Origin of the sequence: Extensimonas soli, assembly GCF_029211265.1 — a bacterium.
GTDB lineage: Bacteria > Pseudomonadota > Gammaproteobacteria > Burkholderiales > Burkholderiaceae_C > Extensimonas > Extensimonas soli.
Genome location: NZ_JARGEL010000017.1, coordinates 54,668 through 139,989, shown reverse-complemented (window position 1 = coordinate 139,989; position 85,322 = coordinate 54,668). Strand labels below are relative to the sequence as shown.

At 61.3% G+C, this 85,322-nt stretch carries 87 protein-coding genes and 3 pseudogenes (1 of these 90 cut by a window edge); 58 read left to right on the top strand and 32 right to left on the bottom strand.

All coding sequences use genetic code 11. From position 1 onward, the window contains the following. From PYV55_RS08870 to PYV55_RS08840, 7 genes are all read left to right on the top strand, one after another. Window positions 1-373 (top strand): hypothetical protein (locus PYV55_RS08870; protein ID WP_275850286.1); only part of this gene is annotated, 373 nt, incomplete at its 5' end. A gap of 8 nt (window positions 374-381) precedes the next feature. After that, a complete protein-coding gene (locus tag PYV55_RS08865; protein WP_275850285.1) occupies window positions 382-2,367 on the top strand; it encodes a tyrosine-type recombinase/integrase in 1,986 nt (661 codons plus the stop codon). Continuing rightward, window positions 2,357-2,593: a WGR domain-containing protein gene (locus tag PYV55_RS08860; RefSeq protein WP_275850283.1), complete on the top strand. Its 237-nt coding sequence runs from the start codon at window positions 2,357-2,359 to the stop codon at window positions 2,591-2,593. Before PYV55_RS08865 ends, PYV55_RS08860 begins: the two co-directional genes overlap by 11 nt. Before the next feature lie 6 nt (window positions 2,594-2,599). After that, on the top strand, window positions 2,600-3,859 hold the full coding sequence (locus tag PYV55_RS08855) for a hypothetical protein (protein ID WP_144735853.1): 1,260 nt from the start codon (window positions 2,600-2,602) through the stop codon (window positions 3,857-3,859). Then, complete coding sequence (locus PYV55_RS08850) at window positions 3,856-4,470, top strand: condensin complex protein MksE (protein ID WP_144735851.1); 615 nt, start codon at window positions 3,856-3,858, stop codon at window positions 4,468-4,470. Before PYV55_RS08855 ends, PYV55_RS08850 begins: the two co-directional genes overlap by 4 nt. Continuing rightward, window positions 4,470-7,223, top strand: coding sequence for a hypothetical protein (locus PYV55_RS08845; RefSeq protein WP_275850281.1), 2,754 nt, complete (start codon window positions 4,470-4,472; stop codon window positions 7,221-7,223). The genes PYV55_RS08850 and PYV55_RS08845 overlap by 1 nt, the downstream gene beginning before the upstream one ends. A gap of 2 nt (window positions 7,224-7,225) precedes the next feature. Further along, window positions 7,226-8,089, top strand: coding sequence for a DUF7281 domain-containing protein (locus PYV55_RS08840; RefSeq protein WP_144735847.1), 864 nt, complete (start codon window positions 7,226-7,228; stop codon window positions 8,087-8,089). Between the two features lie 464 nt (window positions 8,090-8,553). On the opposite strand, the gene tnpC is transcribed toward PYV55_RS08840, so the two are convergent. The 3 genes from tnpC to tnpA form a co-directional block, all read right to left on the bottom strand. After that, the gene (tnpC, locus tag PYV55_RS08835; protein ID WP_275850280.1) at window positions 8,554-10,107 is read right to left on the bottom strand and encodes an IS66 family transposase; all 1,554 of its coding nucleotides are present in this window, start codon (window positions 10,105-10,107) and stop codon (window positions 8,554-8,556) included. An 80-nt stretch (window positions 10,108-10,187) separates the two neighbouring features. Continuing rightward, on the bottom strand, window positions 10,188-10,520 hold the full coding sequence (tnpB, locus tag PYV55_RS08830) for an IS66 family insertion sequence element accessory protein TnpB (protein WP_186298463.1): 333 nt from the start codon (window positions 10,518-10,520) through the stop codon (window positions 10,188-10,190). Beyond that, entirely contained in the window at window positions 10,517-10,876 is a 360-nt protein-coding gene (gene tnpA / locus PYV55_RS08825) for an IS66-like element accessory protein TnpA (protein WP_246072851.1), read from the bottom strand. Before tnpA ends, tnpB begins: the two co-directional genes overlap by 4 nt. 101 nt (window positions 10,877-10,977) lie before the next feature. Here tnpA and PYV55_RS08820 point away from each other — a divergent pair, with 101 nt between their 5' ends. The 3 genes from PYV55_RS08820 to PYV55_RS08810 are packed head-to-tail and all read left to right on the top strand — an operon-like array spanning window position 10,978 to window position 12,532. Continuing rightward, window positions 10,978-11,850, top strand: a complete 873-nt coding sequence (locus PYV55_RS08820; RefSeq protein ID WP_275850276.1) for an LPD7 domain-containing protein — start codon at window positions 10,978-10,980, stop codon at window positions 11,848-11,850. A gap of 14 nt (window positions 11,851-11,864) precedes the next feature. Then, window positions 11,865-12,230, top strand: a complete 366-nt coding sequence (locus tag PYV55_RS08815) for a hypothetical protein (RefSeq protein ID WP_275850275.1) — start codon at window positions 11,865-11,867, stop codon at window positions 12,228-12,230. Continuing rightward, a complete protein-coding gene (locus PYV55_RS08810) occupies window positions 12,227-12,532 on the top strand; it encodes an H-NS histone family protein (protein ID WP_275850274.1) in 306 nt (101 codons plus the stop codon). Before PYV55_RS08815 ends, PYV55_RS08810 begins: the two co-directional genes overlap by 4 nt. A 235-nt stretch (window positions 12,533-12,767) precedes the next feature. Here the strand turns inward: PYV55_RS08810 and PYV55_RS08805 are convergent. Continuing rightward, a protein-coding gene (locus PYV55_RS08805; RefSeq protein ID WP_275850273.1) for an IS3 family transposase occupies window positions 12,768-13,855 on the bottom strand; the annotation gives its coding sequence in 2 pieces (ribosomal slippage) (window positions 12,768-13,603 and window positions 13,603-13,855; 1,089 coding nt in all). 74 nt (window positions 13,856-13,929) lie between these two features. Between PYV55_RS08805 and PYV55_RS08800 the strand changes: the two genes are divergently transcribed. Beyond that, on the top strand, window positions 13,930-14,625 hold the full coding sequence (locus tag PYV55_RS08800; protein ID WP_275850271.1) for a KfrB domain-containing protein: 696 nt from the start codon (window positions 13,930-13,932) through the stop codon (window positions 14,623-14,625). A 194-nt stretch (window positions 14,626-14,819) separates the two neighbouring features. Here PYV55_RS08800 and PYV55_RS08795 read toward each other — a convergent pair. Then, a pseudogene (locus PYV55_RS08795) lies at window positions 14,820-15,098 on the bottom strand (winged helix-turn-helix transcriptional regulator); the annotation flags it as partial. A 95-nt stretch (window positions 15,099-15,193) separates the two neighbouring features. On the opposite strand from PYV55_RS08795, the gene PYV55_RS08790 reads away from it, so the two are divergent. Further along, a complete protein-coding gene (locus tag PYV55_RS08790; RefSeq protein WP_275850270.1) occupies window positions 15,194-15,823 on the top strand; it encodes a hypothetical protein in 630 nt (209 codons plus the stop codon). A 37-nt stretch (window positions 15,824-15,860) separates the two neighbouring features. On the opposite strand, the gene PYV55_RS08785 is transcribed toward PYV55_RS08790, so the two are convergent. The 9 genes from PYV55_RS08785 to PYV55_RS08745 all read right to left on the bottom strand — a co-directional run bounded on the left by PYV55_RS08785 (window position 15,861) and on the right by PYV55_RS08745 (window position 24,508). Next, window positions 15,861-16,313, bottom strand: a complete 453-nt coding sequence (locus tag PYV55_RS08785; RefSeq protein WP_275850268.1) for a tellurite resistance TerB family protein — start codon at window positions 16,311-16,313, stop codon at window positions 15,861-15,863. A gap of 74 nt (window positions 16,314-16,387) precedes the next feature. After that, window positions 16,388-17,434 (bottom strand): TerC family protein, encoded by a 1,047-nt coding sequence (locus tag PYV55_RS08780; protein WP_275850266.1) that lies wholly within the window; start codon window positions 17,432-17,434, stop codon window positions 16,388-16,390. Between the two features lie 284 nt (window positions 17,435-17,718). Continuing rightward, window positions 17,719-19,221: a helix-hairpin-helix domain-containing protein gene (locus tag PYV55_RS08775; protein ID WP_011254686.1), complete on the bottom strand. Its 1,503-nt coding sequence runs from the start codon at window positions 19,219-19,221 to the stop codon at window positions 17,719-17,721. Window positions 19,222-19,228: 7 nt separating this feature from the next. Beyond that, window positions 19,229-20,920, bottom strand: a complete 1,692-nt coding sequence (locus PYV55_RS08770) for a PP2C family serine/threonine-protein phosphatase (RefSeq protein WP_275850265.1) — start codon at window positions 20,918-20,920, stop codon at window positions 19,229-19,231. A 3-nt stretch (window positions 20,921-20,923) separates the two neighbouring features. Further along, window positions 20,924-21,973: a TerY-C metal binding domain-containing protein gene (locus PYV55_RS08765; RefSeq protein ID WP_275850264.1), complete on the bottom strand. Its 1,050-nt coding sequence runs from the start codon at window positions 21,971-21,973 to the stop codon at window positions 20,924-20,926. Window positions 21,974-21,988: 15 nt separating this feature from the next. Further along, a complete protein-coding gene (locus PYV55_RS08760; protein WP_011254689.1) occupies window positions 21,989-22,633 on the bottom strand; it encodes a vWA domain-containing protein in 645 nt (214 codons plus the stop codon). A 14-nt stretch (window positions 22,634-22,647) separates the two neighbouring features. After that, a complete protein-coding gene (locus PYV55_RS08755; RefSeq protein WP_011254690.1) occupies window positions 22,648-23,289 on the bottom strand; it encodes a TerD family protein in 642 nt (213 codons plus the stop codon). A 43-nt stretch (window positions 23,290-23,332) separates the two neighbouring features. Next, the gene (locus tag PYV55_RS08750) at window positions 23,333-23,971 is read right to left on the bottom strand and encodes a VWA domain-containing protein (protein WP_011254691.1); all 639 of its coding nucleotides are present in this window, start codon (window positions 23,969-23,971) and stop codon (window positions 23,333-23,335) included. Window positions 23,972-24,028: 57 nt separating this feature from the next. Continuing rightward, window positions 24,029-24,508, bottom strand: a complete 480-nt coding sequence (locus PYV55_RS08745; RefSeq protein WP_275850260.1) for a phosphatidylglycerophosphatase A family protein — start codon at window positions 24,506-24,508, stop codon at window positions 24,029-24,031. Window positions 24,509-24,858: 350 nt separating this feature from the next. On the opposite strand from PYV55_RS08745, the gene PYV55_RS08740 reads away from it, so the two are divergent. The 10 genes from PYV55_RS08740 (at window position 24,859) to PYV55_RS08695 (ending at window position 33,815) form a co-directional block, all read left to right on the top strand. Then, a complete protein-coding gene (locus PYV55_RS08740) occupies window positions 24,859-25,437 on the top strand; it encodes a TerD family protein (RefSeq protein ID WP_011254693.1) in 579 nt (192 codons plus the stop codon). A 41-nt stretch (window positions 25,438-25,478) separates the two neighbouring features. Then, complete coding sequence (locus PYV55_RS08735) at window positions 25,479-26,054, top strand: TerD family protein (protein WP_275850256.1); 576 nt, start codon at window positions 25,479-25,481, stop codon at window positions 26,052-26,054. A gap of 161 nt (window positions 26,055-26,215) precedes the next feature. Next, window positions 26,216-26,920 (top strand): TIGR00266 family protein, encoded by a 705-nt coding sequence (locus PYV55_RS08730; protein WP_275850254.1) that lies wholly within the window; start codon window positions 26,216-26,218, stop codon window positions 26,918-26,920. A gap of 108 nt (window positions 26,921-27,028) precedes the next feature. Then, a complete protein-coding gene (locus PYV55_RS08725) occupies window positions 27,029-27,628 on the top strand; it encodes a TerD family protein (RefSeq protein ID WP_275850253.1) in 600 nt (199 codons plus the stop codon). Between the two features lie 7 nt (window positions 27,629-27,635). Further along, window positions 27,636-28,658 (top strand): ATP-grasp domain-containing protein, encoded by a 1,023-nt coding sequence (locus PYV55_RS08720; protein ID WP_275850252.1) that lies wholly within the window; start codon window positions 27,636-27,638, stop codon window positions 28,656-28,658. Further along, window positions 28,655-29,854 (top strand): phosphoribosyltransferase domain-containing protein, encoded by a 1,200-nt coding sequence (locus PYV55_RS08715; RefSeq protein ID WP_275850251.1) that lies wholly within the window; start codon window positions 28,655-28,657, stop codon window positions 29,852-29,854. Before PYV55_RS08720 ends, PYV55_RS08715 begins: the two co-directional genes overlap by 4 nt. Next, the gene (locus PYV55_RS08710; RefSeq protein ID WP_275850249.1) at window positions 29,829-30,578 is read left to right on the top strand and encodes an HAD family hydrolase; all 750 of its coding nucleotides are present in this window, start codon (window positions 29,829-29,831) and stop codon (window positions 30,576-30,578) included. Before PYV55_RS08715 ends, PYV55_RS08710 begins: the two co-directional genes overlap by 26 nt. Then, window positions 30,575-31,666 (top strand): cysteine protease StiP family protein, encoded by a 1,092-nt coding sequence (locus PYV55_RS08705; protein ID WP_275850247.1) that lies wholly within the window; start codon window positions 30,575-30,577, stop codon window positions 31,664-31,666. Before PYV55_RS08710 ends, PYV55_RS08705 begins: the two co-directional genes overlap by 4 nt. Next, complete coding sequence (locus tag PYV55_RS08700; RefSeq protein WP_275850246.1) at window positions 31,659-32,567, top strand: HpcH/HpaI aldolase/citrate lyase family protein; 909 nt, start codon at window positions 31,659-31,661, stop codon at window positions 32,565-32,567. Before PYV55_RS08705 ends, PYV55_RS08700 begins: the two co-directional genes overlap by 8 nt. A gap of 36 nt (window positions 32,568-32,603) precedes the next feature. After that, complete coding sequence (locus PYV55_RS08695; RefSeq protein ID WP_275850245.1) at window positions 32,604-33,815, top strand: TerD family protein; 1,212 nt, start codon at window positions 32,604-32,606, stop codon at window positions 33,813-33,815. Between the two features lie 86 nt (window positions 33,816-33,901). Here the strand turns inward: PYV55_RS08695 and PYV55_RS08690 are convergent, their stop codons facing one another. Together PYV55_RS08690 and PYV55_RS08685 are read right to left on the bottom strand one after the other, a co-directional pair. Beyond that, entirely contained in the window at window positions 33,902-34,552 is a 651-nt protein-coding gene (locus PYV55_RS08690; protein ID WP_275850244.1) for a Bax inhibitor-1/YccA family protein, read from the bottom strand. A gap of 79 nt (window positions 34,553-34,631) precedes the next feature. Further along, window positions 34,632-34,835, bottom strand: coding sequence for a hypothetical protein (locus PYV55_RS08685; RefSeq protein ID WP_275850243.1), 204 nt, complete (start codon window positions 34,833-34,835; stop codon window positions 34,632-34,634). Window positions 34,836-35,017: 182 nt separating this feature from the next. Between PYV55_RS08685 and PYV55_RS08680 the strand changes: the two genes are divergently transcribed. Next, entirely contained in the window at window positions 35,018-37,933 is a 2,916-nt protein-coding gene (locus tag PYV55_RS08680) for a Tn3-like element IS1071 family transposase (protein WP_275850242.1), read from the top strand. 116 nt (window positions 37,934-38,049) lie between these two features. Here PYV55_RS08680 and PYV55_RS08675 read toward each other — a convergent pair whose 3' ends face one another. The 6 genes from PYV55_RS08675 to PYV55_RS08650 form a co-directional block, all read right to left on the bottom strand. Continuing rightward, window positions 38,050-38,199, bottom strand: coding sequence for a hypothetical protein (locus tag PYV55_RS08675; protein WP_186298474.1), 150 nt, complete (start codon window positions 38,197-38,199; stop codon window positions 38,050-38,052). Between the two features lie 482 nt (window positions 38,200-38,681). After that, window positions 38,682-39,035 carry a hypothetical protein gene (locus PYV55_RS08670; RefSeq protein ID WP_105224160.1) on the bottom strand — a complete coding sequence of 118 codons (354 nt, stop codon included), beginning with the start codon at window positions 39,033-39,035 and terminating at the stop codon, window positions 38,682-38,684. 209 nt (window positions 39,036-39,244) lie between these two features. Then, window positions 39,245-40,462 (bottom strand): replication initiation protein, encoded by a 1,218-nt coding sequence (locus PYV55_RS08665; RefSeq protein ID WP_144735835.1) that lies wholly within the window; start codon window positions 40,460-40,462, stop codon window positions 39,245-39,247. Between the two features lie 249 nt (window positions 40,463-40,711). Then, window positions 40,712-41,023: a ParC family partition-associated protein gene (gene parC, locus PYV55_RS08660; protein WP_105224162.1), complete on the bottom strand. Its 312-nt coding sequence runs from the start codon at window positions 41,021-41,023 to the stop codon at window positions 40,712-40,714. 149 nt (window positions 41,024-41,172) lie between these two features. Then, entirely contained in the window at window positions 41,173-41,496 is a 324-nt protein-coding gene (locus PYV55_RS08655; RefSeq protein ID WP_105224163.1) for a hypothetical protein, read from the bottom strand. Next, on the bottom strand, window positions 41,493-42,119 hold the full coding sequence (locus PYV55_RS08650) for a ParA family protein (protein ID WP_105224164.1): 627 nt from the start codon (window positions 42,117-42,119) through the stop codon (window positions 41,493-41,495). Before PYV55_RS08650 ends, PYV55_RS08655 begins: the two co-directional genes overlap by 4 nt. Before the next feature lie 194 nt (window positions 42,120-42,313). Here PYV55_RS08650 and PYV55_RS08645 point away from each other — a divergent pair, with 194 nt between their 5' ends. The 6 genes and pseudogenes from PYV55_RS08645 to PYV55_RS08620 form a co-directional block, all read left to right on the top strand. Then, window positions 42,314-42,877: a hypothetical protein gene (locus PYV55_RS08645; protein WP_105224165.1), complete on the top strand. Its 564-nt coding sequence runs from the start codon at window positions 42,314-42,316 to the stop codon at window positions 42,875-42,877. 1 nt (window position 42,878) lies between these two features. Next, window positions 42,879-43,082, top strand: coding sequence for a hypothetical protein (locus PYV55_RS08640; RefSeq protein WP_144735837.1), 204 nt, complete (start codon window positions 42,879-42,881; stop codon window positions 43,080-43,082). Window positions 43,083-43,114: 32 nt separating this feature from the next. Further along, on the top strand, window positions 43,115-43,684 hold the full coding sequence (locus PYV55_RS08635) for an HAD family hydrolase (protein WP_144735839.1): 570 nt from the start codon (window positions 43,115-43,117) through the stop codon (window positions 43,682-43,684). 5 nt (window positions 43,685-43,689) lie between these two features. Further along, entirely contained in the window at window positions 43,690-44,217 is a 528-nt protein-coding gene (locus PYV55_RS08630; RefSeq protein ID WP_345803592.1) for a 3'-5' exonuclease, read from the top strand. Window positions 44,218-44,342: 125 nt separating this feature from the next. Next, window positions 44,343-44,624, top strand: a complete 282-nt coding sequence (locus tag PYV55_RS08625; RefSeq protein WP_089418471.1) for a type II toxin-antitoxin system RelB/DinJ family antitoxin — start codon at window positions 44,343-44,345, stop codon at window positions 44,622-44,624. Continuing rightward, window positions 44,596-44,856: pseudogene (locus PYV55_RS08620) on the top strand (type II toxin-antitoxin system YafQ family toxin); the annotation flags it as partial. The gene PYV55_RS08625 and the pseudogene PYV55_RS08620, both read left to right, overlap by 29 nt. Before the next feature lie 42 nt (window positions 44,857-44,898). On the opposite strand, the gene PYV55_RS08615 reads toward PYV55_RS08620, so the two are convergent. The 5 genes from PYV55_RS08615 to PYV55_RS08595 form a co-directional block, all read right to left on the bottom strand. After that, window positions 44,899-47,868: a Tn3 family transposase gene (locus PYV55_RS08615; protein WP_275850240.1), complete on the bottom strand. Its 2,970-nt coding sequence runs from the start codon at window positions 47,866-47,868 to the stop codon at window positions 44,899-44,901. 2 nt (window positions 47,869-47,870) lie between these two features. Then, the gene (locus PYV55_RS08610; protein ID WP_275850239.1) at window positions 47,871-48,431 is read right to left on the bottom strand and encodes a recombinase family protein; all 561 of its coding nucleotides are present in this window, start codon (window positions 48,429-48,431) and stop codon (window positions 47,871-47,873) included. A gap of 438 nt (window positions 48,432-48,869) precedes the next feature. Continuing rightward, complete coding sequence (locus PYV55_RS08605; RefSeq protein ID WP_070540732.1) at window positions 48,870-49,133, bottom strand: cytochrome b; 264 nt, start codon at window positions 49,131-49,133, stop codon at window positions 48,870-48,872. 85 nt (window positions 49,134-49,218) lie between these two features. Further along, window positions 49,219-49,989: an IS5 family transposase gene (locus PYV55_RS08600; protein ID WP_275850238.1), complete on the bottom strand. Its 771-nt coding sequence runs from the start codon at window positions 49,987-49,989 to the stop codon at window positions 49,219-49,221. 295 nt (window positions 49,990-50,284) lie between these two features. Next, on the bottom strand, window positions 50,285-51,493 hold the full coding sequence (locus tag PYV55_RS08595) for an IS4-like element ISBvi1 family transposase (protein ID WP_011517431.1): 1,209 nt from the start codon (window positions 51,491-51,493) through the stop codon (window positions 50,285-50,287). Between the two features lie 27 nt (window positions 51,494-51,520). On the opposite strand from PYV55_RS08595, the gene PYV55_RS08590 reads away from it, so the two are divergent. Genes PYV55_RS08590 through PYV55_RS08560 form a run of 7 tightly spaced genes read left to right on the top strand, consistent with a single transcriptional unit; the run spans window position 51,521 to window position 58,819 of the window. Next, window positions 51,521-52,567, top strand: a complete 1,047-nt coding sequence (locus PYV55_RS08590; protein WP_158332654.1) for a CaiB/BaiF CoA transferase family protein — start codon at window positions 51,521-51,523, stop codon at window positions 52,565-52,567. A gap of 29 nt (window positions 52,568-52,596) precedes the next feature. Continuing rightward, a complete protein-coding gene (locus PYV55_RS08585; protein ID WP_026437475.1) occupies window positions 52,597-53,379 on the top strand; it encodes an enoyl-CoA hydratase-related protein in 783 nt (260 codons plus the stop codon). Window positions 53,380-53,432: 53 nt separating this feature from the next. Beyond that, the gene (locus tag PYV55_RS08580) at window positions 53,433-54,590 is read left to right on the top strand and encodes an acyl-CoA dehydrogenase family protein (protein ID WP_122172629.1); all 1,158 of its coding nucleotides are present in this window, start codon (window positions 53,433-53,435) and stop codon (window positions 54,588-54,590) included. 11 nt (window positions 54,591-54,601) lie between these two features. Then, window positions 54,602-55,777, top strand: coding sequence for a CaiB/BaiF CoA transferase family protein (locus tag PYV55_RS08575; RefSeq protein WP_026437477.1), 1,176 nt, complete (start codon window positions 54,602-54,604; stop codon window positions 55,775-55,777). A 19-nt stretch (window positions 55,778-55,796) separates the two neighbouring features. Next, entirely contained in the window at window positions 55,797-57,167 is a 1,371-nt protein-coding gene (locus tag PYV55_RS08570; protein ID WP_026437478.1) for an MmgE/PrpD family protein, read from the top strand. Next, window positions 57,164-58,003 carry an HpcH/HpaI aldolase/citrate lyase family protein gene (locus PYV55_RS08565; protein ID WP_026437479.1) on the top strand — a complete coding sequence of 280 codons (840 nt, stop codon included), beginning with the start codon at window positions 57,164-57,166 and terminating at the stop codon, window positions 58,001-58,003. Before PYV55_RS08570 ends, PYV55_RS08565 begins: the two co-directional genes overlap by 4 nt. Window positions 58,004-58,030: 27 nt before the next feature. Beyond that, window positions 58,031-58,819, top strand: a complete 789-nt coding sequence (locus tag PYV55_RS08560) for a citryl-CoA lyase (protein WP_026437480.1) — start codon at window positions 58,031-58,033, stop codon at window positions 58,817-58,819. Window positions 58,820-58,832: 13 nt separating this feature from the next. On the opposite strand, the pseudogene PYV55_RS08555 reads toward PYV55_RS08560, so the two are convergent. Both PYV55_RS08555 and PYV55_RS08550 read right to left on the bottom strand, forming a co-directional pair. Beyond that, window positions 58,833-58,981, bottom strand: a pseudogene (locus PYV55_RS08555) (IS5/IS1182 family transposase); the annotation flags it as partial. A gap of 75 nt (window positions 58,982-59,056) precedes the next feature. Beyond that, window positions 59,057-60,076, bottom strand: coding sequence for a LysR family transcriptional regulator (locus tag PYV55_RS08550; protein WP_080746172.1), 1,020 nt, complete (start codon window positions 60,074-60,076; stop codon window positions 59,057-59,059). 32 nt (window positions 60,077-60,108) lie between these two features. Between PYV55_RS08550 and PYV55_RS08545 the strand changes: the two genes are divergently transcribed. The 14 genes from PYV55_RS08545 to leuD all read left to right on the top strand — a co-directional run bounded on the left by PYV55_RS08545 (window position 60,109) and on the right by leuD (window position 74,018). Next, entirely contained in the window at window positions 60,109-61,347 is a 1,239-nt protein-coding gene (locus PYV55_RS08545; RefSeq protein ID WP_197719214.1) for a cytochrome P450, read from the top strand. A gap of 7 nt (window positions 61,348-61,354) precedes the next feature. Beyond that, the gene (locus PYV55_RS08540; protein ID WP_026437483.1) at window positions 61,355-62,593 is read left to right on the top strand and encodes an NAD(P)/FAD-dependent oxidoreductase; all 1,239 of its coding nucleotides are present in this window, start codon (window positions 61,355-61,357) and stop codon (window positions 62,591-62,593) included. 18 nt (window positions 62,594-62,611) lie between these two features. Further along, a complete protein-coding gene (locus PYV55_RS08535; RefSeq protein ID WP_026437484.1) occupies window positions 62,612-62,932 on the top strand; it encodes a 2Fe-2S iron-sulfur cluster-binding protein in 321 nt (106 codons plus the stop codon). Between the two features lie 10 nt (window positions 62,933-62,942). Next, window positions 62,943-63,812: a fumarylacetoacetate hydrolase family protein gene (locus PYV55_RS08530; RefSeq protein ID WP_026437485.1), complete on the top strand. Its 870-nt coding sequence runs from the start codon at window positions 62,943-62,945 to the stop codon at window positions 63,810-63,812. After that, entirely contained in the window at window positions 63,809-64,885 is a 1,077-nt protein-coding gene (gene gtdA / locus PYV55_RS08525) for a gentisate 1,2-dioxygenase (protein ID WP_048805396.1), read from the top strand. Before PYV55_RS08530 ends, gtdA begins: the two co-directional genes overlap by 4 nt. Window positions 64,886-64,928: 43 nt before the next feature. Next, window positions 64,929-66,107, top strand: a complete 1,179-nt coding sequence (locus PYV55_RS08520; RefSeq protein WP_026437486.1) for an ABC transporter substrate-binding protein — start codon at window positions 64,929-64,931, stop codon at window positions 66,105-66,107. Window positions 66,108-66,117: 10 nt separating this feature from the next. Continuing rightward, complete coding sequence (locus PYV55_RS08515) at window positions 66,118-67,038, top strand: branched-chain amino acid ABC transporter permease (RefSeq protein ID WP_026437487.1); 921 nt, start codon at window positions 66,118-66,120, stop codon at window positions 67,036-67,038. A gap of 2 nt (window positions 67,039-67,040) precedes the next feature. After that, the gene (locus tag PYV55_RS08510; RefSeq protein ID WP_275850237.1) at window positions 67,041-68,057 is read left to right on the top strand and encodes a branched-chain amino acid ABC transporter permease; all 1,017 of its coding nucleotides are present in this window, start codon (window positions 67,041-67,043) and stop codon (window positions 68,055-68,057) included. 1 nt (window position 68,058) lies between these two features. After that, the gene (locus tag PYV55_RS08505; protein ID WP_026437488.1) at window positions 68,059-68,808 is read left to right on the top strand and encodes an ABC transporter ATP-binding protein; all 750 of its coding nucleotides are present in this window, start codon (window positions 68,059-68,061) and stop codon (window positions 68,806-68,808) included. Window positions 68,809-68,825: 17 nt separating this feature from the next. Further along, window positions 68,826-69,542 carry an ABC transporter ATP-binding protein gene (locus tag PYV55_RS08500; protein WP_026437489.1) on the top strand — a complete coding sequence of 239 codons (717 nt, stop codon included), beginning with the start codon at window positions 68,826-68,828 and terminating at the stop codon, window positions 69,540-69,542. 217 nt (window positions 69,543-69,759) lie between these two features. After that, on the top strand, window positions 69,760-70,944 hold the full coding sequence (locus PYV55_RS08495) for a CaiB/BaiF CoA transferase family protein (protein ID WP_048805398.1): 1,185 nt from the start codon (window positions 69,760-69,762) through the stop codon (window positions 70,942-70,944). Window positions 70,945-70,954: 10 nt separating this feature from the next. Continuing rightward, window positions 70,955-71,965, top strand: a complete 1,011-nt coding sequence (locus PYV55_RS08490; RefSeq protein WP_048806242.1) for a hydroxymethylglutaryl-CoA lyase — start codon at window positions 70,955-70,957, stop codon at window positions 71,963-71,965. Continuing rightward, window positions 71,965-73,374 (top strand): 3-isopropylmalate dehydratase large subunit, encoded by a 1,410-nt coding sequence (gene leuC / locus PYV55_RS08485; RefSeq protein ID WP_265923163.1) that lies wholly within the window; start codon window positions 71,965-71,967, stop codon window positions 73,372-73,374. Before PYV55_RS08490 ends, leuC begins: the two co-directional genes overlap by 1 nt. Continuing rightward, entirely contained in the window at window positions 73,374-74,018 is a 645-nt protein-coding gene (gene leuD / locus PYV55_RS08480) for a 3-isopropylmalate dehydratase small subunit (protein WP_026437492.1), read from the top strand. Before leuC ends, leuD begins: the two co-directional genes overlap by 1 nt. A gap of 450 nt (window positions 74,019-74,468) precedes the next feature. On the opposite strand, the gene istB is transcribed toward leuD, so the two are convergent. Further along, window positions 74,469-75,233 (bottom strand): IS21-like element helper ATPase IstB, encoded by a 765-nt coding sequence (gene istB / locus PYV55_RS08475; protein WP_011804279.1) that lies wholly within the window; start codon window positions 75,231-75,233, stop codon window positions 74,469-74,471. Then, a complete protein-coding gene (gene istA, locus PYV55_RS08470) occupies window positions 75,230-76,834 on the bottom strand; it encodes an IS21 family transposase (RefSeq protein ID WP_034303860.1) in 1,605 nt (534 codons plus the stop codon). The genes istB and istA overlap by 4 nt, the downstream gene beginning before the upstream one ends. Window positions 76,835-77,018: 184 nt before the next feature. Here istA and PYV55_RS08465 point away from each other — a divergent pair, with 184 nt between their 5' ends. Continuing rightward, window positions 77,019-78,440 carry a methyl-accepting chemotaxis protein gene (locus tag PYV55_RS08465; protein WP_081769054.1) on the top strand — a complete coding sequence of 474 codons (1,422 nt, stop codon included), beginning with the start codon at window positions 77,019-77,021 and terminating at the stop codon, window positions 78,438-78,440. A gap of 48 nt (window positions 78,441-78,488) precedes the next feature. Here PYV55_RS08465 and nagR read toward each other — a convergent pair whose 3' ends face one another. Continuing rightward, entirely contained in the window at window positions 78,489-79,394 is a 906-nt protein-coding gene (gene nagR, locus PYV55_RS08460; RefSeq protein ID WP_034303858.1) for a naphthalene degradation transcriptional regulator NagR, read from the bottom strand. Between the two features lie 115 nt (window positions 79,395-79,509). Here nagR and nagAa point away from each other — a divergent pair, with 115 nt between their 5' ends. From nagAa to nagB, 7 genes are all read left to right on the top strand, one after another. Next, on the top strand, window positions 79,510-80,496 hold the full coding sequence (nagAa, locus tag PYV55_RS08455; RefSeq protein ID WP_275850236.1) for a naphthalene 1,2-dioxygenase/salicylate 5-hydroxylase systems ferredoxin--NAD(P)(+) reductase NagAa: 987 nt from the start codon (window positions 79,510-79,512) through the stop codon (window positions 80,494-80,496). Between the two features lie 45 nt (window positions 80,497-80,541). Then, the gene (nagG, locus tag PYV55_RS08450; protein WP_275850235.1) at window positions 80,542-81,813 is read left to right on the top strand and encodes a salicylate 5-hydroxylase large oxygenase NagG; all 1,272 of its coding nucleotides are present in this window, start codon (window positions 80,542-80,544) and stop codon (window positions 81,811-81,813) included. 2 nt (window positions 81,814-81,815) lie between these two features. Then, window positions 81,816-82,301 carry a dalicylate 5-hydroxylase small oxygenase NagH gene (gene nagH / locus PYV55_RS08445; protein WP_275850234.1) on the top strand — a complete coding sequence of 162 codons (486 nt, stop codon included), beginning with the start codon at window positions 81,816-81,818 and terminating at the stop codon, window positions 82,299-82,301. A 10-nt stretch (window positions 82,302-82,311) separates the two neighbouring features. Next, window positions 82,312-82,626 (top strand): naphthalene 1,2-dioxygenase/salicylate 5-hydroxylase systems ferredoxin NagAb, encoded by a 315-nt coding sequence (gene nagAb, locus PYV55_RS08440; RefSeq protein ID WP_275850233.1) that lies wholly within the window; start codon window positions 82,312-82,314, stop codon window positions 82,624-82,626. Window positions 82,627-82,712: 86 nt separating this feature from the next. Next, complete coding sequence (gene nagAc / locus PYV55_RS08435) at window positions 82,713-84,056, top strand: naphthalene 1,2-dioxygenase system large oxygenase NagAc (RefSeq protein ID WP_275850232.1); 1,344 nt, start codon at window positions 82,713-82,715, stop codon at window positions 84,054-84,056. Between the two features lie 14 nt (window positions 84,057-84,070). Then, window positions 84,071-84,655 carry a naphthalene 1,2-dioxygenase system small oxygenase NagAd gene (nagAd, locus tag PYV55_RS08430; RefSeq protein ID WP_275850231.1) on the top strand — a complete coding sequence of 195 codons (585 nt, stop codon included), beginning with the start codon at window positions 84,071-84,073 and terminating at the stop codon, window positions 84,653-84,655. Between the two features lie 63 nt (window positions 84,656-84,718). Then, a protein-coding gene (gene nagB, locus PYV55_RS08425; protein WP_275850230.1) for a 1,2-dihydroxy-1,2-dihydronaphthalene dehydrogenase NagB crosses the window boundary here: on the top strand, window positions 84,719-85,322 show its 5' portion. It continues 176 nt past the right edge of the window; the window shows 604 of its 780 coding nt (coding positions 1-604); the start codon lies at window positions 84,719-84,721; its stop codon lies beyond the right edge, outside the window.

The window sequence follows — 85,322 nt, the reverse complement described above, 5'->3', positions numbered from 1 at the left end:
GGTATGGAAACACACCCTGCCCCATACAGCTAACGACGAACCTATCGGCTACGAAACCTTCGTCGTTAACGTTATGGAAACGACCGCCGTTTCGTCGTTTGCGCTTGTGACGGCTAAGAAGATTCGCTTCAGATCAACTCTAGCTGGCTTCGGGCACAGAAGACGCAAAAAATACGTTATGGAAACAGGCCGCCTTCCATACCTATCCTTCCATCTTTGCTCTGTTCTGCGCATTTTATTCTATAATCATCAAATCTATATCGCTAAAACATTGATCTTGCAAATACTGTATTCTGTTCTCTCTGCAAGATTGCGGCGCCTTCACTGCCCCTGCTTGATCTTTGTCTTTATCCTGCGCACCGAGCATTCATAATCCACATCATGCAAAAAGACGAACGTAAAATTGGCAGACATCACCTGGCCTTTTACCGTGGCTGGCTGCAGGGACTCGACCTGGGTGAGCTTGCTGATAGGTATCTTGAGGACGGGATCGATCTCCGTGTCGCAAAATCTACCTTGCGCTGGCTTCAGGATGCACTTTCTCAGGCTGCACTGCGCAATGGCCGATTTGGTGAGGCGCGTCTTCTACGTATCTCACTGCGCCATGTCCTGAATGGCTCGGTTGCAGATCCCGGAGTTGATGGCGCGGCGGCAACCGTTTTGCCGCCCAGCATCGATGAGTTCCGCGAAGAAAATGATCCAGATGGTTTTTACAGTGAAGCCGAGTTGATTCGTCTCTATGTCGAGGCTTTCCCCCAACTGATAGATAAAAAAGCCCAGCGACGGCGGCGCCTCATCGATAAGCAGCTCGAAGCACTGCGCTGGATAGAAAACCTGGTGACGACTACCCCGACCCTTGATGATTGGGTGGTGGCATGGTTCCATAAAAAGGTTGCCGACCGGCTTTTGATCGCCAAAATCTATACCATGCGCGATCTTTTGGATCGCATGCGTTCCAAAGGATACCGCTGGTGGGCTGATGTGCCGCGCCTCGGTGAAAAAGGCGCTGAGCGCATCGTGACTTGGTTGAAGGGATACGAGGAAAGTCTTGGGCCTGTGCCAGTTCACGCAACCTTACCTCCACGCCAAGTCAATTCACTTTCAGTCATCCAGACCAGGCGGGTTTCTCATGGCATTGCACCCATGGAGTGTCTGGATATCGAATCCATGGTTTCTGATCATTCCATCGTGGAGCGGAATGATTCTGGTAGCCTGATTCAGGTGCGTGACGATCGTGAAGCCATACTGCAGTGGATAGAGTCCAAATCCGGCAGCCCACACACTGCGCGCTCCTACCGCAAGGAAGGCGAACGCTTTCTTTTGTGGTCGTTGCTGGAGCTTGGCAAATTGCTGCACGCTGTTAACGTGGATGATTGCGTTGCTTACCGTAATTGGCTTGGCATGCTTGGGCGCACTCCCGAGCATGAGTGGCCTTTCAAGATTTCTCAATCCGATTGGATTGGCAAGCGCAATACCCCTCGCAGCGATGAGAACTGGCGCCCTTTCGATGGGCCTCTTTCCATCGGTAGCGTCAAACAAGCCCTGGTGATTTTGCGCGGGATGTTCTTTTGGTTTGTTCAGGTGCGCTACCTTGCCTTCAACCCATGGGATGTTGTGAACAAGAAGCCTGTCCGATCATTTTCAAATGGCGTTCAGGATCAAGCCGATGGTAGGGACGTTGGCGGGAATGACATTGAGGACGTGGAATTGTCGCGCGTGCTCTCTACTTCCCAGTGGAACTTTGTTCTGGAATATGTCTCCCAGATGCCTTCTTCTCCTGCTCGCGAGCGGTTTTCTTTTTTGTTGTTGTTTGCTTATTCGACGGGCCTGCGTCTTTCCGAACTGGTGGATGCGCGTATAGGCAGGCTTTACAGCAAGCCCTTGCCTGGTCAGTTGGGGCAGCGTTGGATGCTCAAGGTGTTGGGTAAGGGCGGCAAGGTTCGGGCCGTGCCCATGAGCGATGAGGTGATGGCTGCCTTGCAGTCTTATTTGCTTAGCCGAGGCCTTCCAGGTGCTTTGTCCGAAAATGATGGATCGACACCTTTGATTTCCAAGCTGACCGCGAATGAGCGTTTGAGCGAGAGTGCGCTTTACAAGATCCTCCGCTCTTTGTTTTTGCAGGTGGCAGAGGCTTTGCGTGCCCAGGGCTTGCAAGAGGATGCGGGGTCGATGCAGAAGGCTTCTACCCACTGGATTCGCCATTCTCGCGGCAGCCATTTGGGTTTGGCTGGGGTTGCTCCTTCGCTGATACAGCAACTTCTCGGGCACTCTAGTCTTGCAACCACTGGTATTTACACCCAATCGAATGAAGAGAGTCTATACTTGGCGCTGGCGGCAATGGACAAAAAATCAGTAAATGCACATTGAGTACGAATCTAGCAAAAGAGGCTATCGCGTGGAGTTGGTGCGCGATCTTCTGGGTGATTTCGTGCTGGTGCGGCGCTGGTATGGCTTGTTCAACAAGCGCCACGGCGGGAAGATGCAGGTGTTTTTGCAGGAGACCGAGGCGCTCGATGCCGTGGATAAGATTGATAGGGCGCGGCTGCGCAGGGGTTATGTCCGCAAGACTGTGCTGCTCGGTGGTGGGGACTGAACTGACATGGCCAACCCTCGCTCGCTGGTCTGCGCGCTTTACACCCATTGGGACACCGTGGAGCTTTTGGTGCGGCTGTCGCGCGAGTTTGCCGTGCTGACCAGCGATCAGGTGTTGAACGGTATTGCCAAGGTATCCGGGCAACGGGATGCCGAAACGCAGGGCGCGGTGCTGCGTGCCTTGGTCAATGCGGACATCCTGCAAACCTTGCCGCGCAGCAGCGATCTGCAGCTCAATGCCTATGTGCTGGAGTTCGTGCGCGGCCTCACCCGTGAACATGAGCTGGGCCTGGCTGCCGTACTGCAGGCGCGTGTTGCTGCGATCCGTGAAGCCACCGAAGCACTCAATGAAGGGATGCTCGGGGCCGACATGGATCGCGTGCGCGGAGCCGCCAACAAGCTGGCAGAACTCTTCCGCCAGATCAGTCTGCAGCTCGATCAGGACCGGCACGCGCTCTTTGAGCTGGCGGAAAACGCCAAAAGCGCCGACAGCACCATGCCGATCAGCCAGCGCTACCGCGAGGTGCTGGAAGCCTACGATCATTATGTGGAGCCGATGAACCAGATGATGGACAGCGGCTCGCAGGGCACTTTCTACCGCTATCTGGAAGAAGCAGAGCGCGGGCTCGACTTGGGCCTAGAGCAATTGTCGGTGCAGGGTGCGCTCTACTCGCATCGCCTGCAGTTGCGTCAGGTGGCGCACCAGGCCAAGGAGCTGCGGCGCTTTGGCCGGCTGGTTGCGCAGCAGTGCGCCGATACACTGCTGCCCTTGCGCGAAGAGTTGCGTCAGCACAACGCACTGACCAGTGCCATCAGCTTGCTGTTGGGGCAGGTGCGCAAACGCGGCCTGCGTCGCGCACTGTCGCGCTCGACGGATGACACGGCACTCCCCGTCTGGCGCAATGAGCGCGGTTTCAAATTGCAATTGGGCGATGAGGTACGGGCGGTCATGGCTGCCGCGCACCAATACCAGCCGCAGGCTGTGGCCTTTCCGCAGGATGAACCCGGCGATGGCGTTCCGTTGCTGGAGCAGGTGGACGAAGCCGCCATTCGTGCGCATCTGGCCCGCAGCCTGCCAGTGGAAAATCTGCTCGATTGGCTGCACAACCATTACGCCCATCTGCAGGATGCCACCCTGCTGCGCTTGTTCCATGACCTGCAACATGAGCCCGGCTGGCAGTTCGAGGCCGCCAGCCAGCCTGAAAAAACCACGTTGCAGACGATTCGCGTCCTGCATCACCCTCACCGCGTGAGTATCCCGCAATGACGATCCCACACGCTCTGGCAGCTGCGCTGTCACAAATGCCGGCATTGGCCGAGCTGTTCCGGCTGTTTCTCTCCGGCAAACACCTCAATCGCATGGCCGAGCCCGCGCTGTGGGCAGAGCTGGAACAGCACGAGGCCAGCTATGTCGGCTTGTTTGCCGCGCTGGGGTTCGAACTGCGCCTGGATGCCAGGGGCTTTGCCTGGTTTCACAGCAGTGACGCCAACAGCAACATCGGCAAGATCAGCCGCCAGCTGGCCTTGCTGTTCATGGTGATCTTCGATGCTCAAGCCAACGCCGGCAAGGCCCTGCAGCGCTTTACCGATTGGCTGATCGACAGTGCCTGGCTGGCCGAAGTCTACAAGCAACAGCAAGACCTGCTGGATGCCGAGGGCCTCAACCCCGACGCCCTGGTGGAGCTGCTGGGCCGCGCCTGCAACTTGGGCTTTGCCGTGGCCGAGCCAGCGGGCTGGCGACTGCTGCCCGCTGTATGCCGCTACCTCGACCATTTCGAAAGCCTGGCCTTGACGGCCAAGACCGATGGCTACGAAGAGAGCACGCCTGCCGCGGAAGACTGGACTGCGGATGCACCAGACGACGAGGAGAACACCTGATGCAGTACGGCTTCCAACGTTTGGTCCTGCTGGGGAGTGCAGGCTACTCGCGCGCCGAGCTGCCGCTCGATGGTGCGGTCTCTCTGGTGGCGCCCAACAATACTGGCAAAACCAGCCTGATCAATGCCCTGCAGTTTCTGCTGATCATCGACCGCCGCCGTATGGATTTTGGTGCGCACGATGTGGACAAGAGCCGGCGCTTCTATTTCCCCAACAACAGCGCCTATGTGCTGCTGGAGGTGTCGCTGCCGGAGTCCGGCACCGTAGTGCTGGGCTGCGTGGGCAAGGGTGTAAGCTTCGAGTACGAGTATTTCGCCTATGCCGGGCCGCTGAAGGTCGAGGAGTTCTGCCTGCCGGATGGCACCTTGGTGGCACAACCGCAACTGGCCAGCCATCTGGCGAGCCACGAACGCAGGGTGTTCAGCTACAGCAGCAGCGAATTCGCCGACATGATCTATGGCGGACGCAGCCGCAAGCTCGCCAGCCAGCAGGATTTCTGCGTTTTCCGGCTGGAGCACGCCAGTGATGCCAGCGTTTTTCAGCGGGTGCTGACCCGCACGCTGCGCCTGGACAAACTGCGCTCCAGCGAGGTCAAGGACTATCTGCTGCAGATTTTCCGGCGCGATCTGCCGGATGCCAGCATCGACTTCAAGGCGGAATGGGACAAGGCGTTTGCTGACCTCAACGCCGAACGCAGCCAGTACCTGGCCGCCGTGCGGCTGCAAGCCACCTTGGGCGAACTGGAGCAGAAGCAGGATGCCCGTCTGGTCTTGCGCGGCAAATTGCTGTGCTGGCGCCCCTTGATCGACACGGCACTGGGTCAGTGGCAACAGCATTACGAGACCCGACAGCAATCCTTGCAGCATGAGTTGGCGCAGTGCGATGTCGAGCTGCAGCGCCTGCGCGAACAGGATATGCATTCGGCTGGCGAGAAGAAAGAGTGCGAGTTGGAACAAAAGCAGCTCGGCCAACAAAGCGAACAGTTGCGCGCCTTGCAGCAGCGTTTTGCATTGATCCCCGACCGTGCCCTGCTGGAGGCGCGCCGCCACGAGTTGCTGGCGCAACGGGATGCGCTGGTGGTGAGGATCGGCCAGGCCCAGAGCCGCACGCCAGCAGCCATCGAGCGCGAGCTGGCGCGGATCGAGCGGGAATCTGCGCAGCTGGCGCAGGAGTTGCGCACCCAAGGGCAGAACCTCTATCAGCAACTGGCCGGTGTCGTATCGACGGAACAACTCAATGCGCTGAACAAGGTGCTGGCCAAACCGGTACTGACCCTGGGCAATGAAGATTTCCGCCTTGATGGCAAGGCCCTGCTTGCGGCCTTGGTCGATGCGAATACCGGGCAATTCAATTTGCCTGGCATTCAACTGCGGCTGGAAGCCCTGCCGGCACAGTATCAGCAACGGACCCTGGCGGAACTGAGCGAATTGCAGCAGGAGTTGCAGCAACAGCAGGCTCAGCTGCAAGAACAATTGGCCACCGCCCAAGCTCTGGAAAACGTCAAACAGCAACGCCAGGCACTAGACCAACAGCTGGCACAACTGGATGCTGAGTTGCGAGACTACGCGCACATGCAGGACTTGCAGCAAAGCGAGGCCGAGCGCGAAGGGCGGCTGCAGACACTGGCGAAAAGACTCGCCGAACTCGGCGCCAGCCTGGCGCAGTCGGCAGAACGGCACCGCGCACTGGATCAGCAGCGGCAGCAGCGGCAACAGGATTTGGCGGCCTTGCAGCAGCAACACCGGCAGATCGAGCAACGCCGTCATCAGCGAATCGACCACGAAGGCCCCTTCACCTGGCTGGCCGATTTGCCGCACAGCCCCTGGTTGGCCCAGCCCGAGTTCGCGCTGGAACAATTGGCCGAGCGGCTGCAGACCTATCAGGCCGACTGCCGCCAGTTGCTGGAGCTGGATGAGCAGATCCGCCATCTGCTGGGTGAAATCCATACCGGCGGATTGACCAAGTATCAGTTTGTCGGCGAACCGGAAAGCGAGATTGTTCGTCTCGTTGAATTCGCCCATCACCTGCCGCAGGAAGCCGCAGCCCTGGAAAAGAAAGTGCGCTCGGCGGTGGTGAATGTGGCCGCCTGCCTGCGCGAACTGCGTGACGGCCTGTTTGCTTTCAAGCGCCGGATGCGCGAGTTCAACCGCAAGATCAGCGGCCGGCAACTTTCCGATCTGGCAGTATTCAAGATCGAACCCGAAGACGAAACCATTCTGGTCGAGGCCATCGAGCTACTGATCAATACCGCTGCCACGGTGGACAGTGGCGAAACCTTCGAGCTGTTCAACCAGCAGAGCGTACTCGACGATGATCAACTCAATCGCGCCAAGACCCTGCTGATCGAAGAGGGTAACGCCCGCCATGGCCTGCGGGTGGCCGACCTGTTTCGCCTGCGTTTCTGGGTCGGCAAGGCAGATCGAGATCCGGAAGCCTTCGATGACCTCGACAGTGCCGCCTCCAATGGCACCGTGCTGATGGCCAAACTGGTGACGGGGCTGGCGATGCTGCATCTGATGCAGGATCAGCGTCGCCCTATTCAGGGCATCTGCTACCTGGACGAGGCACTGACCCTGGACGCCCGCAATCAGCGCAGCCTGATCGACACGGCGGCGGAGTTCGGCTTCTCGTTGATTTTTGCCTCGCCCGCGCCGCTGACGACCGTGCGTTACTGCGTTCCGATTCACACGCGCAACGGCAGCAATCAGATCAGCCGCCATAGCTGGCAGGTCATCGAACCGCTGGATGCCTGAGTATGGATCGAACCCTGCGCGCTGCCTTGCTCAAGCTGCATGGCCAACAAACCCTGCCGGCCAGCCATTTCACCGCCGCTCAGCGCAGCGCTCTGGATCGCTTTGCCAGGCAGACAGGAGCGGTAATCTGCCAGCGTCAGGGGCGCGGTGATGTTTACCGTGTCAGCGATCCGAGACTATTCGATATCCATCTGAGCGCACTCTCCCCCAAAGTCGGGATGCTAACCACGGACGACTTGCCGCTACGGGCACAACACATCGCCCACGCGCGCGACAGCAAAGCGCGCAATCATCAGCATGAGTGCTACTACCCCTTGCTCAAGGCCGTTGGTGAAAAGGTTCTCTGGCGACAAGGCGAACACGGGAGCGAACTGCCACTCAGCCAGCTCACACACCACTTCGGGGCTGCCAGCCTGCGCATTGAAACTGGCGACACCTGGCAAAGCGGGCAGCCGCTCTGGCTGGTGGAGAACCAAGCGCTGTTTGACAGCACGGATTGGCTGCCAGTAGGAACGCAAGCCACCCTGCTGTACTACGGTGGACAGCTTGATGGCCGGCTTCTCGCCTGGCTGGGGAAGCGCCCGCGTGCAAGCCGTGTCGTACTGTTCCCGGACTATGACGGTGTGGGGCTGGCCAATTTCGCGCGACTCTTTGCACAGCTTGGCGACACTTGCGAATACTGGCTGATGCCCGACTGGCAAAGCAAACTGGCACGCTATGGTAGCCAGCGGCTATGGCAGGATACGCTTCGGGAGTTTACCAGTGCTGCTCTGCAGTTGCCTGATTATCTGGGTCCGTTAACCGAACAAATGCGCCAATCCGGACTGGCGCTCGAACAGGAAGCGGTCTGGCTATCTGTTCTGTAGGTGCCTTTCGATTAAGCGTGCAATGTCGCCTGGAGAGATGCCCGCTTCCAGAGCCTTTCTCAGAATCAGCTCCAGCTGCTGCCAACCTTGCGGCGAGGCGGTATTGCTGCCAACGGTTTGTGTCAGCTGGAACATCAGTCCCTCCAGCAGTTCTTCATCGCCACGCCAGCCGCCGCCTGATCCAAGCACAGCCTTGTCACCATGTGGCTCGGACTGGCCTCAGGTCAGGGCTACCCTCACCCTTACGAGGAGGTCTTCCACATTAATCCGGCAGTTGCGCGCGCATCCGGCTTGCGCCCGACGCGGAGCTCTGGGCCCCGCGCCTGCCTCCTGAACGAGGCGCCAAGCCTTCACATCCCGCGCAGCTGCATGCGCGCCTCGAGCGCTTCAGCGGTTTCCTTGCGTTCGCTGTGTAAGCGTCCGCCCATCCCACCTTGCCCGCATCCGCTGGCTATGGCTGAGCCTCAAACCGAAGCATCAGATGCCAGCGCCGGCTTCCAGCGGTGCGGCAGCAGCTCCCCAATCCGACTATTGGGGTGCGTAGGCAAGCGGCTCAGCACATCCTTGAGATAAGCATACGGATCGTGCCCATTGAGCCTGGCCGACTGGATCAAGCTCATCACGGTCGCAGCGCGCTGGCCCGCACGCAGGCTGCCAGCGAACAACCAGTTATTCCTGCCGATGGCCACCGGCCGGATCTGGTTCTCGATCCAATTGTTGTCCACGGGCAATCGCCCATCGTCGACGAAACGCGTCAGCGCTGCCCAGCGCTTGAGGCTGTAGTCCAAAGCCCTCGCGGTCGCCGAATTGCCCGCCACCTTCTGGCGCTGCAATGCCATCCATTCGTGCAGTGCGTCCAGCACGGGGCGACTGTGCTGCTGCCGAATCGCGACTCTCTCCTCGGCCTGCAGCTCCTTGAGCTGCCCTTCGATCTCATAGATGCGGGCAAACTGCGTGAGCGCATACTCGGCAATCTGGCTCTTGCTGCTCGCATGCAGCTCGAAGAACTTGCGCCTTGCGTGCGCAAGGCACCCCGCTTCGATCACCCCCTGCTGGAAGCTGGCCTTGTAGCCCGCGTAATCGTCACAGACCAGGCTGCCACTCCAGTCGCCCAGAAAGGCGCGCACATGCTCGCCAGCGCGCGATTCGCAAAAGTCATACACCACCGCGCGCATGTCCTCCAACGCCCCCGGCGCATAAGCCCACAGGTAGGCCCGGTGCGTCTTGCCGTTGCCCGGTTTGAGCATCGCCACCGGCGTCTCGTCGGCATGCAACACCCCATGGGCCAGCACCTCCTTCTTCAGCGCATCGGCCAGCGGCTGCAGCTGCACGCCGCAGCAGCCCACCCACTGCGCCAGGCTGGAGCGGGCAATCGCCACACCTGCACGCCCAAAGATGGCCTCCTGGCGGTACAACGGCAGATGATCGGCATATTTGGCCACCAGCACCTGGGCCAGCAGGCCGGCCGTCGGGACGCCCTTGTCGATCACGTGCGGCGCGACCGGCTCCTGCGTGATCGTCTCGCACTGGGCACAGGCCCACTTGCCACGGATATGGCGCTCGACGGTGAAGACCCCGGGCACGTAATCGAGCTTCTCGGCTACGTCTTCGCCGATGCGCACCATCTGGCAGCCGCACTTGCATGTGGTGGACTGTGGTTCGTGGCGAATCTCGCGCCGCGGCAGGTGGGCCGGCAGCGGCTGGCGTTTGGGTTGCTGGCGGGCCGGCTGCGGGCTGTGCACGGCGGGCTGCAGCTGCTCGATCTCGCTGGCTACCGCTGCCAGATCGGCCTCGATCTCGTCGGCGAGCAGGCTTTGCTGGCGTGGATCGAAGCGTTCGGACTGCGCGGCGAACTTCATGCGCTTGAGGAGGGCGTTTTCGAATTGGAGCTTTTGCAGCAGCGCGCTTTGGTGGCGCAGCTCGGCTTTGGCGTGATCCAGCTCTCCCATGAGCCGCACGAGCAGCTCACGCAGCTGCACAGCGCTGCATTCGCTCAGGGACTGTGGGGCTTGGATCATGCAGCGAGTGTGCCTGCTGGCGGCTTGCGCCGCCATCGGCAGTTCCCCCGATTGCCAAGCGGCGTTGGAGTGGTGACGATTCAGACAACGGTGATTACGCCGGCCGGGCCCACGCGCTGCCAGGGCAGGCCCAGCACGAGCGCATCGAGTTGCGCGAGAGACAGTTCGCAATGGGCTGGATCGGCGGGCGGCCAGACAAATTTGCCCTGCTGCAGCCGGCGCGCTGCCAGCCAGATACCGATGCCGTCGTGCACCAAGACCTTCAGGCGGCTGGCGCGCTTGTTGGCAAACAGGTAGGCGTGGTGCGGCTGCGCCGCACCAAAGACGGCCACCACGCGGGCCAGTGCGGTGTCGGTGCCCGCGCGCATGTCCAGCGGTGCTGTGGCCAGCCAGGCGGCTTCGATGCGGATCATCGCAAGCACTCGCGCAGCATCCGGATGCATTCGCCAGCAGCGGCCACGGGCCAGTGCATGCTCGCCGTGGTGGCGCCGCGGCGCAGCTCGATGCGCACGTCGCCCTGTGCGGGCGTTGCTGGCTCGGGATGCAGGGACGGCGTGATGGGCAGTGCAATGAATGGTGCGGGCGCCAGTGGCTGTTGGGCCGCCAGGTCACGCCGGGCGCGGCTGCGCCACTTGTGCACGAGGCTGGCGTTGAGCTTGTGCGACAGCGCGATCTCTGCGATGCAGGCTCCGGGCTGGCTGCATTCGTGCAGCACCTGCGCCTTGAATTCATCACTGTGCCGGCGACGCGGCAGGCTCTTGGGGTTCATGGTGGGCTCCTGTTGTTGGGCTCGCACCATGGTCTTTTATCTCGGGGCTTGTCTCAAGATGGGATGGCCGGACGCTTACCAAGGAAGAGCGAAAGGGGACTGTGCTGGACCCGGAAGCACTAGGCGCGGTTGCGGCCAGGCGCCAGGCCGACACGGACGCGGCAGCGAAGGAACTGGCAGTGCACCGCCAAGAAGCTCTGAATGCGATTTCTAAGGACATGCGCAAGGTGGAGCAAGGCACGGGGCAGGGCAGGGACGGCGGAGACAACGAAGTCCAGTCGGATGAAGTTTTCAGCCCAGCAGAAGATGACCGCAAGCCGATAGTTCCTCAAGAGGTGGCTGCGAAATACCTCAAGGTAGGGGACAAGTACCATTTCCAGCGCAATCCGGAAGCAGTCGCGTTCCGCGACAGGGGCAACAAGCTGGAGACACAGACAAACAGCGCCGCCGTAGCCGATTCCATGGTGCGGATCGCCCAGGCGCGGGGTTGGGACGAGATTCGCGTCACTGGGAGTGAAACCTTCAAGAGAGAAGTGTGGATGGAAGCTGCCGCACGCGGGATGCAGGTTCGTGGCTACTCCCCCACCGACGCGGACAAAGCGAGGCTCGCTGCAATCCAAAGCAAAGATGAGTTTCGCGGACGCGAAACCGTCAACACCGTCACGGGCAAAAAGACCCACGAGCAGGGGATGGTGGATGCTTTCAAGAACGAGCGTCCGGAAGCAGCGATGCAGAAGTACCCGGAACTGGCGGGAGCGTATGCGGGCGTCGAGGCAGCACGCCGCAAAGTGGATCAAGAGCGGCTATCTGTCGAACAGGCCAAGGTAGTCATGGATCGCCTGAACAAAAACGCACTCAATGCCATTGAGCGCGGCCACGTGCCAAAGATCAACGTCACCGACAGGAACCAAGACCGCAACAGGCAACAAGAGGTGGCTGCAAGCCGCCATCGCGACAAAGAATTTGGACGTTAAGCAGAGGCCCCACCATGAAACAAGCACTCCTAATCACCCTCACTGCCCTCATGCTCGGCGGTTGCGCAACGGAAGAATTTTCCACTGGCATGACGGCTACCCCGCATTACATGGCGTCTGGCCATGTCGGCACCTCCAAAGCGTGGGTGTATGCACAACGCACAATATTTGAGGGCAGGGCGGGGCAGGAATATCTATTCAGCACACCTGCAGGCGAACCCATCAAAGCCGAAAAAATAGGTGATTACTACAGTCTCCCTTTACTGGAACGAGACTTTGTTGCACGCGAAGGCGTCCATACTATGCGGTTCGTCCTTGCTCCCGCCACTTGGACATTTGCACGAACTGGCGCAACGTATGAATCCCCCCCACAGCAATGAATTCAACTTATAGCGAACTGTTGAAGCAGCGCAGCGAACTGGATCAAAAGATCGAGGAAGCGCGCATGCAAGAACTGGATGCGGCTCTAAAACAGATCCGCGATCTCATGGATCAGTACGGCATAACCGCTCAAGAAATCCTGCCAACAGGAGCACGGGGGCCCGTGCGCCGCGAGCGAGCGAAGGTTGAGCCGAAGTATCGCGATCCCGCAACCGGCACCACCTGGTCCGGGCGCGGCAAGCCTCCAGCGTGGATTGCAGGCAAAAACCGCGAACCCTTCGCAATCGCCAACAAGGCGTAAAATCAAGACTTGGAAAGGGGTCGCGTCATGGCAACGACAACACAGTTCGACAGCTATTTTTTTGGCTCTGGACTTGTGGACGACGCTCGAAAGGGCGTAGCCCAAGCTGTTGCGCGCACCCGTGCCGCTGGCCTGCCCGTTGAAGGCTACGCCAGCAGCTCAGCTCCACAATCCGCCAAAGATCCCGCACCCGGCCCGGTAATCCCCCCATTAACCAGCGCTCGGAGAAGTAGAGCTATGCGGCCATGGCCAACCGCTGCTTGGGGGTGATGCCGCCCAAGGCCATGTTTGGGCGTTCATGGTTGTACATCCACATCCATTGGGTGGCGTGCATCCTGACCGCATCAAGATCAGACCAATGGTACTGCGAGAGCCATTCGTAGCGCACCGTGCGGTTGAAGCGTTCAACATAGGCGTTCTGTTGTGGCTTGCCCGGTTCGATGTGCTCAAAGCGAATGCCCCACGACTTGGCCCAGGCCTCGATGGCCGCGCTGATGTACTCCGGGCCGTTGTCGCAGCGAATGACCTGCGGCTTGCCACGCCAGGCTATGACCTGTGTGAGCGTGCGGATCACCCGCAGCGTGGGCAGCGAGAAGTCGACCTCGATGCCCAGTGCTTCGCGGTTGAAGTCATCGATGATGTTGAGCAGCCTGAAGCTTCTGCCGTCCTCCAACTGGTCATGCATGAAGTCCATCGACCACACCTGATTGATGACCTCTGGTACCGATAGCGGCTGGGGCTTGTCGCGCACCAGGCGCTTGCGTGGCTTGATGCGCAGGTTCAACTCCAGATCCCTGTAGATGCGGTACACGCGCTTGTGGTTCCAGGCAAAGCCTCTGACGTTGCGCAGGTACAGGAAGCAAAGCCCAAAACCCCAGTTGCGGTTGTTGTCCGTCAGGCGCAGCAGCCAGTCAGCGATCTCATCGTTCTCGGCCTGGTGCTTGGCTTCGTATCGGTAGCAAGCCTGGCTGATCCGGAAGGCCAGGCATGCCGCGCTTATCGACATGCCTCGTTCCTGCACAGCCCTTTGAGCCATCTCGCGGCGGCGAGATGGCTTCACCACTTTTTTGCGAGTGCCTCCGAGACCACTTCGGCCTTGAGCTTTTCTTCGACGTACATCTTGCGGAGTCGGCGGTTTTCTTCCTCCAGCTCCTTCATGCGCGCCATCAGCGAGGCATCCATGCCACCGAACTTCGAGCGCCACTTGTAGAACGTTGCCGTGCTGATGCCCATCTCGCGGCACAGCTCGGGCACGGCAAGACCAGCCTCTGCGCGCTTGAGCGCCTCGATGATCTGGCTGTCGGTGAATCGGGACTTCTTCATGGTAAAAATTTTCCTTCGAAAACTTCTACTTCTCACTGCGCTGGTTTTGCGGGGGGATTACCCTACCGGCTGCAGTGGAGCACTCCGACAAGGCGCTGATTTTTGACAATTCGGGTACCACGCCTATTCGCGTTGTCACAAAGAACGGCCCGGACGTGGTGATTGAGCCCAATGCGCCGCAATGGGTGGAGTCGCAGTTTGCGGCCCCATACCGGGCTCGCCAGGCCTCGCTGAAGCAGTTGGATGCGGTCGCCAAAGGCTCGGCCCCAAACATCACGATTTCAGAAGCCGCGGCCCAGCATGGCCGAAGCTATCGTGGCAAGGTTGTAGATCAAACGGCGCACCACGCGCTGCAGGAATCCGAAGATCGCGGGTTTGTCATTCACGACAAGGCGCTCGGCCCCAAGCGGGATTTTGACAACGGCAGCTACGCCCAAATCACCTACGCTTACGACAAGGGGAAAATTCCTGCTGAGGAAGTTGTTCAACGCATAGAGCGGGAAGCCCGAAGCAAAGCATTCAAAGAGCTGCCTCGCCAGGAAGCCGTCAAGCAACACCCGGAATTGCAAGCAAATTTCGCCCAGCTCGATGCGCTCAAAAAGCAAATTCAGGGTCAACACCTCACGGCTGCTGAACAGGCAACGGTCATGGATCGGTTGCACGAAAACATGGCCAGGGCCATTGAGCGCGGCCCGGTTCCAGGCCAAAGCGCTTCCACCGAAACCGACAAGTCAACGCCTCCCACCCCAAGCAAGGATCACGAGCGCTAGACGCCGCACCCCGCCCACTATATGATGCAATGTTATGTTGAAGCCATTTAACATAATCTATATCGTATAACACCGCAGCTTGGGCCGCTCGGCGGCGACTCACGACGTAATTGCGAAATTGGGCCGCAGTGCCTTTTGCTCGTCGTGACAACATGATGGGAGGCATGAAAAACGCATACCACCTCATCGTTCTAGCCCAGGGCCTGCAGATCAGCGTACATCTGCTTGACGGTACGCCGCTGCTTGCGGGATCGGCCAGCTTCCGTCTTGAGCCAGCCCGAGAGCTTCGATGCGAAGGGATCGAGCTTGGATGGACTGACCCGCTTGGCATAGTGCGGCTCGGCCTCGCCTGCGCGCAGGTACTTGCGGATGGTGTTGCGCGAGAGGCCCGTGCGGCGGGCGATCTCTCGGATGGACAACTGCTCTCGCAGGGCCCAGCGCCTGATGACACTCAGTGTTGCCACGTCTATCACTCCTGGTCTCCTGCTGCTCAACAAAGCAGCAGGTTAGGGTTAGTACGTGGGTCAGGTTTAGATGGAAATCCTGGGGGTTAGTGGGTCACTTCTGCGTGGAAATCAACACCGAAGCGGCGTATCGCGAAGCCTGCGGCCGTTGGACCCGTGAGAAAGAGGCGCATCAGGCCGCTGAGCAAACTCGGCAGCACCTGATGCGCCAGGCTGTTGGAGGTAACATCCACGCGATGGAAGTGTTCCTGGAAACGGCCCTTTCTGACATTGCCTGGCCAAGAGAGACCTTGGTCTCGTTCGAATTGCAGGAAGGAGGCGTGCGGCTTGTCTTTGACGTTGATCTTCCAGAGATCGAGGACATGCCCACCAAAACTGCAGTGGTGCCTCAGCGTGGTTACAAGCTCTCGGTGAAAGACTTGAGCGCAACGAAGCTACAACAGTTATACGCCGGCCACGTTCACTCCATCAGCTTCCGCCTTATCGCCGAGGCGTTTGCGCTTTTGCCGACCGTCGAGGTGGTGGTCCTCTCTGCTTACACTCAACGGGTCGATCCGAGTACCGGGCACGACGCAGATCAGTATCTGCTATCCGTGCGCGTTCAACGCAGCCAGTGGGGATTCATAAACTTCGGCGCGTTGGAGTCGATCGATGTGATCGACGCGCTTGATCGTTTCGATCTGCGCCGCGCGATGACCAAGCAGGGTGCTTTCAAGGCAATCGAGCCGTTCTGAGCGTACTGCGTGACTCGTTGCCTTGAGGGCGCCATGCTCAAAGGCCAAACGCAGTCGCGTCAAGTTCGAGCTCGGCGCACATCCGTCGAACCACATCCTTTTCCGTCTGATCGAAATCGCCATCGGAGGCGCCGATCGCGCAGCACACCCGAACGACCAACTGTGCCTGGGGTTTGCCTTTGAACTTGCTGACAGCGGCCATGACTTCGCCGGTCGCGATGGTGGCGTCGAACTCGTACTTCTCAACGTATTTCTGGAAAAGCTTGATCACGTCGTTCTGGTCGAAGTGCTTCAACTGCTCCGAGCTTCGCAGGTAGCCCATGAGCTTTTGCTTCTCGTCCGATGAAATCTGGCCATCAGCATAGGCGACCATTGCACTTGATGCGACGATCGCTTCGAGCAGATCCTTCGATTTGAACTTGCTGATCTCGGCGTTGATGGTGTCTCGAGCCTCGGTGACGTTGCGCTTGAGCCAATCTGTAAAAGCCATGTCTACTCCCTGTGCGATAAGTGCAGATTGGCCTGCTCGATGTCAGTCGGGCAGGCCACGTCTTTACGACTTGATTAGTTCGGATTCGTTGGATTCGTAACGGTTTCCTCGGGTTCGTCCTTGGCGGGGAAGACGAACGAGGCCACAACGCCAAGCGCGAGCATGCCCAAAACGACAGACAGGCTCATGCTCGGGCTGATATGGATGCCGGTGTCGCCGATTGCATGGTTCCAGGACTGCAGTGTCATCTTTGCACCGATGAAGAACAGCAGGCCGATGACAGCTTTCTCGAGGTGGACGAGATACTTCGTGAGTGCCGCAAGCACGAAGTACAGGCTTCGCAGCCCGAGGATTGCAAAAATCATCGCGGCATAGACCAGGAGCGGTTCCTGAGTCACTGCGATAACCGCCGGCACAGAGTCGAATGCGAACGCGATGTCGGACGTCTCGATCGCCATCAAGCACAGGAACGCCGGGGTGACGTACGTTGTGCCGATCCGCGTCACTTGGGCCGCCGTTTTATCGCCATTCACCTCGAGCAGCTCATGGTGGCGAACGAAGAAGCGGTCAAGGTGCAGGCGCGTGTAGACAGGCATCATCTTGCCCGTCACACGAACGCTCCAGTGATTGGAGTAATCGTCAAGTTCATCACCGTCACCGCCGCCGGCTTGGAGCATCTTGATCCCGCTCCAAATGACAAAGGCGGCAAACAGGAATCCGACCCAAGGGCTCGCAAGGAAAAGGCTCGTGCCAATGAGTACAAAGATAGCGCGGAAAACCAGTGCGCCGATAATCCCGTAGTACAGGATTCGATGTTGTAGCACGCCCTTGATCCCGAACGAAGCGAAGATCGCCATGAAGACCATGAGGTTATCGATCGAGAGCGATTTCTCCAGGGCGTAGCCGGCAAGATACAGATCAGCCCACTCTTTGGAGAACCGAACCCAGAGATATCCGTAGAAGGCTAGTGCAAGCGCAACCCAAAAAAGGGACCAGCGCACGGAGTCGGACAGCGTTATTTCTGTGCTCTTTCTGTGGGCGAAGAGGTCGAGGTAAACGGACAGCCCGACCACAGACAGAAAGATGATGATTGCTTCGACGGGAAAACCAAAGTGTGGCACAGCTTAAATCCTTATGAAGTTGAGAGATGTTTGAAACGTTAGGGCAAATCACGTCTGCCGTAAAACTTTTCGCATCCGTTCCAAAATTGCGTCGGAGCACTTGATGCGTGTCTTTGCGTCGCGCGATGCCAAGTATGATTTCAACGTTCGCAGGGCCATTTTTCGTGCTTGTCCTCGATTGAATCGAGCCAGAGCTTCGTTTTGAGTTAGTCCCGACTCTTCAATGAGTATCCTCAGCTTGTCGCTGGTGTCTTCCTCGACCCTATGTTCTTCGGTGTAGTTTGTCATTGACTCACCATTTGGATCACTGCGAGCCTTCCCCCTGTTTCCCGCGCGAACAGGATCTGCCCGCCGTCTTCGAGCTTGATGCGCCCGCCCACTGGTATGTCCTGCATTGCGGTCACGTCGCGCAACGATGGCAGGGCTTCGTTAACGAAATACCAGTCGTCGTTGTGAAAAACGAAATAGCCAACACGCTTGGCCTGCTCAGGCGTGAGCCGCTCATTGGGGAAGACGAGACGACTCGAGTGCCACTGAAAGGCAGACTGACCTGAATACACCATGAGACGATGGTTGTCGGTTCTGAAGCTTCCTTCCTTGTGTGAAGAGTAGAGATTCAGAACGGGCAGCTTCCCACGAAATGCTGTGCCGCAGTGTGGGCAGCAGGGTTTGGTGGTGTTGTCAAAAACAAACCACTTTTGCGCGCACTGCGGGTTCTGACAGGGCTGTAGCAGATCGGCTGTCTTGACCAAGGCTGTTTCCCACTCGTCAGCCGTCGGCCGAGCGTTGGGATGATGCAACCCATCGATGAAAGCGCGTCGGATGAGCTCTGATACATATGGCCCGGTGATCGTGTAGGGCAGCTTCTGTGTGTCCTTCCAGGGCAGTTCAGCCGGCGGCACGTTGGCCAACTTCACGCGGTTGCTGTGATCGGTCGGGTGCTCGATGAAGAGCGCCCGCTCGCCCATCGCCAGTTCCTCGTCGCGCTGCGTGTCGTTGACGTCATGGACCTTGTCGCCGCGCAGGGGATGCCGGAAGAGCAGGTTCATGTAGATCAGCACCGCGAGCGCATGCTGATCGGTCAGGCGTGAAGGGAGCTTGCGGTTCGGGTCGTGGCGATCGAGTTTGGAGGTCGCAACCACCTCCGGAGCGAAGAAGTCCGGCGTGCCAGCGACATCTGGCGGGAACTTGCTTGGGACAACCAGTCCGTCAAGGTCGATCAGGCAAGCGCGTCCCGCGGAAGGATCGACGAGGACGTTCTTGTAGCTCAGGTCCGAGTGAGCAAGGCCAGCAGAGTGCAAGCGGCGTACGGCTCGCGCCATCATGATGCACGTCTTCAGTTGCGTGAGGCCATCGCCGAGCTCCCGTGGGTCAAGAAACTTCGATCGGTTCTTGGCCGATGCGAACCACTTGCCCTCTTTCTCACGCTTGCGAATACCGAGCATCTGATCGTCGTTGCGCGATCCGTGCTCGAAGAAGAAGTGCTTGGCGAAGAAGGGAACGACCACGCCCACCCGGCCATTGTGTTCGACGGTCGCTCTCGGCCAGCACAGGAGGTTCTTCAGGTAGTCGCCGCCTTCCTGGTTGAAAACCCGGTCACGGTAAGTGCCGGTGATCAAGTTGAGCCGTTCTCGGCCAACCTGGTCGAGCTTGTCACGGTAGAAGGCAACCACATAAGTCTTGTCGGGAGAGAAGAAAACGTCCTTCAGTCCGCCGGAAGCTTTCTTCTCGTCGACAAACTGCACCGTGGAACCGTCACTGGCGGTCAGTGTGATGATCTGGCTCATGGCGTCTTCAGTAGATGATGGCAATCGTGCGGTCGTCGTATTCGCCCTGGGCCCAGAAGTCGAGCCACTCAAGCAGCCGTGTCTCGTGTCCCTCTTCGTCCGAGGACAGATGCACACCAGTATCGAGGTCTTCCCAGAAGCGATCCCAGTCTTGAAGCTCTGCCATGGCCGATTCGCTTCGGAACTTGGGGTCCGAGACACCATCTGTCATCAACAAGAAGGCTGTCATGTCCTCGACCAGCTCGAAGCGCAAGCGTCGAAGCAAGGATTCCTGGCTCACTTGGGTGGCATCGAGGAAGTGGGTTTGGCCAGAGAACTCCCCTGAGTCCGGCGATCCGAGCAGATGGACAGACTGGTTGCGTCGATAGACTGCAACCGCTCCATCGCCAACCCAGTAGGCGGCACAGAACCACTTTTCACCCACCTTCCGAGCCAGACCGATGAGCAACGTTGTCGATAGCTCTTTCGGAGACGAAATGACATCGCTTCGGCTCTTGGCCTCGTTCTGGAGTTCGCGAACGGCGTGGTGCGCGGCATACCCGATGGTCGTGAAGAGCTCGTTTCGGGTCTTGTTCTGCAAGCGGGTCACGTCGTCGGTGACGGCGTCAGGACGGGTGCCTGCGGCAAGCGCCTCGATCGCCCCGAGAAGGTTCGATCCGCGTTCATCCGAGAATACGTCCTTGAGATAGCTGCCCACTGCCCGGGTCGCGACTTGCGAGCCGCGGCGCGAGAACTTGGCGCTGCCTGCACCGTCGGCCACGACCGCAAGGTACCAGCCGTTTGCATCGTCGCAATGCAGGTAAAAGTCGTCGTCACAGCAGGTGCCCTTATGGGCGTGCGAACGCCCCCGCTTACGGGCTGCGATGAGCTTCGCCTGCTGACCCAGGATAACGCTCGTGGCGCAGTCCTCCTTCCAGAAGGGCGCTGAACGATCTGATGGGATGTTCTGCCAGAGTGTCTTGGGGTCTGCATTGATCACGAAGGGCATTCCCGCGGTGTGCGAGACGTGTGCGGGCTGATCGGCATAGGCATAGCGCAGCCCGAGATTGAACTCCCCTGCGATCGCAGGCGTGCCCGTGATGTGCCAGTGCTCGAGGTCGACCGTGAGCGCGGCACCCTCAGGAAGGGTTACGTCCAGCAAGCGCAACCCCGGCACATTCGGGTCGCGTTGAATTTCTGCGTCGTAGCGTTCGTTCTGCCGTGCGTTGCGAACCGAGAAGCGAATGGCGGGGCTCAACGGAGGCGGACTTGAAGGAGGTGACCCTTTTGGCGATACGGCATGCCCACTGTGGTCTTTGGGCGATTCGGCACTGAGTTGCGGAACGTTTTGTGGGGCCGGGGCGGACTGTGCATACGATTCAGCGTTCTGGCGGTACTCGATGGGTTCGGGGACCTTTACTGGAGGTAATGCCTCAGTCTGCTGGAGTCCGCTATTGATCTTCTGCGGCGAGTTGGACGCCTCGGGTGCCCGGGCGGCACCAAAATCTTCGAAGGCCGGCTTCTTGTATTGATTTGGTGCGGGCGTGGAAGAGGACTTCAGTGCCTGTTCATGGATGAAGGTTTTCCAGGCAGCATTTACCTCAGCCTCGAAGGCCTTGATCATTGCGTGCAGACTTGCTGCCTTGTCGAACGCCTCAAATATTTCTTTGTCTTGGCAGGAGATGACGGTCCGCAAATAGCAGAGCTGTTCATACTTCATCGGTCAGCCCCTCGCTCGGCTGATGTCGAAGCCTTCACCGTCAGACTCGCCCATCACGACGGTTTGGTTGCAGCCGGGGCAGGTTGCCTCGCCGGTTCCACTGACACAGAAGATCTGGCCGCAGCCGCACATGGCCAGCCCGAATCGATTCCCACAGTGCGGACACCCGGGTGCCCCGATCAGAGCATCGGTGTTGATCGTTCTGGCCATTGCTCGCGGGTCAGACAGCTCGTAGTAGTCCTTTTCGGCCGGGAAGACACCCACGAGGTTGTAGCGATCAGCGTTTACGCTCAGCTCCTGAGTCGAGAAGCGTTGCCCGATGCGCTCGAACTTCATCAGGTACGGGAGTTTGGTGGATTGGCACTTGCCCGCGACGATCACGAAGTCCTCGTCGACGGTAGTGGCCTGAGCGATCTCTTCGATCCTCTCCATGATCGAGTGATCGACCTTGGCCAGGCTGATTTTCGCGTCCTGGTTCATGCTCACGCTGCGGCTCTGGCTCGCAACGGACTGGCTGATCCAGTCGATGAAGCGCTTGAAGTCGTCTTCGGTGGTCGCGTCCAGGCTCAGGACGTTTTCTGTGAAGCGCTGGAGCGCAGACAGGGAGGCGTGCTTGCCCACGCCGATCGCCACTAAATTGCTTCGCTCCTCAAAGTCGCGCTTCCAGCGCTTGATTGCCGGCTCAATGTCGTCGGTTGGCTTGCCGTCGGTGAGAAGGTAGACGACAGGACGCCAATCGCCCTTCTTCTCGGGCGTGGAGCGCTGGACGGTGCGCTCCATCTCGTCCATGAGGTGTGCCATGGCGCTGCCCAGAGAGGTTCCGGACCCCAGCGGAAGCCGTGGTGCGTAAAACTGGTAGAGCTCGACCAGCGGCGTGAGGGTCTTCGGCTTGCCTGCGAAGGCCATGACGGAGATGAAGACCGTCTCGAGCGCGTACGGGTCTGCCCGTAGCGAACGGACCAGGCGCTCGAGCCCTTCTTGCAACTGGCGAAGGTTGTCGCCGGCCATCGACTCAGACACATCGACCAGGAAGAAAATCGGTAGGCGTCGCATCGTTTGGGTTCCTCGTTAGATCACCACGTTCACTTCGGGGGGTGTGGGCGGCAAGCTAAGCGTATTCGCTGCGCCAACGCTCATGCTGCCGCTGCTGACCGTGACCGAAACCCACTGGAAGAACGCGGTGAAGGCAGCGCTATCCATGGTGTCGAGACTGACGACATGATCAGTGATGAGTCGCAAGCCCGCAGGGTCGGCCTTGGGGCCGGCTGCGCAGGCGATGATCGAACCGAACTTGAATGCCTTGATGGCCGGTGCAACCTGGTTGAATACGAAGGTGTCGGTGGGCTTCCCGTCGGTCATGATGAACAGCAGCGGGGCCCAATCCCCCTTCTGTTCCGCGCTCGATTGGCGCACTTCCTTTTTCGCTCGATCCAGAATGTGTTCGAGCGCTTCACCAAGCAAGGTGGCGCCAGAGGCCGGGCAGACAATCTCCGGAATCGTTGCGTCCTCAAGGGCGGTCAGTGGCAGTACATCTTTGATTTGGGAGTCGAAGGTCGTGACCGAAAGATGAACAGTCTCGATTGCGTAAGGATTCTGGCGCAACGAAGTCTGCATGGCCCGTAGTCCGACGTTCACGGATTCGACAGGTTCTCCACGCATCGAACCTGAGGTATCGATGAGCAAATAGACCGGAAGGCGACGAGAAGAGCTCATGGAATCGACTCCCCTCAAATGTAGTTCTTGAGGACGTCGACGAAGCGATCTGTCTCATGAGGCGTGCCGATCGCACGGAACTCCCAAGCGCCGCCCTGCCGGCTCACTTGCGCGAAGGTCATTGAGCGGTACTGTGAGTAAGAAGCGTCTCCGCTGATGTTGTACCGGCAGATCTCCTTGCCTCGTGCGTCGACGGCGCGTATGAAGGCGTTGGAGACCTTTCCGAAGCTCTGGCCCTTCTCCTTTCCCTGATAGATCGACACCACGAAGATGATCGACTCGTAGCGTGCATGCAGGTCATTCAGGCGGACGATGATCTGCTCATCGTCCCCGTCACCGTCGCCGGTCCGGTTGTCGCCTGTCAGCCAGATTGCGCCACTAGGATGGCGCAGGTTGTTGAAGAAAATCACGTCGGAGTTCGTGAGTGTTACGTTCCCGGCGCGATCGCGACCCAGGTCCTGCACCTTGCCATCCTTTCCAAGCAGAAAGGCGATCGCATCAAGGTCGTAGTCCTCTTCCTTCTTCGTGAACAGCGACTTCAGCAGTCCCCTGCTCTCCGTCGCAACGTCCCATCCCAGCCCGATCGTGACGCTAGAGAGGTCGAACTCGTCCTTGCGCAGGCTGATGCCCTGGCCCTTCTTCAGACTCACTGCCATATCGAATTTCTCTTCCAGTCGGAGGTTGTGCGAATGCCGGGCTTCAGAGTGCGGGGTTGATTTCGGGCGGGAGCGGCGGGAGTTCGGAGAGCCCGTCCGCTTCCTTGCCGCCGCGCTCGATCTTCTGGCTCGAAACGGAGACCGAAGCGCTTACCCACTGGAAGAAGGCCTTCAGGGTGTTCGAATCGGCCGTATCGAGAGAGACCACCGACTCGGTGATCTTGCGCAACTCAGCGGTGTTGGCCGAAGGGCCTGCGGCGCACGCTACGAGTGTGCCCATCTTCACATTGCGCAAGGCGGCGATGCCGCGGTTCAAGTCGTCGGTCGCCTGCCCGTCGGTCAGCAAGAAGCACACCGGCTTCCAGTCGCCCTTGCTGTCAGGGGTCGTCTTCTTCACGTCGCGCTCGATGCATTGCGCGAGCAAGGCCAGCGCCTCGCCCAGTGCCGTCGTGCCGCTGGCGTGAATGTCCGGTACCTGGAACTGAACCAACTCGGTCAGCGGCACGCTCTGCGTCGCCTGCTGCGAAAAGGTGATCACCGACAAATGCACGGTTTCAAGCGCGTACGGATCGGTGCGCAGAGCGGAAGTCATCGTCTGCAGACCGACTTTTACGGCTTCGATGGGCTCACCCATCATGCTCCCGGAGCAGTCGATGAGCAGGTACACGGGAAGACGACGCATGGAGTATCTCCTTTGAGGGAATCGGGTTCTCGTTTCGAGGTTCAGAGCAGGGCCGGTTCAGAGCAGGGCCTGGGCAAAGGCGAGACATGCGATGGCATAGGCTGCCGCCAACACGTCGTCGAACATCACACCAAAGCCGTTCTTGTATTGCCGGTCGAACCATCCGATCGGCATGGGTTTGACGATATCGAAAAAGCGGAAGGCTACGAAAGCTGCCGTCCACCATGCCCAGTCGTTCGGCACGGTCATCAGCACGGCGCAAAACGCGACAATTTCATCCCACACGATGCCGCCATGGTCGGCCACGCCGAGTGCCTTGCCGGTAATTTCACACAGCACGCACCCCCCAACAAAGAAAACGACCAGGGCTGCGACCTGTGCTGCAAGGGGCAAGGGAGAAAGGAGAAAGAAGAGCGGGAAGCCCACCAATGTGCCGACCGTGCCAGGGGCGCGCGGGCTCAGGCCGGTGCCAAGTCCCAGCGCAACGAAGTGTACGGGGCTCGAGAGGAGGAATCCTTTGGGGGTCGGCTGTTTCATGGTGTGATCTGAAGGGTCAGGGAACTACACGAAATGAGCGCAACACACGCTCAATGAGCACTATCATATGCCATAACGACAAGTGCAATGTTGCACCATCCCATGAAATTTTATGTTCTGTGAAAAATGTCCTCACTTTTCATTTGCAGGCCACATGAACATCTGCATAATGGCTGGAGCCGCCGAGAGGCGTTTTCGCTTATGAGGGCGAAAAAACTGTTTGCCTCGAAATCTGTTAAATGCAGAAGTGCCCTTTGTGAAAAATAGCCTTTGAAAGCGGACCCCCGTAATCTGCAGCCTTGCGCAGCACCACCTGACCGAAAAACGCACTCGTAGAGGAGCTTTGACACATGGCAATCAGTTTGCAAAAGGGCGGGAACATCAGCCTTTCGAAAACAACCCCGAATCTGAAGAACGTAACGATCGGACTCGGCTGGGATGCTCGTTCGACCTCGGGCGACGACTTCGACCTCGATGCGAGCATTTTCATGGTTGGCGCCAATGGCAAAGTGCGCTCAGATAGTGATTTCATTTTTTACGGTCAGCTTCGGAGCGCATGCGGTTCGGTCGAGCACACGGGCGACAACCGGACCGGCGACGCCGATGGGGATGACGAGGCGATCAACGTCGTACTCGACAAGGTGCCGAGCGACATTACGAGACTGGTCGTGGCGGTCACCATCCATGAAGCTGATGTTCGTCGCCAGAACTTCGGCATGGTCCATAACGCCTACATCCGAGTGATCAACAGTGAGAACGATGTCGAGCTGGCTCGTTTTGATCTCACTGAGGACGCCTCGGTAGAGACAGCCATGATTTTCGGCGAAGTCTATCGCCACAACGGCGAATGGAAGCTACGTGCAGTCGGCCAGGGTTACGCCGGCGGCCTGCATGCACTGGCGATTTCGCACGGCGTTAACGTTCAGTAAATCCGCTTCACTCACCACCCGCAACCAGGAAGGAAAAACACATGGCAATCAGTCTGCAAAAAGGCGGCAATATCAGCCTCTCGAAAGAAGCCCCCGGCATGAAGAAGATGATCGTCGGCCTGGGTTGGGACGTCCGCTCCACCGATGGCGACGGCTTCGACCTCGATGCGAGCGCGTTCCTGCTCAACAGCACGGGCAAGGTGCAAAATGATGCCGGCTTCATTTTTTACAACCAGGCCAAGTCCTCTGACGGCAGCATTCAGCATGCCGGCGACAACCGCACGGGCGATGGTGAGGGCGATGACGAGTCGATCATCATCGAACTGGACAAGGTGCCTGCCGATATCGAGAAGATTTCGGTGTGCGTCACGATCCATGATGCGGAAGCGCGGCGCCAGAATTTCGGCATGGTCTCGAGCGCCTACGTGCGCTGCGTGAACGCAGACGGCAACACCGAAGTCGCCCGTTTTGACCTGTCCGAGGACGCCTCGGTCGAAACCGCGATGATCTTCGGCGAGATCTATCGCCACAGCGGCGACTGGAAGTTCAAGGCGATCGGTCAAGGATTCGCTGGTGGTCTCGGCCCGCTTGCGAAGAACTTCGGTGTCAACATCTAACCGACACGCCTTGCTTCCTCACGACCCGGCGCTGCCGGGTCGTACTCAGCAAGCGTCTCCAGACCTTTCAGATGACTAACCCCCCGATTCTCGAAAAGCCTGAGGAGTAGGTCGCGTAGCCACGCGAATCTGCAAGATTCCCCTCATACACGAAGAAGCAAATGCCCACTTTTACCGTGACGGGTGACGTCGATCCTTTCCTGCACGTTTCACTTCGCAAAGGCGAGACGATCTTCTGCGAGTCCGACGCCATGGTCATGATGGAGGCTCCGCTCGATCTCACTGGGTCGATGCAAGGGGGTTTGGTCAGAGCCGCCATGCGACGCCTGGCCAATGGGGAGTCCTTCTTCCAGCAGCGCATCGAGGCCAAGCGCGGAGACGGCGACTGCTTGCTCGCCCCCAACATGCCTGGCGGCATGCAAGTGCTCGACGTGGGCGCACGGCAGTACCGGATGAGTGATGGGGCCTACGTGGCAGCTACAGAGCGGATCGAAGTCAATGCCCGCATGCAAAGCCTTGGCAATGCGCTCTTCGGTGGCACTGGTGGGTTTTTCATCGGTGAAACGCAGGGCGATGGACAAGTCGTCGTCGGAGGGTTTGGCTCGCTTTTTACCCTCGACGTCGCTCCTGGTAAGGACATTGTGATCGACAACGGTCACGTGGTCGCGTGGGACAGCACGCTGCGCTACGAAATCGCTGCGTCCACCTCGCAGAGTCAGGGCCTTCTGAGAAACCTCACCAACAGTGTCACCAGTGGAGAAGGCGTCGTGCTGCGCTTCTCAGGGCAAGGGCAGGTAATCGTTTGTTCGCGTAACCGTCAAAGCTTTCTTGCGTGGCTAGCCGAAAAACTCAACGTCCGTAGTTGAGGACTTTTGGCAAGTCTCACCGCGGTACCGCTTCGCAGTACGGTGTAATTCCCCGCCCGGCTGACTCGTGCCGGGCTTTTGAACCCAATTCATCCAGGAGTAGAAAAAATGGCAATCAGCCTTCAGAAAGGGCAGAAGATTTCTTTGAGCAAGGAAGCCGGCGGCACGCTCACGAAAGTGGTGATGGGCCTCGGCTGGGATGCAGTCAAGAAAGAAAAGAAAGGGCTGATGGGCTTTCTGGGTGGCGGCGGTGGCGCCGAGCAGGAGATCGATCTCGATGCTTCGTGTCTGATGTTTGATGAGCGGGGCCAAGTCACCGACAGCGTCTGGTTTCGCCAACTCAAGAGCCACGATGGGAGCATCACGCACACGGGCGACAACCGCACAGGCGCGGGCGATGGCGATGACGAGCAGATCATCGTGGATCTGTCGCGGGTTCCTCCCCACGTGAAGTCCCTCGTGTTCACCGTGAATTCCTTCACCGGGCAGACATTCCAGCAGGTTGCCAACGCCTACTGCCGCATCGTTGATGCCTCCAACAACAACGAGGTGGCGCGTTACAACCTCTCTGTGCAGGGTAATCACACGGCACAGATCATGGCCAAGGTGTATCGCCACAATGGCGAATGGAAGATGCACGCGATCGGCGAGAACGGGGTGGGACGCACGTTCAACGAGCTGATGCCCCAGATCACGCCCCACCTGTGAGCCTTTCATGAAGCGGGTTTGGTTCAACAAGACGTTCTCGTCCGTGCATTCGGCGCTCTCCTTGATTCGCAAGGGGGATGCCGAGGCCCGGTATCGATTGCTTTGCTCACACCCGAACCCGCAGTCCCTGGCTCTGTTGGCCGCCGATGATGCGGCGACAGAGCCCAGTGGGCTGACCGGTGAAGCTTACGTTGGCTGGTGTCTGGCTTTTTGCAAAGAGCAGCGTGTCGATATCTTCGTCCCCGGCAAGGAAGCCACGTTGATTGGCCGCCATGCAAAGCGGTTTCTGGATCAGGGGGTGCGCGTCCTTAGCGCTGCGGCGCCTGACACGCTTGAACGCCTGCACGATAAGGCCCGGTTCTATGCTGAGGCGTGCGCCCCCAGCGCACCCTCGCCCGAACTCGAAGTATTCGAGGATGCCGAAACCTTCGCCGCTGCATATGCACGCATGCGTGAGCGCCACGAGGTGCTGTGCATGAAGCCTTCGGTATCGGTCTACGGGATCGGGTTCCGGCAGATCACCGAACGGAAAAGTGCTTTTGACCTGATGCTCGACGGCAATCCGTACCGAATCGACTTGGTGTCGCTGCGCGAGATGCTGCAACGGGCTGGGCATTTTCGGCCGATGCTGCTGATGCCCTTCCTCGCGGGACACGAGTTCAGCGTCGACTGCGTGGCGCTCAACGGCGAGCTGGTGTGTGCTGTTGCTCGACGCAAACCTCTCGCCTCAGGGGAGGGGCAAACGATTGTGGTGCGGGAGGACATCCTGGATGCCTGCTCGCACTTGATCCGGCAGTTCGCACTCACCGGCAACGTGAATATCCAGTTCCGCGAGGGAGATCAGGGCCTCAGGATCCTTGAGATCAACCCTCGCATGTCGGGCGGCATCGCAATGGCGTGCCTCGCAGGGCCGAATCTCCCCTATCTGGGACTCGTGGCCTTCGACCAAGGTCGTGATGCCGTTGCGCCGGGGCCAATCGGGGATGGCCTGCGCGTAGCCGAGATCAACCAGGCGGTGCGCCTGTCATGAGTGCCGCGGTCTTGGCCGTTGGGGATGCGCCACGCGCAATCCGTTCGGAGCTTCCAACCGGCGTGTTGCGTCTCGAGCTCGAGGAGGGGCGATCTGCATTCGCCTCGCTCCTCGATTTCGCGGCAAGGGCAAACCCAAAGCGTGCGTTCCTCTTCCTGAGCAAGGTCCTTGGCAAGCACTACCCGTCGATCCCGAGCGAGATGGTGTCCGTGCATCGCCAACTGGTTGCTACGGTGCCCGATGCCCAAGGGCCGGTTGTCTTCATAGGCATGGCCGAAACGGCAACCGGACTGGGGCAGGGGGTGTTCGAGGCTTGGGCACATGCGCACCCCGGCTCGAACCCGTTGTATCTGCAGAGCACACGCTATAGGGTCCCGGGGGCCGACTGGTTGGGATTCGATGAGTCTCACAGCCACGCACCACGGCTATTCCTGCACTTGCCGCAGCGAGACGCCGACCGTGCGACGTTGGCCGCGGCCACCCAGGTTGTGTTGGTGGACGACGAGTTGAGCACCGGCAACACGTTCGTGAATCTCGTTGCGGCTTTGCGTCGTGTCATGCCCGCGCTTTCTCGTGTGCATATCGCCACGATTGCGGATTTCACGGGAGACCGGCGGTCGCTACTCTCCGAGCGCATGGGCATCCCTTGCTCAATCGGTAGCTTGCTGCGTGGCGCCTGGCGTTTCGAACACCGCCATGACGCAGGGCCGGAGACTTTGCTTACGACCAGCGCCGCCCAGTGCTCAGCAGGGCATGAGGTGCAGATCGAGGACGCCGGCTACGGTCGCCTGGGGCGCAGCACTTGCGTGTCCCTACCGAAAGGGTTGGTTGAACGGTTGGCTGGTGAGCCGGCGGAGGGCGCAACCCTGGTCCTGGGTACGGGCGAATTCATGCATGCGGCCTTCGCACTTGGCCGGGCGCTTGAGGCGCGTGGCGTCGACGTGCGCGTCCAGTCCACCACCCGTTCGCCGATCCTGCTGTGGGGGGCGGTGGGACACATCCTTGCGGTACCGGATCCCTATGGCGAAGCCGTCCAGAACTACCTCTACAACGTGCGCCCCGGGCAGTACGCCCGGGTGCTGATCTGCCATGAAACCGCGCCCAACGATCCGCTCATGCAGTTGGCGACGATCCTTGGCGCCCGCCTGATTCACTTCACCTCAGACGACCATGCTGAAGAAATTCCTGTTTGCTGATCTTGATGACACGCTGTTCCAGTCAGGCCGCAAGTGCCCCGAGGGTGCTCCTCTGACGCCCATGGCGTATCTCAAGGATGGCACGGCGCACTCCTTTGCGACGAAAGCCCAGAAGAGCTTCCTCGTGCTGATGCAGCAGGAGATGGCGGTCATCCCGGTTACGGCTCGCAATGCCGATGCGTTCTCGCGCGTACGTTGGCCGTTCACCAACGGGGCGGTGATCAACTACGGCGGCATCATCCTGAAGGCAGACGGCGCAGCCGACGAGGGTTGGCTTGCACAGAGTCGCACTCAGGCCGCACAGACGCTGCCCATGCTCGAGCATGTCAGCGGGGTCCTGCAATCGATTGCCGACTCGCTTTGCGTCCAGTTGCGGATCCGGATCATTTCGGACTTTGCGGTGCCGTTTTACCTGTGCGCCAAGAGCAATGAGGGCGATGAACAGGCGCTAGACCGCACCGAGCCTTTGCTGCGCAACCGCTGCGCCGAAGCAGCGTTGCCGCTTTTGATTCATCGCAACGGAAACAACCTTTCCGTACTGCCGCAGTGGCTGGACAAACGCCACGCCGTCGAGCACCTCACCGAGCGGCTGCGCCGTGAGCATGGCGAGATCGTCACTTTTGGGATGGGTGACAGCCTCTCCGATCTAGGCTTCATGTCGATATGCGATTACGCGCTCGTTCCCAAGGCGAGCCAGATCAACCGCCAGTGGGAGGCTGCATGATGTTTTGCGGCTCCTACCGTCCGAGCGATGTCGAGCTCTTGCTCAAGCCGATCACGATCGACTTCATGGCTGACCTTGAGCTCAAGGAATCGCTGATCCAGTCCGGAAAGCGGCATTACAGTGAAATGCTCTCCCCTGAGAAAGTCCCCTCCGAGCGTTACCTTGGCCTGTTTCATGACGCCCACCAGCGCAACCGCGCGCAGTTGTCAGGGGATTGCCTGCGTCTGGCGCAACTGCTTCACGAAAAGCACGGTTCGGAAGTCACCCTGGTCTCACTGGCACGCGCCGGCACGCCCATCGGGGCTGTTCTCCGGCATCTCGTCGCCCGGATCTCCGGTACGGCCCCCGCACACTACTCAATCTCGATCATTCGGGACCGAGGCATTGATACCGCGGCACTGAGTGAGATCCTGTCGCGGGGGCATCGCCCTGAGTCGATCGCCTTCATCGACGGATGGACAGGAAAGGGGGTCATCAGCCGTGAGCTCAACGATGCCGTCGCCCAATACAACCGTTCGCACGGAATCGCCATCGACCCTGGGCTCAATGTGCTGACCGATCTGGCGGGGTCGGCCGCACTGGCGGCCTCGAGCGAGGACTACCTGATCTCGTCGAGCATTCTCAACTCGACGATTAGCGGGTTGGTAAGTCGTTCGATTCTGAACGAGGCGATTCGGCCTGGGGAATACCACGGCTGCGTGTTCTTTGAAGAATTCGCCGAGCATGACTTGTCGCAATGGTTCGTCGACGACGTCGTGTCCGCAGCGATGGGGCATCTTGAAAACGGCGGTGCTCCCGGGGCGCCGGAGCTGAGCAGGCACGAGCAAGAGGCAATCTCTCGCGCCTACATGAAAGAGGCCATGTCGCGGTACGGCATTACAGATGAGAACCTCATCAAGCCGGGGATCGGTGAAGCAACGCGCGTCCTTTTGCGTCGCTTCCCGCAGCGGGTGATTCTGCGTGACTGTCACGACCGGAAGGTGGCCCATCTTGTGGCCCTTGCCGAGGAGAAGGCCGTCCCGGTCGAAACCGACGCCTCTTTGCCCTACAACGCCGTTTCGATCATCAGGAGCGCCCGTGATGCGTGACGCCACCGAACTGGGCGCAAGCCTTTACTTGCCCGCAACCCGCCTGGATCTACTCGAGGTAGTGAGAGGAGAGCGTCTCTCCGAGGTGCGATCGGTGATCTTTTGCACCGAGGACTCGGTCAGGCTCAAAGACCTCCCTTTTGCCATCGAGAACTTGCGCGCGCCCATCCGTGCGCTCACATCTGCGTCACACCAGATGCGCTTCATTCGGGTGCGCAATCCGGAAGTGATGCGCAAGGTGCTTGCGTTGCCCGGCATCGAGAGACTGGATGGCTTCGTGCTGCCCAAGGTGACTCGCAGTGCGCTTTCCGAATATCTGAAGCTGCTGCGCGGCACTGGCCACCTGATCATGCCCACGTTGGAAACCAAAGAGGTGTTCGACGAGCGCGAGATGATCGCCTTGCGGCGGGTCATGGACAAGGACGGGGTGCGCGAACGCGTGCTCTCGCTTCGGATTGGCGGCAACGATCTGCTCTCGATCATCGGTATGCGTCGCCCTCGTGGCCGAACGCTGTATGAAACGTCCATTGGACAGGTGATCGCACGATTGGTGACCACCTTCAAGCCGAGTGGCTTCAACCTGAGCGCGCCTGTCTTTGAGTACCTCAACGACATCGAGACGCTACAGCGTGAGGTTGAGGGGGACCTTGCCCATGGTTTGATTGGCAAGACGGCCATTCATCCGGATCAAGTGCCGTTGATTCATGCCTGCTACCGGGTGCATGCCACAGATCTGGAGATGGCGAGCCACATCCTCCGCGACGACGCGCCCGCGGTGTTTCGGATGTACGACTCGATGTGCGAGCCCGCCACGCACCGGAACTGGGCACGCAATCTGTGCAAGTCCGCCTCGTGTTTCGGGCTGCAGCAGGGTGCAGACGCGAACTCGCTGGCTGCATAAGTCCGATGTCTTTTGAAAAGAGGAATGGTTAAAAAAATGGATTTCACGCGCGGACAACGATTGAAACTTGAAGCGTTGGGACTGTCGGATGGTGCGTTTTCTGTCACGGTGGATCTGAACGCAGGGCCGTTGACGGTGGATGTGGCGTGCTTTGGTCTGGACGGTGTTCGAAAGCTCTCCGACGAGCGCTACATGACCTTCTTCAATCAGCCTGCAACGCCTTGCGGAGCGGTGAAGTTCGCAGGGCAAGGCAAGTTCGATTTTGATCTGGCGCGGCTGCCTGCCTCGATCGATGCGCTGGTGATGACCGTCGCGATAGACGGTGCCGGAACTATGCGGCAGCTTGGCGCCTCCTCTGTGTCCCTGAAAAACGGCTCGAGCGTAGCCGGCTGCTATCGCTTTGATGGGGGACACTTTGCCTCCGAGCGTGCCGTCATGCTTCTGGAGTTCTACAGGAAGGACGGGGCGTGGCGGCTTTGTGCAGTGAGCCAGGGGTTCAACGGTGGCCTGGATGCGTTGGTACAGCACTTTGGCGGATCAGTAGCCGAGAAGCCCGCTCCCGCGCCAGCGCAACAGCGTCCCGCTCCGGCAGCACCGCCTCCTCCAGCGCCGCCGAAGGTATCCCTATCGAAGATCACGCTTGAGAAGCGGGGTGAAAAGATCTCGCTCGAGAAGCGCGGGCAAGCCGGGCACGGGCGAATCGTGTGCAACCTGAACTGGTCGTCGGGGCAGACTCAAGAAAAACGGGGTTTTCTCGGTGGCATGTTCGGGAAAGCAAAGTCGTCTGGCATCGACCTGGACCTTGGGTGTCTCTTCGAGCTGTCCGATGGCCACAAGGGTGCCGTGCAAGCCCTCGGGAACACCTTCGGGGACTTCAACCGCGCACCGTACATCCACATGGCAGGGGACGATCGTACAGGGGCGAATTCGTCGGGCGAGTTTCTGTACATCAACGGCGATCATCTGAAAGACCTCCAACGGGTCTGTATCTACGCTTTCATCTACGAGGGCGTGGCCAATTGGGGGCAAGCTGACGGGGTCGTCACGCTGACCGTTCCTAGCCATCCTCCGGTAGAGGTTCGCCTGGATAACCACGACAACAGCAAGAACATGTGCGCGATCGCGATGATCGAGAACGAAGGCGGCAACCTGAAGATCACCAAGCTCGGCGAATACTTCGCCGGCCACGTGCAACTCGATGAGCGGTATCAGTGGGGCTTGCGCTGGAAGGCGGGGTCGAAAGACTGATCTCAAAAAGAGAAGGCCGCACAAGAGAACGATCTCTGTGCGGCCTCAGTGCGGCCTCAGGCTGGCCTCGAGGAGTAACCTCTGGCTTAGTCGCTGTTGGCGAAGCCAAGCAGGTGGAGCAGGCTGGTGAAGAGGTTGAAGATCGACACGAACAGCGTGACGGTGGCCATGATGTAGTTGGTTTCGCCGCCGTGAATAATGTTGCTGGTCTCATAGAGGATGAGGCCCGACATCAGCATGACGAACGCTGCGGACACCGTGAGCGACAGCGCGGGGATCGAGAAGAAGATCGCGCCCAGGCCGGCAAGGAAGGCCACCAGGATCCCGACCATCAGGAAACCGCCCATGAAGGAGAAGTCCTTCTTGGTCGTCACCGCATACGCCGACAGGCCGAGGAAGATCGCCGCGGTGCCGGCCATCGCCTGCATGACGATGCTGCCGCCGTTGGGCAGCGCCAGGTAGGACGAGATGATCGGGCCGAGCGTGAAGCCCATGAAGCCGGTCAGCGCGAACACGAACACGATGCCGAGGCTGCTGTTGCGGAACTTCGTGGTCGCAAACAGCAGACCGAAGTAGCCCACGAGCGTGACGATGATTCCCAGGCGTGGAGCGCCCATGGCCATCGACAGCCCGGCGGTCAACGCCGAGAACGCCAGCGTCAACGACAGCAGCATGTAGGTGTTACGGATGACCTTGTTGGTCGACAGCACCGAGGCGTCGGTGCGCGTCATCGTCATACGGTTTTGCATCAGGCGCGGTCCTCTTGGGAGATGGTTGTATGTTGGCTGCGGGTAGGCGAAAGCTACCGAATTGCGCTCACACGGGCAAGGCCGAAAGGCTTTGATGCTTGCCTGTTCGATTGCGCCGTAACCTTTGCGCCAAAACCCGAGCAAGGCGGTTGGCTGCCTCGTCAACGGCTGCCCGTGCCTCGAGCTGCGTGATGGCAAAGACCACATCGGGCAGGTTACGGAGTCGTAACTGAACGACGCAGCGCTTCTGGCTGCCGTTCGGATCGCGCACGTTCGCAACCTTCACGCGAGCCCACTGGATGTGATCAGGGGTCTCCTCGTTTTCAGTGCAATAAGTGACGGTACGAAAAGCTAGCACTGGCGCGGAGGTGGTGTTGGTAGATCGTTGATTTCATTGACTTTCCTGTTCGCTTTGTAAACGGGTATGGTGGCCTCCCACTTTTGAGGTTCACGATGCAGGGTTGGCACACAACGTTTTTGGGGATGCGTGGGCTCCCCCGCGATATCAGCGACTTCGAGATGAAGGCATTTTTCACCTTCGATGGTGCCGAGCGCGACGCAATCAATGCACGCCGAGGTGATTCCCACAAGCTTGGTCTGGCGCTCCATATTGGTTTCCTGCGCATGAGTGGGCGTTTGCTCGGTGCCTTTCGGGTAATTCCAGTAGCCTTGTGGCGCCACCTTGGCAACGAGCTTGGCATTGCAGCACCAGAAGTCGCCTCGCTGAGAGCCATGTATGAACGCGGGCGCACGCTATTCGATCACCAACAAGTAGCCTGCACGGTCCTTGGATTCCAGTGGATGAGCGAGCACCAGCGCCGCTCACTGGTACGTGAACTGCGCGACGAAGTGGCGCGCTGCGCCGACCGCGATCAGCTACTCGTGCGGGCGCGTCAATGGCTGTACAAGAACAAGCTGGTGATCGTGCACGAGCGGGCAATTCGGACACTGATTGCGGCGGCACTTGCCCAGCTTGAAGTTGAAACAGGCACCGCCATCGCCGCCAGCGTTGATCCAGCAACACTTGATCGCTGGCGAGCCTCAGTTTCAGAGCTGCGCCCAGATGGACAAACCCAGCAGAGTTGGCTATGGGCTGCACCGGCGAAACACTCAACCCGCCAAATCAGCGAGGTACTGGAGCGCATCGACCTGCTTTACACGCTGGACGTTCATAAGCACCTGGCAGACATCCCCGATCTCATCTTGCGCCGCTACGCGCGCCGACTTGTCTCCAGGCCGCCCTCAGCCGGAGCCAAGATCAAAGAGCCAGCGCGCACCGTGGAGGTCGCATGCTTTCTTCGGTATTGCCTGTTCACCACCACAGACCAGTTGATCCTTATGGTGCAGCGCCGGATCGCCGATCTGTGGCGTCAGGCTGCCGCCGATGTCCCCGCTACCGTCAATTGGGCCGCAATGTACAAAACGCTGCTCGGCGAACTTGTTGCCTTGAGCGCGCAAGGTGCGGTGCCAGATGCTGAGTTGCGTGCCCGTCTTGAAGCCTTGATCACCGAAACCCAGAAACGCAAACCACCGAGCAGGGCCTCCCTGGTCCGCGAGGGATTGATTGATGGAATTCGCCCCGCGCGGTCGTTGCTCGTCGCCATTGCAAAGCTGCCCTGGCAGGCCACCGGCGAGCATCCTGCCATCGAGTACCTTGCCAAGCTGCAAGCTTTATATCTCAAAGGATCCAGAAAGCTGCCAGTTGAAGTGGTGGCACCAAGTCTGGGAATGATCTGGCAGGTTTCGATCTCCAGCCCAGACCGGGAACGGGCGTTTCAGGCGTTGGAGGTGGCCACCCTGTTTGCCCTGCGCCGCGCGGTGCGCAATGGCTCGGTCTGGATTGAGCACAGCCTGAGCTTTCGGGGTCGTGCGCGCTTGTTCTTCACGGACGAGCGTTGGCAGGCAGAGTCCAAGAAACACTATGCCCGTCTATCGTTACCCAGCAAGGCTGCCACTTTCTTGAAGCCTTTGCTGGCCAGAGTAACTGCCGGTGTCGATGCGGTGGCCGCTGCAGCCCGCAGTGGCGTACTGCGCGTGGATGATGAACTCCATTTGTCGCCATTGCCCGCAGAGGACGAAGACCCAGAAGTGACCAAGCTGCGCGCGGCTTTGGATCACCGCATCGGTGAGGTTCAATTGCCGGAAGTGATTCTGGCCGTTGACGCCCAGGTGCGCTTTAGCTGGATCATGCTCGGACGTGAGCCGCGCTCTACCGACGAGCTGCTGATGGTCTATGCCGGCATCATGGCCCACGGCACCAGTCTGACTGCGGTCGAATGCGCGCGCATGATTCCGCAATTGTCTGCCACCAGCATTCGCCAGGCCATGCGCTGGGCGCGGGACGAACGGCGTCTGAGCCAGGCCTGCCAGGCTGTGCTGGAATTCATGCAGCGACACCCGATTGCCGCCACCTGGGGGCGGTCCGATTTGGCATCTTCTGACATGATGAGCATGGAGACCACCAAACGGGTGTGGCAAGCCCGGCTTGATCCTCGGCGCAACACACCTTCCATTGGAATCTACTCCCATGTAAAAGACCGGTGGGGCATCTTCCATGCGCAGCCCTTTGTGCTCAATGAGCGCCAGGCGGGCGTGGCCATTGAAGGTGTCATCCGCCAAGAAAAGCTGGAGACCAGCCAGCTTGCTGTGGATACCCATGGCTACACCGACTTTGCCATGTCACATGCCCGTTTGCTTGGTTTTGATCTTTGCCCGCGGTTGAAGGAACTCAAACAGCGCCACCTCTTTGTGCCACGCGGCACCAAAGTGCCCGCAGAAATCGCTGCGGTGTGCGAAGCCAATGTCGACGTCGCTTTGATCGAAAAGCATTGGGATAGTCTGGTGCACCTGGCAGCCTCGGTCATGAGCGGACATGCCAGTGCGGTGGCAGCTCTTGCGCGGTTCGGTTCTGCCGCCCAGGGCGATCCAATCTATGAGGCTGGCGTGCAATTGGGGCGGTTGCTGCGTACGGCGTTTTTGGCTGACTACTTTGTCAAGGACGCTTTCAGGAACGAGTTGCGCCGGGTGCTCAATCGGGGCGAGGCTGTTAACGCCCTCAAGCGCGCCATTTATACCGGCCGGATCAGCCCGGCGCAGGCCAAACGTGTCGATGAAATGCAGGCTGTGGCCGATGCGTTGAGCCTGATGGCCAACATCGTGATGGCGTGGAATACCTCACAGATGCAGGCGGTCCTGGATCGCTGGTCGAACCGCCGCCAGGTCATTCCACCGGAACTGATCGGGAAGATTGCGCCCACCAGGCTGGAGAGCATCAACTTGCGGGGTGTGTTTCGCTTCCCGGTTGACCGCTATGCTGACCAAATCCTGCCTTCGCGGCCAAATGCATCGATAACTGGCACCAATGGATGAAACCGACCACGGTTTGACGCCACGAATCGCAGATTTGAAAGTGAACAGGAAAGTCAATGAAATCAACGATCTACCAACACCACCTCCGCGCCAGTGCTAGCTTTTCGTACCGTCACTTATTGCACTGAAAACGAGGAGACCCCGGCGAGCACAACCGGCTCGGCATCGTCTTGGCCGATCCCGCTCACCCACTCGATGCGCTGGATCACGGGCACAGAGCGCCGCAGCTCGGCGCAGTGGTACGGGGTGGTTTTGGTGGTTTGCATGGGAGTCGATCTCCGGTGATTGAACAAGCCACCATCCTTGCGTCACGACGCTCCGAGCACCACACAAGCCGCTTGATTTCCTCGCTTTATGTATATATATACCTACCTATATACATACGGTTTTCAAGTGGAAGCCGGGTCAAGGGCGTGACCGGAAGCCGCACGCGGAGCACAGGGCGCAGCCCGAGCACCGAACGGGTGAGGATCACGGCGCAGCGCACCCTTGATGCGGCTGGAACGACCAGAGCCTCACGTCAGAGGGGGATGTCAAGGGCAAAGCCCGCCCACATTCCCCCGCGACGTGTGGGGCAAGACCCCACGCGGGAAGCCGAAACCGAAGGGGTTTCGGTCGCCGGGACGGCGAAAGCGGCAGGCCGACCAACGGGAGGGAAGATCGAAGCCCGCAGGGGTCGAAACTCGGCACGAGGCTCGATGCGAAGCACGAGAGCCCGGTCGATGCGCAGCAGCGAGCCGCCCGGATTTCACTGCGGCTGAACTGGACGACGCTGGCCAGCCACACCGGCACCAGACGAAAGCAGCTTGACGGCCTTCACAAAGTCGATGCCCAGCAGGTGCATCACGAGGTCGATGCCGCCACCTCCACCCTTCCCTGCGCGCACGTCAAACCACTTGAGGCCCGTCACCAGAACTTCCCAAGCGAAGCCCGAGGGCGACGACAAAAACAGCCGCACCGTCCGCTTGTCCTTCTCCGGCACGAAGTCGGGATCGCGACGCCAGAACAACTGCCCATCGTCGCGCAGCTTGTCGAGCACCTGCGACAGCGGCATCTCTCGCACCCATGCGAGCGTTTCATCGTCAAAAGACCGTCGAGCCATACGCTACATCCTCCGAACTCCATTCAACCGACACGGCCGCCACGCCGACAAGTGAAGGGGGGGCCGCGCTGACGCGCGGCGGAACACCCTCCGGGCTTCGCCCTGCGCGCGGGATGATGGATAAGTCCTGCGGACTTACCCACAACCCACTTGCGGCTACTCGCGTTTGAAAAACGCTTGGGCTACTCAAAACCAAAACCAGCTCCATCTCAGCCATCGAGCACGGGCACCACACCCGGCCCGGCAGGAAACAGCTCAAGGGACACCGATGCAGCACCCGGAACCCCGGCCCCCTGCGGGGCGGCAGTTACCTGATGTGCACCATGTTTAACATCGTCGGCCTTGCCCGAAGCGCCTCCCAAAATCGCCACAGCGACGGGCTTGAGCACTTCTTCGAGCACATGTTTGTAGGTGGCCACCGTCTGCCTCGTGAGGCCCGCCACGCGGCCGATAGCGGCTTGCGTGAGGGCTTCGCCCTTCTGTTGCAGCAGGCGGCACGCGGCGCGCACCTTGGACTCGGTAGCCTTGTGGCGCACGTCGTGGGTGCGGGCGGCGGCGAGGCGCTGCCGCTCGATCAGCGGCAAGTCCTTGTCGAGCTGCATCACGCCCCGGTGGCACCGGCCGCAGCCGGTGTAGCGATCCCACGTCCAGCGGGCGACCGACTTCACCGTGGCCTTGAGTGAGGACTGGGCCAGGTTCTCCATGAAGCCCAGCTTCTGGAAGCTGTTGCGGTTGTGCGCGTAGGCTTCGAGCAGCCGCGTGAAGGTGGCAAAAGAGCCGCGCTCGCGCTCACGGTTCACGATGGAATAGGCGTAGTGGCGCAGGTGCTCGAAGAGGATGCAGTGCCGGGAATGGCTCACCTCGTCGAACTGAGGCCCCTTGCCCCACGGGCTGGACACAGCCAAGTCCACGTAGTCGGCCAACTCCCCCAGCTCGTAGACGTGGGCGTGCAGCTCGTGCGTCAGCCACCAAGGATGGCCGGGCGTCTTGGCCACGGGGCCGCTGTGGAAGTCGGTGTCGGCATCGAGCCGGGCAGCGAAGGCCTCATAAACGGCCTTCATGTAGGCGATGGGCTTGCTGCGGGCGGCCTCGGTCGTGCAGACCGGGGGAATCGCGTAGTAGAGGTGGCTGTGGCCGCTTTGGCGGTTGCGGACGATCAGGTTGGGAGCGGGAAGCCCTGCGTCCTCCCAGATCATCGCCTTGGTGTGGTCGAGATCGAAGATCAGCCAGCTCACGAAGCCGGGCCGATTGACCTGCATGTAGGGGTAGCGAATGGCGTATTCGCGCGGCCGGACTCGGGTGGCCGTCTTGTCGTCAGAGCACCGAGGCAGGTACGGCGCTTCCGTGAGCACGCGATTCAGCGCGGTGCCCGACTGGAAAAAGCGATCTGTCTGGTTGTCTGTTTTCTGTGCCGTTGTCGCCGTCATAACCCCTCATCACTCGTCCGTATGGGCGAGCGCACGCTTGCGTGCTGGGGTCAGACTGCGTACAATGAACCTTATCCGTTAGGTCTCACTGACGCACGATGAAGTAGCCCGCCAAGGCTGCTCCTCGTTTTTAGTCTGGGCTCCCAGCCCGGTTTCTATGCAAAGCCCGCTCGCCAAAGCGGGCTTTTGCTTTTCTGATCGTCCAGTTTTCGCTGTCTGGTCAGCTCTCTCCTTCGTAGTCATCACGGATCACTCGTCGGCATCCAAAGACGCCGGGGCTTGCTTGTAGCCGCGCACCATCGTCTTGGGCACCCAGTGCTCCGTGTTCACGTCAAACTTCATGATCCCGTAGGACTGCAAGACGCTTGCAGCTCCATCGAGGCTCTGAAAGTACCGGAGGCCACCTCGGGCCGCACCCAGCACTCGCTCATTCATTCCGGCTCGCACCACGATCAAGAGGCCCTTGTCACCGGGTTCCACTCGGGCGGCTGAAACCGACCCAGCGGCGATGAGTTCCTTCAAGATTTTTGGCGCGACCACACTTGCAGTTGTCGTCAACATCGCTTTTATACCCTATTCCGCGCCCAACCGCAACAATATCAGTTTTCGTTGCGACCGTCGCTGTATCGTGTGAGTGTCAGCGTTTGTATGGACTATAGTCCATATTGAACGTCGTTATATATATACATAGATAGGTATATATATACCTATCAGCCCTTGAGGAAGGCTTCCAGCGCCTCGATCACGATGTCCTTCTCCGTGACCCGGCCGCCCTTCTCTTCCGAGCGCTTGAGCGCTTCGCGGCGCAGGCGATCAGCCAGTTCCTCGGGGAAGTTGAAGATTTTTTGCACCCGAGCGCGGCCGTAGCGCTGCGTTTCCTCGGCAGCGGGCGGCGTGGCGGCCGGTGGCGTGGTCACGGCCGCAGGGGCGACCAGCGGCTTTTCTGCCTTGTCGGCCTCCCCGCCTTCGAGGAAGGCGGTCGGGTCTTTGGGCGGCTTGAACTGCGCCGTGTTGGGCTTGCCCTTCATGCTCATGCCATCACCTCCTTGAAGAAGGCTTCCATCTCGGCAATGGCGGCTTGGTCGCGACCCAGCTCCTGAACGGTCGCGCCCTCGCCGATGGCACGGCGGAAAGCCACCCGCTCGCAGACTTTTGTAGGTAATACAGTCAGCTTCTGCTCGGCCAAGAATTCCAGCATCTCGGCCGCATCCTTGGTGCGCGGATCGACGCGGGTCAGCAGCACGCGCACGTCCAGCTCGGGGTTGTAGTCGCGGGCCAGCTCGACGACTTCGAGCAAGTCGGTCATCGCGGCGGCGTCAAGGTTGGACGCACCGACCGGGATCACGGCACGCTGGGCCAGCAACAGCGCGGAGCGCAGGCCCACGGAATCACGGCCACCCGCATCAACGACGACATGCTCAAAGCCGGTGGCCAGTTGCTTGCCTTCACTGAGGATCGCCTTGCCAGCGAGGCAGGTGGTGGTGGGCGACGGGTCGTATTGCGTCTCACGACGCCATGCGGCCCAGCTCGCGGCCGAAGCCTGCGGGTCGCCGTCGATGAGCAGCGTCTTGCCCTGACGGGCCAGCATCACTGCCAGATGCACGGCGGTCGTGGTCTTGCCGACGCCGCCCTTGGTGTTGACACACGCGAAGATCATGGGTGCTCCTATCTATGTATATACATACCGATGGGCAGCGCAGCCGCTGGCCCTCGACCTGCCGGGTGCATCCCCGGCTCTGTGACTCGGTAAGTATATATATACCTACCGACCGCAAGCGAATGGTAGCAGACTTTCGCGCTTTCGCGTATAGTTTTTGTTGTACGCAACAACACCAAGAAGAGAACGCGCTCATGCAGTTCAAGATCATTCGCCACCGGGACAAAGACGGCACCTACAGAGAGGGCCACCGCGTCCAGTGCCTGCGCCGGGTGCGCGAAGTAACGCCGGATTTTCCCGAGGGCAAGAACGTCCAGCGCGTGGTGGCCAAGTTCGACCGTGAGGCGCGCGAGCTGCCCGCCGATGCGCTGGCCATCCTCACCCCGGCTGAAGTCGAAGAGTGGCGCGAGTGGCGGGTGCGACAGGACGAAGAAGAGTTGAAGGCAGCGGCTCAGTTCGAGCTGGACACGCTGGCCGAAAGCGCTCGGGTCGCACGCATTGGCTTGAGCAAGGGCTACGCCACCACCACCACCGAAAACGTCGCCGCCATCCGCAAGGAAATCCGGGCGCTGATACGAGTTGCCAACGAGCTGGGCCTGATGCCGGAGCCGGTAAGAGGGCGGCCGGTCATCGAAGAGGAAAGCGAGATCGGCCTGCTGCCGAACTTTGCGCCACCCGGCACGCCCGCCTATGAGTCCTACCAACGGCTGCTCGATGAGCACGAGCGAAAGAAAGCACAGACCAACGACGGAGGCTGACATGCGCTACTGGACATTCGACCCCAACATCTGCCGCTTCGAGCGGGCGAGCAAGCAAGCCGCTTTGCACGCTGCTGACGTGGCCGTGGTCAACGACGACGCCGATGTGCATGTCATCAGCGACCACCAGCCGCCCAAGCGCTGGCCCAGCGGTGAGCCGCTGGTGGTGGCGGGCGTCGAGTTCGAGCGCGAGCTGTTCGAGTAGGTATGTAGGTATATAGGTAGGTATATATATACATGAAGCCCACAAGAGCCATTGTCTTTGACGCCTTCGGCACCCTGATCCGCTACACCGCGCGCCCTGCGCCCTATGGGCGTCTCGTGGGCGCGGACGGGCGGCCGGTGGATCGGCTCGCCTGCCTCACGCGCGACGTGCCGATGGCGACCTTCGCCGTCGAGCTGGGCACGGAAGCCAGCTTGGATGTGATGGAAGCCGACTTGGCCGAAGAGCTATCCGGCTTGCGCCTGTTCCCCGAGGTGCCCGACGTGCTCGCCAAGGCGCGGGCAGCAGGGCTGCGCTTGGCGGTGTGCTCGAACCTTGCCTATGAGTACGGCCCGGCCGTGCGCGGCCTCGTGCCCGAGCTGGACGCCTACGTGCTCTCCTACGAGGTGGGCGTGGCGAAGCCACACCCGACGATGTACCGGCTGGCGTGCGCCGAGTTGGGCTGCGCCCCAGCCGAGGCGGTTTTCGTGGGCGACAGCAAGCGGTGCGACTTCGACGGGCCGCAGGCCTTCGGGATGCAGGCGCGCTGGCTGGATCGCAGGGGAGGGCAGTCGCTGGTCGATGCCCTTGCGGGGGTTCTGTGACCCCGGTGCTGGTCATCGACCTTGAGGCTAGCTGCGACGATGCCGATGGCCTCCCGGCAAGCGATATGGAGATCATCGAGATCGGCGCGGTGTGGGCCACGGCTGAGGGCACCGTGCTCGACACGTTTCAGGCGCTAGTGCGCCCCGTGGTACGCCCTCAGCTCACGCCGTTTTGTCGGCAGCTCACGGGCATCCAGCAGGCCGACGTGGACGGTGCCGAGCTGTTCCCGGCTGTCGCAGCAAGGCTGGCCAGCTTCGCCCAACGGCATCAGCCACCGGGCGCGACGTGGGGCAGTTGGGGCCAGTTCGACGCCAAGCAGCTTGCCCGCGACTGCGAGCGACACGGCATCCAGAACCCGCTCGCAGCGTTCGAGCATGTGAACCTCAAGCGCCGGTTTGCTAAGGCCCGCAAGATCAAGGAAGTGGGGATGGCCCGCGCGCTGCAAATGGTCGGCCTGCCACTCGACGGCTCGCACCATCGCGGCCTCGACGATGCACGCAACATCGCCAAGCTGCTGCCGTGGTCTCTATAGGTATGTATATATATACCTACCTATATACATACATAGAGACAGGAAGCGGGGGGAGGGGTGTCGCCTTGCGATTGCGCGCGGTCTGCGATACAATGTATCTCAATCAGTCGCAATAGGAGGCCGTCATGGCTGCTACCACCACTATGGTTCACGTTCGCGTGGACGAGAACGTCAAGGCGCAGGCTGCGGAAACGCTGGCCTCGATGGGCCTGACCGTCTCCGATGCGATCCGCGTGTTCCTGACCCGTGTCGTCGCCGACAAGGAACTGCCGTTCGCGCTCAAGGCACCGAACGCCACCAGCCGCGTCGCCATCGCAGAAGCCGACGAGATCATCAAGAGCCGTCGCGCTCGCTTTGCAACCGCTGACTCGCTCCTGAATGACCTCGAAGAAGCCAGCGGCAAGTAAGCGGGCAAACCTGCCTCGCGCGTCGGACTACACCAAAGAGTTCCAGAAGGACTGGGTGCGCCTGTCCCACTCCGGCCGGTACGACATGACCCGGCTGAAAGAGGCCATGCTGCTGCTCATCGCCAACGATGCGCCGCTGCCGCCTGAATGGCTCGACCATCCACTGACGGGTGACTGGGCGGGCCATCGCGAGTGCCACATCGGCGGCGACTTCCTGCTGATCTACCGGCTCGACGATTCAGGGGTCAGCTCACGAAACGGAAAAAATCGTACGCTAAGACTCGCCGGGCATTCGCAGCGGCCGGAACTTGCCTTGCTCGACCTGCTTGTTCTGCCGCCAGATATAGTCGCCGGTCAGGTTGATATGCTCCCAGCCCAGCGGCGAAAGATGCGGTAGCAGCCGCTCGTCGATGTTCTTGCCCGAGTCGCGCAGCGCCTGGACTGCCCGTTCCAGGTAGACCGTGTTCCACAGGATGATCGCCGCCACCACCAAGTTGAGGCCGCTGGCGCGATAGCGCTGGTTCTCGAAACTGCGGTCACGGATTTCGCCGAGCCGGTTCAGGAACACGGCGCGGGCCAGCGCATTCTTCGCTTCGCCTTTGTTCAAGCCAATCTGCACGCGACGGCGCAGTTCGACGTTCTGCATCCAGTCGAGCGCAAACAGCGTGCGCTCGATGCGCCCCAGCTCGCGCAAGGCGACGGCCAGGCCGTTCTGGCGCGGGTAGCTGCCGAGCTTGCGCAGCATCAGCGAGGCCGTCACTGTGCCCTGCTTGATCGAGGCAGCCAGCCGCAGGATTTCGTCCCAATGGGCGCGAATGTGCTTCACGTTGACATTGCCGCCGATCAGGCCGACGAGCGTCGGGTACTGTTTGGCGTCGCCGTGGATATACAGGCGCTTGTCGGCCAGGTCGCGGATGCGCGGGGCGAAGCGAAAGCCCAACAGGTGCATCAGAGCGAACAGGTGATCGGTAAAGCCCGCCGTGTCGGTGTAGTGCTCCTCGATGCACAGGTCGGATTCGTGATACAGCAGCCCGTCCAGGACGTGGGTGGCGTCGCGCACCGTGGCGTTGATGACCTTGGTGTGGAACGGCGCATACTGGTCGGAGATGTGGGTGTAGAACTGCACGCCCGGTTCCTGACCGTACTTCAGGTTCACCTGGCCAGCAGCTTGGCCACGGCCGCCGGCCTTGAAGTTCTGCCCGTCTGACGATGACGTGGTGCCGTCGCCCCAGTAGGCGGCGAAGGGTTGGCGGAACTGGGCGTTGACCAGCTCGGCCAGACCCGCAGAATAGGTTTCGTCGCGGATGTGCCACGCCTGCAACCACGTCAGTTTGGCGTAGGTCACACCGGGGCAGGACTCGGCCATCTTGGAGAGGCCCAGATTGATGGCATCGGCGAGAATGGTCGTCAGCAGCAGATGCTGGTCGTCGGCTGCCGCGCCATTCTTGAGGTGCTTGAAGTGGCGGCTGAAGCCGGTCCAGCCATCGACTTCCAGCAGCAGTTCGGTGATCTTCAGGTGCGGCAGCAGGCGGCATGCCTGCTGCATCAGCGCCTCGGCCTCATCCGGCACGGCATTGTCCAGCGGCGTAATCTTGATTCGCCCGGAACTGGTGATGGCCGCATCGGGTAGTTCGTTGGCAGCGGCCAGCCGCTCGACTGTCGCCAGTCGCTCTTGCAGCACCGCAAGACGAGCGTCCAGAAAGCGGTCACAGTCGGTATCGACAGCCAGGCCCAATTCCCGCTGGTCACGCTGCGCCGCGAATTTCGGAGGCGGCAACAGGTAGTCCTCGAAATCCTTGAACTGGCGCGATCCCTGCACCCAGATGTCGCCGGAGCGCAGTGAGTTCTTCAGTTCGGACAGAACGCACAGTTCGTAGAAACGCCGATCCAGCCCATCTCCCGTGCGCACCAGGTTTTCCCAGCGCTTGCGCACGAACGACGTGGGTGCGTCGTCTGGCACCTTGCGCGCCTGACGGTCGTTCATCCCCTTGAGCACTTCGACGCCGGCCAGCAATTCGCGCGCTGCCGGCGCGGCCTTCATGGTAAGCGCTTCCAGCAGGGTCGGTGTGTAGCGCCGGAGCTGGGTGAAGCCATCGCCGACCAAGGCCAGGAAATCGAAGTCTTCTGGCCGGGCAAGCGTCTCCGCTTCAGTGATGCTTTCGCTGAATACATCCCAGGGGATGATCGCCTCGATAGCGGCGAACGGGTCGCTGCCAGATTGCTTGGCTTCCAGCAGGGCGCGCCCGATGCGCGAGTACAACCGCACCTTGTCGTTGATCGCCTTGCCGGACTGCTGGAAGCGGTCGGCATGGTTGCGCTTTGCCTTGCTGAACAGCGAACCCATGAAACGGTCGTGCAGGTCGATGATTTCGTCGATCAGCGTGGCGCGGGTGTCAAGGATCACCGCGACCAAGGTTGCATAGCGACGGTTTGGCTCCAGGTCGCGCAGGTGCTGGGCCGTCATCTGTCCGCCTTCGCGGGCGAGCTTCAGTAGACGGTTCTGGTGAATGGCGTGTTCCAGGTCGTTCGGCAGCGACAGATCGCGGATGGTTTTCAGCCGCTCAAGGTGGGCCAGCACATGCTTTGGCTTCGGCGGGCCGGGCGGCTGGCGCAGCCATATCAGCCCGCTGCCCTTGGTGCCCTCGCGGATCGCCAGCAGGCCATCGAGCGCGCAGCGGAGGAAATCACCGAGCGGCGCGGTGAGCGCTTCATAGACTTGGCGCGTGCCACGTGTCAGAGCCTCGCTGCACACGCGCTCGATGACATCGACGGTTGGCAGGATGATGCGTTGCTGCCGCAGCAACTCGACCAGCGCTTCGGCCAGCACGATACCCCGGTCGGTTTGCTGGGCCAGCTCGGCGATCTGGTGGACGAAGTACCGATAGTCAGCGACAGCGAACGGCGTCAGCTTCAGCAACGCCTGCAACTCCAACAGGTGCTCGCGCCGCGTTTCCGTCCGCTGCGCGTACTGCGGCCAGATGTCTGGCTCGATGCGCAACTGGCGACCGACGATGTTCAGCAGGGAGGCGGGCGGCTCTGCATCCGTCGGCAGGGCAAAGCCGGGATAACGCAGGTAGCACAACTGCACCGCGAAGCCGAGCCGGTTGTGGCTGCCGCGCCGCTGGCGAATCACCGACAGGTCGGGTTCGGCAAAGGTGTAATGCTGGATGAGTTCATCGTCGGTGGTTGGGAAGGCGAGCAGGCCGGTGCGCTCGGCGGGTGTCAGTAAATTGCGACGGGGCATGGTCAGTCATCCGTTCTCAGATACTGGTACAGGGTTTCACGGCTGATGCCGAACTCACGGGCGAGCTGCGCCTTCTTCTCGCCGGCCGAGGCGCGACGCCGCAGCTCGACCACCCGCTCGGGTGCGAGCGCCTTCTTGCGGCCCCTGTAGGCTCCGCGCTGTTTGGCGAGCGCGATGCCCTCGCGCTGCCGCTCGCGGATCAGGGCGCGTTCGAACTCGGCGAACGCGCCCATCACCGACAGCATCAGGTTCGCCATCGGCGAGTCTTCGCCGGTGAAGGTCAAGTGTTCCTTGACGAACTCGATACGCACCCCGCGCTGGGTGAGGCCCTGCACCAGGCGGCGCAGGTCGTCGAGGTTGCGCGCCAGGCGGTCCATGCTGTGAACCACCACCGTGTCGCCCTCGCGCACGAAGGACAGCAGCGCGTCGAGCTGCGGGCGCTGTGTGTCCTTGCCCGATGCCTTATCGGTGAACACCTTGTCCACCTGGATCTGTTCCAGTTGCCGTTCCGGGTTCTGATCGAAGCTGCTGACGCGGACGTAACCAATGCGATGCCCCTGCAAGATGCCTCCTGAGCCGAAAGTGTCAGGTAGAAATCTATGTCCTTGCGCGGCACCCGTCAAGAAATTGATAATACGGCCCTATCCTGACGCCTCTGGCTGGGTTGTCCTGACATCCGATTAGGGTATAGATCAGGTTGACGCCCCAACTCTGGGTTTCGGCTCCCGGCCATAAACAGTCATTCCACGGTACGTCCGGTCATCGGTCGGGCAGCACAACGGTGTGGCTCTAGCGGACGTTCATTACACAGCGACGCGCCGGCCCCTCTGTCCATACCATGCGCTGTCACCAACGTGGCTCGCAAGCCCCACCAACTGACTGATCTCAGCACATGTCGTCCGGCTGGCGACCGCGCAAGCGGATCAATTGCCCGAGCACTTCTCTGCATGAGCGTCGTGGCTAGCTGCACGGTGTTTCGTGTTGCCGAGGTCGTCATGCACTCACCACATCCGCTTGAGAGTCTCGTCACGCCGGACGAAATGGTGGTACAGCGCCGCCCCGGCATGAACGGCCAGTAACGCGATCATCAGACGCGCGCCAAGTCCGTGCGGCCGACGCGGCAGAACCTCGTGGAAGTCGGGCATTACTGCACCGGGCGCTCCGAAGACAGCCGGACCCGCGCCACTAAGAATCATCATGCCGATGCCGCTTGCGACCATCCCGAGGACGATCACCAGCAAAGTGACATGAACGCCGCGCGACAAGCCTGAGGGTCGATAGCGCCCTCCTGCATGTCATGCCTCGCAGGTGCAGACTTGCACTGCTGCTAGGTAAAAGCCGTCGCGCGCCTTAGCGTGCTATTTTTCCCGTTTTCTGAGACGACCCCAGTTTGGCCTTCAGCCCAGCTCCGATCTCACCGGCCTTGCGTTGCACGTCGCGGATGACCCGGCCCAGCCAAGTCCTCAGCTTCCTGATCTCGCGCTGCATGCGCCGGTACTGCTTGGCATGGGCGTAGCGGCCGGCCTGGTGCTCGGCAGCCTTGCCGACCCGGGCGTAGCTCTGGCGCAGGTCGATCCCAGCGTCTTGCGCAGCCTCGACGAGTTGCTCACGCGCGCGGTTGAGCAGCCGGCTGTCGGTCGGGTGGGCGATGGCCTTGGGCTGCACCGTGGTGTCCAGCACCACATGCTCCAGGCTCTGGCGCTTGATCACTCCGCCCTTGCGTGCAGCTTCGATGGAATGGGCCAGCAGCCACTCGCAGCCGGCCTCGCCAATGCGCTGGCGCCAGCGCACCAAGCTGGAGGGATCGCAGGGCAGCTCGTGCTGGAAGTACCGCTCACCACTGAAGTGCTGCCAGTACGGGTTTTCTCGCCAGCCCTCACACACGTCCTCGTCGCTGAGTGCGTACACGTGCTTGAGGTACAGCAGAGCGGCCATCAGCCGCGTGGGCAGAGCCGGCCGGCCCGTGGTTGAGACGAACTCCGGACTCCATTCGGCTTCAAACGCCTGCCAGTCGATCAGCGCCGCCAAGCGAACCAGCTCGTGACGCTGGTTGATCAGGTTCAGCAGCTCGCTGCGGAACAAGTCGTGATCGGCGCGTTCGTCGGCTGGCTTCGGACCCATCAACACCTCGATGCAGTTTGCAAGGAATTGATATCAATTCGACCTGAACCCTGCAAACCACACCATCGGCATTCACCCCGAAAGCTCAGTGTTCATGCGGGTTAGCGGAAATACTGTTCAGATACGAAGCACCGGCACTGGCTGATGCCGCAAATGGAGCGCTGCGCCGCGATGCCGAACATTGAAGTTGCTCATCTTGCGCTTGACGCCGCGCGGGTTCAGGCGCCCACGACTGCTCACGCAGCGCCCGCGCGCGATCTCGGCCAGCAGGGCCTCGCGCCAGGCAGGCAAACGCTCAGGGGGAAACGGCCGCAGCTTGCGGCATCTTGCGCTTGATCACGCGCACGGCGTGCATGAAGCTCAGGCGATCCGGATCGAGTTCGCGCGCCCAGGCCGCCTGCGCCATCAACTGGCGAATCGCAAAGTGCGCCAGCAGCAGCCCCCACAGCTCCTGCTGCACCAGCTCGGGCGTCTTGCTGCGCAGCACCGTGCTGTTGGCGCGCAAATGCGTCTTGAACTCATCGAACACCCCCTCGATCTCCCAGCGCTCGTGGTACAGCGCGGCCAGCTCCAGGGCCGGCGCCGCATCGGGGTCCAGGAGGTTGGTCAGCAGCCGGTAGCTGCCCTGCGCCGGCGTGGCCGAGCCCTCGAGCGCGTAGTCGATCACACGCACCGTTTGCCCTGCGCGCCGCGCGCGGTCGTCGCTGTCGAACACGCGGCTCAGGTACGAGCCATCGGGCAACATCTGCTCTACCGGCAGCTTGAGGTTGGATTTGACCCGCCAGGCCAGCTTGGCGCCCGTAGCGCAGGCGGTCTGCCAGAGCTTGAAGCCGTAGAAGTTGCGGTCGGCCAGCACCAGCATCTCGGGCGTGAGCTTGGCGGGCAGCAACTGGGCGGCCATGACCTGCTCGCTGTGGCCGTAGGGTGCGATGCCGGCTGCCACCACCGCGTGCGTGCCGCATTCCACCAGGCCCAGAACGCGCGCCTGCGGGAAGGCGCTTTGGCCGCGCGAGGCGCCCGGGTAGCCGAAGAACTTGGCGTTGGCCGCCTCGTCGGCCACGTCCATGCAGCTGCCGTCCAGGGCCATCACGCGCAATCCCCGGTACCACGCCCCTGGCGCCCCCGGCGCGGCCAGCGGGCGCAGCACCCGATCGGCCAATTGGCGCATGACCTCGGGGCCCAGCCGGCTGCGCGCCTGCGAGATCGCGGACTTGCTGGCCTGCACCGCCTCAGTGTGGCCGCCGCCGAGCCATTGCAGGCCTTCGCACACCACGCGCAGCACTTCCTCCAGCGGCGCTTCGCGCCACAGCGCCAGCGCCATCACGTAATACACCACTGCCGGCGCGGGCAGCAGCCGCTCCCGCTGGCTGGCCTTGCCGGTCTCGGCCAACACTTCTTCGATCAACGTCCGTGGACACACGCTGGCCAGCACCCCGGCGCTGATCAAATGCGCAACGTCAACTCTCGACGGCAGCGTCTTGCGTGTTCTGGCCATCACCCTCATCCATTGAAGCTTCGATGGATGAGGATTATGGCTTTAAAAATACTATCTGAACAGTATTGGGGCAAGGAGTCGATCGCGTTGGAGATACGCACGCCGGCCGGGCGCGCGGTGCTGGAGCGGCTGATTTCAAAAGCCCAGGTGCTGGTGCACAATTTTCGCCCCGACTTTGCCGAGGCCCATGCGCTGAACTACGACGCGGTGCGGCGCATCAACCCGACGCTGGTGTATTACATGGTCAGCGCCTTCGGTGAGCAGAGCGACTACCGGCTCAGGCCCTCGGTCGACAGCGTGGTGCAGGGCATGACGGGGGCCTTTTATGCCAGTGGCGAGGCCGGGGACCCACCGGTCCGCATCGGCTTGCCGATCATCGATGTGGCGTCCGGCATGTGCGGCGCTTTGGGCGTGCTGGCCGCGGTGATGCACCGGCAGCAGACCGGCCTGGGGCAGCGCGTGGAGCTGTCGCTGGTGGACACCATGTTCAATTTCATGGCGAGCAAGGTGGGTGAATATGCGATTGAGCAGCGCGAGCCGATTCGCTCGGTGAACCTGCCGATTGCCGTGCCGAGCCGGCACTTTCGCGGCACCGACGGTGCCTGGTTCAGCGTGTCGGTGGTCAATGAAGCGGCGTTCAAGCGGTTTTGTGGCGTCATCGAGCGGCCCGAGTGGCTCACCGATCCGCGTTACCAGCGCAACGCCGCGCGCATTGCCAACCGGCCGGCGCTGCTGGCCGAACTGGAGTCGATTTTCATCACCCGTCCGGCGGCCACCTGGTTGGCCGCCTTCGCGACGGCCGACGTTCCCTGTGGCCCGGTGAACACGGTGTCCCAGGCCATGGCCGACCCGGTGCTGGCCGCCCGCTTTGTCGAGCATCCGGCGCTGCCGGGCCTGCCGCTGATCCCCTTTCCAGCGCAGCTCGCCGCGGGCATGCGCCGACCCGACGCCATGGCGCCACCGCCCAAGCTGGGCGAGCACAGCCGGAACATTCTCGGCGAGCTGGGTTACAGCCCGGCCGAGGTGGATCAATTCGTGAAAGACGGCGTGGTGGCACCCGAATTGAACCATCGTCATCAGTAGATCCCCCAACTTTTACAGGAGCGCCAGGCATGTCGGACCAGGAAGTCATTTACGAAGTCAAGAACTTCGTCGCCACCATCACCATCAACCGGCCCAAGACGCTCAATGCCTTCACCGGTGACACGATCAAGGACATGGAGCGGCTGCTGGCCCAGGCCGGCAACGACCCGAAGGTCGGCGTGATCGTGCTGACCGGCACCGGCGAGCGCGCCTTTTGCGTCGGCGGCGATGTCAACTGGGAAAAGGGCGAAGGCGGCAAGAGCGGCCTGCAGGACCTGGAGTTCAACTTCAACCGCCAGATCGCCGAATGCCCCAAGCCGGTGATCGCGCGGGTCAACGGCTATGCCATTGGCGCCGGCCACCACATCGCCTACTTTTGTGACTTCACGATTGCCGCCGAGCACGCGATCTTCGGTCAGAACGGGCCCCGCGTCGGCTCGCCGGCGGGTGGCTACATCGTCGCGCACGCGGCCAACGTGCTGGGCCACAAGCGGGCGCGCGAGCTGTGGATGCTGTGCCGCCGCTACAGCGCGCAGCAAGCCTTTGACTGGGGTCTGGCCAACGCGGTGGTGCCGATGGCTCAGCTCGACGCGGAGGTGCGGAAGTATTGCGACGAACTGCTGTCGCTCTCCCCCACCTGCCTGAAGATTGTCAAGCGTTCGTTCTACCACCACATGGCCCCGATCATGGGCCGGGACATGAACGACCTGATCCAGGAAGTGGCGCCCAACTATTTCAACACCGGCGAGCAACAGGAAGGGGCCAGCGCTTTTCTGGAAAAACGCAAGCCCGATTTCAGCAAATTCCGTTGAAGGATATGCGCACTCCAGCCGGCGCTGCCCGGCTGGATCTCTAGAGATTGAACATGACGAACCAAGAACGCCATCCCGAGTTGCGCCAGGCACTGCGCGATCTCTTCAAACGCTTCCCCGATGAGTATTTTCGCAAGATAGACGACGCCCGTGCCTACCCCGAGGCGTGTGTCGACGCGCTGACCCGGGCCGGCTGGCTGGCGGTGATGATTCCGCAGGAATACGGCGGCGCCGGCCTGGGTCTGGCCGAAGCCTCGGTGGTGATGGAAGAGGTCAACCGCTGCGGCGGCAACGCCGGCGCCTGCCACGGCCAGATGTACAACATGGGCACCTTGCTGCGCCACGGCTCGGAAGCACAAAAGCGCCTCTACCTGCCCAGAATCGCCAGCGGCGATCTGCGGCTGCAGTCCATGGGCGTGACCGAGCCGACCACGGGCACCGACACCACCAAGATCAAGACCACCGCCGTCAAGCGGGGCGACCGCTATGTGGTCAATGGCCAGAAAGTCTGGATCTCGCGCATCCAGCACTCCGACCTGATGATTTTGCTGGCGCGCACCACCCCGCTGGCCGAGGTCAAGCGCAAATCCGAAGGCATGTCGATCTTCATCGTTGACCTGCACCAGGCGATTGGCAAAGGCATGACGGTGAACCCAATCCGCAATATGGTCAACCACGAGACCAATGAGCTGTTTTTCGACAACCTCGAAATCCCGGCCGAGAACCTGATCGGCGAGGAGGGCAAAGGTTTCAAGTACATCCTGGACGGCCTCAACGCCGAGCGCACCCTGATCGCCGCCGAGTGCATCGGCGACGCCCGCTGGTTCGTCGAGCGCAGTGCCCGCTATGCCCGCGAGCGCCGCGTGTTTGACCGCCCGATCGGGCAGAACCAGGGCGTGCAGTTCCCGCTGGCCGAAGCCCACATCGAGACCGAAGCCGCCGACCTGATGCGCTGGCGTGCCTGCGAACTGTTCGACGCCCACCAACCCTGCGGGGCCGAGGCCAATATGGCCAAGTACCTGGCAGCCAAAGCCTCCTGGGAGGCGGCCAACACCGCCATTCAGACACACGGCGGTTTTGGCTTTGCCTGCGAATTTGACGTCGAGCGCAAGTTCCGCGAAACCCGGCTGTACCAGGTGGCGCCGATCTCCACCAACCTGATCCTGAGCTACGTGGCCGAGCACGTGCTCGGGCTGCCACGTTCATTCTGAAAGCCATGACCATGCGCCCATTGGAAGGAATGTTGATCGTCACGCTGGAGCACGCGATTGCCGCGCCGTTCTGCACCCGTCAGCTCGCGGACCTCGGCGCGCGGGTCATCAAGGTCGAGCGCCCGGGTGAAGGCGACTTCGCCCGCGCCTACGACACCCGGGCCCACGGCCTGGCCTCGCACTTCGTCTGGTGCAACCGCTCCAAGGAAAGCCTGACACTCGACCTCAAGCATCCCGGCGCCCGTGCCGTGTTGCAAAAGCTGGTCGAGCGGGCCGACGTGCTGGTGCAGAACCTGGCGCCCGGCGCCGCCACGCGCATGGGACTGGACCACGCCAGCCTGGCGCCGGTCCATCCGCGCATCGTGGTGTGCGACATTTCGGGCTACGGCGACGGCGGGCCCTACACCGAGAAAAAAGCCTACGACCTGCTGATCCAGAGCGAAGCCGGTTTCGTGTCGGTGACCGGCACGCCGGAGCAGCCGTCCAAGGCCGGCCTGTCGATTGCCGACATCGCCGCCGGCATGTACGCCTACAGCAGTGTTCTGGCCGCCCTGCTGGAGCGCGGCCGCACCGGTCGTGGCCAACGGCTCGAAATCTCCATGCTCGAAGCCATGTCCGAATGGATGGGCTTCCCGCTCTACTACACGCTGGACGGCCAGCCGCCGCCGCCGCGCGCTGGCGCCTCGCACGCCGCCATTTACCCCTACGGCCCCTTTACCTGCGGCGACGGCAAGCAGGTGGTGCTGGCGGTGCAGCACGACCGCGAATGGGCCACTTTCTGCAACCAGGTGCTGCAACTGCCCGATCTGGCCACCCGGTACCTGGGCAACGCCAAGCGACTGGCCCAACGCGAGACATTGCGCGGCATCATCGAAGGCGTGTGCACCACCTTGACGGCGGCGCAATTGGTCGAACGGCTCGATGCGGCGCAAATCGCCAATGGCCAGCTCAATGAGCTGGCTGACCTGTGGAAGCACCCGCAATTGGCGGCGCGCGGGCGCTGGACCGGGATTGACTCGCCCGGCGGCCCATTGCCGGCGCTGTACCCGCCACACCATCTCAGCCACGGCGAGCCACCGCCCATGGGGCCGGTGCCCGCCCTGGGAGAACACACCGAAGCCATCCTCACCGAACTCGGCTACGGCGCGCCCGACATCGCCCGGCTGCGAGCGGACAAGGCCATCTGAGAAGAGGTGTGAACGAATCATGACCCAAGACAAAACCCCGAGCGCGACGCTGGCCGCCTTTGCCGCCGGTCTGCAATTTGACGCGATCCCGACGCCGGTGCTGCGCCGCGCCGAAGACCTGTTCCTCGACTGGTACGCCTCGGCACTGGCCGGCAAGGGCGCGCGGCCGGTCGAGGCCATCGAGGCTTACGCCCGCGCCATGGGACCGGACTCGGGCCGCGCCGAAGTGTTGATCTCGCGCCGCGCCACCTCGCCCCATTTCGCCGCGATGGTCAACGCGGCCGCCTCGCACTTCGCCGAGCAGGACGACGTGCACAACGGCTCGGTGTTCCATCCCGCGGCCGTCGTGTTCCCGGCGGCGCTGGCCATGGCGCAAGACATCGGCGCGAGTGGCCGTGAGTTTCTGGCCGCCGTGGTGGCGGGCTATGAGGTCGGCATCCGCGTGGGCGAGTTCCTCGGCCGCTCGCACTACCGCATCTTTCACACCACCGCCACCGCAGGCACCCTGGCCGCCGCTGCGGCCGCCGGGCGGCTGCTCAGGCTGGACGCGCCGACCATGCTGCATGCCTTCGGCAGCGCCGGCACACAAGCCGCCGGCCTGTGGGAGTTCCTGCGCGACGCGGCCGACTCCAAGCCACTGCACACCGCGCATGCGGCGTCCAGCGGTTTGGCCTGCGCCTGCCTGGCACGAAGTGGCTTGACCGGCGCGCGCCAGATTCTGGAAGGGCCGCAAGGCATGGCCGCGGGCATGTCCAGCGATGCCGATCCGGCGCGGCTCACCGACCGGCTGGGGCAGCGCTGGGCCACGGCGGATACCTCGTTCAAGTACCACGCCTCGTGCCGTCATACCCACCCCAGCGCCGACGCGCTGCTCGCGCTGATGCAAACGCATGGGCTCAAGGCCGACGATATCGCCGCGGTGACCACCCATGTGCATCAGGGCGCCATCGACGTGCTGGGCCGCGTCACCGTGCCCGCCACCGTGCACCAGGCCAAGTTTTCGATGGGCACGGTGCTTGCGCTGGCGGTCGAGTACGGCCACGCCGGGCTGAACGAATTCGAGCAGCATTTCCTCGCGCCGCGCGTGGCGGCCCTGCGCGATAGGGTCACGATGCAGCTGGACGCCGAGGTGGACCGGGCCTATCCGCAGCGCTGGATTGGCAAGGTGAGCGTGGCGACGCGCGATGGCCGCACGCTGAGCGCGCGCGTCGACGAGCCCAAGGGCGATCCCGGCAACACCCTGACACGCGGCGAACTGGAAGACAAGGCACAGCGCCTGGCGGCCTACGGCAAGGGCGCCACGCCGCAAGAAATGGAGGCGCTGATCGCGCGCGTCTGGACCGTGGCCGAGGCGCCGCGCATGGGCCGCTGGCTGGAAGCGCGCGCATGACAGCCAACACCGCCGCCCCGCGCGCCGTGCCACGCGCCTACCTCTTCGTGCCCGCCGATCGACCCGAGCGCCATGCCAAAGCCCGTGCCAGCGGAGCGGACGTGGTCATCGTCGATCTGGAAGACGCCGTGCCCCCCGAGGCCAAGGTGCGCGCGCGCGAGGCGCTGGCGGCGCAACTGGACGAAGCCACGCCGCTGGTGGTTCGCATCAATGCCGCTGGCACCCCCTGGTTTGAGGACGACCTCGAACTGTGTCGTCATCCTGGCGTGGCGGCGGTGATGCTGCCCAAGGCCGAGGGCATCGACGCCGCCTGCACCGTGGTCGAGGCCACCTACAAGGACGTGTTGCCGATCATCGAGTCGGCGCGCGGTCTGCAGGACATGCACAGCATTGCGCGCGTGCCGGGCGTGATTCGCCTGACTTTTGGAAGCGTCGATCTGGCGCTCGATCTGGGCATCGACTGCGCGCCCGATGGCGGGGAGACCGAGCTGCTGGCTTTCCGCTCCCAAATGGTGCTGGCTTCGCGGCTGGCCGGGCTGGCCGCGCCGGTCGATGGCGTCAGCACCGCGATCGACGACCTGCACCGCTTGCAGGCCGACACCGAACGCGCGCGGCGACTCGGCTTTGGCGCCAAGCTGTGCATCCACCCGAAGCAGGTGCTTGCCGTTCAGGCGGTGTTCACGCCCACCCCCGAGCGGCTGGACTGGGCGCGCCGCGTCTGCGAAGCATTTGCATCGGCTGGCGGCGCCGCCGTGGCCGTGGACGGCCAGATGGTGGACCTGCCGGTGGTCCAGCGCGCGCGCGCCGTGCTGCGCAGCGCCGGCTTGAAAGCCTGATTTTCATTGACCCGACTGGAGCCCCTCATGGCCCGCAAAAACAAGCCCATCCGCTCCGACATCGCCTGGAGCACCCCCGACCGCATCGAAGTGCACGGCAAGAGCCTGCCCGACGAGATCCTCGGCCATCTCAACCTGGGTGACATGGCCTTCCTGCAGATCCTCGGGCGCATGCCGACGCCGCAGGAATCAAACGTGTTCAACGCCATTGCGGTGACGCTGGTCGAGCACGGCATCACGCCGAGCGCATTGGCCGCGCGTCTGACCTACGCCGGTGCGCCCGAATCGCTGCAGGCGGCGGTGGCGGCCGGCTTGTGCGGCCTGGGCAGCGTGTTCGTCGGCAGCACCGAAGGCACCGCCAAAATGCTGTACGAGGCACTTCCGCCGGGCACCCAGGGCGCCGATCTGGAACGCATCGCCCGCGACACCGTGGCCGCCTTTCGTGCCCGCGGCCAGATCATTCCCGGGCTCGGCCATCCCTTGCACAAGCCGGTCGATCCGCGTGCCCCGCGCCTGTTCCAGATCGCCGCCGACAACGGCTTTTCTGGGGACTACATCCGGCTCGAACAACTGATCTGCGCCGAGGCCGAACGCGTCGCTGGCAAGTCGCTTCCCGTCAATGCGACCGGCGCCATCGGCGCCATCAGCTGCGAACTCGGGCTGCCATGGAAAATCGTGCGCGGCATCGGCGTCTTCGCGCGCGCCATCGGGCTGGTGGGCCATATCCTCGAAGAGAGCCACAACCCGATCGCGGTCGAGATCTGGCAACGTGTCGAAGACGAGGCCACCCAGCACATCAGGCCACAAGGCGCCTGAAGCGCCGCGGCTAGCGGCCGCGCTTGCCCTGCGTGGGGCGTACCACTGCATGCCACGGTCCAGCAAGATGGTCAGTGACTCTCGGGATTTGAATGCGGCGTTGTACTCGCTCCAGTTGGTGGTCTTGTCGTGGGGCTGGACTCGATTGGGCTGAAGTGACACTCAACCACAGATCAAGCGGATTCAACGTGGACGGTGTACCTGCCTTGGGCTGGGGATTTGTTCAACAAAACCCTTTCACAAAAAAAAGTTAGATCCCGGCCCGAACAGCGCGGCGATTCTGTCTCTGAACCAACGATGACGGGGGTCCTTGTCATAGCGACGGTGCCAATGTTGCTGGATCGGAAATTGAGGGATGTCGTAGGGCGGAGGGACGAGTTCAACCTGACCAAGCTTTGCAAAGTGTGCGCCGACTGCGGTCGGGACTGTCGCGACAAGATCCGTGGCGGCAACAATTGCTGGAAGTGTGAGATAGTGCGTGGTGCGCATGCGAATTCTCCGGACAACGCCGCGACGATCCAGAAAATTGTCCACGAGTTCCTGACTCCTGATCGGTGTATCGACCAGCACGTGGTCGAGTTCCGAGTACCTGGACTTGCTCATTTGTTGAGCCGCAGGATGTCCTTTGCGCAGCATGCATGAGAAGCCGTGCATCCTCAGCCGCTGCTTGAAAAAGCGGTTGCTTTTGAGGTCAGGAAAATAGCCGAGCGCAATGTCCACCTGCCCCGACTCCATAGCCTGTTCCAGACTTTGCGGATCGTACGAAGAGGTGCGCATTGAGGCATGAGGTGTTAGCTGCTGCAAGGCTTGGATGAGCCCTGGCGCAAAGATCATTTCGGCCACGTCTGGCATCGCTAGGCAAAACTCCGTGGTCGTCTCGGCCGGCGTGAATCGCGGGGCGTCCAGTACGTTCTCATAGACGCGCTGCAGGATGTGGCGAGCCTCCTTTGCTGCTGCCACACCGCGTGGAGTCGGCTGCATACCTTCCGGAGTGCGAACGAACATCGGGTCGTCGAAGTGCTTACGAAGGCGCCCGAGCGCCGTACTGAGGCCCGGCTGACTCATGCCTAAACGCAGCGCGGCGCGGGTAACGCTGCGGCAGTCGTCCAAAGCGACCAAAAGAGACAGCAGATTCAAGTCGAAGGTCTTGGTCATAAGCCCAGCAAAAGCATCCTCATCTGTAGAAACAATACTTGAAATTCTTCGTATTGTATTGGCGGATAAAGCAACGAATCCTACACTGCTTCCAATCAGCATGCGACAGACGCTGCAGATGCCAGGAGACTACGATGAGTACAACTGAAATGATGGCCAGACCCACTGCGCCCGGTAGCAGGTTCGACCTATTCAACCTGCCGGACGCGTATTACCGCGACCCGGCCCCGTTCTATAAAGCCTTGCGTGATAACGAACCGCTTCTCTGGAACAGCGATGGCTCGGTATTGCTGACGCGCTACGACGACGTCAAGGCGGTGTGGCGCGACCTGAGCGGTCGGGTGAACCGCGCCGAAGCCTATGCGAAGAAGTTCGGCGAGGGGCCGCTTCTTGAGCATCACACCTCGTCGATGCTGTTCCGCGACCCGCCCGATCACGACCGGTTGCGCGACATCGTCAATCCGTTCTTCACGCCGTCATCGATAGAGCGGCTGCGCACGGCGGTTCGAGAGATCGTCGAACGGCTCATCGAGGAGGTGCGCGAGAAGCGCGAGATCGACTTCGTCGCCGAGTTCTCGTCACGTATCCCGATCCAAGTGATCTGCGACATCTTCGGTGTGCCGCGCAGCGACGGCCCATTGATCCGGGACCTCGGCGCGCAGGTACTGTTTCCCCTCAATCCAGCCGTCAGCGCCGAAGCGATCGCCGCCGGCCACGAAGCGACTCGCAAGTTCAAAGACTACCTGTCCGAGCACTTTAACTATTGGCGCCGACAGCCAGTGGAAGACATGCCGACGAACATTATCAGTGCACTGGTCGCCGCCGAGAAGCGCGGCAACCCGCCAATCAGTGAAGTGGAAATGGCACACATGTGCATCCTCGTTCTCAATGGAGGGCACGAGACCACGACCAACCTGATCGGGCTTTCTACTCTGGCATTGATGAAGCATCCCGACCAAATGGCCCTGCTGGCCAAGGAGCCGTCCGTCATTGGCCCGGGGGTGGAGGAGTGCCTGCGCTACACCACGCCGCTGCAGTTGCAGGGGCGGCGCACGACGCAAGAGGTACAGGTGCCTTCTGGGACGATCCCTGCCGACACTGAAGTCATCTTCGCGCAAGTGTCCGCCAATCGCGACGAGCGTGTGTTCGCCGATCCGGACCGCCTGCAACTCACGCGGCAACCCAACGCCCACTTGGCCTTCGGTGCGGGTATCCATGTGTGCCTCGGCCGACCGCTCGCCCGCATGGAGGCGGCCGAGGCATTGCCGGCGCTCGCACGGCACTTCCCGAGCATGCAGCTCATCGATGAGCCCGTCTTCGCCCGAAGCGCGCGGTTCCGCGGCATCCAGTCGATGCGCGTGCGACTCTATTGACTGCGCCATGAGTGCCGGGATAGTGGTGGTGGGCGCAGGGCAGGCAGCCTGCCAGTTGATCGCATCGCTGCGGCAGCTGGGCCATGCCGAGCCGCTGACCCTCGTGGGGGCCGAGCCTTATTTGCCGTACCAGCGGCCGCCTTTGAGCAAGGACTGTTTGCGCCGCGGAGCGACCTTGGCGGATCTGTTGCTGCGGCCCACGTCCTTCTACGATTCGCAGCGGTGCCGGCAGATTCTCGGCCGCCGCGCTATCGAACTGGACCGCGCCGCGCGCGTTCTGCGACTCGACGATGGTCAGGCTATCGAATATGAGCACTTGGTGCTGGCGACGGGTGCGCGCGCGCGTCGCTGGCCGGGCTTGGCCGACGTTTCGCCACACGTGTTCACACTGAGGAGTTGGGACGATGCGCAGGCCCTCGGCGAGCGGCTCACGAACGTGCGGCGACTTGCCGTGCTCGGTGCGGGTTATGTTGGACTGGAGGTGGCGGCATCAGCGGCGCAGCGGGGCATTGAGGTAGCTGTCTTCGAAGCCGCTCCACGCGTGCTCCAGCGGTCGGTCGGGACAGCCATGTCTGTGGCCGTGCAGCGGCTGCACGCGCAGCATGGCGTGCGGCTGTGCCTGGGGGCCACCGTGCGGGCCGTCGAGGTCTCCGCTGCGACCAATGCCAGGAACCCTGTCCGTTTGACGACCACCGACGAAAGCTTCACCGCCGATGCGCTCGTGGTGGGTATAGGCGCCGCGCCGCGCATTGAACTGGCGCAGCAGGCAGGAATTGCATGTGGGCAAGGAATACGCATCGACGCTGCGTGCCGTACGAGTGATCCGCATGTCTGGGCCATCGGTGACTGCACCGAGCAGGTTCTTGGTGATGGCGAGCCTCCGATAAGGCTGGAATCCGTGCAAAACGCGACGGATCAGGCCAAGTGCGCTGCCGCTGTATTGGCCGGCAAGCCGATTCCCCCAGCCCCGGTGCCATGGTTCTGGTCGGATCAGTTCGGCTGCCGGATCCAAGTAGCAGGCCGCTCGGCTGCCGGCGACGAGATCATTCTTCGATCCGTCGCAGAAAAGCGGTTGGCGTTTGCGGCTTGGCACCTTCGGGATGGGCGCGTCACCGCGGTCGAGACACTTGACGCGCCGGAAGACTTCATGGCCGCTCGACAGCTCATCCGCAGCGGCCGTTTCATCGAACGCGCGACCCTGTGCGACGACCGTGTGTCGCTGCGCGAGCTCGTTACTCAAACTTGACAAGGATCATCCACTCACATGACGACTCTTTACTTTCAAACGGCCGAGGGCGAGACCATTGAGTTGCAGGCCAAGGACGGCGCTTCGGTGATGGAGGCTGCCGTAGCCGCGAATGTGCCGGGCATCGACGCCGAGTGCGGCGGCGCCTGCGCCTGCGCCACCTGCCATGTCTACGTTGACGAAGCGTGGACCGAACGTCTGCCGGCCAAAACAGAACTTGAAATCAAGATGCTTGATTTCGCGGTCATGGTCAAGCCCACCAGCCGTCTGAGCTGTCGTCTCATCGTTGGCCCCGAGATCGACGGCCTTTCGATGTCTATTCCTGAATCGCAACATTGACACACATCCCATGAAGATTTGCCGCTTCGATAACGACCGCCTGGGCTTGGTAGACGGGGACACAGTGCGCGACGTCACTGCCGCGCTCGACGTTCTGCCAAATCACCGCTATCCGCTGCCCATTTTCGATCCCCTGATCGCGCACCTGCCCGAGGTACTCCAAGCAATTCGCCGAATCGCCCCGTCGTCGCCCACGCTGCCGCTCGCGGGGCGCCGGCTGCTGGCTCCGGTTGCGAATCCCGGGAAAGTCATCGCGGCGCCCGTCAACTACAAAAAGCATCTCGAAGAAGCCCGCGAGCAGGCCGAGATCCACCACAACGGCCAGGTCGCCGAAATCCAGAAGATCGGACTCTTCCTCAAGGCGACAAGCTCCGTTGTGGGGCCGGGTCACGGCATCGAGATCCAGCATCCTGACCGCCGAAACGACCACGAGGCCGAACTCGTCGCTGTCATTGGCAAGGCCGGACGCAACATTCCGCGCGAGCACGCGTTCGATCACATTGCGGCCTACATGATCGGCCTGGACATGACAGTTCGCGGCCCGCAGGAGCGCAGTCTGCGCAAGTCCATCGACACGTATTCCGTGGTGGGGCCCTGGCTCGTCACTGCTGACGAGATTGACGACCCGCAGGCGCTCGATTTCTGGCTCACTGTCCAAGGCGAGCCGCGCCAAAAGGCCAACACGCGCGATCTCGTGCTGGACATCCCAGCGTTGATCGAAATGGCCTCGTCCTATTACACGTTGCAACCAGGTGATCTGCTGTTCACCGGCACGCCCGAAGGCGTTGGGCCGGTGGTGCACGGTGACGTGATCACGGTCGATATCGAAGGCATCGGTCGCATGACGGTCGACGTCCGCAACGCCAGGAGAGACACGTGAACACACTAAACCTCCCGACGTCTGCTTATGCAGGCGGCGCAGCAACAGCCGACGTCGCTACCCAGCGCGAGGCCTTCTACGAACGCATCGGACGGGCCCATTGCACGCCGCTGTGGGAAGTTCTGCATGACATCGTCACCAAGGAGCCGATCACGCCGTGCTTGCCCCACCTGTGGCAATGGAAGCAAGTTTGGCCGTGGCTGCAGGAAAGCGGCCAGTTGATTTCAGCCCTGGAAGCGGAACGCCGCGTACTCGTGCTGGAAAACCCAGGCCTTCGCGGAAAAACGCGCATCACGCACAGCCTCTATGCCGGTCTGCAGTTCATCCTACCGGGCGAGATCGCACCGTCGCACCGTCACTCGCAATCGGCCCTGCGTTTTATCATGCACGGCGCGGGTGCCTACACGTCCGTGGATGGCGAGCGCGTCACGATGAACGTAGGCGATTTTGTGATCACGCCATCGTGGACATTCCACGAGCACGGCAACGACAGTGGCGAGCCGATGGTATGGATGGATGGACTCGATCTGCCTATTGTAGAGTTGCTTGATGCCCAGTTCCGTGAGGACGGCCCGCGCACCACCGTGCAGGCGGTTGACCGCGAGGCGGGCCTCACGCTGTCCCGCTTCGGCAACACGATGAAGCCTGTAGGCTATAAGAGCCGGACACGCACGTCACCGCTGTTCTGGTATCCCTACGAACGCACGCGAGGGGCGTTGGAGACGCTGCGCCGCAGCGAAGCACCGCACCCGTGCTGGGGTCACAAGTTGCAATACACCAACCCGGTGACGGGCGACTGGGCGATGCCCACCATTGGCACCTTTATGCAGCTGCTGCCCGCAGGCTTCGTGGGCGAATCCTATCGCGCCACGGACGCCACGGTCTATACCGTAGTGGAGGGCTCTGGCCGCTGTGTGGCCGGTGACAAGGTGCTGACGTTCGGACCGAAGGACGTGTTCGTCTGCCCCTCCTGGCTGCCTTACCGGCTGGAGGCATCGGCCGATACCGTGCTCTTTAGTTTCTCGGATCGTCCCGTCCAGGAGGCGCTGGACCTCTGGCGCGAGCGGTTTTGATTCTTGATCGAACCACCAACACAAACACACCAGGAGACACCAAATGACTTTCACGATGACTTCGGTCAAGACCGTGCTGCTATGCGCCAGCCTGGCCGTCGGCCCCTCCCTGCAAGCACAAACTCCCATCAAGATCGGCTTCCTGGCCGAACTGTCGGGCCCACAAAGTGCGCTGGGGCAAGACCAATATGACGGATTCATGATGGTCGTGCAGCGCAACGGCGGGAAGCTTGGCGGCGTGCCGGTGGAGTTGTTCAAGGAGGATTCGCAACTCAAACCCGACGTGGCGGTGCAGGCCACGCGCAAGCTGATCGATAAAGACAAGGTGTCGATCATCACCGGCATCACCTTCTCGAACATCATGATGGCCGTCCACAAACCCATCACCGAAAAGGGCGTCTTCTTGGTCGGCTCCAATGCGGGACCAGCGCCCATCGCTGGCGCGCAGTGTTCGCCCTATCAATTCATAGTCTCGTGGCAGAACGATATGTTGTCGGAGGTGGTGGGCAAATATGCCGCCGACAAGGGCTACAAGCGGGTCGTCGCGCTGGCACCTAACTACCAGGCCGGCAAGGACTACATCGCCGGCTTCAAGCGCTTTTACAAATCTGAACTTGCCGACGAAGTCTATACGCCGCTGAACCAGCTGGACTTCTCGGCCGAACTCACGAAGCTTGAAGCTATTCGGCCCGATGCCGTGTTCGTGTTCTACCCAGGCGGACTCGGCGTCAACTTCGTACGCCAGTACCAACAGGCGGGCCTCATGGGCAAGATACCTTTGCTGTCCACGGGCACCACCGACGGGGCAACTCTGCCAGCGCTGCGCGACACTGCGCTCGGCGCGATCTCCGGCTCGTTCTGGGGGCCCGATTTCGACAACGCCGAAAGCCGGCGCTTTGTCGAGGAGTTCGAGGCCAGCTACAAGCGCATCCCATCGCAGTACGCGGCGCAAAGCTACGACGCCGCCATGCTGCTCGACGCGGCAATCGCCAAGGTGCGAGGCGACGTAGCCGATAAACCGGCATTCATGGCGGCCCTCAAGAACGCGGATTTCAAATCAGTACGAGGAGCGTTTCGGTTCAACAACAACAACTTCCCGATCCAGGACATACCCGTTTTCGAGATCGCGAAGGATGCAAAAGGCCGCGTCAGCATGCGGACGCTGACGTTTCCCTTGCGCAATCACAAGGATGCGTACCACCAGCAGTGCCCACTGAAGTAGGAGTGATGCGATGAGTGTAAACCTGCTGCTCGCGCAGTTGCTCAATGGGTTGCAGTACGGCGTCCTGCTCTTCCTGCTGGCTGCCGGACTCACGCTCGTGTTCGGAATCATGAGTTTCGTTAATTTGGCCCACGGTTCGCTTTACATGTTGGGCGCCTACTTCTCTGCGACCGTATACAACGCGACGGGCTCGTTCGCGCTGGGTCTGATCGCAGGGTTGGCCGGCACACTTCTCCTGGGCCTTGTGCTCGAGTGGGTGGCCGTCTCGCGGCTCTATCTGCGTGACCACCTAGACCATGTTCTGGCCACCTTCGGCCTGGTACTCTTCTTCAACGAAATCGTGCAGATCATCTGGGGCGCACAACCCTATTTCACGCAGGTCCCCGAAACACTCGACCGTACGATCAACCTGTTCGGTTTTTCCTATCCGGCCTATCGCTTCGCAATCATTGTGGTTGGCGTTTCGGTTGCGGTCGGCGCCTACCTTCTGATCCACAAGACGCGAATCGGCATGTTGATCCGCGCCGGCACAGTGAACCCCAAAATGGTCGCGGCGCTCGGCGTGAACATCAAGCTGCTCAACGCCATGCTGTTCGGACTCGGCGCCATGCTCGCGGGTCTAGCGGGCGTGATGGCCGGCCCGATCCTGTCCGTGCAGTCCGGCATGGGCGAGCCGGTGCTGATAACGACACTTGTCGTGATCGTCATCGGGGGGATTGGATCGGTCGGCGGCGCATTCTATTCGGCACTCATCGTGGGCACAGTCGACACACTCGGGCGCGCGTTCCTGCCAAGCGTTTTGCGCCTCGTGACCGAGCGCTCTTTCGCTGACGCCGCAGGGCCAGCACTTGCATCGATGCTCATTTACGTGCTCATGGCCGCAGTGCTCGCCTGGCGCCCGCAAGGCCTCTTCCCTTCCAAGGGGGGCTGACCATGTTGCAACATCCTCTGGCTCGACCGAGCGCACTGGTGCCGCTCGTCCTTTTCGCAGTGCTGGCCCTGGTGCCCTTCATCGCGCAGGCGATCGGCGAGCCCTTCTATATTGCGCTGTTCGCGCGGATCATCATCTATGCAATCGCGGCAAGCGCGCTGAACCTCGTGCTGGGCTATGGCGGGCTGGTCAGCTTCGGCCATGCGCTCTTCTTTGGCATAGGCGCATACGGCGTCGCGCTGCCGGTCTTTCACGGAATCGACAACGGCTGGGTCCACTTGATCCTCGTGTTTGGAGTATGCGGTGTTGCCGCGGCGGTGACCGGCGCGATAAGCTTGCGCACCTCCGGCATAGCGTTCATCATGATCACGCTTGCCTTTGCTCAGATGGGCTTCTTCCTCTTCGTGAGCCTGAAACGCTACGGCGGTGATGACGGCCTCTCGATAGCCCAAGCCAGTCGATTTGGGCCGCTGAACCTTGGCGACACCGGCGCTGTATACGCTTGCGCCTTCTTGGTGCTGGCACTTGCGACCTGGTGCCTCGCTCAATTGCGCGCAGCACCCTTCGGAATGGTGCTGCGCGCCGCGCGACAAAACCCTCGTCGCGTCGCCACTGTCGGACTCCCGGTCTCGCAGTATCAGCTCACGGCTTACGTGATGTCCGGGATGCTGTGCGGCTTGGCAGGTTTCCTGCTTGCCAACCTGAACGCCTTCGCTTCGCCGAGCACGATGGCATGGACCGTGTCGGGCGAACTCATAGTCATCGTCGTGCTGGGCGGCATGGGCACCGTCTTCGGCCCTTTGCTCGGTGCCTTCGTGCTGCTAGGGCTTGAGGAGATCATCAAGGGGTACACCGACCACTCCTTGGTCGTCCTGGGCCCCATGATCCTGTTGATTGCCCTGGCAGGCAAATCCGGCATCATCGGCCTGCTGCAGAAGCTCGACCACGCCGCCGCGCGGCCAGCCCCCGTACCTGCGAAACCCACAAGGGCGACGCACGCAAACGGCGGGGAGGGTTGACATGGCCACCATGCTTCAGACCGAGTCTCTGGTCAAGCGCTACGGCGGCCTGTTGGTGACAGACGCCGTCTCTCTGGACGTCGAGGATGGTGAGATCCACGCGGTGATCGGCCCCAACGGCGCGGGCAAGACCACCCTGATCAACCAACTCTCTGGCGAACTGGCTTCGAACAGCGGACGCATCATGTTTGGTGGCCGCGACATCACCAACCTGCCCTGCCACGAGCGAGCCCGCGCGGGTCTGGTGCGCTCCTATCAGATCACTTCGGTCTTCGAGGAGTTCACCGTGCTCGAGAACACGGTGCTTTCCGCCCTCGGCGCGCGCGAGCACGCGTTCCGGTTGTGGCGACCCATGCTGTCGCGCACCGAGGCGTGCGGCGCTGCGGAAGAAGCGCTCGAATCCGCTGGTCTCGGTGACCGCGCCAATGTCTGTGCAGGCGACCTGGGCTACGGCGAGCGCCGTCAGCTCGAGCTGGCGATGAGCCTCGCAGCCCGTCCAAAGCTGTTGTTGCTCGACGAACCGATGGCGGGCATGAGCCCGCAGGAATCGTCTTCAGTGATTGCGTTGCTGAAGCGGTTCAAGCGACGCTACTCGATTCTTCTCATCGAGCACGACATGGACGCGGTCTTCGTACTCGCGGATCGCATCACCGTGCTCGTCTACGGCAAGGTCATGTTCACTGGGAGCCCTGCCGAGATTCGCTGCCATCCCGAGGTGCGCGCGGTGTATCTCGGCGAGGAAGCGGTTTGACGGCGCGGGACAACGATATGAGCACTTTCTTCTCCGTCCTTGGGCTGCAGGCCTCCTACGGCCACGCCCAAGCCCTCTTTGACATCTCTTTTGACGTACGAAAGGGGCAGGTAGTCACGCTGCTCGGCCGCAACGGCATGGGTCGGTCGACGACAGTCAAGTGCATCTTCGGGCTGTTGCCCGTCTCGGCCGGCACGGTGTCGATTGACGGCATTCGACTCGACCGACTGCCCATCCACCGCGTGGCGCGCAAAGGTCTCGCATTGGTGCCCGAAGGCCGGCAGGTCTTCCCGAACCTCACTGTAGAGGAGAACCTCGTCGCGACAGCCCGAGTCGGTGAGTCGGCGCCCTTGCCACATTGGACGCTCAGCCGCGTCTACGACCTCTTTCCCCGGCTCCGGGAGCGCCGGCGGAACCTTGCCTCGCAGCTATCGGGCGGCGAACAGCAGATGCTCGCGATTGGCCGCGCGCTGATGACCAACCCACGCCTGCTCGTGCTTGACGAGGCCACCGAGGGCCTGGCACCTCTCATCCGCCAAGAGATCTGGCGTGCGCTCGGCGAATTGAAGGCCAATGGACTCTCGCAGATCGTTATCGATAAGAACGTCGGTGCACTGCTTGATCTGGCAGATCACCACTACGTGATTCAAAAAGGTTGCGTTGTTTGGCAGGGCGGGTCCGAGGCACTTCGCCGCACGCCTGATGTCATCCATCAATACCTGGGAGTGAGCTGATGAGTGCGACCATGAAGACTGCGCTCCCCGCTTGCACATCCACGGAGTTTCGACTCGGGATGGGTTCTAAGGAGCAATCATGAATACACACCGTAAAGACAGCGCACGGTCAAACCTTTCGAAGGATGCTGAGCGAACTGACGGTTCGGATGACACAACCATGAAGAAAAAATCGACCTCTCAGGAGAACGATGAGAGCAAACCTACGTCGGATGTAATGCCGCTTGCGGGCGTCAAGGTACTTGAACTCGGCTCGCTGGTAGCGGGGCCTTACGCCAGCGCGCTGCTGGCTCAGTTCGGCGCGGAAGTGATCAAGATCGAGCCGCCGAAGGACGGGGATCCGTTGCGCAAATGGCGCAAGCTCCACGAGGGTACCTCGCTGTGGTGGTACACGCAAAGTCGCAACAAGAAGTCGGTCACGCTCGACCTCAAGCGCGACGAGGCGCGCGAGATCGTACGTCGCCTGGCCGGCGAAGTCGACATCGTGATCGAGAATTTCCGTCCCGGGACGCTGGAGAAGTGGGGGCTGGGCTGGGAGCAATTGTCGGCCCTCAATCCGCAACTTGTCATGGTCCGCATCTCCGGCTACGGGCAATCGGGCCCGTACAGCCAGCGACCGGGCTTTGCGGCCATCGCCGAGTGCATGGGCGGTCTGCGCCACGTGACCGGATTTGCCGATCGTCCGCCCGTACGGGTGGGTGTAAGCTTGGGCGACACGCTGGCCTCGCTGTACGGCACGATTGGTGCCCTGGTGGCGATGCACCATCTCAAGGCCAACGCGGGCAAGGGTCAGTTCATCGATGTCGCGTTGTACGAGTCAGTATTCGCGGTGATGGAAAGCCTGATTCCAGAGTACGCGGAGTTCGGCTTCGTTCGGGAGCGCTCCGGCGCCAGTCTCCCGGGCATTTCACCATCGAATACCTACCGTTGTGGCGATGGCCACTACGTGGTTATCGCAGGCAACGGCGACGCCATCTTTAAGCGGTTGATGCACGCGATCGGGCGCGACGATCTCGGCGCTGACCCCGCGTTGGCGCGTAATGACGGCCGTGTCAGACACAATGATCGGCTGGATGCGGCCATATCCGATTGGACCGGACTGCACCCGCTTGACGAGGTCTTGAAGGTCCTGGAGGCGGCCGACGTGCCCAGCGGGCGCATCTACACCGCAGCCGACATCGCGGAAGACCCGCACTTCCACGCGCGCGACATGATCGAGCGCCACGCGCTACCCGACAGCACACCAATCGACTTTCCGGGCATCGTGCCCAAGTTGAGCGCGACTCCCGGGCGCACGAAATGGGTCGGCCCCGAGCTCGGCGCGCACACGCAGGAAGTGCTGGGCTCTCTGGGCATTGATGCTGACGAGCTTGCCCGGCTGCGCGCCGATGGCGTGGTTTGAGGGGCAACTCATGCAAAAGGCCAACGGCCAGCGGCTGTACATCCAGGAAGTTTCTGTGCGCGACGGATTCCAGATCGAGTCTCGCTTCGTGCCCACCGAACAGAAAATTGATCTGATCAATGGCTTGAGCCGCACAGGACTGGCCAAGATAGAGGTCACATCGTTCACCTCGCCCAAGGCCATCCCGGCGCTGGCGGATGCCGAAGCCGTGATGCGAGGGATCGAACGGATTCCCGGCGTTGAATACGCTGCACTGGTGCCCAACATTCGCGGCGCTGAGCGCGCGCTCGACTGCGGCGTCGACGAACTGAATCTCGTAATGTCTGCGAGTGAGACACACAACGCCGCCAACCTGCGGATGACCCCTGCGCAGTCGTTGGCGCAGTTTGCCGAAATCGTGAGGCTGGTGGACGGCCGTAAGCAGGTCAACGCCTCGTTGTCCACGGCCTTCGGCTGTCCGTTCGAAGGTGACGTGCCGGACGCGGTCCTGCTGGCGCTCGTAGAGCGCATCGCAGGGCTGGGCATCGCGCGCGTGACGCTGTGCGATACGACCGGCATGGCCCATCCGGGGCAGGTGGAGCGCCTCTGCCGGGCGGTGAAGACTGGTTGGCCGCAACTGACCTTGACGGCGCATTTTCATGACACCCGTGCCATGGGACTGGCGAATGCGTTGGCGGCGCTCGAGGCCGGCATCGACCGCTTCGATGCCTCCCTCGGCGGGCTGGGGGGCTGTCCCTTCGCGCCGGGCGCCAGCGGGAACGTCTGCACCGAAGACTTGGTTCACATGTTCGAGGCCATGGGCTATCGCACCGGCGTCAATCTGGAAGCGCTGCTGGCGCAGGCGCGCCGCATGCCTGAGATCGTCGGCCACGATGTGCCCGGGCAGGTCATGAAGGCGGGTCCATCGAGTCGGCGGTATCCCGTACCGGATGGCGTGCACTCACGCGAACCGCAGCAGCGCCTGGCCGGCGTGGGTTGCCTTGCCGGAAGCCCGGCCAGTCCGGTCCTGAGGGGAACGTAATGGCCGCCGCGACACTTTTCGAAAAGCTGTGGCAACGGCATGTGGTGCACGAGCCCGAGGCCGGCCCTCCGCTGCTGTACATGGACCGCCATCTGGTCTACGAGGTCACCAGCCCGCAGGCGTTTGAGGGGTTGCGCATGGGCAAGCGCAGGCTGTGGCGTCCGCAAACGGTACTGGCGACCGCGGACCACAACGTGCCGACGACATCGCGCTCCGTGGGCATCATAGATCCCTTGTCGCGTATCCAGGTCGAACAGCTCAGCCGCAACTGCAAGGAGTTCGGTGTCACCGAGTTCGGACTCTCGGACCCCCGTCAGGGCATCATCCATGTCGTCGGTCCGGAACAGGGCGCAACCTTGCCGGGAATGACCGTTGTCGCCGGCGACTCGCATACCAGCACGCATGGCGCCTTCGCCGCCCTGGCCTTTGGTGTCGGTACTTCCGAGGTCGAGCATGTGCTCGCGACGCAGTGCCTGTCCGTCAACCCGATGAAGCCCATGCTCGTGCGCATTGAGGGAGCACTGGCGCCTGGCGTAACGGCCAAGGACTTGATCTTGGACGTGATCGGCCGCATCGGCACGGCAGGCGGAACCGGCTACGCCATCGAGTTTGGCGGTGGCGCGGTTCGCGCCTTGTCCATGGAAGGCCGAATGACTTTGTGCAACATGGCGATCGAAGCAGGCGCTCGCGTTGGATTGGTCGCGGTCGATCAAAAAACGATCGACTACCTGAAAGGGCGTCCGTACGCGCCGCGCGGCGAGCGATGGGAGCAGGCGGTGGCGTACTGGCGCACACTGGTCAGCGACGAGGGTGCGCACTTCGACAGAACGCTTGAGATCGATGCGGCTCTTGTGCAACCCATGGTGACTTGGGGCACATCGCCCGAAATGGTGCAGCCGATCGGCGGCCAGGTGCCCGATCCTGCGCGTGAACCGGACCCTGTCAAGCGCTCCGGAATGGCCAATGCGCTGGCGTACATGGCAATCGAGCCGGGCATGCCAATCAAGGCCATTCAGCCGGACAAGGTGTTCATCGGATCGTGCACCAATGCCCGCATCGAGGATCTGCGCGCTGCGGCCGCCGTGCTGAAGGGCCGACATATTGCTCCCACGATCAAGCTAGCCCTCGCGGTCCCGGGCTCGGGGTTGGTCAAGGCGCAGGCCGAAGCCGAAGGCCTTGACCGCGTGTTCACCGACGCGGGTTTCGAATGGCGTGAACCGGGCTGTTCGATGTGCTTGGGTATGAACGAGGACCGGCTGGCGCCCGGAGAGCGCTGTGCCTCCACCTCGAACCGCAATTTCGAGGGCCGTCAGGGGGCGGGAGGGCGTAGCCATCTCGTGAGTCCGGCAATGGCGGCGGCGGCCGCAGTTGCGGGCCACTTCGTTGATGTCCGTAAGGAGTTCAGCTGATGGAACCTTTTACGTTTCTCGACGGCATCGTGGTGCCGCTGAATCGCGCCAACGTCGACACGGACGCCATCATCCCGAAGCAGTTCATGAAGTCGATACGACGCACAGGCTTCGGGGGCAATCTGTTCGACGAATGGCGCTATTTGGACAAGGGCGAGCCCGGGCAGGATTGCGCCGCGCGGCCGACGAACCCGGCTTTCGTGCTGAACCAGCCCCGCTACCAAGGTTCCTCCATCCTGTTGGCGCGAGCGAACTTCGGCTGCGGCTCCAGCCGCGAACACGCGCCGTGGGCGCTGCACGACTATGGCATTCGTGCGCTCATCGCCCCCAGCTTTGCCGACATCTTCTACGGCAACTGCTTGAAGAACGGCATGTTGCCCATCGTGCTGCCCGAGGTTGAGGTGCAGTATCTGTTCGAACAGGTAAAGAGCCAGCCTGGTTACCGCCTGCGCATCAACCTCGAGAGACAGTCTATCGAAGCACCGATCGGCCCTGCTCTCGGCTTCGAGTTCGATCCGTTTCGCAAACGCTGTCTGCTCAACGGCATCGACGACATCAGCCTGACGCTGGAGCATGACGCGGAGATTCGCCGCTACGAGGCTAGGCGGCAATTGGCGGAGCCATGGGTATTTGGAGGGGCTTGAGAAAGCTGGCAATTTCATTCATCAAGCCCAAGAGGATCAACCGTGACCATCGTTCTTCAAATTCAGAGTTCGTGCGCAATGTGCTGCGGCGGCTTGCCAGCGTAACCGTCTTACTGGCGACAGTCGTCATCACGGTGCCCGCGGACTCGGCAGACCAGTTTCCCACCAAACCGATCACGATCCTGGTCGGCAGCCCGACAGGCAACCTGTCTGATGTGCTTGCTCGTTTCATCGTGCAGAAGGCACCCTTTCCACTGAAAGAACACAACCCATGCCCCAATTCACCCTGCGCCAGAAATTTTTGTTCGGCATGGTCGCCGTGCTCACGGTGTCACTGCTGGTGATGTTGGGGGGGCGATTCCTTGGCAAGGCCGCGCGCTTCCCCCCGATGGCCAGTCCAAATTCCCCCACCTGTGGCCACCCCAAATTCCCCAGGCAAGACCGGTTGGATTATGACGACTCAGTGCCGATGGCGATGCGTGCGGCGGCCTCTTTGAGCCGGTAGCTCTTGCCCTCGAATTCCAGCATCGTGCAGCGGTGCATGAGGCGGTCCAGGATGGTGGTCGCCATTGTGGCGTCGCCCAGATAGCGACCCCAGTCCTGCACCACGCGGTTGGAGGTCACCACGATGGCGCGGCGCAGCTTGTAGCGCTGATGCACGATGGCCTGCAGGACCTCGGCGGCGTGCTCGCTGATACGCCTGGCCAGGAACAGATCGTCCAAGATGATCAGGTCAGGCTCCACCCACTCCTTGAGCAGGCCGATGCGCTCGGTGGCACTTGCCAGCGCGTAGCGGGCGAATTCGGCGTCGGCCTCGAGGTAACGCACATCGTGGCCGCCCAGCGTGGCCTGGTAGGCGATGGCCTTGGCAATGTGAGACTTGCCGGTGCCGGGTTTACCGACGATGAGCGCGTTGGAACCCTCGGCGATGAACTTCAGGGTGTGCAGCTCAAAGCAGGCCGCGCGGGGCAGCTTGGGGTTGAAACGCCAGTCGAAGTCGGCCAGGCTGACCTTCTCGTCCAGACCCGAGCGCTTGTAGCGGCGCTCTGTCAGGCGCGATCGGCGCCGGTCGAGCTCATCCTGAAGCATGGCGGCGAAGGTCTGCAGAAATGGCTCCTGGGCGACCTGGGCCTGCATCACGCGGGTCGACAGGGTCTCGGCAATACCCGACAGGCGCAGCTGGCGCAGCGCGCGCTCGATCTCGACCATGTTCATGGCTGGCTCCCAACTGCGGCGGTGGCCGCAGCGTGGGCAAACAGGTCACCGTATTCATCGGCATCGCGGATCAGCTCGTGCTGCTGGGTCAGGGTCGCCGTGGTGGGCGTTACATGCTCGCCACCGGCCTGGGTCTCGATGGCTTCAAGCGCATCGGCAAAGAGCGCCTCTGTCAATGCCTGGACGCGCTTGAAGCTGTAGATGCCCTGCTCCAGAGCCTGGGCGCAAGCGGCGTTGACACAATGCGCCGGATATCGGCGCACCAGGCCGACGATGCCCCAGAGCTTGCGCTGGCCCACCCGGCCCTCGATGGCAAAGAGCAACTGGCACAGCCGGGCGGCGTGTTCGCCAATCTGGCCGGCCTGGCGCAGGATCAGGCGGGTCTCACGCGAGGGGTTGAACACCCGCTCATCCTGGGGCAGCACCACGGTGCCGGGGCGTTCAGCCTTGGGGTGACTGCGCAGCAAGGTGCCGGTTTGCAGATCAAAGATCTGGATGCGCTGGGCGAAGATGCGCACCCGCACCTTCGATCCGATGACCGCCGGGCGCGCGGCGTAGCTGCTGTGCTCCACCCGCACACAGCTGTCGTCGCACACCGTGCGCTGGACCTCTTCGAAATACTGCATGCCCAGCAGTGGCAAAGCTTTGAGGTGGGGGCGTTCTTCCGCGAACATGGCCTGCACCTGGCGCCGCTCGGTGCCGTGGATGCGCTTGGCTGCCCAATTCTTCTCCCATTGCGCCAGGAAGGTGTTCTGCTCTTCGATGGACTCAAAGCGCCGGCCCTTCAAGGCCGTGGCCTGGGTGTGGCCGATGGCGTGCTCTACCGTACCCTTGCGGTTGGGGTCACGCACCCGGGCCGGGTCGGCCACCACGCCGTAGTGCGCCAGGGTGGCGGCATAGACCGGGTTGAGTTCGGGCTCATACAGGTCGGGTTTGATGACGCCCTCTTTGAGGTTGTCCAGCACCACGTACTGCGGGCAGCCACCGAAGTGGCGAAACGCGCGCTCGTGCAGCTCGGCCCAGACCTGCTGGCTGGACTTCCAGACCACGTGCCGAAAGCTGGCCCGCGAGTAGCGCAGCGTGGCCACGAACAGGCGCGGTTTGCGGTACCGGTTGCTGCCCGGCACCCGGGTGGGTGCACCCTCACCGTAGTCCACCTGCATCTCCTCTGCGGGCAGGAAGGACAGGCGGTCGAATTGTTCGGGCTCCTTGTGACGCAGCCGGGCCACGAAGCGTTTGACCGAGTTGTACTGGCCGGCAAAGCCGTGGACATCGACCAGGTCCTGGTAGATGGCCGTGGCGTTGCGCTTGAGACGCAGTTGGGCCTCGATGAAGTCGCGGTACGGCTCGCATAGGGAGGCGGCCACTGACGTGGGAGCCGGTGGCCAGGGTGGGGGAATTTGCGCGGCCACGTGAGCGGCCATGGCATCAGGGCCGGTGGCCACCCCGGGGGAATTTGACTGCTCGGCCTGCCGGCGACGTTGGTAACTCCTGACGGTCTTGCGGTCGATTCCGGTGATGCGCGCGATCTCGCGCTGGGTGCTGCCACGCTCGAGCAGCGTGTAGACGGTGGCCCGTTGGTTGGGTTTCAAGACATTCACTCCTTGGCCTCCCCTCGGGGAAGACCAGAACTACTGTCCTGCCAACAGGTGCCAGCGGCGCCGGCGTTTACCCCCTGTCCCCGATCAACTCAGGTGGGGGAGTTTGAGGTGGCCATCAGTGGGGGAGTTTGGGTGGCCGCCGGGGCGCTTCCACCACCTGGAGCGGGAACATCTTGCGGCTGTCATGCAGATGGCACTCGCCATGCAGCGGGCAAGCTCGGGTGACACGGCCCCGGCGGTTGGCAAGGACCTGCTGCTCAAGCCGATCAAGCACGGGCAGTGGCTTGCCGCGCAGGTCGATGTGGAGTTGTTCAAGGTCGAGCAGGGGTTGTTCCGCTTGTTCGGCTTTGGTGGCGTTCTTGACTTGCCGAGCAAGGACATTGGCGACCTGGAGCGCATGAAGAAAATCATCGAGCTCGAACCTGGCAGCACCGTGAGCCCGGCACTGGTCGAGCGGCTGCGACCCGACATGGCGGTGGTGCAAGATGGCTCCGAACGTTTCGCCCCGCTAGTGGCCGAGGCGGTCGGCTTCATCAAGGCGCTTGTCTTCAGCATCAACCTGCTGGGCGGTCTGGTGCTGCTGGCCTCCTTTTGGGCGATCCGCAAAGCGGTGCTCGGGCCGCTGGAGGAGGCGCTGCGGCTGGCGGGCCAGATTGCCCAGGGCGACCTCACGGGGCAGATCGTGACGCGTTCGAACGACGAAGTCGGCCAATTGATAACCGCCCTGGCGGACATGCAGGGCAGCCTTTCCAGCATGGTGGCCCATGTGCGCCAGAACGCCGAGAGCCTGGAGGCGGCCAGTTCCGAGATTGCCCAGGGCAACCACGACCTGTCGGCGCGCACCGAAAGCCAGGCCAGCGCCCTGGAAGAAACCGCCGCCAGCATGGAGGAGCTGAGCTCCACCGTGCGCCAGAACGCCGACAACGCGCGCCATGCCAACCAGCTCGCGCAAAGCGCCAGCGCCGTGGCCGTCCAAGGCGGCGAAGCTGTGGCCCAGGTGGTCAACACCATGACCGGCATCAACGAAAGCTCACGCAAGATAGCCGACATCATCGGCGTCATTGACGGCATCGCCTTCCAGACCAATATCCTGGCCCTGAATGCCGCGGTCGAGGCCGCCAGAGCGGGTGAACACGGTCGCGGCTTTGCCGTGGTGGCCGCCGAAGTGCGCAGCCTGGCCCAGCGCAGCGCCGAGGCTGCCAAGGAAATCAAGACCCTGATCAGCGACAGCGTGGGCCGGGTCGAGCAAGGCAGCGCCCTGGTGGACCGGGTCGGCGCCACCATGAAAGAGGTCGTGGACAGTATCCGGCGCGTGACCGACATCATGGGCGAGATCAGCGCGGCCAGCACCGAGCAGAGCCAGGGAGTAGCGCAGGTGGGTGAGGCCGTCACCAATATGGACCAGGTCACGCAGCAGAATGCGGCGCTGGTCGAGCAGATGGCCGCGGCGGCCTCCAGCCTGAAGGGCCAGTCCGAGGAGCTGGTGCAGACGGTGGCGGTGTTCAAACTGGCGGGTGAAGGCAGTTCTGACCCGGCTGCCTACGCACAAGGCCAGTCGCATGGAAGAACTGCTGCCGCATCGGTTGGCAGACCACCGACATCCTGATTCTCAGCTATGGCCGCCCGCGGCAGTCAATATGGGCTTGCTGGACGCTTATGCTTCAGAGAAAAGCTCGACGAACAACTGACGTAGCCACATGTTGCCCGGATCCCGGTTGTACTTGGCATGCCAAAACAGGTTGATGGCGATGTCAGGCAGCTTGGCCGGGTGCGGGGATGTCGTCAGACCAAAAGGCACTTCGCAGCGAACGGCAAAACGTTGCGGCACGGTCGCGATAAGGTCGGTGCTGTGCAGAATGGGGCCGACCGCAATGAAATGCGGCACCACCAGTCGCATGCGCCTTTTGATGCCTGCGCGTTCAAGCAGGCCATCGACCTCACCGTGTCCGGTGTTGAGTGCGACCACGCCGACATGCTCCAATTCACTGAACTGCCTCAGGCTCATGGGGGATTTGGCGCTTGGATGGTCCTTGCGGAACATGCATACGTAGCGGTGGCGAAAGAGGCGCCGCTGAAAGAATCCGGTCTGTAGCTCTGGCAGAAGACCCAAGGCAAGATCGACCGCACCCGACTCCATATCCTCCTTCAGATTGCCTGCATTCGGGCGCAGCGTGCTGATCTGGATATGAGGAGCTCGTTGCGCAAGCGCTTCCATCAGTGGAGGCATGAAGTACATCTCGCCGATGTCGGTCATGGCCAAGTTGAAGGTGCGCGTGCTGATAAGCGGGTCGAACGAGTCACGGGTCGTCAGCGCCGTCTGCAGCGTGTTGAGCGCATAGACCACGGGCTCCGCAAGATGCAGTGCATACGGTGTCGGCTCCATGCCTTTTGACGTGCGCAAGAACAAATCGTCCTTTAGCGCCGCACGCAGCCGTTTAAGTGAATTACTGACGGCAGGCTGCGTCAGCCCCAGTTTTTCGCCGACCGTCGATACGCTCCGGTCGAGCAGTAGCTGTTTGAAGACCACCAGCAGATTCAAGTCGATGTCGCGCAGATCCATGATGTCTCACCATTATTCATGCTGGTGATTTTAACTATCAGATTTGATCTATGGCGCTATACCGATCGACGGGCCAGAATCGCAGCCATTCGGAGACAACTGAAAAAGAGCTTGCATGGAACTGGTAGTAGAACCCCTCAATTTGCATCTGAACGCGGAGACCGGCAGCACCCTGCTTGACGTGCTCAGGTCCAACGAGGTCCCCATTTCTTATAGCTGCATGTCGGGCCGCTGCGGCACTTGCCGTTGCCGTGTGATTGCCGGCCATCTTCGCGATAACGGCCCCGAGACAGGGCGCCCGCAGGCAGGAAAGGGAACCTACGTTCTGGCCTGTCAGGCGGTACTGATCGAAAACTGCACGATTGAGATCCCTGAATCTGACGAGATCGTGGTTCACCCGGCGCGCATCGTCAAGGGGACGGTCACAGCGATAGACGAGGCCACCCATGACATCCGGCGCCTGCGCATCAAACTGGCCAAGCCGCTTGAGTTCAGCCCCGGCCAGTACGCAACGGTGCAGTTTACGCCCGAATGCGTCCGCCCCTATTCGATGGCCGGGCTGCCTAGCGATGCGGAAATGGAGTTTCAGATTCGCGCGGTTCCGGGCGGGCATGTCAGCAACTACGTTTTCAATGAACTGTCCGTAGGCGCTTCGGTGCGGATCAGCGGCCCCCTCGGAACGGCCTATCTGCGGCGCACGCACACCGGCCCCATGCTTTGTGTGGGGGGTGGAACAGGTCTGGCGCCCGTCCTTTCGATCGTTCGAGGCGCACTGGAAAGCGGGATGAGCAACCCCATCCATCTGTACTTCGGTGTGCGGAGCGAGCAGGACATCTATGACGAGGAACGCCTTCACGCATTGGCTGCAAGGTTTCCGAATCTCAAGGTGAATGTCGTTGTTGCAACAGGCCCTGCCGGCCCTGGTCGTCGATCCGGCCTGGTCACCGATCTGATCGGCCGTGACTTGCCCAATTTGGCGGGATGGCGCGCCTACCTGTGTGGCGCTCCGGCCATGGTCGAGGCCCTGAACCTGCTCGTTGCTCGCCTAGGCATAGTACCCGGGCACATCCATGCCGATGCGTTCTATCCCAGCGGCGTCTGAGCGAAGGCACCATGCGAACCCAATTCAACCCAAGGATACCAAGCCATGAGTGAACCCCAACGATTAAAACCCGTGTTTCCCCAAGATCCGAAATGGCCGGGCGACGGCAGCAGCCGCGTTCCCTTCTGGGCCTACACCCGCGAAGACCTGTACAAGCGCGAATTGGAGCGCCTGTTCTATGCAAACCACTGGTGCTATGTAGGCCTGGAAGCCGAGATTCCGAATCCAGGCGACTTCAAGCGAACGGTGATCGGTGAGCGCTCGGTCATCATGGTGCGTGATCCGGATGGCGGCATCAACGTGGTGGAGAACGTCTGCGCCCACCGTGGCATGCGCTTTTGCCGCGAGCGCCACGGCAACGCCAAGGACTTCTTCTGCCCCTACCACCAGTGGAACTACAGCCTCAAGGGTGACCTGCAGGGCGTGCCCTTCCGCCGTGGCGTCAAGCAGGACGGCAAGGTCAACGGCGGCATGCCCAAGGACTTCAAACTCGAAGAACACGGCCTGACCAAGCTCAAGGTGGCCGCCCGAGGCGGTGCAGTGTTTGCCTCTTTCGACCACGATGTCGAGCCTTTCGAGGACTTCCTGGGCCCAACCATCCTGCACTACTTCGATCGCGTCTTCAATGGCCGCAAGCTCAAGATCCTGGGCTACCGCCGCCAGCGCATCCCGGGCAACTGGAAGCTGATGCAGGAGAACATCAAGGACCCCTACCACCCGGGCCTGCTGCACACCTGGTTCTCGACCTTCGGGCTCTGGCGCGCCGACAACAAGTCGGAACTGAAGATGGACGCCAAGTTCCGCCACGCCGCGATGATCTCCACGCGCGGTCAGGGCGGCAAGAACGAGGAGGTCGTGTCCGGCGTGGACAGCTTCAAGGAACAGATGAAGGTGAACGACCCGCGCCTGCTCGACATCGTGCCCGAGCCCTGGTGGGGCGGTCCGACTGCGGTGATGACCACGATCTTCCCCAGCGTGATCATCCAGCAGCAGGTCAACAGCGTATCGACCCGCCACATCCAGCCCAACGGCCACGGCTCCTTCGACTTCGTCTGGACCCACTTCGGCTTCGAGGACGACAACGAGGAGTGGACCCAGCGCCGCCTGATCCAGGCCAACCTGTTCGGGCCGGCGGGCTTCGTGTCGGCCGATGACGGCGAGGTGATCGAGTGGTCGCAGGAAGGCTTTGAGCAAAAACCGACGCACCGCACCGTGATCGAGATGGGCGGTCACGAAATCGGCGACACGGACCACATGGTCACCGAGACGCTGATCCGCGGCATGTACGACTACTGGCGCAAGGTGATGGGGGAATAAACATGGTCGACTTCAAAACCTATTTCGAACTGCTGAACCTGTACAGCGACTACGCCATGGTCTGCGACTCCGCCAATTGGGAGAAGTGGCCTGATTTCTTCATCGAGACCGGCACCTACCGCCTGCAGCCGCGCGAGAACTTTGAGCAGGGCCTGCCGCTGTGTCTGCTGGCGCTGGAGAGCAAGGCCATGATCCGTGACCGAGTGTACGGTGTCAAGGAAACCATGTACCACGACCCCTACTACCAGCGCCACATCGTAAGCACGCCGCGCGTGCTGTCGGTGGAGCGTGATGCGGATGGCGAGCGCATCACCGCCGAAGCCAGCTATGCCGTGATTCGCACCAAGTACGACGGCGATTCCACGATTTTCAACGCCGGCTATTACCGAGACGTGATCGTGCGCACGCCCGAGGGCCTCAAGCTGAAGTCGCGCCTGTGCGTTTACGACAGCGAAATGATCCCCAACTCTGTGATCTATCCAATCTGAGGCGACGCACATGACTCAGAACTGGATTGATGCAGCTTGTCTTGACGACATCCCTGAAGGCGATGTGGTCGGCGTCAAAGTTAACGGCAAGGAAATTGCGCTCTACGAGGTCGAGGGGGAGATTTATGCCACCGATAACCTGTGCACGCACGGCGGTGCGCGCATGAGCGATGGCTTTCTCGAAGGCCGGGAAATTGAATGCCCTCTGCACCAAGGTCGATTTGATGTCTGCACAGGCAAAGCCTTGTGCACCCCCCTGACAAAGGACATCAAAACCTACCCCGTCAAAATTGAAAACATGCGCGTGATGCTCAAAATGGAGTAAGACTACTTTCAATCAGGAGGCTGAATTCGGACCAATCAACCAAACCATCCAATCCACCCATTAGCCAAAAAACGGAGACATTAATCATGATTTATGAAAATTTGGTGAGTGAAGCAGGGCTGACGCAAAAGCACCTGATTCATGGCGACAAAGAACTTTTCCAGCACGAATTGAAGACCATCTTCGCGCGAAACTGGCTTTTTCTGACCCATGACAGCTTGATTCCCTCCCCCGGCGACTATGTCACAGCCAAAATGGGTGTCGATGAAGTCATCGTCTCCCGCCAGAACGATGGCTCGGTGCGAGCCTTTTTGAATGTTTGCCGTCACCGGGGCAAGACACTAGTTCACGCTGAAGCCGGAAATGCGAAAGGCTTTGTGTGCAGTTACCACGGCTGGGGCTTTGGCTCCAACGGCGAACTGCAAAGCGTTCCCTTTGAAAAAGAGTTGTACGGCGATGCGATCAAAAAGAAATGCCTGGGCTTGAAAGAAGTCCCCCGCATCGAAAGCTTTCATGGCTTTATCTATGGCTGTTTTGATGCAGAAGCTCCCCCGCTCATCGATTATCTGGGTGATGCAGCCTGGTACCTGGAACCCATCTTCAAGCACTCTGGTGGCCTGGAACTTGTAGGCCCCCCCGGCAAAGTGGTGATCAAGGCCAACTGGAAGGCTCCTGCGGAAAACTTTGTAGGTGACGCCTACCACGTTGGTTGGACGCACGCATCGTCTTTGCGCACAGGGCAGTCGATATTTACTTCTCTTGCGGGCAACGCTATGCTTCCACCCGAAGGCGCGGGCTTGCAAATGACCAGCAAGTATGGCAGTGGAATGGGCGTATTGTGGGACGGCTACTCCGGTATCCACAGCGCTGATCTGGTTCCCGAAATGATGGCATTCGGCGGCGCAAAACAGGAAAAGCTCGCCAAGGAAATCGGCGATGTCCGGGCGCGGATTTACCGCAGCCATCTGAACTGCACGGTTTTCCCGAACAACAGCATTTTGACCTGCTCCGGTGTCTTCAAGGTCTGGAACCCGATCGATGAAAACACGACCGAGGTTTGGACGTATGCCGCCGTAGAAAAAGACATGCCTGAGGACTTAAAGCGTCGCTTGGCTGACGCGGTTCAGCGCACTTTCGGACCAGCAGGATTCTGGGAAAGCGACGACAACGACAACATGGAGACGGCGTCGCAAAATGCCAAGAAATACCAATCCAGCAACAGTGATCTGATTGCCAATTTGGGTTTCGGCAAGGACGTCTACGGCGACGAATGCTATCCGGGCGTCGTTGGCAAATCGGCAGTCGGCGAAACCAGCTATCGCGGATTCTACCGTGCCTACCAGGCTCACATCAGCAGCTCCAATTGGGCCGAGTTCGAAAACACCTCCCGAAATTGGCACACCGAACTCACCAAGACGACTGATCGCTAATCCAGGAGCCAATCATGATGATCAATACCCAGGAAGACAAGCTGGTCTCCGCGCACGACGCCGAAGAATTTCACCGTTTCTTCATCGTACAAGATGATGCACTACTGCAAGAAGTCAACACGCTCCTGACCCGCGAAGCGCACCTGCTGGACATTCAGGCCTACAAAGCCTGGCTTGAACACTGCGTTGCCCCCGAGATCAAATACCAGGTGATCTCGCGAGAACTTCGCTCCACTTCCGAGCGTCGATACCAACTGAATGATGCGGTGAACATCTACAACGAGAACTATCAGCAACTGAAAGTTCGAGTTGAGCATCAGCTCGACCCGCAGAATTGGGCCAACAGCCCGAAGATGCGTTTCACTCGCTTCGTCACCAATGTCATGGCAGCCAAGGACACGGGTGCACCGGATCTGCTGCATGTCCGCTCCAACCTCATTCTCCACCGCGCCAGGCGCGGAAACCAGGTTGACGTGTTCTATGCAACGCGAGAAGACAAATGGAAACGTAACGAAGGTGGTGGCATCCAACTGGTGGAACGTCTTGTGGACTACCCGGAGCGCATTCTCCAAACCCACAACCTGATGATCTTCCTGTGAGCCCTGGGGATGCCTGCCTGGATGGCGGGCATTCGTGATTATTTTTAACGGAAATTTATTGACATGAACACACAGCAAGTTGTTGCCATCACTGGCGCCGGTTCAGGCATCGGGCTGGAACTGGTTCGATCCTTCAAAGCAGCTGGCTATTGCGTGTCCGCACTTGTTCGCAACGAGGAACAAGAGGCGGGCCTTCGCAGTGAATTCAAAGATGCCATTGAGATCGTAGCGGGCGATGTTCGTGATCACGCCACCAATGAAAAGCTGGTCAACAAGGCGGTTGCCAAGTTCGGGCGCCTGGATTGCTTCATCGGAAATGCCGGGATATGGGATTACATGCTGAGCATCGATGAGCCTTGGGAGAAATTCTCGGGCAGTTTCGACGAGATATTTGACATCAACGTCAAAAGCCATTTCAGCGGCATCAGCGCGGCCTTGCCGGAACTCAAAAAGACGAACGGATCGGTGGTGGTGACGGCTTCCGTTTCTTCCTATGCGGTCGGTGGCGGCGGTTCTTGCTACATGGCCAGCAAACATGCGGTGCTGGGCATGGTCAAGGCTTTGGCCTACGAATTGGCTCCGCACATCCGGGTCAATGGCGTTGCGCCAGGTGGCGCGGTCACTTCTTTGGCTGGCCCGGCAAGCGCTGGCTTCGACAAAACCAAAA

Bases quoted from the DNA above. Each gene is read 5' to 3' on its own strand.
- PYV55_RS08645 (WP_105224165.1), top strand. From the start codon at position 42,314: ATGCAGTTCAAGATCATTCGCCACCGGGACAAAGACGGCACCTACAGA.
- PYV55_RS08860 (WP_275850283.1), top strand. From the start codon at position 2,357: ATGCACATTGAGTACGAATCTAGCAAAAGAGGCTATCGCGTGGAGTTG.
- PYV55_RS08855 (WP_144735853.1), top strand. From the start codon at position 2,600: ATGGCCAACCCTCGCTCGCTGGTCTGCGCGCTTTACACCCATTGGGAC.
- istB (WP_011804279.1), bottom strand. From the start codon at position 75,233: ATGAACATGGTCGAGATCGAGCGCGCGCTGCGCCAGCTGCGCCTGTCG.
- PYV55_RS08865 (WP_275850285.1), top strand. From the start codon at position 382: ATGCAAAAAGACGAACGTAAAATTGGCAGACATCACCTGGCCTTTTAC.
- PYV55_RS08545 (WP_197719214.1), top strand. From the start codon at position 60,109: ATGAGTACAACTGAAATGATGGCCAGACCCACTGCGCCCGGTAGCAGG.
- tnpB (WP_186298463.1), bottom strand. From the start codon at position 10,520: ATGATCCGCATCGAAGCCGCCTGGCTGGCCACAGCACCGCTGGACATG.
- PYV55_RS08725 (WP_275850253.1), top strand. From the start codon at position 27,029: ATGGCAATCAGCCTTCAGAAAGGGCAGAAGATTTCTTTGAGCAAGGAA.
- PYV55_RS08695 (WP_275850245.1), top strand. From the start codon at position 32,604: ATGGATTTCACGCGCGGACAACGATTGAAACTTGAAGCGTTGGGACTG.
- PYV55_RS08520 (WP_026437486.1), top strand. From the start codon at position 64,929: ATGACTTTCACGATGACTTCGGTCAAGACCGTGCTGCTATGCGCCAGC.
- nagAa (WP_275850236.1), top strand. From the start codon at position 79,510: ATGGAACTGGTAGTAGAACCCCTCAATTTGCATCTGAACGCGGAGACC.
- PYV55_RS08640 (WP_144735837.1), top strand. From the start codon at position 42,879: ATGCGCTACTGGACATTCGACCCCAACATCTGCCGCTTCGAGCGGGCG.
- parC (WP_105224162.1), bottom strand. From the start codon at position 41,023: ATGTTGACGACAACTGCAAGTGTGGTCGCGCCAAAAATCTTGAAGGAA.
- nagAb (WP_275850233.1), top strand. From the start codon at position 82,312: ATGACTCAGAACTGGATTGATGCAGCTTGTCTTGACGACATCCCTGAA.
- PYV55_RS08810 (WP_275850274.1), top strand. From the start codon at position 12,227: ATGAATTCAACTTATAGCGAACTGTTGAAGCAGCGCAGCGAACTGGAT.
- PYV55_RS08735 (WP_275850256.1), top strand. From the start codon at position 25,479: ATGGCAATCAGTCTGCAAAAAGGCGGCAATATCAGCCTCTCGAAAGAA.
- PYV55_RS08490 (WP_048806242.1), top strand. From the start codon at position 70,955: ATGCAAAAGGCCAACGGCCAGCGGCTGTACATCCAGGAAGTTTCTGTG.
- PYV55_RS08565 (WP_026437479.1), top strand. From the start codon at position 57,164: ATGACAGCCAACACCGCCGCCCCGCGCGCCGTGCCACGCGCCTACCTC.
- PYV55_RS08715 (WP_275850251.1), top strand. From the start codon at position 28,655: ATGAGTGCCGCGGTCTTGGCCGTTGGGGATGCGCCACGCGCAATCCGT.
- PYV55_RS08500 (WP_026437489.1), top strand. From the start codon at position 68,826: ATGAGCACTTTCTTCTCCGTCCTTGGGCTGCAGGCCTCCTACGGCCAC.
- PYV55_RS08770 (WP_275850265.1), bottom strand. From the start codon at position 20,920: ATGAAGTATGAACAGCTCTGCTATTTGCGGACCGTCATCTCCTGCCAA.
- tnpC (WP_275850280.1), bottom strand. From the start codon at position 10,107: ATGATCCAAGCCCCACAGTCCCTGAGCGAATGCAGCGCTGTGCAGCTG.
- PYV55_RS08665 (WP_144735835.1), bottom strand. From the start codon at position 40,462: ATGACGGCGACAACGGCACAGAAAACAGACAACCAGACAGATCGCTTT.
- nagR (WP_034303858.1), bottom strand. From the start codon at position 79,394: ATGGATCTGCGCGACATCGACTTGAATCTGCTGGTGGTCTTCAAACAG.
- PYV55_RS08730 (WP_275850254.1), top strand. From the start codon at position 26,216: ATGCCCACTTTTACCGTGACGGGTGACGTCGATCCTTTCCTGCACGTT.
- PYV55_RS08750 (WP_011254691.1), bottom strand. From the start codon at position 23,971: ATGCGTCGTCTTCCCGTGTACCTGCTCATCGACTGCTCCGGGAGCATG.
- PYV55_RS08745 (WP_275850260.1), bottom strand. From the start codon at position 24,508: ATGAAACAGCCGACCCCCAAAGGATTCCTCCTCTCGAGCCCCGTACAC.
- nagG (WP_275850235.1), top strand. From the start codon at position 80,542: ATGAGTGAACCCCAACGATTAAAACCCGTGTTTCCCCAAGATCCGAAA.
- PYV55_RS08785 (WP_275850268.1), bottom strand. From the start codon at position 16,313: ATGGCTTTTACAGATTGGCTCAAGCGCAACGTCACCGAGGCTCGAGAC.
- PYV55_RS08765 (WP_275850264.1), bottom strand. From the start codon at position 21,973: ATGCGACGCCTACCGATTTTCTTCCTGGTCGATGTGTCTGAGTCGATG.
- PYV55_RS08590 (WP_158332654.1), top strand. From the start codon at position 51,521: ATGGCTTTAAAAATACTATCTGAACAGTATTGGGGCAAGGAGTCGATC.
- PYV55_RS08625 (WP_089418471.1), top strand. From the start codon at position 44,343: ATGGCTGCTACCACCACTATGGTTCACGTTCGCGTGGACGAGAACGTC.
- PYV55_RS08740 (WP_011254693.1), top strand. From the start codon at position 24,859: ATGGCAATCAGTTTGCAAAAGGGCGGGAACATCAGCCTTTCGAAAACA.
- PYV55_RS08720 (WP_275850252.1), top strand. From the start codon at position 27,636: ATGAAGCGGGTTTGGTTCAACAAGACGTTCTCGTCCGTGCATTCGGCG.
- PYV55_RS08815 (WP_275850275.1), top strand. From the start codon at position 11,865: ATGAAACAAGCACTCCTAATCACCCTCACTGCCCTCATGCTCGGCGGT.
- PYV55_RS08670 (WP_105224160.1), bottom strand. From the start codon at position 39,035: ATGGCTCGACGGTCTTTTGACGATGAAACGCTCGCATGGGTGCGAGAG.
- PYV55_RS08850 (WP_144735851.1), top strand. From the start codon at position 3,856: ATGACGATCCCACACGCTCTGGCAGCTGCGCTGTCACAAATGCCGGCA.
- PYV55_RS08705 (WP_275850247.1), top strand. From the start codon at position 30,575: ATGATGTTTTGCGGCTCCTACCGTCCGAGCGATGTCGAGCTCTTGCTC.
- PYV55_RS08515 (WP_026437487.1), top strand. From the start codon at position 66,118: ATGAGTGTAAACCTGCTGCTCGCGCAGTTGCTCAATGGGTTGCAGTAC.
- PYV55_RS08465 (WP_081769054.1), top strand. From the start codon at position 77,019: ATGCAGATGGCACTCGCCATGCAGCGGGCAAGCTCGGGTGACACGGCC.
- PYV55_RS08550 (WP_080746172.1), bottom strand. From the start codon at position 60,076: ATGCTGATTGGAAGCAGTGTAGGATTCGTTGCTTTATCCGCCAATACA.
- PYV55_RS08635 (WP_144735839.1), top strand. From the start codon at position 43,115: ATGAAGCCCACAAGAGCCATTGTCTTTGACGCCTTCGGCACCCTGATC.
- leuD (WP_026437492.1), top strand. From the start codon at position 73,374: ATGGAACCTTTTACGTTTCTCGACGGCATCGTGGTGCCGCTGAATCGC.
- PYV55_RS08690 (WP_275850244.1), bottom strand. From the start codon at position 34,552: ATGACGATGACGCGCACCGACGCCTCGGTGCTGTCGACCAACAAGGTC.
- PYV55_RS08495 (WP_048805398.1), top strand. From the start codon at position 69,760: ATGCCGCTTGCGGGCGTCAAGGTACTTGAACTCGGCTCGCTGGTAGCG.
- PYV55_RS08600 (WP_275850238.1), bottom strand. From the start codon at position 49,989: ATGGGTCCGAAGCCAGCCGACGAACGCGCCGATCACGACTTGTTCCGC.
- PYV55_RS08580 (WP_122172629.1), top strand. From the start codon at position 53,433: ATGACGAACCAAGAACGCCATCCCGAGTTGCGCCAGGCACTGCGCGAT.
- PYV55_RS08505 (WP_026437488.1), top strand. From the start codon at position 68,059: ATGGCCACCATGCTTCAGACCGAGTCTCTGGTCAAGCGCTACGGCGGC.
- PYV55_RS08840 (WP_144735847.1), top strand. From the start codon at position 7,226: ATGGATCGAACCCTGCGCGCTGCCTTGCTCAAGCTGCATGGCCAACAA.
- PYV55_RS08650 (WP_105224164.1), bottom strand. From the start codon at position 42,119: ATGATCTTCGCGTGTGTCAACACCAAGGGCGGCGTCGGCAAGACCACG.
- PYV55_RS08530 (WP_026437485.1), top strand. From the start codon at position 62,943: ATGAAGATTTGCCGCTTCGATAACGACCGCCTGGGCTTGGTAGACGGG.
- PYV55_RS08845 (WP_275850281.1), top strand. From the start codon at position 4,470: ATGCAGTACGGCTTCCAACGTTTGGTCCTGCTGGGGAGTGCAGGCTAC.
- PYV55_RS08615 (WP_275850240.1), bottom strand. From the start codon at position 47,868: ATGCCCCGTCGCAATTTACTGACACCCGCCGAGCGCACCGGCCTGCTC.
- PYV55_RS08710 (WP_275850249.1), top strand. From the start codon at position 29,829: ATGCTGAAGAAATTCCTGTTTGCTGATCTTGATGACACGCTGTTCCAG.
- tnpA (WP_246072851.1), bottom strand. From the start codon at position 10,876: ATGAACCCCAAGAGCCTGCCGCGTCGCCGGCACAGTGATGAATTCAAG.
- PYV55_RS08560 (WP_026437480.1), top strand. From the start codon at position 58,031: ATGGCCCGCAAAAACAAGCCCATCCGCTCCGACATCGCCTGGAGCACC.
- PYV55_RS08755 (WP_011254690.1), bottom strand. From the start codon at position 23,289: ATGGCAGTGAGTCTGAAGAAGGGCCAGGGCATCAGCCTGCGCAAGGAC.
- PYV55_RS08570 (WP_026437478.1), top strand. From the start codon at position 55,797: ATGACCCAAGACAAAACCCCGAGCGCGACGCTGGCCGCCTTTGCCGCC.
- PYV55_RS08760 (WP_011254689.1), bottom strand. From the start codon at position 22,633: ATGAGCTCTTCTCGTCGCCTTCCGGTCTATTTGCTCATCGATACCTCA.
- nagAd (WP_275850231.1), top strand. From the start codon at position 84,071: ATGATGATCAATACCCAGGAAGACAAGCTGGTCTCCGCGCACGACGCC.
- PYV55_RS08655 (WP_105224163.1), bottom strand. From the start codon at position 41,496: ATGAGCATGAAGGGCAAGCCCAACACGGCGCAGTTCAAGCCGCCCAAA.
- PYV55_RS08680 (WP_275850242.1), top strand. From the start codon at position 35,018: ATGCAGGGTTGGCACACAACGTTTTTGGGGATGCGTGGGCTCCCCCGC.
- PYV55_RS08575 (WP_026437477.1), top strand. From the start codon at position 54,602: ATGCGCCCATTGGAAGGAATGTTGATCGTCACGCTGGAGCACGCGATT.
- PYV55_RS08700 (WP_275850246.1), top strand. From the start codon at position 31,659: ATGCGTGACGCCACCGAACTGGGCGCAAGCCTTTACTTGCCCGCAACC.
- leuC (WP_265923163.1), top strand. From the start codon at position 71,965: ATGGCCGCCGCGACACTTTTCGAAAAGCTGTGGCAACGGCATGTGGTG.
- PYV55_RS08775 (WP_011254686.1), bottom strand. From the start codon at position 19,221: ATGAGCCAGATCATCACACTGACCGCCAGTGACGGTTCCACGGTGCAG.
- nagAc (WP_275850232.1), top strand. From the start codon at position 82,713: ATGATTTATGAAAATTTGGTGAGTGAAGCAGGGCTGACGCAAAAGCAC.
- PYV55_RS08535 (WP_026437484.1), top strand. From the start codon at position 62,612: ATGACGACTCTTTACTTTCAAACGGCCGAGGGCGAGACCATTGAGTTG.
- PYV55_RS08585 (WP_026437475.1), top strand. From the start codon at position 52,597: ATGTCGGACCAGGAAGTCATTTACGAAGTCAAGAACTTCGTCGCCACC.
- PYV55_RS08595 (WP_011517431.1), bottom strand. From the start codon at position 51,493: ATGAGGGTGATGGCCAGAACACGCAAGACGCTGCCGTCGAGAGTTGAC.
- PYV55_RS08540 (WP_026437483.1), top strand. From the start codon at position 61,355: ATGAGTGCCGGGATAGTGGTGGTGGGCGCAGGGCAGGCAGCCTGCCAG.
- nagH (WP_275850234.1), top strand. From the start codon at position 81,816: ATGGTCGACTTCAAAACCTATTTCGAACTGCTGAACCTGTACAGCGAC.
- PYV55_RS08510 (WP_275850237.1), top strand. From the start codon at position 67,041: ATGTTGCAACATCCTCTGGCTCGACCGAGCGCACTGGTGCCGCTCGTC.
- PYV55_RS08675 (WP_186298474.1), bottom strand. From the start codon at position 38,199: ATGCAAACCACCAAAACCACCCCGTACCACTGCGCCGAGCTGCGGCGC.